The sequence below is a fragment of the Micromonospora sp. LOL_014 genome (assembly GCF_048060245.1).
Taxonomy (GTDB): Bacteria; Actinomycetota; Actinomycetes; order Mycobacteriales; family Micromonosporaceae; genus Micromonospora_E.
This window is the reverse complement of the sequence record NZ_JBHMIP010000004.1, coordinates 113484-228826: the sequence shown is the minus strand read 5'-3', so window position 1 is coordinate 228826 and position 115343 is coordinate 113484. Positions and strand designations below refer to the sequence as shown.

The 115343-nt window shown below is 71.1% G+C and carries 103 protein-coding genes and 1 tRNA gene (2 of these 104 cut by a window edge); 73 read left to right on the top strand and 31 right to left on the bottom strand.

Features of this window, described 5'->3' with window-relative positions; genetic code table 11:
- The 3 genes in view from ACFHW1_RS05780 to ACFHW1_RS05770 are tightly spaced (each overlapping or abutting the next) and all read left to right on the top strand, a layout consistent with a single transcriptional unit that may run on beyond the window.
- On the top strand, window positions 1-1300 hold the 3' portion of the coding sequence (locus ACFHW1_RS05780; RefSeq protein ID WP_416556958.1) for a S8 family peptidase. Its footprint begins 20 nt before the window's first position; the window shows 1300 of its 1320 coding nt (coding positions 21-1320); its start codon lies beyond the left edge, outside the window; the stop codon is at window positions 1298-1300.
- Entirely contained in the window at window positions 1297-1968 is a 672-nt protein-coding gene (locus ACFHW1_RS05775; RefSeq protein ID WP_416556959.1) for an RNA polymerase sigma factor, read from the top strand. The genes ACFHW1_RS05780 and ACFHW1_RS05775 overlap by 4 nt, the downstream gene beginning before the upstream one ends.
- Window positions 1943-2407 (top strand): hypothetical protein, encoded by a 465-nt coding sequence (locus tag ACFHW1_RS05770; RefSeq protein ID WP_416556960.1) that lies wholly within the window; start codon window positions 1943-1945, stop codon window positions 2405-2407. The genes ACFHW1_RS05775 and ACFHW1_RS05770 overlap by 26 nt, the downstream gene beginning before the upstream one ends.
- 77 nt (window positions 2408-2484) lie before the next feature.
- Here the strand turns inward: ACFHW1_RS05770 and ACFHW1_RS05765 are convergent, their stop codons facing one another.
- Complete coding sequence (locus ACFHW1_RS05765) at window positions 2485-3528, bottom strand: hypothetical protein (protein ID WP_416556961.1); 1044 nt, start codon at window positions 3526-3528, stop codon at window positions 2485-2487.
- A gap of 289 nt (window positions 3529-3817) precedes the next feature.
- Here ACFHW1_RS05765 and ACFHW1_RS05760 point away from each other — a divergent pair, with 289 nt between their 5' ends.
- The 3 genes from ACFHW1_RS05760 (at window position 3818) to ACFHW1_RS05750 (ending at window position 6080) form a co-directional block, all read left to right on the top strand.
- Window positions 3818-5311 carry a fibronectin type III domain-containing protein gene (locus tag ACFHW1_RS05760; protein ID WP_416615016.1) on the top strand — a complete coding sequence of 498 codons (1494 nt, stop codon included), beginning with the start codon at window positions 3818-3820 and terminating at the stop codon, window positions 5309-5311.
- A gap of 233 nt (window positions 5312-5544) precedes the next feature.
- Window positions 5545-5820 (top strand): type II toxin-antitoxin system Phd/YefM family antitoxin, encoded by a 276-nt coding sequence (locus ACFHW1_RS05755; RefSeq protein WP_416556963.1) that lies wholly within the window; start codon window positions 5545-5547, stop codon window positions 5818-5820.
- A complete protein-coding gene (locus tag ACFHW1_RS05750; RefSeq protein WP_416556964.1) occupies window positions 5817-6080 on the top strand; it encodes a Txe/YoeB family addiction module toxin in 264 nt (87 codons plus the stop codon). Before ACFHW1_RS05755 ends, ACFHW1_RS05750 begins: the two co-directional genes overlap by 4 nt.
- Before the next feature lie 24 nt (window positions 6081-6104).
- On the opposite strand, the gene ACFHW1_RS05745 is transcribed toward ACFHW1_RS05750, so the two are convergent.
- From ACFHW1_RS05745 to ACFHW1_RS05730, 4 genes are all read right to left on the bottom strand, one after another.
- Window positions 6105-6176: transfer RNA gene (locus tag ACFHW1_RS05745), tRNA-Arg, on the bottom strand.
- 113 nt (window positions 6177-6289) lie between these two features.
- Window positions 6290-6985: a winged helix-turn-helix domain-containing protein gene (locus ACFHW1_RS05740; RefSeq protein WP_416615014.1), complete on the bottom strand. Its 696-nt coding sequence runs from the start codon at window positions 6983-6985 to the stop codon at window positions 6290-6292.
- A gap of 218 nt (window positions 6986-7203) precedes the next feature.
- Window positions 7204-7950: a DUF305 domain-containing protein gene (locus ACFHW1_RS05735; RefSeq protein WP_416556966.1), complete on the bottom strand. Its 747-nt coding sequence runs from the start codon at window positions 7948-7950 to the stop codon at window positions 7204-7206.
- Window positions 7947-8831 (bottom strand): DUF3105 domain-containing protein, encoded by an 885-nt coding sequence (locus ACFHW1_RS05730; protein ID WP_416556967.1) that lies wholly within the window; start codon window positions 8829-8831, stop codon window positions 7947-7949. Before ACFHW1_RS05730 ends, ACFHW1_RS05735 begins: the two co-directional genes overlap by 4 nt.
- 105 nt (window positions 8832-8936) lie before the next feature.
- Between ACFHW1_RS05730 and argS the strand changes: the two genes are divergently transcribed.
- From argS to thrC, 4 genes are all read left to right on the top strand, one after another.
- Window positions 8937-10601 carry an arginine--tRNA ligase gene (gene argS / locus ACFHW1_RS05725; protein WP_416615012.1) on the top strand — a complete coding sequence of 555 codons (1665 nt, stop codon included), beginning with the start codon at window positions 8937-8939 and terminating at the stop codon, window positions 10599-10601.
- A gap of 53 nt (window positions 10602-10654) precedes the next feature.
- Window positions 10655-12040 (top strand): diaminopimelate decarboxylase, encoded by a 1386-nt coding sequence (gene lysA, locus ACFHW1_RS05720; RefSeq protein ID WP_416556969.1) that lies wholly within the window; start codon window positions 10655-10657, stop codon window positions 12038-12040.
- Between the two features lie 63 nt (window positions 12041-12103).
- Window positions 12104-13408 carry a homoserine dehydrogenase gene (locus ACFHW1_RS05715; RefSeq protein WP_416556979.1) on the top strand — a complete coding sequence of 435 codons (1305 nt, stop codon included), beginning with the start codon at window positions 12104-12106 and terminating at the stop codon, window positions 13406-13408.
- 40 nt (window positions 13409-13448) lie between these two features.
- Complete coding sequence (gene thrC, locus ACFHW1_RS05710) at window positions 13449-14498, top strand: threonine synthase (protein WP_278171212.1); 1050 nt, start codon at window positions 13449-13451, stop codon at window positions 14496-14498.
- Here thrC and ACFHW1_RS05705 read toward each other — a convergent pair.
- A complete protein-coding gene (locus tag ACFHW1_RS05705) occupies window positions 14466-14990 on the bottom strand; it encodes a MarR family winged helix-turn-helix transcriptional regulator (RefSeq protein ID WP_416556970.1) in 525 nt (174 codons plus the stop codon). The genes thrC and ACFHW1_RS05705 overlap by 33 nt on opposite strands.
- Before the next feature lie 152 nt (window positions 14991-15142).
- Here ACFHW1_RS05705 and ACFHW1_RS05700 point away from each other — a divergent pair, with 152 nt between their 5' ends.
- The 8 genes from ACFHW1_RS05700 to prfA all read left to right on the top strand — a co-directional run bounded on the left by ACFHW1_RS05700 (window position 15143) and on the right by prfA (window position 25785).
- Window positions 15143-18511 carry an efflux RND transporter permease subunit gene (locus tag ACFHW1_RS05700; protein WP_416556971.1) on the top strand — a complete coding sequence of 1123 codons (3369 nt, stop codon included), beginning with the start codon at window positions 15143-15145 and terminating at the stop codon, window positions 18509-18511.
- Between the two features lie 103 nt (window positions 18512-18614).
- The gene (locus ACFHW1_RS05695; RefSeq protein ID WP_416556972.1) at window positions 18615-19838 is read left to right on the top strand and encodes an MFS transporter; all 1224 of its coding nucleotides are present in this window, start codon (window positions 18615-18617) and stop codon (window positions 19836-19838) included.
- Between the two features lie 47 nt (window positions 19839-19885).
- The gene (locus ACFHW1_RS05690; protein WP_416556973.1) at window positions 19886-20755 is read left to right on the top strand and encodes an SPFH domain-containing protein; all 870 of its coding nucleotides are present in this window, start codon (window positions 19886-19888) and stop codon (window positions 20753-20755) included.
- A gap of 15 nt (window positions 20756-20770) precedes the next feature.
- Window positions 20771-21001: a hypothetical protein gene (locus ACFHW1_RS05685; RefSeq protein WP_416556974.1), complete on the top strand. Its 231-nt coding sequence runs from the start codon at window positions 20771-20773 to the stop codon at window positions 20999-21001.
- A gap of 34 nt (window positions 21002-21035) precedes the next feature.
- Window positions 21036-21980 (top strand): homoserine kinase, encoded by a 945-nt coding sequence (gene thrB / locus ACFHW1_RS05680; protein ID WP_416615011.1) that lies wholly within the window; start codon window positions 21036-21038, stop codon window positions 21978-21980.
- A 289-nt stretch (window positions 21981-22269) separates the two neighbouring features.
- Window positions 22270-24141 (top strand): transcription termination factor Rho, encoded by a 1872-nt coding sequence (gene rho / locus ACFHW1_RS05675; RefSeq protein WP_416615009.1) that lies wholly within the window; start codon window positions 22270-22272, stop codon window positions 24139-24141.
- 233 nt (window positions 24142-24374) lie between these two features.
- The gene (gene rpmE / locus ACFHW1_RS05670) at window positions 24375-24599 is read left to right on the top strand and encodes a 50S ribosomal protein L31 (protein ID WP_123603402.1); all 225 of its coding nucleotides are present in this window, start codon (window positions 24375-24377) and stop codon (window positions 24597-24599) included.
- 97 nt (window positions 24600-24696) lie between these two features.
- On the top strand, window positions 24697-25785 hold the full coding sequence (gene prfA / locus ACFHW1_RS05665; RefSeq protein WP_416556118.1) for a peptide chain release factor 1: 1089 nt from the start codon (window positions 24697-24699) through the stop codon (window positions 25783-25785).
- Between the two features lie 29 nt (window positions 25786-25814).
- Here prfA and ACFHW1_RS05660 read toward each other — a convergent pair whose 3' ends face one another.
- On the bottom strand, window positions 25815-27371 hold the full coding sequence (locus ACFHW1_RS05660) for a GGDEF domain-containing protein (protein WP_416567795.1): 1557 nt from the start codon (window positions 27369-27371) through the stop codon (window positions 25815-25817).
- 102 nt (window positions 27372-27473) lie between these two features.
- Here ACFHW1_RS05660 and prmC point away from each other — a divergent pair, with 102 nt between their 5' ends.
- The 15 genes from prmC (at window position 27474) to ACFHW1_RS05585 (ending at window position 39451) form a co-directional block, all read left to right on the top strand.
- Entirely contained in the window at window positions 27474-28376 is a 903-nt protein-coding gene (gene prmC / locus ACFHW1_RS05655; RefSeq protein WP_416615007.1) for a peptide chain release factor N(5)-glutamine methyltransferase, read from the top strand.
- A gap of 62 nt (window positions 28377-28438) precedes the next feature.
- On the top strand, window positions 28439-29083 hold the full coding sequence (locus ACFHW1_RS05650; RefSeq protein ID WP_416615026.1) for an L-threonylcarbamoyladenylate synthase: 645 nt from the start codon (window positions 28439-28441) through the stop codon (window positions 29081-29083).
- The gene (locus tag ACFHW1_RS05645; RefSeq protein ID WP_416556121.1) at window positions 29083-29715 is read left to right on the top strand and encodes a phosphotyrosine protein phosphatase; all 633 of its coding nucleotides are present in this window, start codon (window positions 29083-29085) and stop codon (window positions 29713-29715) included. The genes ACFHW1_RS05650 and ACFHW1_RS05645 overlap by 1 nt, the downstream gene beginning before the upstream one ends.
- Before the next feature lie 44 nt (window positions 29716-29759).
- Window positions 29760-30158, top strand: a complete 399-nt coding sequence (locus ACFHW1_RS05640; protein ID WP_282234780.1) for a hypothetical protein — start codon at window positions 29760-29762, stop codon at window positions 30156-30158.
- Between the two features lie 252 nt (window positions 30159-30410).
- Complete coding sequence (locus ACFHW1_RS05635; protein WP_123603396.1) at window positions 30411-30626, top strand: hypothetical protein; 216 nt, start codon at window positions 30411-30413, stop codon at window positions 30624-30626.
- A 28-nt stretch (window positions 30627-30654) separates the two neighbouring features.
- Window positions 30655-31455: a F0F1 ATP synthase subunit A gene (atpB, locus tag ACFHW1_RS05630; protein ID WP_282232106.1), complete on the top strand. Its 801-nt coding sequence runs from the start codon at window positions 30655-30657 to the stop codon at window positions 31453-31455.
- A gap of 114 nt (window positions 31456-31569) precedes the next feature.
- Window positions 31570-31782, top strand: a complete 213-nt coding sequence (gene atpE / locus ACFHW1_RS05625; RefSeq protein WP_123603394.1) for an ATP synthase F0 subunit C — start codon at window positions 31570-31572, stop codon at window positions 31780-31782.
- A gap of 90 nt (window positions 31783-31872) precedes the next feature.
- Complete coding sequence (locus tag ACFHW1_RS05620) at window positions 31873-32415, top strand: F0F1 ATP synthase subunit B (protein WP_278171188.1); 543 nt, start codon at window positions 31873-31875, stop codon at window positions 32413-32415.
- Window positions 32415-33239, top strand: coding sequence for a F0F1 ATP synthase subunit delta (locus tag ACFHW1_RS05615; protein WP_416556122.1), 825 nt, complete (start codon window positions 32415-32417; stop codon window positions 33237-33239). The genes ACFHW1_RS05620 and ACFHW1_RS05615 overlap by 1 nt, the downstream gene beginning before the upstream one ends.
- Before the next feature lie 56 nt (window positions 33240-33295).
- Window positions 33296-34942, top strand: coding sequence for a F0F1 ATP synthase subunit alpha (atpA, locus tag ACFHW1_RS05610; RefSeq protein WP_416556123.1), 1647 nt, complete (start codon window positions 33296-33298; stop codon window positions 34940-34942).
- A gap of 11 nt (window positions 34943-34953) precedes the next feature.
- Entirely contained in the window at window positions 34954-35883 is a 930-nt protein-coding gene (locus tag ACFHW1_RS05605; RefSeq protein WP_416556124.1) for a F0F1 ATP synthase subunit gamma, read from the top strand.
- On the top strand, window positions 35883-37337 hold the full coding sequence (atpD, locus tag ACFHW1_RS05600; protein ID WP_416556125.1) for a F0F1 ATP synthase subunit beta: 1455 nt from the start codon (window positions 35883-35885) through the stop codon (window positions 37335-37337). Before ACFHW1_RS05605 ends, atpD begins: the two co-directional genes overlap by 1 nt.
- Before the next feature lie 144 nt (window positions 37338-37481).
- Window positions 37482-38624, top strand: a complete 1143-nt coding sequence (locus tag ACFHW1_RS05595; protein WP_416590308.1) for an LCP family protein — start codon at window positions 37482-37484, stop codon at window positions 38622-38624.
- Between the two features lie 85 nt (window positions 38625-38709).
- Window positions 38710-39000, top strand: a complete 291-nt coding sequence (locus ACFHW1_RS05590) for a F0F1 ATP synthase subunit epsilon (protein WP_123603387.1) — start codon at window positions 38710-38712, stop codon at window positions 38998-39000.
- Window positions 39001-39013: 13 nt separating this feature from the next.
- On the top strand, window positions 39014-39451 hold the full coding sequence (locus ACFHW1_RS05585; protein WP_278171179.1) for a DUF2550 domain-containing protein: 438 nt from the start codon (window positions 39014-39016) through the stop codon (window positions 39449-39451).
- A 21-nt stretch (window positions 39452-39472) separates the two neighbouring features.
- On the opposite strand, the gene ACFHW1_RS05580 is transcribed toward ACFHW1_RS05585, so the two are convergent.
- Together ACFHW1_RS05580 and ACFHW1_RS05575 are read right to left on the bottom strand one after the other, a co-directional pair.
- Complete coding sequence (locus tag ACFHW1_RS05580; protein ID WP_416556127.1) at window positions 39473-39862, bottom strand: VOC family protein; 390 nt, start codon at window positions 39860-39862, stop codon at window positions 39473-39475.
- A 25-nt stretch (window positions 39863-39887) separates the two neighbouring features.
- Window positions 39888-40460, bottom strand: coding sequence for a cob(I)yrinic acid a,c-diamide adenosyltransferase (locus tag ACFHW1_RS05575; protein ID WP_416567794.1), 573 nt, complete (start codon window positions 40458-40460; stop codon window positions 39888-39890).
- Here ACFHW1_RS05575 and murA point away from each other — a divergent pair.
- From murA to ACFHW1_RS05560, 3 genes are all read left to right on the top strand, one after another.
- A complete protein-coding gene (gene murA, locus ACFHW1_RS05570; RefSeq protein WP_416556129.1) occupies window positions 40459-41874 on the top strand; it encodes a UDP-N-acetylglucosamine 1-carboxyvinyltransferase in 1416 nt (471 codons plus the stop codon). The two genes, ACFHW1_RS05575 and murA, sit on opposite strands and share 2 nt — an antisense overlap.
- Before the next feature lie 123 nt (window positions 41875-41997).
- Entirely contained in the window at window positions 41998-42846 is an 849-nt protein-coding gene (locus ACFHW1_RS05565) for a 3-hydroxyacyl-CoA dehydrogenase family protein (protein WP_416556130.1), read from the top strand.
- Window positions 42847-42889: 43 nt separating this feature from the next.
- The gene (locus tag ACFHW1_RS05560; protein ID WP_416556131.1) at window positions 42890-43075 is read left to right on the top strand and encodes a hypothetical protein; all 186 of its coding nucleotides are present in this window, start codon (window positions 42890-42892) and stop codon (window positions 43073-43075) included.
- 81 nt (window positions 43076-43156) lie between these two features.
- On the opposite strand, the gene ACFHW1_RS05555 is transcribed toward ACFHW1_RS05560, so the two are convergent.
- Window positions 43157-43609 carry a hypothetical protein gene (locus tag ACFHW1_RS05555; protein WP_416556132.1) on the bottom strand — a complete coding sequence of 151 codons (453 nt, stop codon included), beginning with the start codon at window positions 43607-43609 and terminating at the stop codon, window positions 43157-43159.
- On the bottom strand, window positions 43606-44010 hold the full coding sequence (locus ACFHW1_RS05550; protein WP_416556133.1) for a DivIVA domain-containing protein: 405 nt from the start codon (window positions 44008-44010) through the stop codon (window positions 43606-43608). Before ACFHW1_RS05550 ends, ACFHW1_RS05555 begins: the two co-directional genes overlap by 4 nt.
- 329 nt (window positions 44011-44339) lie before the next feature.
- Here ACFHW1_RS05550 and ACFHW1_RS05545 point away from each other — a divergent pair, with 329 nt between their 5' ends.
- From ACFHW1_RS05545 to ACFHW1_RS05535, 3 genes are all read left to right on the top strand, one after another.
- Complete coding sequence (locus ACFHW1_RS05545) at window positions 44340-44534, top strand: helix-turn-helix transcriptional regulator (RefSeq protein WP_278171167.1); 195 nt, start codon at window positions 44340-44342, stop codon at window positions 44532-44534.
- 308 nt (window positions 44535-44842) lie between these two features.
- A complete protein-coding gene (locus tag ACFHW1_RS05540; protein WP_281551357.1) occupies window positions 44843-45061 on the top strand; it encodes a winged helix-turn-helix domain-containing protein in 219 nt (72 codons plus the stop codon).
- 279 nt (window positions 45062-45340) lie between these two features.
- Window positions 45341-45895 carry an AAA family ATPase gene (locus ACFHW1_RS05535; RefSeq protein ID WP_416556134.1) on the top strand — a complete coding sequence of 185 codons (555 nt, stop codon included), beginning with the start codon at window positions 45341-45343 and terminating at the stop codon, window positions 45893-45895.
- Window positions 45896-46058: 163 nt separating this feature from the next.
- On the opposite strand, the gene ACFHW1_RS05530 is transcribed toward ACFHW1_RS05535, so the two are convergent.
- Complete coding sequence (locus ACFHW1_RS05530) at window positions 46059-46859, bottom strand: ABC transporter permease (RefSeq protein WP_416556195.1); 801 nt, start codon at window positions 46857-46859, stop codon at window positions 46059-46061.
- Between the two features lie 71 nt (window positions 46860-46930).
- Window positions 46931-47791, bottom strand: a complete 861-nt coding sequence (locus ACFHW1_RS05525; RefSeq protein WP_282232093.1) for an ABC transporter ATP-binding protein — start codon at window positions 47789-47791, stop codon at window positions 46931-46933.
- Between the two features lie 146 nt (window positions 47792-47937).
- On the opposite strand from ACFHW1_RS05525, the gene ACFHW1_RS05520 reads away from it, so the two are divergent.
- The 5 genes from ACFHW1_RS05520 to ACFHW1_RS05500 are packed head-to-tail and all read left to right on the top strand — an operon-like array spanning window position 47938 to window position 51585.
- Complete coding sequence (locus ACFHW1_RS05520) at window positions 47938-48306, top strand: GntR family transcriptional regulator (RefSeq protein ID WP_416556136.1); 369 nt, start codon at window positions 47938-47940, stop codon at window positions 48304-48306.
- On the top strand, window positions 48303-49199 hold the full coding sequence (locus ACFHW1_RS05515) for an ATP-binding cassette domain-containing protein (protein WP_416556137.1): 897 nt from the start codon (window positions 48303-48305) through the stop codon (window positions 49197-49199). Before ACFHW1_RS05520 ends, ACFHW1_RS05515 begins: the two co-directional genes overlap by 4 nt.
- Window positions 49196-49921, top strand: coding sequence for a hypothetical protein (locus tag ACFHW1_RS05510; RefSeq protein WP_416556138.1), 726 nt, complete (start codon window positions 49196-49198; stop codon window positions 49919-49921). Before ACFHW1_RS05515 ends, ACFHW1_RS05510 begins: the two co-directional genes overlap by 4 nt.
- 21 nt (window positions 49922-49942) lie before the next feature.
- Window positions 49943-50845, top strand: a complete 903-nt coding sequence (locus tag ACFHW1_RS05505) for an ABC transporter ATP-binding protein (RefSeq protein ID WP_416556139.1) — start codon at window positions 49943-49945, stop codon at window positions 50843-50845.
- The gene (locus tag ACFHW1_RS05500) at window positions 50842-51585 is read left to right on the top strand and encodes an ABC transporter permease (RefSeq protein WP_416567791.1); all 744 of its coding nucleotides are present in this window, start codon (window positions 50842-50844) and stop codon (window positions 51583-51585) included. The genes ACFHW1_RS05505 and ACFHW1_RS05500 overlap by 4 nt, the downstream gene beginning before the upstream one ends.
- Window positions 51586-51617: 32 nt before the next feature.
- On the opposite strand, the gene ACFHW1_RS05495 is transcribed toward ACFHW1_RS05500, so the two are convergent.
- Complete coding sequence (locus tag ACFHW1_RS05495) at window positions 51618-52235, bottom strand: DUF4126 domain-containing protein (RefSeq protein WP_416556141.1); 618 nt, start codon at window positions 52233-52235, stop codon at window positions 51618-51620.
- Window positions 52236-52304: 69 nt separating this feature from the next.
- Between ACFHW1_RS05495 and nucS the strand changes: the two genes are divergently transcribed.
- Window positions 52305-52961 (top strand): endonuclease NucS, encoded by a 657-nt coding sequence (gene nucS, locus ACFHW1_RS05490; RefSeq protein ID WP_416556142.1) that lies wholly within the window; start codon window positions 52305-52307, stop codon window positions 52959-52961.
- 50 nt (window positions 52962-53011) lie between these two features.
- Window positions 53012-54394 (top strand): DUF2786 domain-containing protein, encoded by a 1383-nt coding sequence (locus ACFHW1_RS05485; RefSeq protein WP_416556143.1) that lies wholly within the window; start codon window positions 53012-53014, stop codon window positions 54392-54394.
- Between the two features lie 7 nt (window positions 54395-54401).
- On the opposite strand, the gene ACFHW1_RS05480 is transcribed toward ACFHW1_RS05485, so the two are convergent.
- Window positions 54402-55904, bottom strand: a complete 1503-nt coding sequence (locus tag ACFHW1_RS05480; protein ID WP_416556144.1) for an aldehyde dehydrogenase family protein — start codon at window positions 55902-55904, stop codon at window positions 54402-54404.
- A 346-nt stretch (window positions 55905-56250) separates the two neighbouring features.
- Here ACFHW1_RS05480 and ACFHW1_RS05475 point away from each other — a divergent pair, with 346 nt between their 5' ends.
- From ACFHW1_RS05475 to ACFHW1_RS05460, 4 genes are all read left to right on the top strand, one after another.
- Entirely contained in the window at window positions 56251-56793 is a 543-nt protein-coding gene (locus ACFHW1_RS05475; RefSeq protein ID WP_416556145.1) for an FHA domain-containing protein, read from the top strand.
- 94 nt (window positions 56794-56887) lie between these two features.
- Window positions 56888-58477, top strand: a complete 1590-nt coding sequence (locus ACFHW1_RS05470; RefSeq protein ID WP_416556146.1) for a 3-hydroxyacyl-CoA dehydrogenase family protein — start codon at window positions 56888-56890, stop codon at window positions 58475-58477.
- A gap of 35 nt (window positions 58478-58512) precedes the next feature.
- Window positions 58513-58872 carry a hypothetical protein gene (locus ACFHW1_RS05465; RefSeq protein ID WP_416556147.1) on the top strand — a complete coding sequence of 120 codons (360 nt, stop codon included), beginning with the start codon at window positions 58513-58515 and terminating at the stop codon, window positions 58870-58872.
- 43 nt (window positions 58873-58915) lie between these two features.
- Window positions 58916-59731, top strand: a complete 816-nt coding sequence (locus tag ACFHW1_RS05460) for an alpha/beta hydrolase (protein WP_416556148.1) — start codon at window positions 58916-58918, stop codon at window positions 59729-59731.
- Window positions 59732-59786: 55 nt separating this feature from the next.
- Here ACFHW1_RS05460 and ACFHW1_RS05455 read toward each other — a convergent pair whose 3' ends face one another.
- Together ACFHW1_RS05455 and ACFHW1_RS05450 are read right to left on the bottom strand one after the other, a co-directional pair.
- Window positions 59787-60761, bottom strand: coding sequence for a glycosyltransferase family 2 protein (locus ACFHW1_RS05455; RefSeq protein ID WP_416567789.1), 975 nt, complete (start codon window positions 60759-60761; stop codon window positions 59787-59789).
- Window positions 60758-61567 carry a WecB/TagA/CpsF family glycosyltransferase gene (locus tag ACFHW1_RS05450; protein ID WP_416567788.1) on the bottom strand — a complete coding sequence of 270 codons (810 nt, stop codon included), beginning with the start codon at window positions 61565-61567 and terminating at the stop codon, window positions 60758-60760. Before ACFHW1_RS05450 ends, ACFHW1_RS05455 begins: the two co-directional genes overlap by 4 nt.
- 249 nt (window positions 61568-61816) lie before the next feature.
- Here ACFHW1_RS05450 and ACFHW1_RS05445 point away from each other — a divergent pair, with 249 nt between their 5' ends.
- The 8 genes from ACFHW1_RS05445 (at window position 61817) to ACFHW1_RS05410 (ending at window position 76999) form a co-directional block, all read left to right on the top strand.
- The gene (locus tag ACFHW1_RS05445) at window positions 61817-62722 is read left to right on the top strand and encodes a glycosyltransferase (protein WP_416556196.1); all 906 of its coding nucleotides are present in this window, start codon (window positions 61817-61819) and stop codon (window positions 62720-62722) included.
- 432 nt (window positions 62723-63154) lie between these two features.
- On the top strand, window positions 63155-65089 hold the full coding sequence (locus ACFHW1_RS05440) for a DUF4082 domain-containing protein (protein ID WP_416615006.1): 1935 nt from the start codon (window positions 63155-63157) through the stop codon (window positions 65087-65089).
- A 304-nt stretch (window positions 65090-65393) separates the two neighbouring features.
- The gene (locus tag ACFHW1_RS05435; RefSeq protein ID WP_416567787.1) at window positions 65394-66623 is read left to right on the top strand and encodes a hypothetical protein; all 1230 of its coding nucleotides are present in this window, start codon (window positions 65394-65396) and stop codon (window positions 66621-66623) included.
- A gap of 19 nt (window positions 66624-66642) precedes the next feature.
- Complete coding sequence (locus tag ACFHW1_RS05430; RefSeq protein ID WP_416567786.1) at window positions 66643-68013, top strand: O-antigen ligase family protein; 1371 nt, start codon at window positions 66643-66645, stop codon at window positions 68011-68013.
- Window positions 68014-68298: 285 nt separating this feature from the next.
- The gene (locus ACFHW1_RS05425; RefSeq protein ID WP_416615005.1) at window positions 68299-73023 is read left to right on the top strand and encodes a DUF4082 domain-containing protein; all 4725 of its coding nucleotides are present in this window, start codon (window positions 68299-68301) and stop codon (window positions 73021-73023) included.
- Window positions 73024-73090: 67 nt separating this feature from the next.
- The gene (locus ACFHW1_RS05420) at window positions 73091-74305 is read left to right on the top strand and encodes a glycosyltransferase (protein WP_416615004.1); all 1215 of its coding nucleotides are present in this window, start codon (window positions 73091-73093) and stop codon (window positions 74303-74305) included.
- Entirely contained in the window at window positions 74295-75872 is a 1578-nt protein-coding gene (locus ACFHW1_RS05415) for a lipopolysaccharide biosynthesis protein (RefSeq protein ID WP_416556156.1), read from the top strand. The genes ACFHW1_RS05420 and ACFHW1_RS05415 overlap by 11 nt, the downstream gene beginning before the upstream one ends.
- Before the next feature lie 11 nt (window positions 75873-75883).
- Window positions 75884-76999 carry a glycosyltransferase family 2 protein gene (locus tag ACFHW1_RS05410; RefSeq protein WP_416556157.1) on the top strand — a complete coding sequence of 372 codons (1116 nt, stop codon included), beginning with the start codon at window positions 75884-75886 and terminating at the stop codon, window positions 76997-76999.
- 67 nt (window positions 77000-77066) lie between these two features.
- On the opposite strand, the gene ACFHW1_RS05405 is transcribed toward ACFHW1_RS05410, so the two are convergent.
- Window positions 77067-78140, bottom strand: coding sequence for a glycosyltransferase (locus ACFHW1_RS05405; protein ID WP_416615002.1), 1074 nt, complete (start codon window positions 78138-78140; stop codon window positions 77067-77069).
- A gap of 240 nt (window positions 78141-78380) precedes the next feature.
- On the opposite strand from ACFHW1_RS05405, the gene ACFHW1_RS05400 reads away from it, so the two are divergent.
- On the top strand, window positions 78381-79781 hold the full coding sequence (locus tag ACFHW1_RS05400; protein WP_416615001.1) for a hypothetical protein: 1401 nt from the start codon (window positions 78381-78383) through the stop codon (window positions 79779-79781).
- 8 nt (window positions 79782-79789) lie between these two features.
- Here ACFHW1_RS05400 and ACFHW1_RS05395 read toward each other — a convergent pair whose 3' ends face one another.
- Genes ACFHW1_RS05395 through ACFHW1_RS05360 form a run of 8 tightly spaced genes read right to left on the bottom strand, consistent with a single transcriptional unit; the run spans window position 79790 to window position 88082 of the window.
- A complete protein-coding gene (locus ACFHW1_RS05395) occupies window positions 79790-80656 on the bottom strand; it encodes a DUF6492 family protein (protein WP_416556160.1) in 867 nt (288 codons plus the stop codon).
- A 19-nt stretch (window positions 80657-80675) separates the two neighbouring features.
- Window positions 80676-81695 (bottom strand): hypothetical protein, encoded by a 1020-nt coding sequence (locus ACFHW1_RS05390; RefSeq protein ID WP_416556161.1) that lies wholly within the window; start codon window positions 81693-81695, stop codon window positions 80676-80678.
- Window positions 81695-82972, bottom strand: coding sequence for an MFS transporter (locus ACFHW1_RS05385; protein WP_416556162.1), 1278 nt, complete (start codon window positions 82970-82972; stop codon window positions 81695-81697). The genes ACFHW1_RS05390 and ACFHW1_RS05385 overlap by 1 nt, the downstream gene beginning before the upstream one ends.
- A gap of 14 nt (window positions 82973-82986) precedes the next feature.
- Entirely contained in the window at window positions 82987-84117 is a 1131-nt protein-coding gene (locus ACFHW1_RS05380) for a DegT/DnrJ/EryC1/StrS family aminotransferase (protein ID WP_416556163.1), read from the bottom strand.
- Window positions 84114-84833 carry an acetyltransferase gene (locus ACFHW1_RS05375; protein ID WP_416556164.1) on the bottom strand — a complete coding sequence of 240 codons (720 nt, stop codon included), beginning with the start codon at window positions 84831-84833 and terminating at the stop codon, window positions 84114-84116. The genes ACFHW1_RS05380 and ACFHW1_RS05375 overlap by 4 nt, the downstream gene beginning before the upstream one ends.
- A complete protein-coding gene (locus ACFHW1_RS05370; RefSeq protein WP_416556165.1) occupies window positions 84830-85978 on the bottom strand; it encodes a DegT/DnrJ/EryC1/StrS family aminotransferase in 1149 nt (382 codons plus the stop codon). Before ACFHW1_RS05370 ends, ACFHW1_RS05375 begins: the two co-directional genes overlap by 4 nt.
- Window positions 85975-87030, bottom strand: a complete 1056-nt coding sequence (locus ACFHW1_RS05365) for an NAD-dependent epimerase/dehydratase family protein (RefSeq protein WP_416556166.1) — start codon at window positions 87028-87030, stop codon at window positions 85975-85977. Before ACFHW1_RS05365 ends, ACFHW1_RS05370 begins: the two co-directional genes overlap by 4 nt.
- The gene (locus ACFHW1_RS05360; RefSeq protein ID WP_416556167.1) at window positions 87027-88082 is read right to left on the bottom strand and encodes a Gfo/Idh/MocA family protein; all 1056 of its coding nucleotides are present in this window, start codon (window positions 88080-88082) and stop codon (window positions 87027-87029) included. The genes ACFHW1_RS05365 and ACFHW1_RS05360 overlap by 4 nt, the downstream gene beginning before the upstream one ends.
- A 394-nt stretch (window positions 88083-88476) precedes the next feature.
- Here ACFHW1_RS05360 and ACFHW1_RS05355 point away from each other — a divergent pair, with 394 nt between their 5' ends.
- On the top strand, window positions 88477-89112 hold the full coding sequence (locus ACFHW1_RS05355; protein ID WP_416556168.1) for an acyltransferase: 636 nt from the start codon (window positions 88477-88479) through the stop codon (window positions 89110-89112).
- Between the two features lie 54 nt (window positions 89113-89166).
- On the opposite strand, the gene ACFHW1_RS05350 is transcribed toward ACFHW1_RS05355, so the two are convergent.
- The 3 genes from ACFHW1_RS05350 to mce form a co-directional block, all read right to left on the bottom strand.
- Window positions 89167-91062: a hypothetical protein gene (locus ACFHW1_RS05350; protein WP_416556169.1), complete on the bottom strand. Its 1896-nt coding sequence runs from the start codon at window positions 91060-91062 to the stop codon at window positions 89167-89169.
- A gap of 282 nt (window positions 91063-91344) precedes the next feature.
- Entirely contained in the window at window positions 91345-92589 is a 1245-nt protein-coding gene (locus ACFHW1_RS05345) for a DivIVA domain-containing protein (RefSeq protein ID WP_416556170.1), read from the bottom strand.
- A 468-nt stretch (window positions 92590-93057) separates the two neighbouring features.
- Window positions 93058-93543 carry a methylmalonyl-CoA epimerase gene (gene mce / locus ACFHW1_RS05340; RefSeq protein ID WP_416614999.1) on the bottom strand — a complete coding sequence of 162 codons (486 nt, stop codon included), beginning with the start codon at window positions 93541-93543 and terminating at the stop codon, window positions 93058-93060.
- A 77-nt stretch (window positions 93544-93620) separates the two neighbouring features.
- Between mce and ACFHW1_RS05335 the strand changes: the two genes are divergently transcribed.
- From ACFHW1_RS05335 to ACFHW1_RS05325, 3 genes are all read left to right on the top strand, one after another.
- Complete coding sequence (locus tag ACFHW1_RS05335) at window positions 93621-94808, top strand: acetyl-CoA C-acetyltransferase (protein WP_416556172.1); 1188 nt, start codon at window positions 93621-93623, stop codon at window positions 94806-94808.
- A complete protein-coding gene (meaB, locus tag ACFHW1_RS05330; protein WP_416614997.1) occupies window positions 94805-95812 on the top strand; it encodes a methylmalonyl Co-A mutase-associated GTPase MeaB in 1008 nt (335 codons plus the stop codon). The genes ACFHW1_RS05335 and meaB overlap by 4 nt, the downstream gene beginning before the upstream one ends.
- A gap of 142 nt (window positions 95813-95954) precedes the next feature.
- A complete protein-coding gene (locus tag ACFHW1_RS05325) occupies window positions 95955-96623 on the top strand; it encodes an ABC transporter ATP-binding protein (protein WP_416556197.1) in 669 nt (222 codons plus the stop codon).
- A 315-nt stretch (window positions 96624-96938) separates the two neighbouring features.
- Here the strand turns inward: ACFHW1_RS05325 and ACFHW1_RS05320 are convergent, their stop codons facing one another.
- Window positions 96939-97868, bottom strand: a complete 930-nt coding sequence (locus ACFHW1_RS05320; protein ID WP_416556174.1) for an LLM class F420-dependent oxidoreductase — start codon at window positions 97866-97868, stop codon at window positions 96939-96941.
- 168 nt (window positions 97869-98036) lie between these two features.
- Here ACFHW1_RS05320 and ACFHW1_RS05315 point away from each other — a divergent pair, with 168 nt between their 5' ends.
- The 9 genes from ACFHW1_RS05315 to ACFHW1_RS05275 all read left to right on the top strand — a co-directional run bounded on the left by ACFHW1_RS05315 (window position 98037) and on the right by ACFHW1_RS05275 (window position 111558).
- The gene (locus ACFHW1_RS05315; RefSeq protein WP_416556175.1) at window positions 98037-99743 is read left to right on the top strand and encodes a proline--tRNA ligase; all 1707 of its coding nucleotides are present in this window, start codon (window positions 98037-98039) and stop codon (window positions 99741-99743) included.
- A gap of 92 nt (window positions 99744-99835) precedes the next feature.
- On the top strand, window positions 99836-101524 hold the full coding sequence (locus ACFHW1_RS05310; protein ID WP_416556176.1) for an acyl-CoA mutase large subunit family protein: 1689 nt from the start codon (window positions 99836-99838) through the stop codon (window positions 101522-101524).
- An 89-nt stretch (window positions 101525-101613) separates the two neighbouring features.
- Window positions 101614-102489, top strand: coding sequence for an ABC transporter ATP-binding protein (locus tag ACFHW1_RS05305; protein ID WP_416556177.1), 876 nt, complete (start codon window positions 101614-101616; stop codon window positions 102487-102489).
- The gene (locus ACFHW1_RS05300) at window positions 102490-105648 is read left to right on the top strand and encodes an FtsX-like permease family protein (RefSeq protein WP_416614996.1); all 3159 of its coding nucleotides are present in this window, start codon (window positions 102490-102492) and stop codon (window positions 105646-105648) included.
- Complete coding sequence (locus tag ACFHW1_RS05295) at window positions 105645-108725, top strand: hypothetical protein (RefSeq protein WP_416614994.1); 3081 nt, start codon at window positions 105645-105647, stop codon at window positions 108723-108725. Before ACFHW1_RS05300 ends, ACFHW1_RS05295 begins: the two co-directional genes overlap by 4 nt.
- Before the next feature lie 6 nt (window positions 108726-108731).
- Complete coding sequence (locus ACFHW1_RS05290; RefSeq protein ID WP_416556180.1) at window positions 108732-109652, top strand: tetratricopeptide repeat protein; 921 nt, start codon at window positions 108732-108734, stop codon at window positions 109650-109652.
- Window positions 109653-109661: 9 nt separating this feature from the next.
- Window positions 109662-110858, top strand: a complete 1197-nt coding sequence (locus ACFHW1_RS05285; protein WP_416556181.1) for an arginase family protein — start codon at window positions 109662-109664, stop codon at window positions 110856-110858.
- Window positions 110859-110932: 74 nt separating this feature from the next.
- Complete coding sequence (locus tag ACFHW1_RS05280) at window positions 110933-111187, top strand: type II toxin-antitoxin system Phd/YefM family antitoxin (RefSeq protein WP_282232049.1); 255 nt, start codon at window positions 110933-110935, stop codon at window positions 111185-111187.
- A complete protein-coding gene (locus ACFHW1_RS05275) occupies window positions 111184-111558 on the top strand; it encodes a type II toxin-antitoxin system VapC family toxin (protein WP_416556182.1) in 375 nt (124 codons plus the stop codon). Before ACFHW1_RS05280 ends, ACFHW1_RS05275 begins: the two co-directional genes overlap by 4 nt.
- A gap of 44 nt (window positions 111559-111602) precedes the next feature.
- On the opposite strand, the gene ACFHW1_RS05270 is transcribed toward ACFHW1_RS05275, so the two are convergent.
- Window positions 111603-113531, bottom strand: a complete 1929-nt coding sequence (locus ACFHW1_RS05270; protein ID WP_416614992.1) for a penicillin-binding transpeptidase domain-containing protein — start codon at window positions 113529-113531, stop codon at window positions 111603-111605.
- A 249-nt stretch (window positions 113532-113780) separates the two neighbouring features.
- Between ACFHW1_RS05270 and ACFHW1_RS05265 the strand changes: the two genes are divergently transcribed.
- On the top strand, window positions 113781-115343 hold the 5' portion of the coding sequence (locus ACFHW1_RS05265; RefSeq protein ID WP_416556184.1) for an NAD-glutamate dehydrogenase. 3504 nt of this gene lie beyond the right edge of the window; 1563 of the gene's 5067 nt are visible here — the first part of the coding sequence; its start codon is at window positions 113781-113783; its stop codon lies off the right edge, out of view.

The following is a 115343-nucleotide window of genomic DNA, read 5'->3' as shown; positions in this document are numbered from 1 at the left end:
GGTCTCCCGTCGGCGGCTGATGGGGTGGTCCGCGCTGGCCGCCGCGCTGCTGCCCCTCGGCCCGACGACCAACTGGTCACGCCTGACCGGCCGGACCGGCGTGCCCGGACCCGTCGACCCGTCCCTCGACCAGAGCTACCAACGGGCGTTCCTGGAGACCCTGGCCGCCCACCCGGCGGTACGGCGGCACACCGCGGCAGCCGGCGCGGAGTTCCTCTACCGTCCCCGGCAACTCCTGGTAGCCCCGGCCGACATGGAACGGGTGACGGCCCGGCTGCGCGCCAACGGCCACCAGGTCACCGAGGACGAGGGCTTCGCTCATGTCGGCCGACTGCGCTTCGGCCGGGAAACCGACGTCCCGGCCGTGGTCGACCAGCTCCGCGACCCGCGCCAGTGGCCCGGCGGGCGGGCCCCGCAGGTGCAGCCGCACCACGTCCTGCTCGGATTCGGCAACATCATGGGCAACCCCAACGGGCCACCACGGGCCGCGGCCGCGCTGCCACCGCCGGACCCGGCCCGGCTCGGTGAAGGGGCTGACGTGACGGTCGGCGTCTGCGACACCGGCATCTGGCGGCTGGCCGGCGACGTGCACCCGGACTGGCTCGGCGGCAGCTACCTGCCGGAGACCGACGACGAGGACCCGCTGTACCTCGGCGGCACCCAACTGGCACTGCAGGGCGGGCACGGCACCTTCGTCGCCGGTGTCGTACGGCAGGCCGCCCCCGGCGTACGGGTCGACCCGGAGTCGGCACTGGACGCCAACGGCATCGGCGACGAGGAGAGCCTGATCGCCGCGATCGGCCGGCTCGGTCCGCAGGTGTCGGTCATCAACCTCTCCCTCGGCTACTTCACGCAGCACGACCAGCAGCCGTTGCCGCTGGCCAACGCCGTCGCCGCGCTGCCCAAGACGACGGCGGTGGTCGCCGCCGCCGGCAACGCCGGCACCAGCCGCCCGTCCTGGCCGGCGGCGCTGTCCGGTGTGCTGGCCGTCGCCGCCCTCGACGCGACCGACGGCGTCCCGGTGCCGGCCGACTACAGCAGCCACGGCTCCTGGGTGGACGCCAGCACGTACGGCGACCGCACCAGCACGTACGTCGACGGGGAGATGGTACTGCCCGGCCAGCCGGTGCTGCACTTCGACGGCTTCGCCGCCTGGGCCGGCACCTCCTTCGCCACCGGCCACGTCTCCGGTCGGCTCGCCGCCCTGATGACCGGCACCGGGCTGGACGCGGCGGCCGCCGCGGCGGTGCTGACCGCCGGTCCGGCCTGGCACCCCGACTACGGCGTGCTGGTTGAATGAGCAGCCCCGACGCCATCCCCGACCCGGCGCCGGCTACCGTCCCCGACCTGGTTTCCGCTGCCGCCGCCGGCGACGAGACCGCCTGGGCCGCGCTGGTCCACCGGTACGGCCCGCTGGTGGCGGCGGTGATCCGCAGCTACGGGCTCGGCCACGCCGACGCCGCCGACGTCAACCAGACCGTCTGGCTGCGGCTGGTCGAGCACCTCGGCCGGCTGCGCGAGGCACACGCTCTGCCCGCGTGGCTGGTGACCACCACCCGACGGGAGTGTCACCGAATGCTGCGGCTCGGTCGGCGTACGCAGCCGTTCGACCCGTACGACGAGTCGACCGACGCGCATGTCGGCGTCTTCCGGCTGGTCGACCGGACGACTCCCGACGAGGATCTGCTCCGGGACGAGCGGCGCCAGGCGCTGCGTGACGCGCTCGCCGAGTTGCCGCCGCGCTGCCGGGAACTGCTCACGCTACTCGTCGCCGACCCGCCGGCCAGCTACCGTGAGATCGGCGAGCAACTCGGCATGCCCACTGGAAGTGTCGGCCCGACCCAGGCCCGATGCCTGGCGAAGCTGCGCAACTGCCCAGCCCTCGCCCCGTACGTCAGGATCGGCCCGCCCGGGGAGCAGCAGGGGAACGGAGGTGAACGTGATGCGGCAGTGGCCACCAAACAGTGACGACGAGCTGCTGATCGAGCTGGGTGCCGCCCTGCGCGACTCCGGACCGGTGCCGGAGCACTTCCTGGCCGCGGCACTGGCCGCGTTCAGCTGGCGGACCGTCGACGCCGAGCTGGCGGTCGCCGAGCTGACCTTCGACTCGGCTTGTGACCTGGAGCCGGTCGGGTCGACCCGGTCCGGCGGTACCGACCGGACCCTGACCTTTCGGTCCGGTCCGGTGGTCCTCGCCGTCGAGGTCACCGCGAGCGGGGCGGTCGGGCAGCTCTCCCCGGCCGCGCCGGGCCGGCTCAGCGCCCGGTCCGCCGCCGGGCAGTACGAGGACGTGCCGGTGGACGAGGCCGGATTCTTCTCGATGGGTGTACCGCCGACCGGCCCGGTGCAGCTGCGGGCCAGCACCGCGACGTACAAGGTCCGGACCTGCTGGGTCAGCCTGCGCTGAGCCAGCAGATCCGGAACCTCGTCGGGACGGAGGTCACGGGTCCCGGACGCCACCTCCGTCCCTGCCCTCCGAGGTGGCTAACGGTCCTGCTTGTTGACGGTTACGTCGTAGCGCACACCGCCCAGGTCGGCCCGGTCGGAACCGTCCGCATCGGGGCCGAACTGCGTCACCATCACGGCGATCGGCTTCTCGACCGGGTTGGTGGCGGTGAACATCAGCCGCATGGTCAGCCGTTCGTTGCCGCGTAGCATCAGGTTGTCCAGACTGGCCTGGCCCGGGTCGACGATCTCCACCCGGTTGCGGCCCGCTTCCCGGATGCCCTTGCCGGCCATGCCGCCCTCGACCCAGCGGGCGAACAACGTCGGCCCGAGATCCACCACGAGCCGTCCACCGGCGGTACGCAGCGGCGCGCCGTCCTCGCTGAAGACCACGCTGTTGCGGGTCGGCTGCCGCAGGACGTTGCCGATCGCGAACGGCCGGACCTCGGTCTGCCCGTTGGTCGACAGCGCCACCGAGTCGACGTTGCGCCAGGCGATGTTGTTGTTCTGCCGGGTGTTCACACTGTTGCTCGGACCCTCGAAGGTCATCGGGTCGTTGGGGGAGACCCAGCGGGCGAGCAGGCAGAAGTGCCCCGGGCCGGGGACACCGTTCCAGGGGATGGTAACGGTGGTGACTCCGGCGTAGACCGGCACCGTCATCCAGCCGATCTCGGTCCAGTGGGTGGGCCAGGTCGCGCCGCCGCCCGGCGTGGTCCGGTAGACGTGGATCTCACCCTGCTCCATGCCACCGGAACCGTACGGGCCGGGGTTGCGCAGCTTGATGAAGATGTAGTTGGTCTGCCCGACGATCGGGTTCTGGCTGGTCGCGCACTCGACGGCGGTGGGGCATACCTTGATGTCAGGGCTCGCCCAGATCGGGCTCAGCCCGTGCGGTTGGATGCCGACGTCCGCCGGATGGTCCTTCATGTAGACGTCGACGGGTGCGGCGGCGGCACCGCGGTCGGTCGAGCGGTCGAGTGCCGCCGCCGTGGCCGAGGTGACCGGGAGCAGCAGCGCCAGCGTCGCCGTGCCGATCAGTGCGAGTGTGGATCTGCGTACGCGTTGCCTCAGGCGCGTGGACAAGGTTTCCTCCCGAAGGGGTAGGAGTGTGGCGACCGCCGTGGTGCCGACGGTCGCGGGGTGGACACTTCTACCGAGAGGGATCGACGCTGAAAAATACTTTGGCCGGGCTCGGTTCGTTGTCAGATGGTGGAAATCAGTCGGAAACTCGGGCAGGGCGGTCGTTCCGTGACGGGTGCGAGCCGCAGTGATCTCCGCCAGTGTGGCCCGCGCTTGACATGGTGCCGACGCACGGGTTCCCTAGGTGTCATCGATCGAAGTCGATGACGATCGGTGTCAATGGAGGGAAGTCATGCCCACCCCGTCCCACTGGCGCGGCGCCGCCGCGCTGACCAGCGCCGCGCTCATCGCCGCCATCGCGCTCGGCGCATCCCCCGCCGTCGCGCGGTACGACGGACCGGCCGGCCCGACGACCCCGACCGCGCTGTGGGCCAGCACCAACGGCGTCGCGATCAACCTGACCTGGCAGCAACCGCCCACTGGGCCACGGGTCCACTCCTTCCGGGTGTACGAGGGCGGAGACGTGGTCGCCCGCACCAGCACCACCTCGACGACGATGAACGTGCCCTTCGGCTCGTCGCACACGTACACCGTCACCGCCGTCGACCGGCACGGGCGGGAGTCGGCGCCGACCGACCCGGTAACCGGCCGCTCCTGGCTCTCCGGGGTCAACCCGGAGTGCCTGCCGACCCCGACCCTGCCGATCACCGTCACCGCCGCCACCGCGTCGGCGGTCTCGCTCTCCTGGCCCCGGCACCCGCTCGGCGGCGAGCTGGACCTGCGGGTGAACGGCGTCAGCTTGGGCTGGACGTCGCTGACCAGCGCCCGGGTCGGCGGTCTGGCGCCCGCCACCGATCACCAGATCCGGCTCTTCCGGCTCGACCAGTGCAGCCCCGGATCCACCGAACTGGTCGGCTCGACCAGCGCCACGACCGCCGCCGGCGATCCCGCGCGGCACGCCCCGCCTGCCGGCCTGACAGTCACCGGGCGCACCGACACCACGATCAGCCTGGCCTGGACCGCGCCGGCCGGAGCGCCGCCGGACCGGTACGCGGTCTACGAGGGCGGCACCCGGGTCGCCTCCAGCGTCGGCACCACCGTCACCGTCCAGCGGCTCTTCCACGCCACCTGGCACCGCTTCACCGTCGCCGCGCTCGATCCCGCCGGCAACGAGTCGGCGCACAGCCCAGCGGTGTCGGCTGGGACCGAGACCTGCCTGAGCAGTCCGCCCCGGCCGGTCGGGCTGGCGGCGACCGCGCTCTCCCCGTCGTCGGTGCGGCTGGGCTGGACCTTCGACGCCGTCGCCACCTCGTACACCGTCTGGGACGGTGACACGGCGGTCGCCACCTCCCGCTACCCGGAGACGGTGGTCTCCGGGCTGCCGTCGGCGTCCCGGCATGTCTACCGGGTCAGCGCGACCCTTCCCCGGTCCTGTGGCGAGACCCCGCGCTCCGCCCAGGTGCGGGTCACCACCGCGCCCGGTCCCGCCGCCCGGCCGGCGGCGCCGGCGTCGCTCGAGGTGACCGGCAACGCCCCCGGCGCCTGGCCCACCGACGCTCGGCTCACCCTGGCGTGGTCCGCCTCCACCGGGGGCGAGCCTGCCGTCAGCTACCGGGTGTACGAGGGCGCGACCGTCGTCGGCGAGACCGACGGGACCCAGCTGACGCTGCCGGTGGGCGGGGCGACCTGGCACACGTTCACGGTGGTCGCCGTCGACGCCGCCGGCAACGAGTCGGCGGCCAGTCCGTCGGTGACCGCGCAGGGCATGTTCTATCCGCCGCCGTAGCGCAGGCGACGCCGCCCAAGCGGGTTCCGGCCGAGGTCGGGCACGTGGCGGGCGGGTCCGACAGGGCCCAGACGAGTCGGGTGAAGTCGTGTGACGCGCTGGTACTGGGTCGTTCCCACCTGCTGCGGCCAAGCTCGGCATCCGCGTACGCTGCCACTCAGCAGCAGGAGTCGTACAAGATTCCAGTACGACAGTGGTACCGTATTCCTGTACCGGCTGGAAGGAGCGCAACCATGTCCATCAGCGCAAGCGAAGCACGGCAGCGCCTGTTCCCCCTTATCGAGCGGGTCAACGACGACCACGACCCGATACGCATCAGCTCGCGCAGCGGGGACGTGGTGCTCATGTCGGCGGAGGACTACGACGCCTGGCAAGAAACCGTGTACCTGCTTCGGTCTCCCGGGAATGCGAGGCGGCTCATGGAAGCTGTCGCCCGGGACCGAGCGGGCGGCCCCTCGATTGCCAAGACCATGGACGAGCTTCGGGAGTTGGCCGGGGGCGAGGAGTGAGGGGGGTCAACTTCGACCCCGACGCATGGGAGGACCTGCTCTTCTGGCTCGCCTCGGATCGGAAGAAGGCGCGCCGGATCACCCGTCTGATCGGCGAGATCCAGCGTGACCCGTTTACCGGTGTCGGCAAGCCGGAGCCCCTGAGAGGCGACCTGTCCGGCTACTGGTCGCGGCGGATCGATGACGAACAACGCCTGGTGTACCGGGCCGACGAGAAGGAAGTGAAGATCATCAAGGCCCGGTACCACTACAGCGACTGACCGGCGCGGCGCAGTCCTGTGAAGTGCCCCCGGCAGGATTCGAACCTGCGCTCCCGCCTCCGGAGGGCGGTGCTCTATCCCCTGAGCTACGGGGGCTCAGCGACCCAGGAAGATTAGCAAACCCAGCACCGGGTCGCCGAATCGGTATCCGCCGTGTCCGGTCCCGGCCGGCGCGGTGGTCCGGTCGCCGGCCGGGACGCCGGAGTTGCTCAGGCCGACCGGGCCGGGCGGGCGCAGCTGGGCAGCAGGTGCGTGACGATGCTCCGGGGCAACCGGCGGGGCAGTTCGGAGCTGGCCCAGGAGCCGTCCACCACGAGATGCGCCCCGCGCCGGTCCGGTCCGCACAGCCGCAGCAGGAACTCGCGCGGCAGCGGCGGATCTATCGACGGGGTCAGGATCATGAACCGGACCTGGCCGCGTACCGAGGCGGCCGACAGCACGTCGGCGGCCGGGGTGGTGCCGTGCAGCCGGGTCCGCCCGAGCCACCACAGGTCCGTCCGGTGCGCCCGGGCCGCGTGCAGCACCGTCGGGTAGACCCGCTCGACCCACTCGTTGACCGCATCGACGCAGAGCCCGCAGGCGCGTTCCTCCGGCCGCCGGGGTGCCAGCCCCCAGGCGTCCAGGTAGTGGCCGACGTCGGTCGGGCTCAGCGTCAGCCCGAACCGCCGCTCGATCAGCGTCGCGACGGTACGCCGGCTCCACAGCTCGTCGTCCAGCGCGTGGTCCTCCGGCCATCGGCCCCGCAACAGGTCGATCAGCTCGAGTTCCTGCTCCGGTGTCAGCCCGCCAGCGTCACCGGTGGGTGATCCGCGACGGCGGGCCGCCACCGCGCCGTCACCGCCGAGCGTATGCCGTCGGCACCAGCTCGTGATCGATCTCCGAGTATCGCTAAGAAGTGCCCCCACGTCAGGACCAACGAGGCTGTATCAGGACGGTAGCGATATGTGCCTAGAAAACGTCTGAGACGGTAGAGTCCGGCAAAGCACGCGAAGTCATGGTATAAACAGACATACCTGACCGAGTGTATCGGGAGTCGAGCAGATACGACGCCGCCCGCCCCAGCGAAGGCCGGGACGGGCGGGTGAAGTTGGCAGGCGTAGGGCCGCCGTCGGGTGGTGTGGTGTCAGCCGCCGACCTTGGACTGCAGGGTACGGATCAGCTCGATCTCCTTCTGCTGGCCGCTCACCATCGACTCGGCCAGCCAGCGCACGTCCTCGTCGTCGGAGAGCTCGAGCACCCCGTCGGCCATGTGGATGCCGCCCAGGTGGTGGGTGAGCATCAGCGACAGGTACAACCGGTCCACCTCGGCGCCGGTCGCCGCCCTCAGTTCGGCGCGCTGCGCGTCGGTGGCCATCCCCGGCATCAGACCGTCGACCACCGCCCACTCGCCGGTGGTCTCCATCCAGTCCATCCGGGGCTGGGTGCCGGTCGGCTCTAGGCCCCACTCGCGTAGCCAGGTCTGCATCATGCCGATCTGGCTCTGCTGGGTCAGCGCGATGTCGCTGGCGAGGGTTCGCACCGCCGGGTTCTCGCTGCGCTCCAGCACGATCATCGACATCTCCACGGCCTGCGCGTGGTGGGTCGACATGTCCCGGGCGAACCCGGCCTCCGGCGAGGTGTCGCCGGGACGCAGTAGACCGGGGGTGAGCAGGCCGGCGGCGTACCCGAGCAGGAGACCGACCACGACGGCCGCAGCCAGCCACGCGGTGCCGAACCGGCCAGGACGGCTGGTTGCGGCCGCATCGCCACCGTGCGGCGGATCGGTCGGATCCCCGCCGGCCGGGTCGGCCGGCCGGTCCTGCGTCGCCGGCCCGTCGACGGGCTCCCGCGCGGCGTCGGCCATCGCGTCCGTCTTCGTCCTGGTGGTCATGACCCAGCGCCGCCGTCCATCTGCTGTTCCTGGGTGCCGATATCGCGCGGGGTGGTGCCGGTGGCGGTGATCCCACGGGAGCAGGTGGCGCCCGGCTCGACGGTGGCGTTCTGGCGCAGCGCCCGAATAAACTCGTCGATCCGCGGGTCGTTGACGTCGTCGACAGCGAGCTGGTAACCCCACGCCTGCAGCGAGACCGCCGACTCCAGGCCTTCGAACGGGCTCATCATTGTGTACTCGTTGCCCCGAATCTTGCCGGCCAGCGTCTCGACCTGGTCGGCGGGCAGACCCTCCTGGTAGGTGAGCCAGACCGCGCCGTGCTCGAGGCTGTGCACGGCATGCTCGTTGGCGATGGGCGCGTCGTAGACGTCGCCCATGCAGTTCTGCCAGTTCGGGTTGTGGCTGCTGCCGACCGGCGGCTGGATTTCGTACTCCAGCGGGCCCCACTCGTGTGACTGCTTGCCGGCCATCGGGTCCAGCGCCGGAGGGTTGGACTCCCGGTAGTTGACCAGTTCGGTGATGTCCGAGGCGCGGTCCTGCCACGACCGGGCCTCCTGGGAGACCGCGTAGGCCCCGTACCCGATGATCGCGGTGGCCAGCACCCCGACGCCGACCATCAGCGCGATCGGACCCCAGTTGCGCTCCTGGGTGACCTTGACCGGTTTGACCGGCTTGCGGCCGCCCTTGCCGGCCTTGCCGCTGGTCTTGCCGCCGCCGGTCCGGGCGGCCGTGGCACCACCGCCCCGGCCGCTCGCCGGTTTGCCCTTCGCCGGCTTGCCCGCGGCCTTATCGTCGGTCCGGGGCTTGCCGCCGGCCGCCGGCTTGCCGGTGCTGACCACGGAGGGGTTGCGGTTGTCGCCACCCTGGGTGCTTATGCTCATGGTGTGGTGCCTCGTCAGGTCGGTCGGTCAAGGGGCATTCAGCGGGGACACAGCAGGTGAGGGTCGCCGCCAAGGCCACGAGTCTACCCCCGGTAACATGCTTTGGTGACTCCCGCCAATCTCGCTGAGCTCGTCCGCGCCACGGCCCGGTCGGTCTTCGTCGACCGTGACCTCGATCTATCTTTACTCCCCGACGTGGTCACCGTCGAGCGCCCACGCAACCCCGACCACGGCGACTACGCCTCGAACCTGGCGTTGCAATTGGCGAAGCGAGTCGGCACCGCCCCACGTGAGCTGGCCGCCGCGCTGGCCGCCGCGCTCAGCGAGGCCGACGGGATCGCCTCGGTGGAGATCGCCGGGCCGGGCTTCCTGAACATCCGACTCGACTCGGCCGCCGCCGGGGCGCTGGCCCGCACCGTGGTCCTGGCCGGCCGGGAGTACGGCCACAGCACGCGTCTGGCCGGCCGCCGGCTCAATCTGGAGTTCGTCTCGGCCAACCCGACCGGCCCGGTGCACCTCGGCGGCACCCGCTGGGCCGCCGTGGGCGACGCGCTCGCCCGGATCCTGCGGGCCACCGGGGCCGACGTCGGCACCGAGTACTACTTCAACGACGCCGGCTCCCAGATCGACCGGTTTGCCAAGTCGTTGCTGGCCGCCGCGCGGGGCGAGGCGGCGCCCGAGGACGGGTACGGCGGGGCGTACATCGCCGACATCGCCGGTGCCGTGGCAGCCAAGCACCCGCAGGTCCGCGACCTCGACGACGACGCCGCCCGGGAGCTGTTCCGGGTCGAGGGCGTGGCGCTGATGTTCGACGAGATCAAGGCGTCGCTGGCCGGGTTCGGGGTGCACTTCGACACGTACTTCAACGAGAAGGACCTGCACGCCCGGGGTGAGCTGGAGCTGGCGTTGACCCGGCTGGGCGAGCAGGGGCGCACCTACCATCGCGACGGCGCGACCTGGCTGCGCAGCACCGACTTCGGCGACGACAAGGACCGGGTGCTGCGCAAGTCCAACGGCGAGTGGACCTACTTCGCCGCCGACTGCGCCTACTACCTGGACAAGCGGGAGCGCGGCTTCGACCAGGTCGTGATCATGCTCGGTGCCGACCACCACGGCTACATCGGCCGGCTGCGGGCGATGGCGGCCTGCTTCGGCGACGACCCGGATCAGACTCTGGAGATCCTGATCGGGCAGCTGGTGAACCTGGTGCGTGAGGGGACGCCGGTGCGGATGTCCAAGCGGGCCGGCACCGTGGTCACCCTGGAGGACCTGGTCGAGGCGATCGGCGTCGACGCCGCCCGGTACGCGCTGGCCCGCTACTCGTCCGACTCGCCGATTGACATCGACGTGGAGCGGTGGACCCGGGCCAAGAACGACAACCCGGTCTTCTACGTGCAGTACGTGGCCGCCCGGACGGCCAGCGTGGCCCGCAACGCCGCCGAGGTGGGGCTGCAGCGGGGCGCACCGGACGACTTCCGGCCCGAGCTGCTCGACCATGAAAAGGAGAATGAGCTGCTCAAGGCGCTCGGCGAGTTTCCGGGAGTGGTCGCCTCCGCCGCCGACCTGCGCGAACCGCACCGGATCGCCCGCTACCTCGAGGAGCTGGCCGGGGCGTACCACCGGTTCTACGACAAGTGCCGGATCATGCCGCTCGGCGACGAGGAGATCACCGACCGGCACCGGGCCCGGCTGTGGCTCAACGACGCCACCCGTACGGTGATCGCCAACGGCCTGGACCTGCTCGGCGTCTCGGCGCCCGAGCGGATGTGACCCGGCCGACAGACCCAGACTCAGATCCATGAACGACGAAGGACGGTAGAGCCGTGCGCGCACACGAGGCCGGGGCCCTGCACGGTGACCTCGGCAGCCGGGGGCCGGGCTGGCTGCGTACCCCCGACGACGTCAACACTCTGCTGCCACAGCTGTGGCCGCGGACGGTGACCCGGACGGACACCGGGTCGATCACCGTCGGCGGCCGGGACGTGCGGGACCTGGCCGCCGAGTACGGCACCCCGGCGTACCTGCTCGACGAGGACGACCTGCGGGCCCGCTGCCGCGACTTCCGGGCCGCCTTCGCCGGCCAGGACGTCTACTACGCCGGCAAGGCGTTCCTGTGCCGGGCGGTGGTGCGTATCGTCGCCGAGGAAGGCCTGCACCTGGACGTCTGCACCGGCGGTGAGCTGGCCGTCGCGCTGTCGGCCGGGATGCCGCCGGAGCGGATCGGCCTGCACGGCAACAACAAGAGCATCGCCGAGCTGACCCGGGCCCTCGACGCCGGGGTGGGCCGGATCATCGTCGACTCGTTCGACGAGATCGACCGGCTGACCACCCTGGCCCGGGACCGGGGCGTCCGGCCGAAGGTGCTGGTCCGGGTCACCGTCGGGGTCGAGGCGCACACCCACGAGTTCATCGCCACCGCCCACGAGGACCAGAAGTTCGGCTTCTCCCTGGCCGGCGGGGCGGCGTTCGAGGCAGCCGCCCGGATTCTCGACGAGGGGGTGCTGGAGCTGTGTGGGCTGCACTCGCACATCGGTTCGCAGATCTTCGACGCCGGCGGCTTCGAGGTGTCCGCCCGGCGGGTACTGGCGCTGCAGGCGCAGATCCGCGACGCGCGCGGCGTCGAGCTGCCCGAGCTGGATCTCGGCGGCGGGTTCGGCATCGCCTACACCACCCAGGACGACCCGGCGCCGGCCCACGACCTGGCCAAGCGGATGAACAAGATCGTCGACGGTGAGTGTGAGGCGTTGCGGCTCGCCGTGCCGCACCTGTCGGTCGAGCCGGGCCGGGCGATCATCGGCCCGGCGGTGTTCACCCTCTACCAGGTCGGCACCGTCAAGGACGTCGACGGCATCCGGAGCTACGTCAGCGTCGACGGTGGGATGAGCGACAACATCCGTACCGCCCTCTACGACGCCTCCTACTCGGCGACGGTCGCCTCCCGGGCGTCGACCGCGGCGCCGATCCTCGCCCGGGTCGTGGGAAAGCATTGTGAGTCCGGGGACATCGTGGTGAAGGATGAATTCCTGCCCGCCGACGTGCAGCCGGGAGATCTTCTCGCGGTGCCGGGCACGGGGGCGTACTGCCGGAGCATGGCGAGCAACTACAACCATGTGCCCCGGCCGCCGGTTATCGCGGTCCGCGACGGAGCGGCCCGGGTGATCGTCCGTCGGGAGACCGAGGCCGATCTGCTGGCACTGGACGTGGGATAGCGCCGCAGGCGGCGGGACGACGTGGATAGCGCGCGGCGCGCGGTCGCGAGGTATGGGGTGAGCATGGGTAAGCCGGTACGGCTGGCGTTGCTGGGCTGCGGCACGGTGGGCTCCGAGGTGGTGCGGCTGCTGCACGAGCAGGCCGCCGACCTCGCTGCCCGGGTCGGGGCGCCGATCGAGATCGCCGGGGTCGCGGTCCGCCGGCCCAACCGGGCCCGTGGTGACCTGCCGGTCGACCCGGCGCTGTTCACCACCGACGCGCTGGGCCTGGTCAAACGGGACGACGTCGACGTGGTGGTCGAGGTGGTCGGCGGCATCGAACCGGCCCGGACCTGGCTGGTGGAGGCGCTGCGCAGCGGCAAGAGCGCGGTCACCGCCAACAAGGCGCTGCTCGCCGAGGACGGCGGCACCCTGCACGACGCCGCCGCCGAGGGCGGTGCCGACCTGTTCTACGAGGCGTCGGTGGCCGGCGCCATCCCACTGCTGCGCCCGCTGCGTGATTCGCTGCACGGCGACTCGATCACCCGGGTCACCGGCATCGTCAACGGCACCACCAACTTCATCCTCTCCGCGATGGACGCCACCGGGGCCGGGTTCACCGAGGCGTTGGAGGAGGCGACCGCCCTCGGGTACGCCGAGGCCGACCCGACCGCCGACGTGGAGGGGTTCGACGCCGCCGCCAAGGCAGCCATCCTGGCCTCGCTGGCCTTCCACACCCGGGTCGGCGCCGACGACGTGCACCGCGAGGGGATCACCGAGGTCAGCGCCGCCGACATGGCCAGCGCCAAGGCGATGGGCTGCACCATCAAGTTGCTCTGCATCGCCGAGCGGGGCCCGGGTGCCGACGGCGCCGAGTCGGTCAGCGTCCGGGTCCACCCGGCGATGATCCCGCGCAGCCATCCGCTGGCCAGCGTCGGCGACGCGTTCAACGCGGTCTTCGTCGAGGCGGTCGCGGCCGGGCAGTTGATGTTCTACGGCCGGGGCGCCGGTGGGGCGCCGACCGCCAGCGCGGTGCTCGGCGACATCGTCGCGGTGGCCCGCAACCGGCTCGCCGGGGTGCACACGGCCAGCGAGTCCGCCTACGCCGACCTGCCGATCCGGCCGATGGGGGAGGCGGTCACCCGCTACCACATCAGCCTCGACGTGGCCGACCGGGCCGGGGTGCTGGCCGCCGTCGCCGGGGTGTTCGCCCGGCACGACGTGTCGATTGCCACCGTGCGCCAGTCCGGCCGGGACGCCGACGCCAGCCTGGTGATCGTCACCCACCGGGCGCCGGACGCCGCCCTCGCGGCCACCGTCGAGGAGCTGCGCGGCCTGGACGTCGTCCGTTCCATCGCCAGCGTGCTGCGGGTCGAGGGCGGCCAGTAGCCGCCGGTACGCTGTGCCGGCGCGAACCGAGGAGGTTGTCATGTGGCGGGGTCTGATCGAGGCGTACCGGGACCGGTTGCCGGTCACCGACGCCACGCCGGTGATCACCCTCTACGAGGGCAACACGCCGCTGCTGCCCGCGCCGGTGCTCTCCGCCCGGGTCGGCGCCGACGTCTACCTCAAGGTCGAGGGGGCCAACCCGACCGGGTCGTTCAAGGACCGGGGCATGACGATGGCGGTCTCCAAGGCGGTCGAGGAGGGCAACAAGGCGATCATCTGCGCCTCGACCGGCAACACCAGCGCGTCGGCCGCCGCATACGCCGCCCGCGCCGGCCTGACCTGCGCGGTGCTCGTGCCGCAGGGCAAGATCGCGCTCGGTAAGCTCGCCCAGGCACTGGTGCACGGTGCCCGCCTGCTACAGGTCGACGGCAACTTCGACGACTGCCTGTCGATGGCGGCCAAGCTGGCTCAGGACTACCCGGTGGCGCTGGTCAACTCGGTGAACATCTTCCGGCTGCACGGGCAGAAGACCGCCGCGTTCGAGATCGTCGCCGGGCTCGGCGACGCCCCGGACATCCACTGCCTTCCGGTCGGCAACGCCGGCAACATCAGCGCCTACTGGATGGGCTACCTGGAGGACGTCGAGGCCGGCAACGCCACCCGCGCCCCGAAGATGTACGGCTTCCAGGCGTCGGGTGCCGCCCCGATCGTCTCCGGCGAGGTGGTCCGCCAGCCGTCGACGATCGCCACCGCGATCCGGATCGGCAACCCGGCGAGCTGGACCAAGGCGCTCGACGCCCGGGACGCCTCGGGGGGTCTGATCGACGCGGTCACCGACCGGGACATCCTGGCGGCGTACCGGCTGCTGGCCCGGGAGGTCGGGGTCTTCGTCGAGCTGGCCAGCGCGGCCAGTGTCGCCGGGCTGCTGCAGGCCGCCGCCGCCGGCAAGGTACCGGCCGGTGCCACCGTGGTCTGCACGGTCACCGGGCACGGTCTGAAGGACCCGGAGTGGGCGATCTCCACCGCTCCGGCGCCGACCACCATCGGCAATGATCCGCTACTCGCGGCCCGTGCTCTCGACCTGGCCTGAGGACGTCGCCGGTCGGGTGTGACGCGGCTCGACCTGGGCCGTGTCGGTTTCGGCCAGGTCGGCTTCCGCGGCGTCGACCAGCAGCCGGGTCGCGACGGCTACGGTACGCAGCTCGTCGGTGTCCAGCCGGGCCAACAGCCGGGCCTGGCGGTCGGTGCCGGCGGTGACGATCCGGTCCATCAGCTGCCGCCCGTCGTCGGTCAGCTCGATCCGGCGGACCCGCCGGTCCCGGGGGTCCTCCCGGCGGCCGACCAGCCGGTGGGCCGCGAGCCGGTCGACGATGCCGGTGACGGTGGCCATCCGTACCCCGAGCACCTGGCTAAGCTCCTGCCCCGAGGCGCTGCCGTGCAGGTAGAGCAGGAGCAGTATCTTCAGCTGCGGCACGGTGAGGTGTGAGTCGAACAGCGGGTCGGAACGGTCGGAGGCGAACAGGAGCTGCAGCCGGCGATGGGTCGCCATGATCTGGTCGATCAGTTCGTCCCGCTGGGCCACCTGCGCTCCCTCTGGTCCGGCACGGTGGCGGGCCGGCTGCCCGCCGTGCGCAGACGTTATCCCAACAACTTTGTGTGACGCTAACTGTTAGCCTTGGTCGAATTAATTCCCGTCGTCCCGCCGCCGGACTCTTTTCAGGAGTGAGCCCGCACATGTCGTTGCTCGCCAGACTCAGCCTCGCCAACCGAGGGCTCGTGGCGCTCGTCGCGGTCGTGATCACGATCTTCGGCGCCGTCACCATCCCGACGCTCAAACAGCAGCTTTTGCCTTCGTTGGAGTTCCCGGCCGCGTTCATCAGCGCGGTCTACCCCGGCGCGGCACCGGAAATCGTCGAATCGCAGGTGACCGAGCCCGTCGAGAACGCCATCTCGGGCGTCGCCGACCTCGAGAGCGTCACCTCCACCTCCAGCGAGAGCTTCGCCACCGTGCAGGTCGAGTTCGCCTTCGGCACCGACCTGACCAGCGCCGTGAACGAGCTGGAGACCTCGATCAACCGGATCCAACTGCCCGACGGTGTGGAACCGGCCGTCTTCGCCGGCAGCACCGACGACCTGCCGGCTGTGGTGCTCGCCGCCACCGGCGCCGGCGGACCGGGGCTCGCCGGACGTCTCGACGAGGTCGTGCTGCCCCAGCTGGAAGCCATCGAGGGGGTACGCGCCGTCGACGTCACCGGCGCCGGTGAACAGATCGTCTCGATCACCCCCGACTACGCCGCGCTGGCCGACGCCGGTCTCGACCCGAGCGCTATCGGCAACGCCCTGCGGGTCAACGGCGTCACCATCCCGGCCGGCTCCCTCACCGACGGCGACGAGAGCCTGACCGTCCAGGTCGGCACCAGGATCGATGCACTGAGCGATCTCGCCGGGATCTACCTCACCGCATCCGGCCGGCCGCCGGTACGGCTCGACGACGTCGCCGAGATCAGCGAGCAGACCGCCCCCGCCACCTCGATCACCAGGACCAACGGCGCGGACAGCCTCGGGATCGCGGTGACCGCCGGCCCCGACGGCGACGCGGTCGGCATCTCGCACGAGATCCGGGACCGGCTCGACGAGCTGGGCGCGGCCGCCGACACCGAGTTGATCGTGGTGTTCGACCAGGCACCGTTCGTGGAACGCTCGATCGAGGCGCTCACCACCGAAGGCCTGCTCGGCCTGGTGATGGCGGTCCTGGTCATCCTGGTCTTCCTGCTGTCGATTCGGTCCACCGTGGTCACCGCGGTCTCCATCCCGCTGTCGGTGCTGATCGCGTTGATCGCCCTGTGGGTCGGCGACTACTCGCTCAACCTGCTCACCCTCGGCGCGCTGACCATCTCGGTCGGCCGGGTGGTGGACGACTCGATCGTGGTGCTGGAGAACATCAAACGACATCTGGAGTACGGCGAGGACCGGCGCACCGCGATCCTGACCGGGGTCCGGGAGGTGGCCGGCGCGGTCACCTCGTCGACCCTGGCGACCGTCGCCGTCTTCGCCCCGATCGCGATCGTCGGCGGTTTCGTCGGCCAACTGTTCGCGCCGTTCGCCATCACGGTGACCGTCGCGTTGCTCGCTTCCCTGCTGGTCTCGCTCACCATCATCCCGGTGCTCGCCTACTGGTTCCTCAAGCCGGCCGCCGCCGGCACCGACGTGGAGCGGGTCCGGCAGGAGGCCGAAGCCAAGGAGCTGCGCAACCCGTTGCAGCGCGGCTACCTGCCGGTGATCCGGTTCGCCACCACCCGGCGGTGGGCCACCGTCGGCATCGGGCTGGCGGTGCTGCTCGGCACGTTCGCGCTGAGCACCCGGCTGGAGACCAACTTCATCGACGACGCCGGCCAGGACACCCTGAGCATGCGGCAGGAGTTGCCGGCGGGCACCAGCCTGGCCGCCGTCGACCGGGCCGCCATCTCGGTGGAGCGGGTCCTCGCGCGGACCGACGGAATCGAGTCCTACCAGGTGTCGATCGGCGCGAGCAGCAACCCGTTCGCCGGTGGCGGCGGCAACACCACAGCGAGCTATTCGATCAGCCTGACCGAGGACGCCGACAACATCGCCGTGCAGCAGCAGCTGCGGGACGAGTTCGCTGGCCGCGACGGCCTGGGCGAGATCACGGTCGGGGCGGCCGACGGCGGGCCCGGTGGCGGGAGCGCCAACCAGCTGCAGGTCATCGTGCAGGCCAACGACCCGGACGATTTGGCCACCGCCGCGGAGCGGGTCCGGACCGCGATGTCGCAGACCCCGGACGTCGCCGACGTCACCAGCACCCTGTCCGAGGACGTGACCCGGCTGCAGGTGCAGATCGACCGCGCGGCGGCAGCTCAGGCCGGGCTCAACGAGGCCGCGCTCGGGCAACTCGTCGCCCAGGCCTTCCGCGGCAGCCCGCTGGGAGAGGTCACCATCGACGGCGACCGGATGGACGTTGTGCTCAGCCCGAGCGCCCGGGTGACCTCGGCCGAGGAACTGGCGGCGTTGCCGGTCGGGCCGGCGACCCTCGCCGACTTCGCCGACATCGCCGAAGTCGACGGGCCGGTGCAGATCGACCGGGTGGACGGCGAGCGCAGTGCCACCGTCACCGGCACCGCGACCGGCTCGAACGTCGGGCAGACCAGCGCCGACCTGTCGCAGCGACTGGAGGGCCTGAGCCTGCCGGCCGGTGCGACCTACACCATAGGCGGGGTCAGCGCCGATCAGGCGGAGGCGTTCGCCGACCTCGGGTTGGCCCTGCTCGCCGCGATCGCGATCGTCTTCGTGATCATGGTGGCGACGTTCCGCAGCCTGATCCAGCCGCTGATCCTGCTGGTGTCGGTGCCGTTCGCGGCGACCGGCGCGATCGGTCTGCTGGTCGTCACCGGCACGCCGATGGGTGTGCCGGCGCTGATCGGCGCGTTGATGCTGGTCGGCATCGTGGTGACCAACGCGATCGTGCTGATGGATCTGATCAACCAGTACCGCGAGCAGGGGATGAGCGTCTCCCAGGCGGTGGTCGAGGGCGGCCGGCGTCGGCTGCGGCCGATTCTGATGACCGCGATCGCCACCATCTGCGCGTTGACGCCGATGGCGCTCGGCCTGACCGGGGTGGCCGGCTTCATCGGCCAGCCGTTGGCGATCGTGGTGATCGGCGGCCTGTTCAGCTCGACGCTGCTCACCCTGGTCCTGGTGCCGACGCTCTACACCATGGTTGAGGGCGCCAAGGAGCGGCTGCGGCAGCGCCGGGCCACCCGCCGGTCGGCCGGCCCGGCGGGCGACGCGGGCGACGATGCCACGGCACTGGATCGGTCGTCGGGCACCGGCGCCGGCACCGATGCCGTACGAGGCACCGGCGACGACACCGATGCCGTACGAGGCACCGGCGACGCAGCGAATGGCCGCAACGGCTCCGACACCGCCGACACCGCCGGCCCCGCCAGCCGTACGTCGCCGGTCGCCGCGCCGCCGGCCCGCCCGTCGGCGGCCCTGGTCGACGGCACCGACCAGTTCGAGGTGCTGAAACTGCCGAAGAGCCGCACCTCGCCGCTGCCGCCGACGGATTCGCCGACGGAGAAGTGACCGTGCGGGTCCCCGGGGTGCCGGCCCCGGGGACCCGCGGCGACCCGTCGCGCAGATCACACTTCGTCCACTGTCCGGTTTCCGGTCGGTAAGGTGTCGGTACGTGTCCTCACCGTTAGCGGTCCTTACCGGAAACCGGGATTTCCGCCGGCTGCTCCTCGCCGAGCTGGTCGTCTTCGGGGCGGACTGGTTCGTCATGGTGCCGCTGGTGGTGCTGCTGCCGGAGCTGACCGGCAGCGGCGTCTGGGGCGCTCTGGTGCTCGCCGTGGACACCGGCATCCACGCCCTGATGTTGCCGTTCACCGGTACGCTCGCCGACCGCTTCGACCGCCGTCGGATCCTGATCGCCGCGAACCTGGCCGCCGTCGTCGCGGTGCTGTTGCTGCTGGCCGTGCGCACCCCGGGTACCGCCTGGTTGGCGTTGTTCGCCATCGCGTCGCTCGCGGTGGCGAAGTCCTGCTACTCGCCGGCCGCCCAGGCCGCGCTACCAAACGTGGTCTCGGCGGCGGAGCTGCCCGCCGCCAACGTCTTCGCCGGTTCCGCGTGGGGCACCATGGCGATCGTCGGCGCGTCGCTGGGCGGGCTGATCAGCGCGGCGCTCAACCCGTACGCGTGCTTCTGGATCGCCGCCGCGGCGCTGCTGCTGGCGGCGGTGGTCACCATGTCGATCCGCCGGCCGATGCAGGCTCCGCGCGACGCCACGCTGCCGGCACCCCGGACGCTGACCGCGATCCGGGAGGCGCTGGCCTACATCGGTGGCCGTCCGCAGGTGCTCGCCCTGGTGACCGCGAAGAGCGCGGTCGGCCTCGGCAACGGCGTACTCACGTTGTTTCCGCTGTTGGCCGGGGTGTACGGGGTCGGCGCGATCGGCACCGGCCTGCTGTTCGCCGTGCGGGGTGCTGGCGCGGTCATCGGGCCGCTGCTGACCCGCCCGGTGCTGAACCGGCGGTCCTGGCTGCTCACCGGGTTGGCCGCGTCGATGTCGGTGTACGGGCTGTCCTACGCCAGTATCTCGCTGGTCACCTGGTTCCCGCTGGTGCTCACCCTGGTCTTCCTTGCGCACCTGGGCGGCGGCAGCAACTGGGTGCTGTCCAACTACGCCCTGCAGGCGGTGGTGCCGGACCGGCTGCGCGGCCGGGTCTTCGCCACCGATCTGATGCTCGCCACCCTGTCGATCTCGGTGAGTCAGTTGATTGTGGCCAGTGTGATCGACACTCTGGACACCCGGATCATCCTGGCGACGTGTGGTCTGGTGACCGTCACCTATGCGATCGGCTGGCGGCTGGCGACCCGGCGGCTGGGCTCGGTGGTTGCGGCCAATCGCTAGCATCGTGATATCACTTTGATAGCGAGCTGGTGGTGGAGGGAACGAGCATGGAACGAGCCGTGTTCCGGAGGTCGGGATTCGTGGTGATCGGCGGCCTGGTGGTGCCAGGTCTGCTCGGCCTGGCGGTGGTGGCGCCCGGCATCAATTCGGTGGCCGACGTGGATGTCTGGATGGCCGTCGCCGCCGTGGTCTACGCCGGGGTCATCGCGCTGGCCGCCACCGGGTTCACCGTGGTCAACCCCAACGAGGCGCAGGTGGTGCAGTTCTTCGGTCGCTACCTCGGCTCGATCCGGGTCGCCGGCCTGCACTGGACCTGGCCGTTGACCGTCCGGCGCAAGGTCACCCTGCGGGTGCGCAACTTCGAGACCGACCGGCTCAAGGTCGCCGACGCCGACGGCAACCCGGTCGAGATCGCCGCCGTCGTGGTGTGGCGGGTGGTCGACTCGGCGAGCGCCGTCTTCGCCGTCGACGACCACGTCGAGTACGTGGCCGTCCAGGCCGAGGCCGCCGTCCGGCACCTGGCCACCAGCTACCCGTACGAGGCGCACGACGCTGGGCGGGCCAGCCTGCGGGACAGTACGGTGGTCGCCGACGAGCTGACCGAGGAGTTGCGGGAGCGGGTCGAGCTGGCCGGCGTGGAGGTGCTGGAGTCCCGGGTCACCCACCTCGCGTACGCCCCCGAGATCGCCCACGCGATGCTCGCCCGGCAGCAGGCCGCCGCCGTCGTCGCGGCCCGGTTCCGGATCGTCGAGGGCGCCGTCGGCATGGTCTCCAACGCGTTGGAACGGTTGGCCGACGAGCACGTGGTCGACCTCGACGAGGAACGCAAGGCCCAGATGGTCGCCAACCTGCTGGTGGTGCTCTGCGGCGACCGGGCGGTGCAGCCGGTGGTGAACACCGGGTCTCTCTACAGCTGAGGCGGTCCACGGCTGATGGCCGAACGCAAGAAGCTGCTGTTGCGGCTCGATCCGGCGGTCCACGAGGCGATTGCCAAGTGGGCCGCCGACGACCTGCGCAGCGTCAACGCCCAGATCGAGTACGCGCTGCGGTTCGCGCTGCGCGCCGCCGGCCGGACACCCGGATCGGGCCGGACATCCGGATCCGATCGGGCAACTGGATCGGGCCCGTCGGCCGACGGCCCGGACCGGCCGTCGGCGCCCTGACACCGGGCAACCGACCAGGACCTAGCATGGGGCGATGGGTATCAGCTTCGTTCCCGGGCCGGTGACCGTGCGGGTCCCGGCCACCAGCGCCAACCTCGGCCCCGGGTTCGACGCGCTCGGGTTGGCGCTCGGTCACCACGACGAGGTGACCGCCCGGGTGGTGCCCGCCGGCTGCCGGGTCGAGATCTCCGGCGAAGGATCTGGCGAGTTGCCGCTCGACGGCGGCCATCTCGTCGTCCGCGCCATGCACGCCACCTTCGACGAGCTCGGCGGCCGGCCGGCTGGCCTGGCGTTGAGCTGCGTGAACCGGATCCCCCAGGCACGCGGCCTGGGTTCGTCGTCGGCGGCGATCGTGGCCGGCGTACAGCTGGCCCGAGGGCTCGTCGTCGGCGGGACGCAGCTGCTGGACACCGCCGCCGCGCTGCGGATCGCCGCCCGGTTGGAGGGCCACCCGGACAACGTGGCACCCTGCCTGCTCGGCGGGTTCACCATCGCCTGGACCGAGGCGTCCGGGTCGCGGGCGGTGTCGGTGCCAGCGCATCCGGCGGTGTCGCCGACTGTCTACGTACCCAGTAACCGGGGTCTGACCGAGGCGGCGCGGGCGGCGCTGCCCGCTCAAGTCCCGCACGCGGACGCCGCGTTCACCGCCGGCCGGGCCGCCCTGCTGAGCCATGCGATCACTGCCGACCCGACGCTGTTGCTGGCCGCGACCGAGGACCGGTTGCACCAGGCCTACCGGGGTCCATCGATGCCGGCCAGTGCGGAACTGGTCCGCCGCCTGCGGGCGACCGGTGTGGCCGCGGTGATCAGTGGGGCGGGTCCGAGCGTCCTGGCGTTGACCGAAGTCCCGGCCGACTTCTGTCCGGGAATGGACTGGCAGACTCACTTGTTTGCGGTAGACGTTGCCGGAGCCCGGATCGAAGGCGCTATAGTAGGACACGCCGAGCGGGACCCTGTTGCTGCAGGTCGGAAGAGTTGACTACGCTCTAGGCCAAGCACAGCCGCGAAGCACGCGATCTCCTGCGGGGCGGCGCACCCCCGAAGCTATCGGCGGTAAGCCCGTCTCACCCCTGCCTAGGTCACCGCCGAACCGCAGTCTTCACGGATCGCTGCAGATGTCGAGAGCTGCCCACCGAGGCTGGTGAAGCGGGCTCGGCAGAGCTGCGCGAAGACTCCCGCGACGTGTCATGCGAGGCGGGTGCACCGAGGCCGCCCGGCTACCTAGCGTCTTGACCCGGGTTGCCCGGCCTATCGAGGGAAGGAATCCATTGAGCGACACCACCGACGTGACGTCGGATGTCTCCAACGTCGCTGACGACACCACCGCTGCTCCTGCCCGCCGTCGGCGGTCCGGCACCGGGCTGTCCGCGATGCTGCTGCCGGAGTTGCAGAGCCTCGCCGCGTCGCTCGGCATCTCCGGCACCGCCCGGATGCGCAAGAGTGAGCTGATCACCGCGATCACCGAGCGCCAGGCCGGCGGGGGCGCCCCACGGCCGCGCGCCGAGGTCGCGGCGGCGACCGCACCCCCTCGGGAGGAGGTCCGCGCCGAGGTCCGTCCTGAGGCCGAGCGGCGTGACAGCGGCGACGGTGAGCAACTCGCCATCGTTGACGAGCCGGCCCGCGAGCGCAGCACCCGCCGGGGCCGTCGGTCGGCAGCCGAGTCGCGTACCGACGAGACCGCGACCACGCAGACCACGCAGACCACGCCGACTGAGTCGGGCGAGCGGGCCGAGCGTGGCGGTGACGGTCGGGACAACCGTGGCGAGCGGGCCGAGCGTGGCGGTGACGGCCGGGGTGGTCGCGACCGCAGCGACCGGGGTGACCGGGGTGACCGTAACGACCGGGGTGACCGCAGCGAGCGGAACCAGCGGGACAACAACAACGACGACGACGACAACGAAGGCGGCGGTCGGCGCAGCCGACGCAGCCGGTTCCGCGACCGTCGGCGGCGGGGGGACCGCGGTGACGGCGACGGTGGTGGCGGCCGGGAGCCGCAGGTGACCGAGGACGACGTACTCGTCCCGGTGGCCGGCATCCTCGACGTGCTGGACAACTACGCGTTCGTGCGTACCACCGGCTACCTCTCCGGGCCCAACGACGTCTACGTCTCCATGTCGCAGGTCAAGAAGCACGGTCTGCGGCGCGGTGACGCGGTCACCGGCGCGGTGCGCGCCACCCGCGAGGGTGAGCAGCGTCGCGACAAGTACAATCCGCTGGTCCGGCTGGACACCATCAACGGCATGGAGCCGGAGGAGGCCCGGCGGCGTCCCGAGTTCTACAAACTCACGCCGCTGTACCCGCAGGACCGGTTGCGGTTGGAGACCGAGCCGCACATCCTCACCACCCGGGTCATCGACCTGGTGATGCCGATCGGCAAGGGGCAGCGGGCGCTGATCGTCTCCCCGCCCAAGGCGGGCAAGACGATGGTGCTGCAGGCGATTGCCAACGCCATCACGCACAACAACCCCGAGTGCCACCTGATGGTGGTGCTGGTCGACGAACGCCCGGAAGAGGTCACCGACATGCAGCGGTCGGTGAAGGGTGAGGTCGTCGCGGCCACGTTCGACCGGCCGCCGCAGGACCACACCACGGTCGCCGAGCTGGCCATCGAACGCGCCAAGCGGCTGGTGGAGCTGGGCCACGACGTCGTCGTGCTGCTCGACTCGGTGACCCGGCTGGGCCGCTCGTACAACCTGGCCGCGCCGGCCAGCGGGCGGATCATGTCCGGTGGTATCGACTCGACGGCGCTGTACCCGCCGAAGCGGTTCCTCGGCGCGGCCCGCAACATCGAGAACGGCGGTTCGTTGACCATCCTCGCCACCGCACTGGTGGAGACCGGATCCATGATGGACACGGTGATCTTCGAGGAGTTCAAGGGGACCGGCAACGCCGAGCTCAAGCTGGACCGCAAGATCGCCGACAAGCGGGTGTTCCCGTCGATCGACATCCACCCGTCCGGCACCCGTAAGGAGGAGATCCTGCTCGCGCCGGAGGAGCTGGCGATCACCCACAAGCTGCGCAAGGTGCTCCACTCGCTGGACTCCCAGGCGGCGCTGGACCTGCTGCTGGACCGGCTCAAGCAGAGTCGGACCAACATCGAGTTCCTGATGCAGATCGCGAAGTCGACGCCGGGGGAGTGACCCTGGCACCGGTCGCCCCGCGCGGTCGGGAATCCGGCAGGTCCGTCGGGCGTTGCGTCCGGCGGTGTTCGTGACGGTCGCGGTGGGCGGTTCGCTCCGCCCACCGTGACCCGCCGCCACGGCCCGTGGCAGACTGACAACAGGCCAGGTTCCGGTTCACGCCAGAGTCGGCCCGCGCAACGGCGCGGCCGATGTCGACGGCGACCCGGCGACCGACGAAGAGAGGACCATCCGTGAAGAAGGACATTCACCCGGAGTACGTGACCACCGAGGTCACTTGCTCCTGCGGCGCATCGTTCACCACCCGCAGCACCGCACCCGGCGGCAAGATCCACGCTGAGACCTGCAGCGCCTGCCACCCGTTCTACACCGGCAAGCAGCGCGTCCTCGACACCGCCGGCCGGGTCGCCAAGTTCCAGCAGAAGTACGCCAAGGCGAAGGCCAACAAGGCCAAGTAGCTGTGCACGCGGCGCCCGCTTCCGACCGAGGTCGGGGGCGGGCGCCGCGGTGTCTGGACGGTCCTGGTCTGTTCAACCCGGATGAAGGAGTACTTGTATGAGCAGCGAGCGCCTGGCCGGGCTCCTCGACGAGTACGCCGAGCTGGAGAAGCAGCTGTCTGATCCGGCGATCCACGCGGACCAGACCACCGCCCGCCGGGTCGGTCGCCGGTTCGCCGAGCTGGCCCCGCTGCACAAGGCCGCCGGCGAGCTCGCCCAGGCCCGGGCCGACCTGGCCGCCGCCCGGGAGCTGGCCGGCGAGGACCCGGCGTTCACCGTCGAGGCGGAGGCAATCGCCGCCAGCCTGCCCGACCTGGAGGCCCGCCTCGCCGAACTGCTGATCCCCCGGGACCCCCACGACGCCAAGGACGTCATCGTCGAGATCAAGGCGGGCGAGGGCGGCGAGGAGTCGGCGCTGTTCGCCGGCGACCTGCTCCGGATGTACCTGCGGTACGCCGAACGGCGCGGCTGGCAGGTCGAGGTGCTCGACTCGCAGGATTCCGACCTCGGTGGGGTCAAGGACGTCTCGCTCGCGATCAAGTCGCGGGGGATGCCCGAGGGCGGCAACGGCGTCTGGTCCCGGCTCAAGTGGGAGGGCGGCGTGCACCGGGTGCAGCGGGTGCCGGTCACCGAATCGCAGGGCCGGATCCATACCAGCGCCGCCGGGGTGCTGGTGCTGCCGGAGGCCGAGGACGTCGAGGTCAACGTCGACCCGAACGAACTACGCGTTGACGTTTTCCGCTCCTCCGGCCCCGGCGGCCAGTCGGTCAACACCACCGACTCGGCGGTGCGGATCACCCACCTGCCGACCGGCATCGTCGTCTCCTGCCAGAACGAGAAGAGCCAGCTGCAGAACCGGGAGCAGGCGATGCGGATCCTGCGCGCCCGGTTGCTCGCCGCCGCCCAGGAACAGGCCGACGCGGCGGCCTCCGACGCCCGACGCTCCCAGGTGCGTACGGTCGACCGGTCCGAGCGGGTGCGCACCTACAACTACCCGCAGAACCGGATCACCGACCATCGGATCGGCTACACGGCGTACAACATGGACCTGGTGGTCGGCGGGGAGCTTGACGGCGTCCTTGACGCGCTCGCCGAGGCGGACCGGGCCGCCCGGCTGGCCGGTGACGCCGAACTGACCCGCCGCTGACCGACGCCACACCGGCACCGGCCTGACGGTCAGCGCACCGGATGGGGCCGTTGCCGGGCCTCGCGCATCTGCCGGGCGGCCACCTCGAAGGCCCGGCTGAGCGCTTCGCGCAACCCTGGACCGGAACCGCTGATCTCGGCGTAGCCGACGCTGATCCCGACCGGAGTGCCAGGTACCAGCGACTCCCACTCCTCACCGGCCACCGCGGCGGTGATCCGGCGGGCCACGTCGGCCGCCTCGGCCGGGCCGGCGCCCGGCAGCACCACCACGAACTCGTCGCCGCCGTACCTGGCCACGAAGTCACCCCGGCGCATCACCCGGTTGATCACCCCGGCGACCCGTTGCAGCACCAGGTCACCGGAGTGGTGGCCGTGCACGGTGTTGACCGACTTGAAACCGTCCAGGCCGCAGACCATCACCACGGCCCGATCGCCCCGGCCGGCCATGTCGGTGACGTAGAGGTCGAGGTGGCGGCGGCTGGCCAGCCCGGTCAACGGGTCGGTCAGCGCCTCCTGGGTGTACTGCGCGGCGGAGCGACGCATCTCCTCCTGGTCCAGCCGGGCGGCGATGCCGTCGACGTACATGTCGCGCAGCCGGTCGTTGCGCCGGGTAGCCAGCCGGAACGCGTACCGGTCGGCGTCATGCGCGGCGGCGTGGTCGCCGGCCCGGGTGTGCGCGACGCTGCGCAGCCGGGCCGTCTCGGCGGCACCTAGTGTCTCGGCGGAGACCACCGCCGCGGACAGTCGGGTCAACGCCTCCGCCGGCCGGTCCGCCGCGATGGTCAGGCAGACCACCCCGAGCTGGCGCAGGTCGCGGGCGCGGGCACTGTCGCCGCCGTCGATCATCAACCGGGTCGCCTCCGGGGCACCGGCGGGCAGCTGGGCCGGCTCACCGAGTGCGGCCAGCCGGGCCAGGGCGTACCCGTAGGCCACCCGGCTGCTCGGGCGCAGCAGCCTGGCCCGGTCGGCGTGCACGAACTTCGCCAGGTCGCTGCCGATGTCGCGGAGCACCCGCAGGCAGCCGTCGGTGTCTCCATGATGGTCCAACGCGACGGCGTTGCGCAGCCGGATGCCGGGCGCGGCGAAGGTCTCCTCTGGAATGCCGGTGGCGTTGGCGAGCTGCCGGGCGTGCTCGATGGCGCTCAACGCGTACCCGTGGAAACTGAGGTAGGAGTAGGCCATCGCCAGGTCGTGCCAGCCCCAGGCGGTTTCCCGGTCCACGTCGGTGGCGGCGCCGAGCGCCCGCGCACTGTGCACCAGATGGGTGACACACCGGTCGAACGCGCCCTGCTGGTGGGCGGCGAGCGCGGCCAACGCGTGCAGGTGGCCGTGCAGGTACGGCTCGCTGACGTCCCGGGCGGCCTCGAACGCCCGGTCGACGGCCACCGTGTACTCGGCGGACCGGCCGAGGTTGAGCAGCGCGGAGAGCCGCTGCACCAGCGCGTCGGCCCGAACGTACCGGTTGCTGGTGCTCCGGATCACCTGCTCGAAGGCGACACAGGCTTCGGCTGAGCGGCTGCCTTCCATCAGCGCCCGGGCCTGCATCAGCGCCTCGGCCTGGTCGGTGAGCCGGTCGAGCCAACCCACGCACAACCTCCCTGGAGCCCGCTGGAATCTGGCGGAGCACACACCCGACCCGATCCGCGACCTGTTCTGCGGACGCCCGGGTGGACGCACCATGATTATGTCGTGAACCACTTGCCAGAGAACACCTCCGGATTGCCGGATCGGACGCCGGTCCGAGCCGCAGTGGCCGCCGCGGCCGCCCGGCTGGCCGCCGCCGGTGTCGCCGCCGCCCGGGTCGACGCGGAGCTGATTGCCGCCTCGGTGCTGGACATTCCGCGTGGCCGGCTGGCATTGAGCGGCGACTTCGACCAGGCCGACATCGGCAGGTTTCACAGTCTGGTGACCCGCCGGGCGGCTGGAGAACCGGTGCAGCACCTCACTGGATCGGCACCGTTTCGTTATCTGGAGCTCGCGGTGGGGCCGGGGGTCTTCGTGCCCCGGCCGGAGACCGAACTGCTCGCCGGAGCGGGCGTTGACGCGCTGCGTGACCAGCCCGGCGGGGCGGTGGTCGTCGACCTGTGCAGCGGCAGTGGCGCGGTGGCACTGGCGGTCGCGCACGAGGCTCCGACGGCGCGGGTGGTCGCGGTTGAACGCTCGGCGGACAGCCTGCGCTGGCTGCGTCGCAACGCCCGTCGACAGGCCGCCGCCGGGGACCGGCCGATCGAGGTGCTGGCCGGCGACGTCCGGGATCCGGGCCTGCTCGGCGAGTTCGCCGGCCGGGTGGACGTGCTGCTGTGTAACCCGCCGTACGTACCGGACGGCACCCCGGTGGCGCCGGAGGTCGCCAGGCATGACCCGGCCGAGGCGGTCTTCGGCGGGCCGGACGGCCTGGCGGTCATCCGACCGGTGGTGCACCGCGCCGTGAACCTGCTGCGTCCCGGCGGGCTGTTCGGGGTCGAGCACGACGATGGTCACGCCGCCGCCGTCGTCGCGTTGGTCGTAGCCGACGGCCGTTTCGACGCCGTCACCAGCCATCACGATCTGGCCGGCCGGCCGCGCTTCGTGACCGCCCGCCGGGCGGGCTGACGGCAGCTGGAGGTGATCGGTGCGGATCAGCGGGCGGGCACGTGGCAGACTGGCACACCGTGATGCTCTATGACTGCCGGTCCGCCGCCGACCGTGACAAAGGCATCGCCGCGGCGATCGAGGCGGTCAAGAACGGCGAGCTGGTCGTGCTGCCGACCGACACCGTGTACGGCGTCGGCGCCGACGCCTTCACCTCGTACGCGGTCACCGCGTTGCTCAACGCCAAGGGGCGGGACCGGCAGATGCCGCCGCCGGTGCTGGTCGGTTCCCGGCACACCCTCGACGGGCTGGTGCTGATCCTGCCGCAGCCCGCCCGCGACCTGGCCGACGCCTTCTGGCCGGGGGCGCTCACCATGATCGTCGAGCACGCGCCCAGCCTGAACTGGGATCTGGGGGACACCGACGGCACTGTCGCGGTCCGGATGCCGCTGCATCCGGTGGCGCTGGAGGTGCTGCGGGAGACCGGCCCGATGGCGGTCTCGTCGGCGAACAAGACCGGCCGGCCGCCGGCGGTGACCGCTGCCGAGGCCCGGGACCAGCTCGGCTACTCGGTGCGCGCGTACCTGGAGGCCGGCCCGTGTCCCGACCCCGTGCCCAGCACCATCGTCGACCTCACCGGCGACGTGTCCCGGGTGGTCCGCGACGGCGCGATCCCGATCGAGAAGCTGCGTGACGTGGTCCCGGACATCATCGGTACGGAGTCCTAGTGCCGCCGTTCACCGTCCTTCATGTCTGCATGGGCAACATCTGCCGTTCGCCGATGGCCGAGCGGCTGCTGGTGCTGGCGCTCGAGCAGCGGCTGGACCGCCTCGGTCCGGCCGTCGCGCCGCCGGTCGAGGAGCTGTTGCACAGCCACAGCGCCGGCACCGGCGGTTGGCACGCCGGCGAGGAGATGAACCCACCGGCGGCCCGCCAGGTGCTAGCTCGGGGCGGGCAGGTTGACGGCTTCGCCGCTCGTAAGCTGCGGTCCGACCAGATCGACGCCGCCGATCTGGTCCTCACCGCCACCGCCGACCAGCTCGAGTACGTGCTCGCGTTGCGCCCGGATGCCGCCGAACGCACCTTCGTGCTCGGCGAGTTCGGCCGGTTGCTGCCGGCGGTGGACGCGGCCGGGCTGCCCGGTGCCCGGTCGGGTCCGGACGCGGCGGTCACCCCGGAGGCGATGCACGCCCGGGGCGCGGCACTGGTCGCCGCGGTCGCCGCGGTCCGGTCCGGCGCCGGTCCGCAGCCGGGGGACGATCTGGACGACCCGTGGGGGCGCGGCGACCACACCTTCGCCCGGGTGGCCGACGAGATCGAGGAGACGGTGGGAGCGCTCGGCGTGGCGCTGCTGCCCTGAGATCGGCGGGGCGGGCAGAGGATGCAGGCGGAGGTCGTCCGGTGATGCGCAGTCGGCTGCGGCACCTGCCGGTGCCGTCGATGGTGTCGGCGGTGCTGCTGGTGGTGCTCGCCGGGGTCGGCGGCTGGCTGGACGGAGTCCCGGGGGCGGTCGGCGCCGTCGTCGGTGTCGCGCTGGTGGCGGCCAGCTATGTGGCCTCCAGCCTGGCGCTGGCCTGGGCGGACTCGGTGCATCCGCGGATGGTGCTCAGTGTGGGCCTGCTCACCTACAGCTTGAAGTTCGCGCTGCTCGGGGTGGCGGTGTTCGCGGTGGCGGCGTCGGACTGGCCGGGGCAGCGGATGCTGGCGGTGGCGATCATCGTGGCCACAGTGGGATGGATCACGGCCCAGGTGTGGTGGACCTTCCGGGCCCGGATCCCGTACGTGGAGATCGACCCGCGTTGACCCTCCGGCAATCCCGGGTGTACGCCCGGCCGGTGGGCCGGCGGCGAGGATCACCAGTTTTCGCGAAGATTTGTCGGATTTGACCTACGCTGAGGTCGGGATCGCCGGTCATGTGGGGAGTGCATACCGACCAGGGCGGAAGAGGAGTAGCGTGTGCACCCATCTGACGTGCCACCGGGTCGCCCACACAACGAGGGTTGTGCGGGGGGTGACGCACAGCCTCCATCGTTGCCCTGATATGTTTCCGGCGTCATGGCCGGTGAACCACCTTCCGAACCCGCAGGTCCCTCGGGGGCCGACACCGGGTTTGCCGCGATCGGCTACCTGCTCGGCGGGATGGCCGTGTGGGGCGGTGCGGGGTGGCTCGTCGACCGTTGGCTGGACCTGCCCAACGTCGGGCTGCTGATCGGGCTGATCGGCGGGACGGCGGCCGGGGTCTACCTGACCGTTAAGAAGCTGGGCGCGTGAACCAGGCCCGACCAACGGAGGATGCGCGTTGATTGAGCAGCCGACCGTTCTCGCCGCGGAGTTCCCTCCCGGCGTGGATGCCTTCGACTTCCGCAGTCTGATCCCCGGGTTGGACGGCACCGCCTGGGCGGCCGCCTTCACCAAGATCACACTGCTGCTCTGGATCGCCGCCGCGCTGGTGATGATCTTCTTCCTGGTCACCTACCGCAGCCCGAAGCTGGTGCCGACCAAGGGCCAGTGGCTGGCCGAGTCGGTGTACGGCATGGTGCGCGACAACATCGCCCGGGACGTCATCGGCCGGGACGGGGTGCGGTTCGCGCCCTACCTGACGGTGCTGTTCTGCTTCATCCTGCTGAACAACCTCTGGGGCATCGTCCCGTTCGCCCAGATCTCGCCGATGTCGCACATCGCCTTCCCGATGGTGCTGGCGTTGGTCAGCTGGCTGCTCTACATCGGCCACGGCATCGCCAAGTGGGGTTTCGTCGGTTACGTCAAGCACGTCTGCTGGGTCTCCGGCGCGCCGCTGTGGGTGCAGCCGATCCTGGTGCCGATCGAGTTCGTCTCGAATCTGATCCTGCGGCCCGTCACGCTGTCGGTCCGACTTTTCGCCAACATGTTCGCTGGCCACATGATCCTGCTGGTCTTCACCCTCGGCGGCGTGGCGCTGTTCCAGGCCGACAGCCTGTTTATCAAGCCCATCGCGGTGCTGAGCTGGGGCATGGCGATCGTGATGACCTTCTTCGAGTTCGGCATCATGGTTCTCCAGGCGTACGTGTTCACCCTGCTCAGCGCGACCTATCTGCAGCACTCCCTGGCCGAGTCGCACTGATTCCGCCTCCCTCGACCGATACACGTCCACGGGTCAGCCGCGTGGACGACAACTGAAACATTCACCTAAACGTGCGCGTGACGGACACGCGTTCAACGCAGGAGGAAAACAACCATGGAGATCACCGGCAGCCTGAACGCCATCGGCTACGGCATCGCCGCCCTCGGCCCCGGTATCGGCGTCGGTCTGGTGTTCGCCGCCTACATCCAGGCGACCGCCCGCCAGCCGGAGAGCGCCGGCCTGACCCGGGTCTACATGTTCATGGGCTTCGCCGTGATCGAGGCACTCGCCCTGCTCGGTCTGGTGCTCGCGTTCGCGCTCAACTGACCCGGCCGGCATCCGGTGAGCCGACGGGCTCACCGCGTCTGACTCGGTGACCGGTTGCGTGAGCGCCGGTCCGGGCGAAGGGAAGTGTCCATGTACGAAGAAGTCACGTACATCGCCGCGGAAGAGGGCGGGAACATCCTGCTCCCGCCGCTGTCCGAGATCATCGTCGGCCTGATCGCCTTCGGTCTGCTCGTCGCCGTACTGCTGAAGTTCGTGTTCCCGCGGATGGAAGCGATGTACCAGGCGCGGGTCGAGGCGATCGAGGGCGGCATCAAGCGGGCCGAGGCCGCCCAGGCCGAGGCGAACCAGCTGCTGGAGCAGTACAAGGCCCAGCTGGCCGAGGCGCGTACCGACGCGGCCCGCATCCGTGACGACGCCCGGGCCGACGCCGAAGGGATCCGGCAGGACATCCTCGCCAAGGCGCGGGAGGAGTCCGACCGGATCATCGCGGCCGGCAAGGAGCAGCTCGCCGCCGAGCGGCAGACCATCATCCGGGAGCTGCGCGCCGAGGTCGGCACGCTCGCGGTCGACCTGGCCGGCCGGATCGTCGGGGACGCGCTCGCCGACGAGGCCCGCCGTAAGGGCACCGTCGAGCGGTTCATGGCCGACCTGGAGAACGCGGGGGCCCGCTGATGCAGTCCGCCACCAGCCGGGAGTCCTACGCAGCGGTGACCGAGCGACTGGTCGACTACGTCGCCGGTGCCGCCCCGACGGCGGTCGCGACCACGGCCGACGAGATCCTCTCGGTGGCCGACCTGCTGCGCCGTCAGCCCCGGCTGCGGCGGGCGCTGGCCGACCCGGCCCGGCCCGCCGACGACCGGACCGGGCTGCTGCGCGGCCTGTTCGGGGGGAAGATCGGCGCGGACAGCCTCGACCTGCTCGACGCGGTCGTCGCAGCCCGCTGGTCGGTGCCGTCGGAGCTGCTTGACGCCACCGAGCGACTCGGCGTCGACACGGCACTGGCCGGTGCCGAGTCGGCCGGCGAGCTGGCCGAGGTGGAGGACGAGCTGTTCCGGTTCGGCAAGATCATCGACGGCGACCCGCAGCTGGGTGCCGTGGTCGGTGACGTCGCCGTGCCGGCCGACCGGCGGGTCGAACTGGTCCGCACGCTGCTCACCGGAAAGGCGCTGCCGGCCACGGTGCGCCTCGCCGAGCAGGCGGTCCGGGGCTTCGGCGGGCGATCCGTCGGTGCCGGGCTGGGCCGGCTGGTCGAGCTGGCCGCTGCCCGGCGGGACCGTCAGGTCGCGCATGTCACGGTCGCCGCACCACTGACCCAGCCCGAGGAGCAGCGGCTGGGCGCCACGTTGGCCGAGATGTACGGTCGGGAGGTGTCCGTCAAGTTGACGGTCGACCCCGCCGTACTTGGCGGGATGAGCGTACGGATCGGTTCCGACCTGTACGACGGCACCGTTCGGCGCCGCCTCATCGACACTCGCAAGGCGCTCGCTGGGCGCTGATTCAGTCCATGCCGTTCCGGGTTCATCCGGGCCACTAGACATAGAGGAAGCAGAGGATGGCCGAGCTGACCATCTCGTCGGACGAGATCCGTGGTGCCCTAGAACGCTACGTCTCCTCCTACACGCCGGAGCTGTCTCGCGAAGAGGTCGGCACCGTGGCGGACGCCGGGGACGGCATCGCCCACGTCGAGGGCCTGCCCTCGGCGATGGCAAACGAACTGCTGGAATTCGAGGACGGCACGCTGGGCGTGGCGTTGAACCTCGACGTACGTGACATCGGTGTGGTCGTCCTGGGCGACTACGCCGGCATCGAGGAGGGTCAGCGCGTCAAGCGCACCGGCCGGGTGCTCTCCGTCCCGGTCGGCGACGCCTTCCTGGGCCGGGTGGTCAGCGCGCTCGGTGAGCCAATCGACGGCCTCGGCGACATCACCAACGACGGCTTCCGCGAGCTGGAGCTGCAGGCGCCGAACGTGATGGCCCGCCAGTCGGTGTCCGAGCCGCTGCAGACCGGTATCAAGGCGATCGACGCGATGACCCCGATCGGTCGCGGCCAGCGGCAGCTGATCATCGGCGACCGCAAGACCGGTAAGACCACCGTCGCGCTGGACACGATCCTCAACCAGCGGGCCAACTGGGAGTCCGGCGACCCGGCCAAGCAGGTGCGCTGCATCTACGTGGCGATCGGGCAGAAGGCTTCCACCATCGCCTCGATCAAGGGCGTGCTGGAGGAGCACGGCGCGATGGAGTACACCACCATCGTCGCCTCGCCCGCCTCCGACCCGGCCGGCTTCAAGTACATCGCCCCGTACACCGGGTCGTCGATCGGCCAGCACTGGATGTACGCCGGCAAGCACGTGCTGATCGTCTTCGACGACCTGAGCAAGCAGGCCGAGGCGTACCGCGCGGTGTCGCTGCTGCTGCGCCGTCCGCCGGGTCGTGAGGCGTACCCGGGTGACGTCTTCTACCTGCACTCCCGGCTGCTGGAGCGGTGCGCGAAGCTCTCCGACGAGCTGGGCGGCGGCTCGCTGACCGGTCTGCCGATCATCGAGACCAAGGCCAACGACATCTCGGCCTTCATCCCGACCAACGTCATCTCGATCACCGACGGGCAGATCTTCCTGGAGACCGACCTGTTCAACCAGGGCCAGCGGCCGGCGATCAACGTCGGCACGTCGGTCTCCCGGGTCGGTGGCGCCGCGCAGGTCAAGCCGATGAGGAAGGTCGCCGGCCGGCTGCGGCTGGACCTGGCCCAGTACCGCGAGCTGGAGGCGTTCTCCGCGCTCGCCTCCGACCTGGACAAGGCGTCGCGCAACCAGCTGGAGCGCGGTGGCCGGCTGGTGGAGCTGCTCAAGCAGCCGAACTACTCGCCGTTCCCGGTGCAGGAGCAGGTCGTCGCGGTCTGGGCCGGCACCGAGGGCAAGCTCGACGACATCCCGGTCGGTGACGTCCGGCGATTTGAGATCGAGTTTCTGGAGTACCTGCGGCACTCGCACAAGGGCACGCTGGACTCGATCGCCGCGCTCAACTGGGACGACGAGATTATCGCGACGCTGTCCGACGCGGTCGAGAAGTTCAAGCAGATGTTCCTGTCCAAGGATCCGGCGCCGATGGTGAACGAGGCACCGGCCGAGGCCCTGGAGGGCGAGCAGGAACGCGAGAGCGTCACCCGGTACGTCGCCGACGCTGACGCCGAGAAGGAATAGGGCGGTTCCGGATGCCAGCGCAGGTTCGGGTACTCCGCCAGCGGATTCGCTCGGCGAAGTCGATGAAGAAGATCACCAAGGCGATGGAGCTCGTCGCGACGAGTCGGGTCGCCAAGGCCCAGGCGCGGGTGGCGGCCTCGCTGCCGTACGCCAACGCGATCACCGGTGTGCTCACCGCGCTGGCCTCCAACGCCTCGGTCGACCATCCGCTGCTGACCGCACGTCCGACGGTGCGCCGGGCCGGCGTGCTGGTGATCACCAGTGACCGGGGCCTGGCCGGCGGCTACAGCACCAACGCGATCAAGACAGCGGAGTCGCTCATCGCGCGGCTGAAGGCCGACGGCAAGGAACCGGTGCTGTACGTGATCGGCCGCAAGGGCGTCTCGTACTACCGGTTCCGTAACCGGCCGATCGAAGCGAGCTGGACCGGCTTCTCCGAGCAGCCCGGCTTCGCCGACGCCCGCGAGGTCGGCCAGACGCTGATCGCGGCGTTCCAGCGCGGCGCGGACGACACCGACGGCGGCGGGGCCGACCAGGTGCTCGGGGTGGACGAGTTGCACATCGTCTCCACCGAGTTCAAGTCGCTGATGACGCAGACCCCGGTGCCCCGGATCCTCGGCCCGATGGAGGTCAAGGACGAGCCTAGGGACGCAGCTGGGGTGCTGCCGGCGTACGAGTTCGAGCCGAACGCCGAGGCGCTGCTCGACGCGTTGCTGCCGAAGTACATCAACACCCGGATCTACGCGGCCCTGGTCGAATCGGCGGCGAGTGAATCGGCGGCCCGGCGGCGGGCGATGAAGAGCGCCACCGACAACGCCGAGGAAATGATCGAGAAGTACACGCGGCTAATGAACTCGGCGCGTCAGGCCGGGATCACTCAGGAGATCAGCGAGATCGTCGGCGGCGCCAACGCGCTCGCGGCGGCGGGAAGTGAAGTGTGATGACTGCCTCTGTAGAAACCCAGGCAACCGGAGCGACCGCATCGGCTACCGGCCGCGTGGTCCGGGTCATCGGCCCGGTCGTCGACGCCGAGTTCCCGCGCGACGCGATGCCCGACATCTTCAACGCCCTGCACGTGGACGTCGCGCTTGCCGGCGGCGAGCGGACCCTGACCCTCGAGGTGGCCCAGCACCTCGGCGACAACGTCATCCGGGCCATCTCGATGCAACCGACCGACGGCATGGTCCGGGGCGCGGAGGTCCGCGACACCGGTGCGCCGATCATGGTGCCGGTCGGTGACGGCGTCAAGGGCCGGGTGTTCAACACCATCGGTGAGTGCCTCAACCTGGCCGAGGGGGAGACGCTGCAGGTGACCGAGCGCCGGTCGATCCACCAGAAGGCGCCGGCGTTCGCCGACCTGGAGCCGAAGACCGAGATGCTGGAGACCGGCATCAAGGTGCTCGACCTGCTCGCCCCGTACGTCAAGGGCGGCAAGATCGGCCTGTTCGGCGGTGCCGGCGTGGGCAAGACGGTGCTCATCCAGGAGATGATCATCCGGGTCGCGAACAACTTCGGTGGTACGTCGGTCTTCGCCGGCGTCGGGGAGCGGACCCGTGAGGGTAACGACCTGATCCACGAGATGACCGAGTCCGGCGTCATCGACAAGACCGCGCTGGTCTACGGCCAGATGGACGAGCCGCCGGGTACCCGGTTGCGGGTCGCGCTCGCCGCGCTGACCATGGCCGAGTACTTCCGGGACGTGCAGAAGCAGGAAGTGCTGCTGTTCATCGACAACATCTTCCGGTTCACCCAGGCCGGTTCCGAGGTCTCCACGCTGCTCGGCCGGATGCCGTCCGCGGTGGGCTACCAGCCCACCCTGGCCGACGAGATGGGCGAGCTGCAGGAGCGGATCACCTCGGTCCGGGGCCAGGCGATCACCTCGATGCAGGCGATCTACGTCCCCGCCGACGACTACACCGACCCGGCGCCGGCCACCACCTTCGCGCACCTGGACGCCACGACCAACCTGGAGCGGTCCATCTCCGACAAGGGCATCTACCCGGCGGTGGACCCGCTGGCGTCCTCGTCGCGGATCCTCGCCCCGGAGTTCGTCGGCCAGGAGCACTACGCGGTGGCCTCCGAGGTGAAGCGGATCCTGCAGAAGTACAAGGACCTGCAGGACATCATCGCCATCCTCGGTATGGAGGAGCTCTCCGAGGAAGACAAGATCACCGTCTCCCGGGCCCGCCGGATCGAGCGGTTTCTGTCGCAGAACACCTACGCGGCCGAGGTCTTCACCGGCATCAAGGGTTCGTACGTGCCGGTGAAGGACACCATCGAAGCCTTCCGCAAGATCAGTGAAGGGGAGTACGACCACTTTCCTGAGCAGGCCTTCTTCATGTGCGGTGGGCTCGACGACCTGGAGCGCAACGCCCAGGAGCTCATGAAGGGCTGACGACGGCGCCAGCCGTCGGCCTGGAGGAAGGGCTGACCCGATCTGCGCCAGACGAGCGCCCCGCCATCGCGGCGGGGCGCTCGTCGCGTTTGCCGGCGACCGGCCGGGGTACCCGACCGGCTCTGCGGCGGACGGGGGTCGAGCATGACGCAGCCGGATCGGACCCGGGCACGCCCAGCGAGGCTGAGCCGTCCGGAACGGCTGGCGCTGCTCGCCGTACTCGTCGGTCTGCTTCTCGCCGGTGGGGCCGTGGTGGTGCTGAGCCGCACCGTCGCCGACCGGTACGCGGCGGCCGTACCCACCGCGAATTTGTTCGGCGACGTCGGCGTCGGTGCCGGTGTGGACACCGGCCCGGACGACCGGCTCACCGGCCCGGTCAACCTCCTGGTGGCCGGCATCGACCGGCCGACCGACCAGCCGGAGAAGGTGCCCCGGGCCGACACCGTGCTCCTGGTGCACGTGCCGAGTGGGTTGTCCCGGGCGTACCTGATCTCGTTGCCCCGGGACCTGCTGGTGGACGTCCCGGCGTTCGGTGTCAGCGGCCACCCGGGCGGCGTCGACCGGATCAACTCCGCGATGGCGTACGGCAGCAGGGTGCCCGGTGCCGAGCACCCGGACCCGGTGACCGGCTTCCAACTGCTCGCGGCGACGGTCTCGGCCCGCACCGGGATCGACCGGTTCGACGCCGGTGTGATCGTCAACTTCGCCGGCCTGGAACGCCTGGTCGACGCGGTCGGCGGGGTACGGATGACCATCGACGCCGATGTGCGCTCGGCGCACCGCCAACCGGACGGCCGGCCGCGGCCGGGCAATCCCGACGGCCCCGGGTACGTCGGTCCGCAGGCCGAGTACAAGCAGGGGGAGCAGCGGCTCAACGGCTGGCAGGCGCTGGACTACGTCCGGCAGCGGGAGAGCCTGCCGGACGGCGACTACGGCCGGCAGCGGCACCAACGGCAACTCGTCCGGGCGTTGGCCGAGCAGGTGATCACCCGGGATCTGATCACCGAGCCGGGCCGGCTGACCGCGGTGCTGGAGGCCGCTGGCGAGGCGGTGGTGGTCGGCACCCGGGGCCGGTCGCTGGTCGACTTCGCGTTGGCGCTGCGCCGACTGCGTGCCGACGACATCGTCATGCTGGGCCTGCCGGGCGTTGCCGTCACCGACCCGGGCGGCGGGTACCAGGGGGAGCGGTTCACCGACGACGCCGACGAATGCCTCGCCGCGTTGCGGGCCGGCACTCTCGACCAGTTCGTGTTGACCCGTCCTGAACTGGTCAATCGCGAAAAGTAACGGGTGGCCCGGCGGGCACCCGGCTGGGAGTCCGCGCATCGCCCCGATTAAACTCGGGTGGTCCTCGCCATCAAAGGAGTCCGCGTTGGCCAAGCAACTGCACGTCGAACTCGTCGCCGTCGAGGAGATGGTCTGGTCCGGTGAGGCAGAGATGGTGATCGCCCGCACCACCGAGGGTGAGCTCGGCGTACTGCCCGGCCACGCGCCGATGCTCGGCCAGCTCGCCGAGCCCGGCCAGGTACGGATCACGCTGCCGGGGCGGGAGCAGCTCGCCTACGACGTCGCCGGCGGGTTCCTCTCGGTGACCACCAACGGAGTGACGATTCTCGCGGAGGAAGCCACTCCGGCCGCCCCCGCCACCGCATCCGGACACTGAGCGGGCTGCGTCGATGTCGACCATCCAATGGTTCGGGATCGGCGTACTGATCCTGCTCGCCGCGATCCTGGTGCTGTTCGTCCGGCGGGCGCTGGTCGTCCGGGTGCGCGGCACCATCAAGTTGAGCTTCCGGGTCTCCACCATGGTCGACGGCCGTGGCTGGTCGTCCGGATTCGGCCGGTTCGCCGGTGATGAGCTGCGTTGGTACCGGATGTTCAGTTTCGCGCTGCGACCCAAACGTGTGCTGTCCCGGCACGGCCTGGCCGTGGAGAGCCGGCGCAGCCCGCGTGGGCAGGAGCGGCTCGCGTTGCCGCACGACTGGGTGATCCTGCGGTGCACCAGCCACCACGCGCCGGTCGAGATCGCCATGGCGGAGTCGACGGTCACCGGCTTCAGCTCCTGGCTCGAGGCCAGCCTGCCGGGCGGGAGCTCGCGCAGCCTCGCCGCCTGACATCCAAAGGAGTATCCGGCTCTATCCGTCGGCGACGACTTCCACCTCGTAGCCGTACCGGTCGGCCAGGTACCCGGCGTAGGTGTCCGGCCCGCCCGCGTACGGATGCCGGTCGGCGAACAGCAGTGACCACCCGTGAGCCGGCGCCGCCGCGACCAACTCGTCCACCCGCTGTCTCGGCCCGGCGTGGAACGCGACGTGGTTCAGCCCCGGCGCGCACCGGTCGTGTCGCCGGTTGCTGAGCGTCGGGGACTCCTCCAACACCAGATACGTCGCGCCGTACCGCCAGGATCGGCCGGCCGGCCAGCGCTGGTACGGCTGCCAGCCAAGTTCACCCAGCAGCCAGGACCAGCCCGGTTCAGCCCCGGACAGATCGGGTATCCAGAGCTCTACGTGGTGCAGCCCGGCCATCTGCTGATCCGCGATCTTGTCGGAATCAGCGTCCGCCGCCCGGTTTCCACAGCACGTCGCCGTCCGGGTTTGCGGTTCTGGACAAGATGAACAGCAGATCCGAGAGACGATTGAGATACTTTGCCGGAAGAGCACTAGTTCGTTCCGGTTCGTGGGTTATCAGCGCCCATGCCGAACGCTCGGCCCGCCGGGCGACGGTACGGGCCACGTGCAGCAGCGCGGCACCGGGGGTACCGCCTGGCAGGACGAAGGAGTCAAGCTTGGCCAGCCGTGAGTTGTGCTCGTCGCACCACCCCTCCAGCCGGGTGACGTACGCCTCGGTTACCCGCAGCGGCGGGTACGCCGGCTCCGGCTCGACCGGGGTGGCCAGGTCGGCGCCGACATCGAACAGGTCGTTCTGGATCTGCCCGAGCATTCCGCGCAGCGTTTCGTCGAGATCGCCGAGGGCGACGGCGGCACCGAGCGCGGCATTGCACTCGTCGACGTCGGCGTACGCGCAGATGCGCAGGTCGGTCTTGGCGACCTGTTCGTTGTTGCTCAACCTGGTCGTGCCGGTGTCCCCGGCCTTGGTGTAGATGCGGGTGAGGTGGACGGCCATGAGCGACAGGGTACGGATTCTCAGCCGCGCCGGCAGCGCCACCGTCGAGCCAGCTCTGCCGCCGGCCGCGTCCGGAGACGTCATCCGGGTCGGCGGCGGTAGTCGGCTCGCCGGGACGGTGCCGGTAGAGGGCGCGAAGAACTCGGCGTTGAAACTGATGGCGGCGGCGTTGCTGGCACCGGGCCGGACGGTGATCGGCAACGTGCCGCGGATCACCGACATCGCCATCATGGCCGACGTGCTGCGCGGACTCGGCTGCGAAGTCACCATGAGCGGGTCCGACCCGCTGTCGGTTGCCGGACCGTCGTTGGTCGCCGGCTCGCGGTCGGCTGCCGGCTCGCCGCGCGCCGACACCGTGGTCATCGACGTGCCGCCGGCACCCAGCTGTCAGCCCGACGTCGATCTGGTCCGCCGGCTGCGGGCGTCGATCTGCGTACTCGGTCCGCTGCTGGCCCGGTGCGGACGCGTCACCGTCGCCCAACCGGGCGGCGACGCGATCGGCTCGCGCGGGCTCGACATGCACGTGGCCGGCCTGGCCCGGATGGGTGCCGAGATCTCCGCCGCCGACGGACTGGTCGTCGCCTCGGCCGCGCGGGGCCTGCACGGAGCGACGGTCTGGCTGGACTTCCCGAGCGTCGGCGCCACCGAGAACCTGGTGATGGCGGCGGTGCTGGCCGACGGGATCACCGAGATCGACAACGCGGCCCGCGAGCCGGAGATCGTCGACATCTGCGCGATGCTCACCGAGATGGGCGCCCAGATTGACGGCGCCGGCACCGCCACCCTGCGGATCGAGGGCGTGCCGGAGCTGCGGCCGGTCCGCCACTGCACCATCGGCGACCGGATCGTCGCCGGCACCTGGGCGTTCGCCGCCGCGATGACCCGCGGCGACGTCACGGTACGCGGCGTCGACCCGTCGTTCCTGGCTGTCGCCCTCGACAAGGTGGCGGCCTCCGGGGCCACCGTCGACACCACCGGCGACGGTTTCCGGGTACGGATGGAACGTCGGCCGAGGGCGGTGGACGTGGTCACCCTGCCGTTCCCCGGCTTCGCCACCGACCTGCTGCCGATGGCGATCGGCCTGGCCTCGGTCAGCGAGGGCGCGTCACTGGTCACCGAGAACATCTTCGACGGCCGGTTCCAGTTCGTCGACGAACTGCTGCGGCTGGGCGCGGACATCAGGACCGACGGCCATCACGCGGTGGTACGTGGCCGGGAACGGCTGGTCGGCGGCCGGGTCCGGGCGACCGACATCCGGGCCGGAGCCGGGCTGGTGATCGCCGGGCTCTGCGCCGAAGGGGTCACCGAGATCGCCGACGTGCACCACATCGACCGGGGCTACCCGAACTACGTGGCCGACCTGTGCTCGCTCGGCGTCCAGGTGCAGCGGCTGTCCGGGGCACCGGCCGGCTGACTGCTGGGTGTGCCGTACGGCCAGCGGCCGACCGCCCCTACCGGGTTAGCGATCGTTCAGGTGCGCCGGATAAGCTGCCAGCTGGCACATCCGGTCGAGGCGCGTGGACGAGGAGATGCAGAGATGGCAGGTCAGCTGGCAGTGATCGGCGCGGGGTTGATGGGCTCGGGCATCGCCCAGGTTGCCGCCCAGGCGGGCTGGCAGGTCATCCTGCGCGACCTGGACGACGCGGCGACCTCCCGGGGCGTCGCCGGCATCCGCCGGTCGCTGGACAAGTTCGCTGGCAAGGGCGCGATCAGCGCCGACGATGTCGAGTCGACGATGGGCCGGATCACCACCACTACCGAGCTGGAGGCAGCGGCCGACGCTGATGTCGTCGTCGAGGCCGTCTTCGAGCGCATCGAGATCAAGCACGAGGTGTTCCGGGCACTCGACAAGATCTGCAAGGCGGACGCCGTGCTGGCCACCAACACGTCGGCGATCCCGGTGACCCAGATCGCCGCAGTCACCGAACGCCCCGAATCGGTGGTCGGTACCCACTTCTTCTCCCCGGTGCCGATGATGAAGCTGTGCGAGCTGGTCCGCGGCTACAAGACCTCGGATGCGACCCTGGCCACCGCGAAGGCGTTCGCCGAGGAGATCGGCAAGACCTGCGTAGTGGTCAACCGGGACATCGCCGGCTTCGTCACCACCCGGCTGATCGCCGCGCTGGTCGTCGAGGCGGTCAAGCTCGTCGAGTCCGGTGTGGTCTCCGCCGAGGATCTCGACACCGCCTGCAAGCTCGGCTTCGGTCACGCGATGGGGCCGCTGGCCACCACCGACCTGACCGGGGCGGACGTGCTGCTGCACGCGGCGAAGAACATCTACGCCGACACCGCGGACGAGAAGTTCTTCCCGCCGGAGCTGCTGCAGCGCATGGTCACCGCGGGCGACCTGGGCAGGAAGACCGGCCAGGGCTTCTACAGCCACTGACATCGCCACCGGACCGAGGTTCGTGGCGAGAAGAGTAGTCATCATGTCGCTCTCTGACCTAGAGACCCTCGACCTGTTGTCCACGCCCAGCGCGCTGGAGGAGATCCGGCGTGCCGAGGCAGACCTCGCCGCCGGCCACGGCATCGACGCGGACGAACTGCTGTGCCAGCTTGCTGCCCGCGCGGAGCGCGAACAGCAGCGAGCGACGAGGCATACCGACTTTCCGTAGTGCACGCTGCCCGGCGAGCCCTGACAGAGGGGCTGCCTGTCGGCTCGCCACTGGCCGTTGCGGCGGCCGTCGACGAGTTCCTCACCGGCCTGCTGCTGGAGCGGCCTCATCCGGTCGGCAAGCCGTTGACCCGCGAGCTGACCGGTGTCGGCCGGTCGGTTCGAGGCGGCCGGCGGTGAAGGTGTAGTGCGCGTACGGGCCGTGCCGGTCACCGCAGGCCCGCAACCGGCGCCGCTGATGTTCCGCCGACAGGAGCCGGTCTGCCGGGTGCGGGTACCAGATCGCCACGCCGTCGCAGTGCCCGACCACGTCGACGATGCCGTGCCGGACGGCGTACTCCAGCTCGGCGGCGAAGAACCGGTGCATCGTCAGGTACCGCAACGCGTGGTCGTTGATCAGCCAGGACACCACCGGGTCCAGTACGCACGCCTGTGCCAACAACTCGGCCAGGGGTTCGACGTCGGCGGCCGTGGCGGCCCGTACGGTCAGCGCCGGACCGCCACTGCTGCCGACGACTGGCGTCGACCCGGTCACCGGCGTGCGCCGCCCTGGTAGACGCCGTGCCGAGTGGGCGTTGCGTGCGTGGACTGCCAGCGGCGCAGCGCGTCCTTGATCCGGTCGTTCTGCTCCCAGGTGCGTTCGAGTTCGGCGTACACGATGCCAAGATCGTGAGCGACGCGGTCGAGGAACGCGGCGACCTCGCCGGGGTCGAGGCCGCGGCCGCCGCCGCGCCGGGGGACCGTCGGGAAGCGGTGGCTGCGGACCTGCCAGGGCCGGACCGGTCGGTACGCCGACCCGCGCTGATTGTGGCCGGCCGGGGTGCCGGGTGCCCGGTAGACGCCGGTGGCGCTGCCGGCGGGCCAGCTGGCCGGTGGTGTGGCGGCCATGGTGCGTCGTTGCCGGCGGACCTGCCACCGTCGCCACAGTTCACGCATCTCGTCTTCCTTCCCATTGCTCGCTGCTGCCGCTGGTGTTGCTGCTGGTTCCGCTCATCCGGGTGTCGTTGGTGGGTGGACGGGGGTGGCCCTGCCGCTTGCCGATGCCGGCAGGCCACCCCACCCCGATCGCCGCAGCCCTCCTTGGCGGTACGGCGACCAGAGCGAACCTTGGTGGCCGGGACGCCCAACGGCGTGACTCGCTGACCGGCCCGGACCGTTGTCACTCACCTGCTCATCTCTGTTCCCAACAGCCTCACTTATCACTTCGACAGTGTCAAGTCGGTAAGTGCTGAAGTAGTAACACCTTGCCGACCTACGTTCAGGTTGTGAAGCTCGTCGCCCTGGCAGACATCGCCACGATGCTCGGCGGCGTGTCGAGGACGAGGGCCGTGGAGATCGTTCGCCGGCCGGGCTTCCCCGAGCCGATCGACGTGGTGGGCAACGGCCGGATGCGCATTTGGAGCCGCGACGAGGTGGCGGCCTGGATCGCGGCCAACCGGCCGAGCCAACGCGAGGACTGACCTCGCCGGGGTCGAGGCCGCGGCCGCCGCCGGCGCCGCAGTTCACGCATCTCCTCTTCCTCCCCATTGCTTGCTGCTGCCGCTGGTGCTGCTGCGGTACGGCGACCAGGGCGAACCTTCGGGGCCGGGACGCCCAACGGCGTGACTCGCTGACCGCCCCGACCGGAGGTGACCGCCCCAAGAGCCATCCGGGAGCGTTCGCCATCAACCTACAATCGCCACCGGTTGTAGGCCAACGAGCAACGTGCAACTGGTTGAGGTTGGAGGTAGAAGCGTGATCAAATGGGCATGCCATCCGGGGAGTGTGTATGCCCAAGCAGCAGTACCAAGTTCTTGCCGACGAGCTACGAGCGAAGATTGAGTCTGGCGAGTGGCCACCGGGCACAAAGCTGCCCAGCCGCTCACAGCTCTGCCGCGAGTACGACGTCTCGGACACCGTCGTCGGCAAGGCGATGATGATCCTCCGTGCCACCGGGCTGACCGAGACCCTCGAAGGAGTCGGCGTGTTCGTGGCCGAACCAAAGTGACTGCGTGTCGGCGTTGGGCGGACAGGGGTGGCTCGGGCGGCCGTAGTTCATGATCAGGTGAGGCCTACGCACGCTAAAAAGCGAAAATAACGTGCGTAGGCCTCACCTCGATAGCGTTCGGCAGGGCGCGGATGATCATCCGCGTCAGCCGGCGGTGTGTCGGTGGCCAGTTCGGTCTTCGCTGGTGGCCAGTTGGCGGGGATATTTCTGGCCGTGGATGACTATGACTACTCAGAGCCGCCCCTGCCCGTGCACCGGCCGCCGCGCTATAACGACGTGGTGGAAACAAAGCCGACCCTTGTCGTCATCAGCGGACCACCAGGGGCCGGCAAGACGACGCTTGCCCACCTGCTCGCCCGGCGGATCGGCTGCCCGGCGATCTGCCGCGACGAGATCAAGGAGGGCATGGTCCACACTGCCGGCGGCATCATCGCCGCACCGAGCAACGAGCTGACCCTTCGGACCCTGCCCACCTTCTTCAACGTGCTGCGACTGCTGCTGACCGCTGGGGTCACCACGGTCGCCGAGGCGGCTTTCCAGGACCGCCTGTGGCGCCCCGGCCTGCAGCCATTGATCGGAATCGCCGACATCCGGGTGGTGCACTGCCGGGTCGCCGCGCAGACGGCCTTCGGCCGCGTCCAGCGACGGCAGAACGAGAACGCAACCCGGCGCGCCCACGCCGATACGTCCCTCGGTGACCATCAGACCTTTGCCGTCGGCCACCACGGCTTCCAGCCCGTCCGACTCGACGTACCCGAGATCGAAGTGGACGCCAGCGACGGCTACCGTCCTGGGCTCGACGAGATCGTCGCTTTCGTAAACGCCGGACGGTGAGCCGACCGGTCGACACCTTGCATTGTGGTCCTCGACCACGGCCAGGTGTCGGCGGTCGTGCCACCTCGCCGGGTTGGGGTGCCGGTTGAGCGTGATGCCGCAGGTACATCAAGATGCACCTGCGGCATCACGTCTTCGGCGCGCACCTTGGTGCCCCTGGCAGTCAGCCGTCGCGTTTGGTGGTCCAGCGGAACGTGGTCAGGCAGAGCACCAGGCCGATGACGCACCAGATGGCCAGCACCAGCGCGACCATGCCCAGCTCGAACGAGCCGCCCGGCTCCTGGGTGCCGAAGGACTCCGGCAGGAAGACCGAGCGCAGCCCCTGGCACATCCACTTGAGCGGGAAGAGCGCGGCGATCTGCTGCATCCAGCCGGGCAGCGAGGTGAAGACGAAGAAGACGCCGGAGGTGAACTGCAGCACCAGAGACACCGGGGTGGCCACTGCCGAGGCGCTGCGACCGCTGCGCGCCAGCGACGAGAACGCGATGCCGCACAGCGTGCAGGCGGTGATGCCGAGCACCGACACCCAGCCCAGGGTGAACCACTTGACCGCCGTGTCCGGAAGTTGCAGGTCGAACAGCAGGGTCGCCACGGCCAGCAGGAGCACCGTTTCGGCGAACCCGATCACCGCGACCATGATGACCTTGCCGGCGAAGTAGACCCATTTCGGCATCGGGGTGCCGCGCAGCCGCTTGAGTACACCCCGGTCCCGCTCGATCGGGATCTGGATGGCCAGGCTCTGGAACCCGACGGTCATCAGCCCGGTGGCGATCATGCCGGTGATGAAGTACTGGGTGAACCGGACACCGTCGGTGATCTCGCCGGTGAAGATCGACGCGAAGATCAGGATCATGATGACCGGGAAGGCCATCGTGAACACGACCGACTCGCGGCTGCGCATGAACTGCCGGATCTCCAACCGGCCCTGACGCAGCCCGAGCCGCGCCGGCCCGATCCGAGGCACGGACGACGAGGTGCCGGGGGTGCCGGCCGTCGGCGAGGTCACAGCGCCGGCGGTGCCGCCGGTGGTCGCGTTCACTTGTGTCCAATCATCCGCAGGTAGACGTCTTCCAGGGTGGGCCGGGTGACGGTCAGGCCGGGCACCTCGCCGTCGAAGCGCGCGGCCAGCTCGGCGACCAGCTTCGTCGGCGTCGCGCTCTCCTCGCGGTGCGCCGTTCCGTCGGCGGTACGCCAGGCGACGGTGGCCAGGGCGTCCCGCCGACCACCCAGCTCGGCCGGGGGTGCCACCTCGACGAGCCGGCCGGCGGCGATCACCCCGACCCGGTCGGCGAGGGCTTCGGCCTCGTCCAGGTAGTGGGTGGTCAGCAGGATGGTGGTGCCGGCACCGGCGAGTGACCGGATCAGCTCCCAGAACTCACGGCGGGCCTCCGGGTCGAAGCCGGTGGTCGGCTCGTCGAGGAAGAGCAGCTCCGGTCGGCCGACGATGCCGAGCGCCACGTCGAGGCGACGCTTCTGCCCGCCGGACAGGGTGTGGGTGCGGGCGCGGGCCTTGCCGGCCAGGCCGACCCGGTCGATCACCGCCGCCGGGTCGTCCGGTGTCGGGTAGAAGGCGGCGAAGTGGCCGACCACCTCGGCGACGGTCAACTCGTCGAACTCGCCGGTGCCCTGCAGCACGATGCCGATCCGGGAGCGCCACTGCGGCGTACCAGGGTCGGGGTCGACGCCGAGCACCCGGACCTCGCCGGCGTCGCGGCGGCGGTAGCCCTCCAGGATCTCGACGGTGGTGGTCTTGCCAGCGCCGTTCGGGCCGAGCAGAGCGAACACCTCGCCGCGCCGCACGGTCAGGTCGACCCCGTCCACCGCCGGTGTCCCGGCGTACATCTTGCGCAGCCCGCGTACCTCGATGGCCGGCGCGTCCGCCGCCTTGTCGCTCATGGCGTCAACTATCGCCCCTGCCGTGCGGGGGAAGGCGTCCGGGTGTCGTGGTGGTGACGGACACCGCTGGCGGGCTGGACCGGGCTGGTTCGCCGGTGCTACGGTTCATTACACGAGTAATGAACCAGTGAACCAGAGGTGCTCCCGTGTTCGATGATCGAAGTCCGATCTATCAGCAGATAGCCGACAAGATCAAAAACGACATCCTGAGCGGGGCGCTGCAGGAGGGCGAGCAGGTCATGTCCACCAACCAGTACGCCAGCTACTACCGGATCAACCCCGCCACCGCCGCCAAGGGCTTCCACCAGCTGATCGACGAGGGCGTGCTGTTCAAGAAGCGCGGGATCGGCATGTTCGTCAGCCCCAACGCCCGCGAGACGCTGCGCGGCCAGCGCCGCGACCGGTTCTTCACCGAGGTCGTCGACCCGATGGTCACCGAGGCCCGGATCATCGGCATCCCGTTGGCCGAGGTCGTCGCCCGTATTCAACATGCAGCAGAAGGGGAACACCAGTGACCGGCCTGGGGATCGAGACCCGCAATCTCACCGTCCGCTACGGCGACACGCTTGCCGTCGACTCGCTCGACCTCACTCTCGCCCCGGGCAAGATCTACGGACTGCTCGGCCGCAACGGCTCCGGCAAGACCAGCCTGCTCGCCGTACTGGCCGCTTTCCGGGCCGCCACCAGCGGCTCGGTGCGCATCGGCGGCGCCGATCCGTTCGAGAACGCGGCGATCATGTCGCAGATCGCCTTCGTCCGGGACAAGGTCGATGCCCAGGACACCGATCGGGTCGGCTGCATCCTGGACCTCGCCGCGACGCTGCGTCCGAACTGGGACTCCGACTACGCCGCCCGCCTGGTCGAGCGGTTCGACCTGCCGATGCGTAAGCGGCTCAACGGGCTGAGCCGGGGCATGAAGTCGGCGCTCAGCGTCACCCTCGGGCTGGCCGCCCGGGCGCCGCTGACCATCTTCGACGAGGCCTACCTCGGCCTCGACGCGCCCAGCCGGTACGCCTTCTATGCGGAAGTGCTCAACGACTACCTCGCCCACCCGCGCACCATTGTGCTCTCCACGCACCTGATCGAGGAGGTCGGGTCGCTGTTCGAGGAGGTGGTGGTGCTGCACCGGGGCCGGCTGGTCGCCCACGAGGAGACCGAGACGCTGCGGGCCCGGGGGACCGCGGTGACCGGCCCGGCCGCCGCCGTCGACGCGTTCGTCACCGGACGCACCGTGCTCGGCAGCCAGCAGCTCGGCGGCACCCGGTCCACCACAGTTTTCGGTGCCATCGACGACGGCGACCGGGCCGCCGCCCGCGCCGCCGGCCTGGAGCTCGGCCCGATCGGGCTGCAGGACCTGTTCGTACACCTCACGGCGGACACAGCGGACAACAAGGAGATGCGGCGATGAACGCCATCACCTGCAGAATCACCCGTACCTTGCTGCGCCGGTCGCTGCCGCTGGCCGGGTGGTACTGGACGATCATCTACCTGGTCTGGGCCGTGGTCATCGGCCTGATCGCCCGGTTCGGCACGGTCGAGACGAGCATGTGGCAGAGCATGGGGCTGCAGGCACCGCGCTGGTTCACCTTCGTCTTCGGCATCATCGCCGTCGGCACCTACCTGCCGATGTTCGTCGCCCACGGGGTCACCCGGCGGGACGCGCTGATCGGCTCCTGGGGCTTCCTCGTGCCGTACGCCCTCGGCTTCTCCACCCTGACGACGCTCGGCTTCGGCCTCGAATACCTGACCCTCGACGTCTTCGGTCTGCTCGACGGGCTCACCGAGCCGTACCTGGTCGGTTCGGTAGGCGACGCCGCCGCGATCTGGCTGGAGTACAGCCTGGTCAACCTGGGCTACATGGCGGCCGGGGTACTGACCGCGATCGTCTACCACCTGCTCGATCCCTGGTGGGGGACATTGCTGCTGCCAGTGGTGCTGCTGCCGGCGTTCGTCGTCGAGATCGGCTTCCGTACCGAATGGACCGGGTTCGGCCTCGCCCGGATGCTCGGCCTTGACGACGAGGCACACGCTGGCACCGGAACGGCGATCGCGCTGCTGACCCTGCTGGTCGCCGGTGCCGTCACCTGGCTGCTGGTTCGCCGGCTGCCACTGAAGAAGATCTCCGGCTGAGGAGAGCTGAGGAGCGACGCCATGTCCGTCATCGAGATCGAGCATCTGCACAAGCGGTACGGCGACCTGGTCGCAGTGGACGACGTGTCGTTCACCGTCGATGAGGGGGAGATCTTCGGGATCCTCGGCCGTAACGGTGCCGGCAAGACCACCACTGTGGAGTGCGCGCTCGGGCTGCGCCGGCCGGACCGGGGCACCGTACGGGTGCTCGGCCTGGACCCGCGGCGCGATGGCGCGCGGCTGCGCCAGCAACTCGGCGCGCAGCTGCAGGAGAGCCAGCTGCCGGAGCGGATCAAGGTGTGGGAGGCACTGGAGCTCTACAGCTCCTACTACCGCCAGCCGGCCGACTGGCGGGAACTGCTCGACCTGCTCGGCCTGTCCGCCCGGCACGACGCCCGCTTCGGCCAGCTCTCCGGCGGGCAGAAGCAGCGCCTGTCCGTCGCCCTGGCCCTGGTCGGCGACCCGAAGGTGGCGTTCCTCGACGAACTGACCACCGGGCTGGACCCGGCGGCCCGCCGGGACACCTGGGGACTTGTCGAATCGGTCCGCAACCGGGGCGTCACCCTGGTGCTGGTCACGCATCTGATGGAGGAGGCGGAGCGGCTCTGCGACCGGGTCGCGGTGATCGACGCCGGCCGGGTGGTCGCCCTCGACACCCCGGCCGGGCTGGCCGCCAGCGTCGACAGCGGGCAGCTGATCCGGTTCGTCCCGGACCGGCCGCTCGACCTCGCCCTGCTGACCGAGCTGCCGCAGGTCACCGCCGCGACCCTCGACGGTCGTGAGGTCGTCGTCGACGGCGGTGCGGAGCTGTTCTTCGCCGTCGCGGCGGCGCTGTCCCGGCACGGCGTCACGCCGCGCGAGCTGCGCCTGCAGCAGGCCACATCGGACGAAGCCTTTCTCACCCTCACCGGAGGCGACCGATGACCGCGCTGCGCCGGCTCACCGTGATGGAGGCCAAACTGTTCCTGCGGGACCCGGCGATGATCGTGATGGCGCTGGCCTTCCCGATGCTGCTGATCGTCGTCCTGGGTGTGGCGATGCCGGGCTTCCGTACCCCCGTTGCGGAGCTCGCCGGCCTGCGTCCGATCGACATCTACCTGCCGGTGGTGGTCGCGCTGGCGGTCGCCGGCGTCGCGATCAACTCCCTGCCGACGACCATGGCTGGGTACCGGGAACGCGGGGTGCTGCGCCGGATGGCCACCACCCCGGTACGCCCGGCGAAGCTGCTCGGCGCCCAGCTGCTGGTCTCGGTGGCCGCCACGACGCTCGCGGTCGGTCTGGCCGTCGCCGCAGCGGCGGTCGCGTTCCAGGTGCCGCTGCCCGAGCACCCGGTGAGCTTCCTCGGCGTGTTCCTGCTCGGCGGGGCGGCCACCTTCACGGTCGGGTTGCTGATCGCGGCGCTGGCGTCGACCGGACGGGCGGCGAACGGCATCGGCATGCTGGTCTACTTCCCGATGCTGTTCTTCGCCGGGGTGTGGACCCCTGGGCCGATGATGCCCGAGACGATCCGCCGGCTGAGCGACCTCACCCCGCTCGGCGCGCTGAGTCAGGCCTTGCAGGCCAGCTGGGCCGGGCATGCGGTCCGTCCGCTGCACCTGCTGGTGATGGTCGGCTACCTGGCGGTGGTCGGTGCCCTGGCGGCCCGCTTGTTCCGCTGGCGGTGATGCGATGCGATGCGCGGCGCGGGGGTGTCCGGTCAGACCCGGTATCCGGCGGCCCGGGCCGCCCGCCGCTCCCGGCGGCGCTGCCGGGCCCGGCGGATCAGCAGCGGCCCGCCGATCAGCAGCGCCACCAGGAAGACCAGCACCAGGACGGGCAGCAGGATCGCGACGACCGACATCACCACGCTGGTCGCGTCCTCGGCAGTGCTCGCTACCGGCGCGCCGATCCCGGCGGTGGCGGTGTTGATCACCGGTCGGGCGGTCGCCTTGAGTAGATGTATGCCGAGCGCGATCAGCACACCGACCAGCACCGGAACCCACTGGTCCGAGGAGAAGAACTCCCCGGGGTCGCTGACCGTCACTGTTTCCGACGCCGACCCCGCGCCGAACGCCAGCCCGCCGGCGGTCGGCCGGACGACCGTCTGCACCACGTCGTTGACGTGGTCGACGACCGGCACCTTGTCGGCGACGACCTCGACAACCAGCAGGACGGCGAGGATGCCCAGCACCCATTCGTCGGACATCCACTGCCAGCCGTCCGGCACCGTGATCAGGCTGGTGTAGCGGGCGAGCACGCCGACGGTCAGCAGCGGGATGTAGGCGTTGAGCCCTGCGGATGCGGCCAGCCCGGTCCCGGTCAGCAGTTCGAACACGTCACCAGGATCGCACCGCCGCGCCAGCCCTGCGCGGTACGCGGGCACCGCTGGCGCTACCCTCGTCGGGTGCGGCTGGTGATTGCTCGATGCTCGGTGGACTACGTCGGTCGGCTCTCGGCACATCTGCCGCCGGCCACCCGGCTGTTGATGGTCAAAGCGGACGGATCGGTCTCGATTCACGCCGACGACCGGGCGTACAAGCCGCTGAACTGGATGAGCCCGCCATGCCGGCTGGAGGAGACGCCGGGTATGTGGCGGGTGGTCAACAAGACCGGCGAGGAACTGCGGATCACCCTGGAGGAAATTCTTCAGGAGTTGTCGTACGACCTGGGTGTCGACCCTGGCCTGCGCAAGGACGGGGTGGAGGCGCATCTCCAGGAACTGCTCGCCGCCAACCCGACCACCTTCGGTGACGATTTCACCCTGGTGCGGCGGGAGTACATGACCGCGATCGGCCCGGTGGACCTGCTCTGTCGCGACGGTGCGGCGAGCGTCGCGGTCGAGGTGAAGCGGCGGGGCGAAATTGACGGTGTCGAGCAGCTGACCCGCTACCTCGAACTGCTCAACCGGGATCCGCTGCTGGCGCCGGTGACCGGCATCTTCGCCGCGCAGGAGATCAAACCGCAGGCCCGGGTGCTTGCCGAGGACCGTGGTATCCGGTGCGTGGTGGTCGACTACGACAAGCTGCGCGGCATCGAACGGGACGAACTCACCCTCTTCTGAGCGGCATCGATCTTTGACCAGCTCCCACGCACCGATTTTGGAGTCCGCCGATGGGTGTGCGCAACCAGCAACGTCGAGCCGCGAAGAAGAAGGCCAGGGAGCAGCGGCAACGCCAACGGGCGCAGGCCGCCGGCGCGGCCTACCCCGACGGGTTCGGCTTGTACCGGCCACCGACCGAGGCGCAGCGGGTCGACGAGCTGCTGCGTCGGGCGGCCCGGATGGCGACAGCCGACCGACCGGACGACCTCGACGAGTGCGTGGCCGCGCTGGTCGCAGCCGACGACCGGCTGGTGGACCAGGCGGTGGACGAGGCGTTGCGGCAGGTGGCCGCCGGGCTGTGGGGCCACGGCTGGATGCCGGCCGACGTGCTGCGGGTGACCGGCCGCGAGCTCGGCAAGCGGGCGGTGAGCCTAATCGCCGGGTACGTCGCGGCCCAGCTGCGCGGGTACGCGCCGGCGACGGTCGCCGACCGTTGGCACCGCCAGCTGCGTGATCTCGACCTCGACGTGTGGGGTGCTGCTCCGCCCGACCACCGGCTGACCGCCTGGGCGGCCGGAGCCAAGCTGGACCGGTCCGCTGCCGTGCTGCTCGCGGTGCGGGTGGCCGGGCTGCTGATCGGCCTGCCGAGACTGGAGCTGGTGGCCCCCCTGCCCGGCACGGTCCGCCCCGGCGACGACGGGCCGCAGCGCCAGCGGCCGACCGCTGCGGCCCCGTCCGCGACCGAGGACGTGGACGAGCGGCAGCTCGGCCGAATCCGGGCGTTGCTGGCCAAGGCCGAGTCGACCGAATTCGCGGAGGAGGCCGAAGCGCTGTCGGCCAAGGCCCAGGAGCTGATGACCCGGCACCGCATCGACCACGCGCTGCTCGCCGCGCAGCAGACCGGGGCCGGCGGGCCACAGGCCGACCCGGTGGCCGTACGGATCGGCCTGGAGGCACCGTACGAGCAGGCGAAGGCGTTGCTGCTGCAGCAGGTCGCCGAGGCGAACGGCTGCCGGTCGGTGTGGTCCAACAATCTCGGCTTCGCCACCGTCGTCGGGTTCGCCTCCGACTGCGAGTCGGTTGAGTTGCTGCACACCTCGCTGCTGGTACAGGCCACCGCAGCGATGCTGCGCAACGGCCCGCAGCGTGGCCGGGGCGGGCAGTCGACCACCCGGTCGTTCCGCCAGTCCTTCCTGGAGGCGTACGCGGTGCGGATCGGGCAGCGGTTGCGTACCGCCGCCGACGACGTCGGCCGGGAGGCGGCCGCGCGAACCGGCACCGCGCTGGTGCCGGTGCTGGCGGCCCGCGACGAGCAGGTGGACCGGGCGACCGAGCGGCTCTTCCCGACGGTGACCAGCCGGTCGATCGGCGGCCACAACCGGGCCGGGTGGATCGCCGGCACCACCGCCGCCGACCAGGCCAGCCTCGGCGCCCATCAGCCGATCGCCGGCTGACCCGAGATCAGTCGCGGCCGTACCGCAGTTTGATCACCTTGACGATGCGGGCCACGTCGGTCGCGGTCCGCTCGAAGGTCATCGTCGGCAGCAGCGACGGTGCCCGGCGGCGGGTGATCGCCTTCGGTCGGGAGAACTCCCGCAGTCCGTCTTCACCGTGCACCCGGCCAAAACCCGATTCGCCGGTCCCGCCGAACGGCAGCTCACTGAACCCGACGAAGGTGAGCACCGAGTTGATCGACACCATTCCGCTGCGGATCCGGCGGGCGACGGCGATCCCCCGCCGCTTGCTGAAGACCGCGCCGCCCAGGCCGTACCTGGTGTCGTTGGCCGCCGCGATCGCCTCGTCGATGGTCTCGACCCGGTTGATCGTGACGGTCGGTCCGAAGGTCTCCTCCCGGACGGCGGTACAGTCGGGCGGTACGTCGACCAGCACGGTCGGATGCACGTACGGTGGCTGTACCGCTGCGGCACCGCCGAGCACCGCCCGACCACCGGCGGCCAGCGCGTCCTTGATGTGCCGTCGGACGATGTCGAGCTGTCCGGGCATGGTGATCGGCCCGACCTGGTCATCTGGTCCACTGCCGACGGTCAGCCGGCCGGCCCGGTCCACCACCGCGTCGACGAACGCGTCGTACACCGGGGCCATGGCGTACACCCGCTCGATGCCGATGCAGCTCTGCCCGGCGTTGGTCATCGCACCCCAGACGCAGGCCTCTGCCGCCGCGTCGATGTCGGCGTCGTCGTCGACGATCATCGCGTCCTTGCCGCCGGCCTCGATCACCACCGGGGTGAGCGTCTCGGCGCAGGCGGCCATGACCAGGCGGCCGGTACGCGACGAGCCGGTGAACGACAGCTTGTCCACTCCGGACCGGCACAACGCATCTCCGACGTCGCCGAGGCCGTGTACCGCCGTCAGAACCGACCTCGCTCCGACCGCCTCGGTAAGGGTGTCAGCCAGCCACTGCCCGGTCGCCGGCGTGTACTCGCTCGGCTTGAACACCACCGTGTTGCCGGCGGCCAGCGCGTACGCTATCGGGCCGATTGGGATGAGGACCGGGTAGTTCCACGGGCCGATCACGCCGACCACGCCGAGTGGCTGGTACTCCAGGTGTCCGGCGAACTCGGCGGTGACCAGCCGGGTACGAGTCCGCCGGACACCCAGCACCCGTTTCGCGTTCTGCGCAGCCCAGTCGATGTGTTCGATGGCGGCGGCTACCTCGACGATCGCCTCCGCCATCGGTTTGCCGCATTCCCGGTTGATCAGGTCGGCGAGTTCGGTGATCCGGGTGGCGAGCAGCGAGCGCCAGCGCAGCAGCTGGCGGCGGCGTTGCGCCTGGCCGATCCCGATCCAGTGGCCGGTGGCGGTCCGGGCTGCGGCCACCGCCGCCGCGACCTGATCGCGGTCGGCGATCGGGACCCGGCCTACGGGCGCTCCGGTCGCCGGGTGGGAGGAGAGAAGATGCTTGCCGTCGATCACCGGTCGGCCTGGGATCCGTACCGCTGTCACCGTGGCCTCCTTCACCAGCCGTGGTTGCTGCGCCGGCCGTGGTTGCTGCGCCGGCCCCGGATCGGGCTGGTCGGCCGCTTCGCAGTATTGTCCGAGGTTAGCCGTGAAGGGTACTCGCGGATAGCGGGACTTCGATTCTTGGCGATGTAATGACAGCCTTGGCCAGCTGGCGCCAGGGCGGGTGTCCGGTTGTCGCGGACCACCGTCGAACCGGTGGCGCGGACCTGACCCGGCCGGCGACCAACACCGGACAACGGACCATGTTCCGATCCGGCGGGAGCTGGCAGGCTGCAACGGGCGGCGCGACGTGCGTCGCTGTCGAGGGGGGAAGGCACTTCACCAGCTGATGTCCGAACACCAGTCGCTGCTACCTCTCCTACAGGTGATAACCGGCCCGACTCCGGGGGCCAGTTACCGGCTGTCGCCCGGGGAACGGATGATCGGTCGGGACGCCGGCCTGGACATCACCATCGACGACATCAAGGTCAGCCGGTGCCACGCGGTGCTAACCGCCGGTGGCGGCCGTACCGTGCTGACCGACCAGGAGTCGACGAACGGCACCTGGGTCAACGACCTGCGCATCCGGCAGCCGACCGAGCTGCGCGACGGCGACCGGATCCGGATTGGCGGCGTGGAACTGCGGTTCTACGACCCAGCCTCGGCGCTCACCGACCCGGTCGGCACCCGGATCCCCCGACCGGCCACGGCGGCGTTGCCCGGCGCGCCGGTGCGGCCGACCACCGGACCGAATTCACCGCTGCACACCGCGCTCGGCGAGCCCACCCAGCCGATGCGCCCCCGACGTCGGCCCAGCACGCTGCTGATGGCCGGGCTGGCCGGGGTCTTCCTGGTCGGCTGGTTGACCTGGCTGGTCGTGGTGCTCTCCTGAACGCCGCCGGTCGTGGTGCTCCTGAACGACGGTGTGGCGGTTCGTGGCAGACTCGCCATGCATCGGGCCGACGCAGGTGACGGACGGAGACCAGGTGGCGCGCGAGTTCAAAACCGTGGGAGTGGTCGGGCTCGGTACGATGGGTGCCGGGATTGTCGAGGTCTTCGCCCGCAACGGCGTCGACGTGGTCGCCGTCGAGGTGGACGGGGCGGCACTGGACAAGGGCCGGGAGAACCTGAGGGCGTCCACCGACCGGGCTGTCGCCCGCGGCAAACTCGACCCGGCGGACCGGGACGCACTGCACGCCCGGGTGACCTTCGCGGTCGGACTCGACGCACTCCGCGACGTCGACCTGGCCGTCGAGGCGGTCCCGGAGCGGCTCGACCTCAAGCGACACCTGCTGGCCGAACTCGACCGGGTATGCCCACCGGGGGCCGTCCTGGCGACCAACACCTCGTCGTTGAGCGTCACTGAGATCGCTGTCGCCACCGAGCGTCCCGGCCAGGTAGTCGGGCTGCACTTTTTCAACCCGGCACCGGTGATGCGGCTGGTCGAGGTGATCAGCACCGTGGTGACCGAGTCCGAGGTGACCCGCGACGTCCAGGCGCTCTGCGCCCGGCTCGGCAAGGTGGGGGTGAGCGTTGCCGACCGCGCCGGATTCATCGCCAACGCGCTGCTGTTCGGCTACCTCAACCAGGCGATCGGGATGTACGAGACCGGGTACGCCAGCCGGGAGGACATCGACGCGGCCATGCAGCAGGGCCACGGCCTGCCGATGGGCCCGCTGACGCTGCTCGACCTGATCGGTCTGGACACCGCGTACCAGGTGCTGGAGACGCTGTACCAGCGTGGTGGCCACGACCGCCGGCACGCGGCCGCACCGCTGCTACGGCAGATGGTCACCGCCGGGCTGCTCGGCCGCAAGTCCGGCCGGGGCTTCTACACCTACCAGGCACCGGGCTCGTCGCGGCTCGCCCCGGACGACCTCACCCCGGTGGCCGCCGCCGAGGCCGGTCACCCGGCACCGCGTACGGTCGGGGTGATCGGGTCCGGCACGGTCGCGACCGACGTCGCCGAGGTCCTCACCGCCGCCGGAGTCGACGTCGTCACGGTCGCCGGCCCCGGTGACCTGGCCGCGCGTGACCTGGCCGCCGTCGATTTGGTGGTGGTGGCCGGCCTGTCGACGGCACCGGTGATCGACGTGGCGATGGCCACCGGCCGGCCAGCCGACGTGGTCGGGCTGCACTTCGTAGGCGGTCCGGCGGCGCAGGCCCGTTTGGTCGAGGTGGTGCGTACCGTCCGGACCTCGCCGACCGCGGTGCGGGCCGCGCACCAACTCTGCGCGGCATTCGGTAGGACCGCGGTGACCTGTGGCGACCGCGCCGGCTTCATCGCCGACGCGTTGCTGTTGCCGTACCTCAACGACGCGGTCCGGATGCTGGAGAGCAACTATTCGACGGCGGACGACATCGACGCGGCGATGAAGCTCGGCTGTGGCTATCCCGCCGGGCCGTTCGAGCTGCTCGACACCGTCGGCCTGGACGTGGCGCTGGCCGTCCAGACCGCCATCCACCGGGAGCTGCCCGAGCCGGGTCTGGCACCCGCCCCGCTGCTGCGCAACCTGGTGACCGCCGGTCGGCTCGGCCGGCGCACCGGTGGCGGGTTCCGCGACCACGCCGGCTGAGCAGGGCGCCGCACCGGCGACGTACCCTTGCGAGCATGAGTCCGCGCCGCAACCGCCCGACCCGCCGGTCCGCCGGTCGCGTCGGCCACGGCGATCCCGGCCAGCCCGAGCCGGTCGACCCGGAGCGGGTGCGTCGGGGCGTCGCCGCCGTGCAGTCGTTCAGCGACGGCGAGTGGATGGTGCGGTCGGTGCCCGGTCCGGCGGCGACCAAGATGTACCGCTGCCCGGGCTGCGTGCAGGAGATCCGGCCGGGCGTGCCGCACGTGGTCGCCTGGCCGGCGGACGGCCGGGGTGATCTGACCGACCGGCGGCACTGGCACTCCGGCTGCTGGCGGGCCCGCGAGCAGCGGCGGCCGGCGGTCGAGCGGTCCCGCTCCGCGCCCCGCTACGGCTGATCCCCGGCGGGCCGACCGGTCAGGGCAGTGCGAGACTGGCCGGGTGAGCGAGCCGATCCGGTCCATGTCGATCCTGCCCGCCGAGCGCCGCGACATCGAGCTGCAGACCGCCGACGGGCTCACCCTCGTCGGTGAGCTGGCGTTGCCAGCCGATCGTCCGCCGGTCGCCACGCTGGTCTGCCTGCATCCGCTGCCGACCCACGGCGGGATGATGGACAGCCACGTGTTCCGCAAGGCCGCCTGGCGGCTGCCGGCGCTGGCCGACGTGGCCGTGCTCCGGTTCAACACCCGGGGCACCAGCAGCGAGCGCGGCACCAGCGGCGGCAGCTTCGACTCGGCCGAGGGGGAGCGGTTCGACGTCGCGGCGGCGATCGAGTACGCCGAGTTCGCCGAGCTGCCCAGGATCTGGCTGCTCGGCTGGTCGTTCGGCACCGACCTGGCGCTGCGCTACGGCTGCGACCCGGCGGTCGAGGGCGCGATCCTGTTGTCGCCGCCGCTGCGCTTCGCCACCGACGCCGACCTGGCTACCTGGTCGGCGTCCGGCAAGCCACTCACCGCGCTGGTCCCGGAGCTGGACGACTACCTGCGGCCGGACGAGGCGACCCGGCGGTTCGCCGTGGTCGGTCAGGCGGAGGTGGTCGGGGTCGCAGGAGCCCGCCATCTCTGGGTCGGCCAGGTGGAGCGGGTGCTCGACGAGGTGGTCCGCCGGGTCGCGCCGCAGGTCACCGTGCCGCTGCCGACCAGCTGGGACGGTCCGATGCAGTACGGCGACGCCAACGCGTACGCCGACCGGACGGTGGCGGCGTTCGCCGATGTCCCGGTCGCCGGACCGCCGCAGCGGCAGGCCGACGAAGGATGACCGCACAGGTGCGGCCGCCGCACGACGTGCCTGCGGGGTGGGTCGGCCGGGGCGGTCAGCCGGCCGGTTCGAGCCGTTCGGTGGTCGGCCGATCCTCCTCGACCGGCGGGTAGCCGGCCGCCCAGTCGCGGCGGGAGCGCCAGACCTCGATCCAGTCGACGCCCCGGGACCGGTCCCGGCCGAGCAGCGTCTTGCCCACCGCCCGTAGGCCGACCCCGGCGACCAGCAGCCGGACAGCGGTCCAGGACCGCAGCGGCGACCAGTGCCGCCGGACGTAGGTGGCCTTGCCGCGCAGGATCCGGATCCGTTGCCCCTCGGAGCTGGACGAGGCGCCGACCAGGTGCACCACCTGAGCGGACGGGGTCAGCACCGGGCGGGCACCCAGCGCCCTGGCCCGGGTGCTGAGGTCGATGTCCTCGCTGTAGAGGAAGTACTGCGGGTCGAAGCCGCCGAGTCGGCCGAACAGCTCCCGCTCAATCAGCAGCATGCAGCCGGACAGCGCCGGCACCTCGCGTACCGACTGGCGGTCGTAACCGGGCAGCGCCTCCGGATCCGCCCAGGCCCGGCCGCGGAACACGGTCGACAGCCCGCTGGCGAAGCCGAAGATGCTCCACACCGTGGGCGTGCCCCAGCAGGAGTAGTTGTCGTCGGTGCCGTCGGGGTGCAGGGTGCGCCCGGTGTACAGGCCGTGACCGGGGTGCCGGTCGGCGAAGGTGACCAGCTCGGTGACCGGATGGCCGACCGGAACGGTGTCCGGGTTGAGACAGAGCAGGTAGCGCCCGGTGCTGACCGCCGCCCCACGGTTGATGCCTCGGCCGAACCCGACGTTCTCCGTCAGCCGTACCAGGCGGACCTGCGGGAACCGGTCGGCGATGGTGTCGGCGGAGCCGTCGGTGGAGGCGTTGTCGACCACCACCACCTCCGCTGTGACGTCCGGGGTCAGGCTCGCGTACAGCTCGGTCAGGCAGCGCACGATCAGCTGGCTCGTGTTGTACGAGACGATGACGACCGAGACGTCGGGGCGGCTCACGGGCGGTTCCCGGAGCCGACCGGGTCGGGACGGTTGGCGTCCTGGCTGTCCTGGCTGTCCCGGGGGGCCGGGATGTGCCGGGTCGGCGGGAGCGCAGACTCGCTGCCGGTGTTCGTGGCCCGGTCGCCGCGCCGCAACCGGGTTCGGACGCTGCCGCCGAGCAACTGCAGCGCGAACGGTACGTCGTGCAGCAGGTAGCGGCGGGAGAGCCGGTGTGGCTCGCGGAGCAGCCGGTGCATCCATTCCAACCCGGTGCGCTGCATCCACCGGGGGGCCCGACGGTGTACCCCGGCGACGAAGCCGATCGCCGCTCCGCAACCCATGAACCAGGTGTTCGGCAGCATCGGCCGGAGCCGGGCGATGAGCCGTTCCTGTTTGGGGAAGCCGAGCCCGACGAAGATCAGGTCCGGTCGGGCGGCGGCCACCTCGGCGCAGATCTGGGTGAGTTGCTCCTCGGACCGGTCGAACCCGAACGGCGGGCTGAGCTTGCCGGCGATGGTGAGCTGGGGGAACTCGCGACGGAGTACGGCGGCGGCCTGCACCGCCGTGCCCGGCTCGCCACCGAGCAGGTAGACCGACCGGCGCTGTTCGCCGAGCGCCCGGGACAGGCTCCAGATCAGGTCGGATCCGGGGACCCGGGCCGGCAGCGGGTCACCGCTGATCCGGCTGGCCCAGATTAGTGGCGCACCGTCTGCGACTACCAGAGTTGATGACTCTATGTGTCTGTGACACTCCTCTTCGCGGCTGGCGCGGCGCAGAATATCCACATTCGGGGTGATGATCTGGCCGCCGGTGCCGGCGTCCAACGCGACGACGACGTGGCGGATGACGTCTTCTTCTCGAACGGGATCAAAAGCGACATTGCTCAGAGTGATCCGATGCCTATTTGCGGTAACGGGGTACTGGTCACGAGGCACAAGCTGCACCGTACTCGGCGTAGTGGTCCACCGGATGGGCCAATCGGTGTCAGCTAGGCGATAGTGAGGTTGCCCATTCGACTGGTTGTCGCATCGTCCGTGAATGGAAGCATCGTGGTTGTGCAGATTACCGTCATCATGCCGGCCTTCAACGAGGAAGAAGGGATCGGCCCAGTCTTGCGTGCAATGACCGAATCGCCGTCCTTCGGGCCGGACGTCGAGATCATCGTGGCCGCCAACGGCTGCACCGACCGGACCGCGGCGGTCGCCCGGTCCTGCGGCGCCCGGGTGCTGGAGATCACCGCGCCGTCGAAAATCGCCGCGCTCAACGCCGCCGACGAGATCGCCGGGGGAGACGTCCGGATCTATCTGGACGCGGACATCGCGGTATCGGTGGAACTTCTACGCGCGCTCGCCGTCGTGATCGCCGAACCCGGCGTGGAGGCGGCGGCGCCGCGACCGGTGATCGACACCTCGGCGAGTACCTGGCCGGTGCGGGCCTACTACGCGATCAATGCGCGGTTGCCGATATTCAGCGGCCGTCTCTTCGGCCGTGGGTTGATCGCGATCTCCGCCGCTGCGCGGGCGAGATTCACCGATTTTCCGGACATTATCGCCGACGACATGTTTCTCGACGCAGTGGTCAGATCCGACGAAAAGCGGGACGTTGACCTGCCCGTACGGGTGGTGGCACCGCGGCGTACGGGTGAGTTGGTCCGGCGAGTGGCCAGATCTCGTGCCGGTAACGCCGAGTTCTGGGAGTTCGTCCGAACGGATCCGCAGGGCGCCGAGTTGGCGCTTGATCCGGTGCCCGGTTCCCGTCCCTGGTCCTGGTTGCGGCGGGTCGTACTCACGGCGCCACATCTTGTTCCGGCAGCGTTCTGTTATGTGGCGATCACCTTTGCTGCAGAGTTGAGGCGGCGTTCTCCTGGATGGAGCGTGCGCTCCGGTTGGGGACGGACCACCGCCGGTTCGCCGACCGGTGATGCCGCTGATCCACTCTCGGCGGTCGACGCCTCCGGATCCGGCCCGACTGGCCGGTAAATGATCTCGATCTGTCGATGTACGAGGTGAGTGAATTTCACCATTCACGTCGGCTGCGAGTGGGCTCAGGGCCGTGCCAGCTTGCCATAAGAGAGCATTAAGTTCCTTGGGAAGGTCCGTGGCCTGGGTTAACGTCAGCCTCGGCCCCGGTCGGTCGGCGTAGTTCGCTGCGTACCGTCGGGACGGGGAGTGCCTGGGGGAGATCCGCCGAACGCAATACCGACAACGGACCATGTCCCGAGAGGTGTACATCTCGTGGTGAGCAAGGATTCTTTTGAGCCGGACGGGGGGCGGGACGAACCGATCCCGGGATCGTCCACGGCCAGTTCGTCCGGTTTACCCGGGTCGCCGCGCGCCCGGCGGGCCGGTCGCCCGTCGCCGCGCCCCACCGCCGAATCCGGCCCGGGCGCGACCGGCCGGCACGCGAGCTCGGTGGGGTCGAGTCGCGGCCGGCGTCGGATGCTGCGTCGCCCCACCGGCCGTCGCGGCCGGCTGGTGATGATCAGCGCGGTGGTGGTCAGCTTCCTCGCCACCGCGACGGTGGTCACCGCCTCGGTCGCTGGGGAGCAGGTCGACGGCTTCACCCTGTTCGCCGAGACGGACGTGTCCCGGGTGCCGGTCGACCCGGACACCCGGCCGGTGGAGCTCGGCGTGCGGTTCACCGCCGACCGCGACGGGGTGGTCACCGCGGTGCGTTTCCTCAAAGCCAAGGGGGACCGCGGTCTACACCGGGTCAACCTGTGGACTGCGGACGGCGAGCGGCTGGCGACCGCCGTACCGAAGCGGGAATCCCGCTCCGGTTGGCAGCATGTCGCGCTGCCCGAGCCGGTCGAGGTCGAGGCGGGCGAGGTGTACATCGCCTCGTACCACACCAGCCGGTACCGGGCCACCCAGCGCTACTTCGAACGACCGGTGTCCGCCGGTCCGCTGCGGGCCGACGGCACCGCTGGCGTCTACGCCTACGGATCGGGTGGTTTCCCTCGCCAGACCTGGATGGCCAGCAACTACTGGGTCGACCTCGCCTTCGAGCCGACCGGATCGCAACAGCCGGAACCGTCGCCGTCGCCGACGGCCTCCGCTGAGCCGTCGCCGACACCGTCGCCGTCGGCCAGCCCGACCGCTACCCCGTCGGCCAGCCCGTCGGCCTCGCCGACCGACGGTACGCCGGCCGTGCTCGACCTGCCCCGGGTGCCGTGGGAGGGCGGCCCCGCGTACTACGCGAACTTCCCGCAGGCCCGTGCCTCCGGCTGGACCGACCCGTCGTTCTTCCCGATCGGCGTCTGGTACGAGGGTGTGTACACCCAGCAGGACATCGACCGGGACAAGGCGGCCGGCCTCAACACCTACGTCATGCTCACCGACCAGTCGGATGTCGCGTTGATCAGGCGCAACGACATGTACGCCTTTATCCCGCAGCCGTTCAGCGACCGGGGCAACGAGAGCGTCGGCTGGGTGATCGGTGACGAAGCGGATATGTGGGGCGGGCCGGGCAACGGTACGTGGACCGGAAACTACCCCGGCCAGGGTCCGATCTGCGCGTCAAGCCGGGACGGCTGCGGGCTGGACGTGATGAAGAAGGAGTCGGGCACCGTTCCGTCCGGTGACCGTGGGTTGCGCTACGCCAACTACGGCAAGGGCGTGATGTTCTGGCAGTCCGACTCCGACGCCGGCAAGTTCGTCAACGGCTTCAGCTCGGTCGTCTCCAACGACATCTACTGGTACACCGACCCGCACGTCTGCACCGCCGCGGCGGAGGGCCCGACGTACGGCGTGAACAAGGACAACTGCCGGCGGGCGGCCAACTACGGGCTGACCATGCAGCGGATGCGTGAACTTGACGCGATGGACGGCAAGCGGCAGCCGGTGTGGGCCTTCGTCGAGGTGGGGCACCCGTTCACTGAGGACTGGGCACCGACCATCACCGGTGCACAAATCGCCGGCGCGGTGATGAACTCGGTGATCAACGAGGCTCGGGGCATCCAGTACTTCAACCACAACTTCGGCGGGCCGTGCCTCTCGCAGCACGTGCTGCGAGAGCAGTGCGGTGACGCGGTCCGCCCGGCCGTGGCCGAGGTGAACAAGCGCATCACCAGTCTGGCACCGGTGCTGAACACCCAGTCCTACGAGTGGGAGTTCAACAACGGGCTGGACACGATGCTCAAGGCCCACGACGGCTCGTTCTACGTCTTCGCGATGCTCGGCAAGGACACCCCGACCGGCGGCCACTCGCTGGCGCTGCCGCCCGGCGTGACCGGTGACACCGCCGAGGTGCTGTTCGAGAACCGTTCGGTGCCGATCAGTGGGGGTGCGATCCGGGACACCTTCGCCGAGGAGTACAGCTACCACATTTACAAGATCACGCCGTAAGGTCCGATTCGATGGGCCGGGTGGACGCTAGCGGCGTCCACCCGGCCCATCGCTCTGTCCCCCTGACAGCCGGTTCGGAGCTGCCGCCTTGGCGACTGTCGGTACGGTTCAATCGTTCGGTGTGGCGTAACGGGACATATGTCCGGCATGAGGCGGCGGTCGGAGGCTTGCGGATCTGCCGTGCCCGGCCGGACACTGAACCCGGCGGGGGCCCCGATGTCCTACGCCGCACCCGCATGCTTCTCGGCTGGCCATACGATGGAAGACGAGCGCCCCGACCTCGCCACCCAATGGAAGGACAGCAGTGGACTTTTGGGATCTCACCAAACTGCTGTTCCGGCGCTGGTACGTCGCGACGCCGCTGTTGCTCATCTCGGTCGCTGCGGCCGGATGGACGCGAATGGCCGTCGAGCCGGACTACATCGCGACCTCCTACGTCCAGTTGATCCCGCCTACTGCGGCCAATACCGCTCCGGACGAGGACGCCCCCACTACTCCCCGTAACCCCTGGCTGGAGCTGGGGCTGGGGTCGCTGAGCCGGGCCGCTGCCCTCACCGTGCAGGACCAGGCCGTGCTCAAGCAACTGGACGCCGCCGGCCTCAGCGAGAACGTCGCGATCACCCTCGACAACCAGCAGCCGATCATGACGATTGAGGTGGTCGGCGAGTCCGAGGACCAGGCCACCGAGACGACTGAGGAGGTCGTCCGCCGGTTGGAGGCGAGCGTGGTCGGGCTGCAGGCCGACTACGGCGCGAGCGAGGAGAGCTTCATCACCGCTCGCCGTCTCGACCGGGGCGACAACATCCAGGAGGCCAACTCCAAGGTCAACCGGGCGACGATCGCGGTCGCCGGGGTCGGCGTCCTGCTCAGCGCGGCGCTCACCATCGGGATCGACGGTCTGCTGCGGCGCCGCCGGCCCCGACCGGTGGCCGCCGTGCCGGTCACCACCGGCACCGACGAGACGATCACCATCCCACCGATGGCCGGGCGGACCGATCAGACGCGGTCGGTGTCGCGCCCACAGCCGGTTCCGCGCCCCCGGGCGAGTGACCGCGACGGCGCGGCGGCGAGTAAGCCCGGCGGTGTCTACAGCTCCGGCAACGCCTCGCAGGGTCGCCAGGAGAGCCGTTCAATGAGCCGTCCGGATGAGCATCGCAGCGCCGAGTCGTCGCCGGGTGAGGCACCGGTGGCCGGTAGCGGGTTGGTCGGCGGTCCGGTGCAGATCGGCGGGCTGGTTGGCAACGGCTCGCTGACCTTCCGAGCGGTTGACGACCGGGCCGACAGCGCTGACGGGGAGACCTCCGGATCGCAGCCGACCGCACCGCAGCCCACGCAGCAACGGCCAGCTACTCCGCAACAGCCGCCCCAGCCGCAGCCAGCCACCCAGCAGCCGGTCACGCCGTCGACCAACGACGAGACGGCGGTGATCCGCGCGGTCCGCGACGACGCGACGATTATCCTGCCCAAGTCCGGTGCTGGCGGTGAGCAGTGGACGCCGTCGGAGACGTCCAAGAACGGCAGCCAGGCACGATGACCGAGGGCAGGATCCGGTGATGTCGTCCGGGGTGCACCCGGCAGACCTCGAACCGGCGTGGATCAGCGAACGCACTTATGTGACCCGCCGCAGGCTGACCAGGATCGACGCGCCGGTCATGTTGTCGCTCATGGTCTGCCTGCTGACGCTGATCCCGTCGCACCTCATTCTGCCGGGAATGACCGATCTGGGGCGCCCGGCGCTGGTCGTGGCGATCCTGATGTGGTTCTGGTGGATGACGGCCCGGCTCAACTCGCGGTTGGTGCTCACCGGGCCGCAACCGCTGCGTTGGGCGATCCTGGCCTTCCTGCTGTCGATGCTGCTGTCGTACGCCATCGGATTCCTCCGCGGGCTGACCGTGATGGAGGCGAACTCGGCGGACCGCTGGATGCTGACCGCTGCGGCGATCTCCGGGGTGATCCTGTTGACTGCCGACGGCATGCCAAACTGGGACCGTCTCGACGGCGTACTGCGGGTGTTTGTCTACTGCTGTGCCTTCGTCGCCGTGGTTGGGCTGATTCAGGCATTCTTGTACTTTGATCTGACCCAGTACATGCGGGTACCCGGCCTGCAGATGAAAGGCTGGGTCGTCGGCCTGGAGATTCGTGGCGGCGGCGTACGGGTGCCCAGCACAACCTTCCATTACATCGAGTTCAGCCTGTTGATGGCGATGTCTCTTCCGTTCGCGATCCACTTTGCACGCTTTTCGGCCACCTCTCGACAGCGGCAGATGTTCGCACTCCTGGCGTTGCTCATCGCTGCGGCCATCCCGGCGACGATGTCCCGGACCGGATTCGTGGCGTTGGCGATCGTGCTGCTCGTGCTGATGCCCATCTGGGCGTGGCGCATGCGCTACAACATGATGGTGCTGGGTCTCGTCATGTTCGCCGGAATGGCTGTGGTGAAGCCGTCACTCGTCACCACGATCACCAACATGTTCCTCGGAGCGAGTACGGACCCGAGCATCACCTCGCGGACCGAGCGGTACGATATGGTCGGGTACTACTTCACACAACGACCGTGGTTCGGGCGGGGGACCGGGACCTGGGTGTCCCCCCAGTACCAGTACCTCGACAACCAGTGGCTCGCCTTCGCCCTGACCAACGGCGTGATCGGGGTCATGGTGCTCGCCGCGTTGCACGTCACCGCGATCGTCGTCGCGCTACTCGCCAGGCGCAGGTCGACGTCGGAGCGTGACCGGCACCTCTGCTCGATCCTCGTCGCGGTTCAGTTGGTTGCGATCGCGGCGGGCTTCACCTTCGACTCGCTGAGCTTCAGCACCTACGCAACGGCGATGTCGTTGATGGTGGGCATGTGCGGTGCTGTGTGGCGGCTCAGTCACCCGGCGTTGAAGGTGCGGACGTCAACGCCCCAGTGGTTCGGTTCATAACGAGGCCGGTGCCAGTGCCGGTGCCCGAGAAGCTCGGTTCTTCGGCCACCTCGGTCGTCGATCCGACATCTCAAAGAATGTCTATTGATTAACCGTATGAATGCGGATCATTACACGTTGTCCGTGGCTTGGTTGCCCGAATGGGCGATGGGTGGGCTGTCCGGGTCGCGCCGAGGGTCAGATGCATGCCCGGTTGTGAGCTTGGCTCACGCTGGTAGCGTCGGCGCTGCGTAGCTGGGGGAGGCGCGCGGTATCGCGTTGGGCTGGCTCCTGAAGGGACATTCGGTGAGGGCGGGCGTATTTAAATTTTTTGATCGTGGCAGCCGGCACTTCGTCGTCGTCGCGACCGCCGTCGTCATGATGGCGACCCTGATGATCGCGATGCCGGCGGCATCTGCGTCCACCGATCCATGCGCACCTCCGGTCAACGTGATCGCCTGTGAGAACAGCAAGTCGGGAACGCCGAGTTCGGTATGGGATATTTCCGGGGTCGGTGACCCAACGATCCAGGGCTTCGCAACCTCTATAAGCGTGAACGTCGGGGAACAAATCGGTTTCAAGGTGCGCACCGAGGCGTCCGCGTACACAATCAAGGTCTACCGGCTCGGCTGGTACGGCGGTGACGGCGCACGGGAGTGGGCCACGCTGACCCCGAGCCTGCCGTTGGTGGCCAACACCGACGCGGACTGCGTGCGCGCCACCGACACCCAAATTTTCGACTGCGGCACCTGGCAGGTCGGCGCTACCTGGGACGTGCCGGCCGACGCCGTATCCGGGGTCTACATTGCCCGACTCATCCGCTCGGACACCGGTGGTGACAGCCACATCCCGTTCATCGTGCGAGACGACACCAGCACCTCGCAGCTGGTGTTCCAGACCTCCGACACCACCTGGCAGGCGTACAACCGTTACGGCGGAGCGGACTTCTACTGGGGCGAAGGTCCGGCGTACCGCGCCTACAAGCTGAGCTACAACCGGCCGTTCGCCACCCGCGGCGCTCAGCAGGGGCGCGACTTCCTCTTCGCCAACGAGTATCCGATGATCCGCTTCCTGGAGCGCAACGGATACGACGTCAGCTATGTCAGTGGGCTCGACGCGGACGTCCGCGGTGAACTGCTGCTCAACCACGAGGTGTACGTCTCCGTCGGGCACGACGAGTACTGGTCCCCGCAGCAGCGGGCCAACGTCGAGGCAGCCCGCGACGCCGGAGTGCACCTGGCGTTCTTCACCGGCAACGAGGTCTACTGGAAGGTCCGCTGGGAGGACAGCGTCGACGGTGACGGTACGCCGTACCGTACCCTGGTCTGCTACAAGGAGACCTGGAACAACGCGCGGATCGACCCGTCGGACGAGTGGACCGGCGTGTGGCGTGACCCACGCTTTCCGACCGGCGAGGTGCGCGAGCCGGAAAACGCGCTGGTCGGCAACCTCTACATGGCCAACAACACCGACCTGGCCATGCAGGTCCCCGCCGAGCAGGGCAGGCTGCGGTTCTGGCGGCACACCGGCGTGGCCGAGCTGGCTCCGGGCCAGACCGCCACCCTCGCGCCGCACACCGTCGGCTACGAGTCCAACGAGGACCTGGACAACGGCTTCCGGCCGGCCGGCACCTTCCGGCTCTCCACCACCACCGGCCATACCCCTGAGTACCTGGTCGGTTACGGTCCGGAGAGCAAGCCGGGGGAGACCACCCACCACATGACCATGTACCGGGCACCGAGCGGTGCGTTGGTCTTCGGGGCCGGCACCATCCAATGGGCGTGGGGGCTCGACGCCTACCACGACGGTGGCTCGGGTGCGCCCGCCGACGACGCGATCCAGCAGGCCACGATCAACCTCTTCGCCGACATGGGCGCGGCCCCGACCACCCCGATGAGCGGCATCGTGGTGACCAGCCAGTCCGTCGACGCGCTGGCACCCACCGCGACGATCACCGGACCGACCGACGGCAGCTCCGTGGCCCACGGCGCGCCGGTCACGGTCACCGGCACCGCCTCCGACGCCGGCGGCGGGCTGGTCGCCGGCGTCGAGGTCTCTACCGACGGCGGCGGCACCTGGCACCCGGTCACCACCGGTACGCATTCCTGGACCTACGAGTTCCTGCCCACCGACACCGCCGCACACGTGGTGCTGGCGCGGGCAGTCGACGACAGCGGCAACCTGGGCACACCGTCCGACCCGGTCGCCCTGTCGGTCTCCGGACCGTACTCGTTGTTCGGCGAGGCGGTGCCGGACACCCCGGCGTTCGTCGAGACCGACAATGGCAGGCCAGACGGCGAGCCGCTGAGCACTCAGCCGGCGGTCGAGGTCGGGGTGCGGTTCACTCCTCAGATCGACGGTCTGGTCACCGGCCTGCGCTTCTACAAGGGCGAGGGTAACGGTGGCGAGCACCGTGGCACGCTCTGGACCAACGGTGGTTCGGTGCTGGCCACGGCAGTCTTCACCGCCGAGACCGAGACTGGCTGGCAGCAGGTGAGCCTGCCGACCCCGGTCCCGGTCTCCGCCGGCACCAGCTACGTGGTCTCCTACTTCGCACCGGAAGGGCGGTACGCCAGCGACGGCGGCTACTTCCTGACCGATCACGTCTCGGGACCCCTGCTGGCACCCGCCACTGCAGGCCCGGTGGGCAACGGTGTCTACCGGGAGGACGGACCCGGCTTCCCGAACAACTCGTGGGGTTCGACGAACTACTACGCCGACGTGACCTTCGTGACCGCCGACGACGCACCGCCCACGGTGTCGTCGACGGTGCCGATCGCGGACGCGGCGAACGTGCCGGCGGATGTGACCCCGTCGATCGTGTTCAGCAAGCCGGTTGACGAGGCCAGCATCGAGTTCACTCTGGCCGGCCCGGCCGACGAGCCGGTGGCGGGTGCCGTCAATTACGACGCTGCGGCCCGCCGGGCCACCTTCACCCCGGTGGTGCCGCTGACCGAGCAGACCACCTATACCGCGACGGTTACCGCACGTGACGACGCCGACGTGCCGATGAACGCGCCGTACTCGTGGTCGTTCACCTCGAGCTTCTCCGATCAGGTGGTGACCCTGTTCGAGCCGGACGTGGTCCCGCAACATCCCTCGGTCGGGGAGAGCGACCCGGTGGAGGTGGGCGTCAAGTTCACCCCGTCGGTGGACGGTGAGGTGGTCGGGATGCGGTTCTACCGTGGGCCTGGGAACACCGGTAGTCAGGTCGGTCGGTTGTGGCCGGTCGGTGGTGGTGCGCCGCTGGCGGAGGTGACGTTCCCGGAGGGCGGCGGTACGGGCTGGCAGGCGGCGGCGTTCGCTGAGCCGGTGGCGGTGTCGGCGGGTACGACGTACGTGTTGTCGTACTATGCGCCGAACGGCAACTACGCCTACGACCCCGGATTCTTCGACTCCGGCTACAGCCGTGGCCCGCTGACCGCCACCGCGGAGAACAACGGTGTCTTCAACTACACCGCCGGTGGTGGCTTCCCGACCCAGACCTACGGTGCGGCGAACTACTGGGTCGACCCGTACTTCCTGCCGACCGGTGACGGTTCGTCCCCGTCGCCCTCCCCGTCGTCGTCCGGCCGGCCGGACGAGAGCGGACCGGCGGTGACCGCGACGGTGCCGACACCCGGTGCCACCGGGGTGGCTGCCGAGACGGTGGTCTCCGCCCACTTCGACATCGACATCGACGAGTCGTCGCTGGAGTTCGAGCTGGTCGACGCGGCGTCCGAGCCGGTTGCCGGCACGGTCGGCTACGACGGCGCGACCCGGCTCGCCACGTTCACCTCGGACACCGCACTGCGGTCGCTGCACACCTACACCGCATCGGTGCGGGCCAGCAGCGACGGGACGACGATGGCGCAGCCGTACACCTGGTCGTTCACCACGACCTACGGCGACGACGTGGTGACCCTGTTCGAGCCGGACGCGGTTCCGCAGCAGTCCTCGGTCGGGGAGAGCGACCCGGTGGAGGTGGGCGTCAAGTTCACCCCGTCGGTGGACGGTGAGGTGGTCGGGATGCGGTTCTACCGTGGGCCTGGGAACACCGGTAGTCAGGTCGGTCGGTTGTGGCCGGTCGGTGGTGGTGCGCCGCTGGCGGAGGTGACGTTCCCGGAGGGCGGCGGTACGGGCTGGCAGGCGGCGGCGTTCGCTGAGCCGGTGGCGGTGTCGGCGGGTACGACGTACGTGTTGTCGTACTATGCGCCGAACGGTAACTATGCGTTCAATGCCGGGTTCTTCGGCTCCGGCTACAGCCGTGGCCAGTTGAGCGCACCGGCGGGTGACAACGGGGTTTACCGGTACGGTTCCGGCGGCGGGTTCCCGACCGGGACGTACAACTCTGCCAACTACTGGGTCGACCCGATGTACGTACCCGGTGCCGGTGACCCCGACCCCGACCCGACGCCGACGCCGACCACCAGCCCGTCACCGGCAGGACCGTCGCCGTCGCCGTCGACCGGGCCCAGTCCGACCGCGGAGCCGACCCCGACCGGGTCTCCGTCGCCGAGCCCCGAATCGACTCCGAGCCCCGAACCGACTCCGAGCCCCGATCCGTCGGTGCCGCCGGTCAGCATCTTCGGCCCGGAGGACGTGCCTGCGGCGGTGAACTGGGCTGACGAGGACGCAGTCGAGGTGGGGGTGCGGTTCCGCTCCGACGTCGCCGGTCAGGTCACCGGTGTCCGGTTCTACAAGGGCCCAGCCAACACCGGGACGCATCGCGGGTCGCTGTGGACGGCGGACGGTGTCCGGTTGGCGACGGCGGTGTTCACCGACGAGACGGAATCCGGTTGGCAGACAGTCACCTTTGATCAGCCGGTGCCCATTGTGGCGGACACCACCTATGTGGCCTCATACCACACATCGGTCGGCCAGTACGCCGTGACAGCCAACCAGTTCGCCGAAACCGAGCTGGACCGCTCGCCACTGCACGTGCTGGTCGGCGGGGGTGTGTACCACTACGACCCGTACGGCTGGGTGTTCCCCGGCCACTCGGTCAACCACAACTACTGGGTAGATGTCGTGTTCACGCCTAACACTTGAGGACAGTCGCGGCGAGGCCGTTGAATCATCGGCAGGGCGGCTCCGCCGAGACTGAAAGGGACAATAGGTGCGCATCCTCACATGCCTGCACACGATGGAGATCGGCGGGAGCCAGATCAACGCCATCGAGATCGCGGCGACCGTGGCCGGACTCGGGCACGAGGTGATCATCTACGGTCCGGACGGCGAGCTGCGAAGCATGGTCGACGAGTGGGGCCTGGAGTTCGTCCACGCGCCGCCGAAGGGCGAGGCGCCTTCACCGCGTAACGTCACCGCCATCGCCGACGTCGTCCGGCACCGTCGCATCGACCTGGTCCACGCCTACGAGTGGGCACCCACCTTGGAGGCCGCCTACGGCGCGTACCTGCGCCAAGGGGTGCCACTCGTGGTCACCGTGCTCTCCATGGAGGTGCCGGCCTGGGTGCCCCGGCATCTACCGCTGATTGTCGGGACCGAGCAGATCGCCGTACAGGAACGCCCACACCGGGCCGAGGTGCACGTCATCGAACCGCCGATCGACACTGACGCCAACGCTCCGGTCAGCGACCCCGGGCCGGCCCGACAAGCCCTCGGCGTCGCCGACGACGAGATCGTTGTGGTGTCGGTGTCCCGGTTGGCGGCGGCACTCAAACTCGAAGGACTGCTCGCCGCTACCCGGGCGATGGCCGGCATCGACCCGAAGCTGCGGATGCGGCTGCTGATCGTCGGCGACGGCGAGGCCCGCGCCGAGATCCAGCAGGCGGCCGACAAGGCCAACGCCGAGCGGGGCGCAGAGGTGGTCACCCTCACCGGCGCGATGCTCGACCCGCGTGACGCCTACGCCGCCGCCGACATCGTCATCGGCATGGGGTCGTCGGCGTTGCGCGCGATGGCCTTCGCCAAGCCGGTCGTCGTGCAGGGTGAGCAGGGGTTCTGGCTGCCGCTCACTCCGCAGACCCTGCCGGTCTTCCTCGACCAGGGATTCTACGGCCTCGGCGACGGCACCGACGGCACCGACCGGGTCGCCGCCGCGCTCACCGAACTCGCCACCGCCGAGCCCCGGCAGCGGGCCGAGCTCGGCGAGTTCGGCCGCCGTACCGTCGTCGAACGGTTCAGCCTGCAGGCCGCCGGCCGGCGGCAGGCGGACATCTACGCCCACGCGGCCGAGCAACGGCTGAATCTGCCGCGCCGGGCCGGGGCCATGGCCCATCCGACCGCCCACCTGCTCAACTTCAAGGCGAGTCTGGCCCGGCAGCGATTCGCTGCCGGTCGGAGCGCGGCCGGGAGCGGTAGTGACAGCTGAAGCAACGGCACCAGCTCCGCTCGGTGCCCGGGTCAAGCGCGCCCTCGCGTGGAGCACCCTGAACAGCATCGCCCTGCGGATCGGCAGCCTCGGCGTCGGCGTCCTGCTGGCCCGGCTGCTCGCTCCGGAGGAGTTCGGTGTCTTCGCGGTCGCGCTGACCGTGCAGACCATCGTGATGTCCCTGGCCGACCTCGGGATGAGCGCGGACATCATCCGGCACGGGGTGCAGGGCCGAGCCGGCACCGTCACCACCATCTCGTTGTTGACCAGCCTGGGCCTGGCCGGTGCGATGTCGCTGGCGGCCGGGCCGGTGTCGGCGGCGATGGACAGCCCGCAGGCCACCCGGGTGGTGCAGGTGATGTCGTTGACCCTGGTGCTCAGCGGCCTGTCGGTGGTGCCGTACGCGGTCATGCAGCGGGAGTTCCGGCAACGGGCCCAGCTCGGCCTCGACGGTGCCAGCCTGGTGGTGAGCACCACGGTCACGGTCGCCCTGGTGCTGCTCGGGTTCGGGGCGATGTCGCTGGCGATCTCCCGGGTGGTCGCCCAGTCGATGGTCACTGTACTGCAGTTCAAGCTGACTCGGTCCCGGCCGACGTTCGGGTTCGACTCGGCGGTGGCCCACAGCCTGATCCGGTTCGGCGTGCCGTTGGCCGGCGCCAACGTCCTGTCCTGGGTGGTGATGAACGTCGGTCACCTGACCGTCGGCGCCACTGCCGGAACGGTGATGCTCGGCCTCTACACTCTGGCGTTCAACATTTCCACCTGGCCGATGAGCGCCCTCGGGGTGGCGATCCGGGCGGTGGCGCTGCCGGCCTTCGCCACCGTGACCGATCCCCGGCGCAAGGCCGCCGGATTCGTCTCGGCCGCCGCGTTGACCTGGACCGTTGCGCTGCTCGTCGGCGTACTGCTGTCCGGGTTGGCCAGTGTCGTGGTGCCGTTGCTGTACGGTCAGCGCTGGTCGATGGCGGCCGACGCGTTGGCCGGTCTGGCCTTCTTCGGGGCGTTCCGGGTGCTGTTCGACCTGGTGGCGACCTACCTCATCGCAGTCGGCGCGAGCCGGGCGTTGTTCGTCGCCCAGGTGGTCTGGCTGGTCGCGCTCTTCCCCGCAGTGATCCTCGGCGTGCGCTGGTACGGCCTGGTCGGTGCCGGGTTCGGGCATGCGCTGGTCTGCGCGCTGATCATCCTGCCGATGTACGCGTTCGCGCTGCGTCGGCACGGCGTCCGACTGCGGGCGTTGGCCGGCGCGCTGGTGCTGCCGCTGGCCGTGGCGGTGCCCGCGGTGGCGCTCGGCCTGCTGATGGTGCGTACCGTGTCGGGCACGCTGTGGCAGTTGCTGGCCGGCGGTGCCGTTATGGCCGTGGCGTTCGCCGGGCCGTTGCTGCCCTGGCTGCGGCGCCGGCTGCGGGACCTCAAGGCGGCCGGCCAGGTCGCCGATCAGGTGGCTGACCAACCGGGCGGCGGCGAGCCAGCCGACTGTGGATCGAGTGACGACGGCCCGGCCACCGGTTCGCCCCCGCCGGTGCCGCCTGCCCCGACGACGCCGCTCGCCACGGCGGTCCGACCCTGAAAGAGGTGTACGTGTCTCTGCCAGCCCGCCGCGCGCTGCTGCCCCGCACCCGGGTGCCGGCACCGGTCCCGGCCGGTGATCCGGCCCGGACGCCACGGGTGTCGGTGATCATCCCGAGCTACAACTACGGGCGGTTCCTGCCGTCGAGCATCGGCAGCGCGCTCGCCCAGCAGGGCGTCGAGGTCGAGGTGGTCGTCGTGGACGACTGCTCCACCGACGACACCCGGCAGGTGCTGACCACCCTCCGGGCCGACGAACCTCGGCTGGTCGTGGTGCACAACGAGACCAACCACGGACCCTGCGTGGCGTTCAACGACGGGTTGGCGGTGGCGACAGGGGAGTTCGTCGTCCGGCTCGACGCGGACGACCTGCTGACCCCGGGGGCGCTGACCCGCGCGACGCGGCTGTTCGACGAGTTCCCCGAGGTCGGTCTGGTGTACGGCCATCCGGTGCACTTCCACGGGGCGGTGCCGACCGAGTTCCGGTCCGAGGTCACCGGTTGGACGATCTGGTCCGGCGAGGACTGGATCGCACAGCGGTGCCGGTTGGGTGTCAACTGCATCACCACTCCCGAAGCGGTGGTCCGGGCCAGCGTCTACGCCGAGGTCGGCCCGTGGGACAGCCGGATGCGCTACGCCTGCGACATGGAGGCCTGGATGCGGGTGGCGGCGGTTTCCGACGTCGGTCACGTCGACGGTGCCGACCAGGCCTGGCACCGGGAACACTCGGCCAGCGTCAGTGTCACCGCCGCGTCCGGCCGGCGGACCGACCTGATCGAGCGGCGGACCGCCTTCGACGTGCTGTTCGACGGTCCCGGTGGTGGCTTGCCCCGGGCCCGGGAGCTGCACGACCTGGCCCGTCAAGCGTTGGCCACCGAGGCTCTCGAATCGGCATGCCACGCCTACGACCGGCGGCTGACCGACCGCGAGCCGGTCGAGTGGTACGTGGAGTTCGCCCGGGAGACGTATTCTGCCGCAGAGCAGTTGCCGCACTGGGCTGGGCTGCAGCGGCGCCGGGCGGTCGGCGCGCGGTTCGCCCCGCTGGTGCCGGGCTTCGCCGCCAGCGTGGTGCAGCGTCGACTGCGCAACGACGCCCGTTACCGCACCTGGATCCGGCACGGCATCTGACGACCGAGCGGGTCGGTGCGGCCCCGGTGCCGGGCGGGGGACCGGCGGGGCGGGCCGTGTGGACCGGTCAGCCGGGGGTCAGCAGCGGGCGGTAGAAGGCGGTCAGGTCTTCGCGTAGGCCGGCGACGGTGTAACGGTCTCGCACCGCCGCCGAAGCGGCACCCGCCTGCCTGGCCAGCTCCTCCGGCTGGGTGACCCAGGTGGCGCAGGCCTGCTCGACGGCTCGGGCGAAGGCCAGCAGGTCACCATCGGGCACCGGCGCACAGTGGGCCGGGTCGAAGAACTCGCGGCCGGCCAGGCCGGGGTAGCCGACCACGTACGCGCCGCAGGACATCGCCTCGGCCGGCGGCATGCCGAAGCCCTCCCGGTCGCTGAAGCTCAGGAATATGGCGCAGTCGCGCATGATCTCCGCGGTCTGTTGCTCGGTGCGTCCGGCTATCCGGGTGACCTCCCAGCCGTCCAGCACCCGGCGGGACCGCAGGATGTGCAGCAACTGGTCGCGTTCGTCGGCCCGCCGGTGCCCGACGTACGCGATGTGCCGTCGCCGGGGCCAGCTGCCGAAAGCGAACACGTCGGGGTCGATCACGTTGCGGGTCAGCCGGACCGGGATGTTCGGGAAGGCGTGGTTGAGCAGCTCGACGTTGTCGTGCGAGACGGCCAGCAGCGCGGTCATCCCGGGCAGGTCGGCGTAGGGCGCACCGGGGCGGGTATCCGGGTACGGGATATGGTCAAAGGTGTCATACGCCCGTTGGTTGAACACCACGAGGCGTGGCCCGCGCGGGATCGTGGTCAGATTGGGTCCGTACCACTCGGGGACGACGAGGATGTCGGTCGGGCCGAGGGTGGCGTTCGTGGCCGCGACGACGGGCGTCTGGTTGGTGAACCAGGTGCAGCGGAACGCCGGGTCCTTGTGCATGACGTACGCCCGGATGCCCATGTCGTTGAGCAGGTCGACATGGCGATAGATGACCCGTACCCCGCCGCTGGGCTGTGGGTTGTCCGGCGCGAGGTAGTAGACGGTCGGTGTGCCGGTCCGTACGTCGGTGGTCTGGAAGGTCGGGACCTGCCGCCGGTTGATCTCTGCCGCCGTAAGGCGGGACCGGACCAGGCCCTTGGCCTGGTCCGCGAGACGGTTGATCACGTGAGAACTCCGTGCAACGGGGGTCGGGGTACCGGCGTGATCGTACCCGGCCGCTACCACCGCTTCGACTACTGTCGGTTGCCAGACAGGTGGCCGCCGAACATGGAATGTAGTGGACAAAGCGGGCAGTCGTCGACGCCAGCTGTTGTTAGCATCGGATGTTCCGCTCAGGGTGGTTGTCCGACTACTGCCGGTCGGTGCCGCCTTCGGTGCTGGCAGGAACCGTTCGAAAGGTCGTCCATGGTCGTCGCTACCGGACCCCGCCGGCCGCGCCGGCGCTGGATCCTGATCGCCAGCATCGTCGTCGGCGCGCTCGTCGTCGCCGGCACAGCGTGGGCGATCGGTGGCACCGTCCGCGGTCCGGTCGCCGCCGGGATCGCCCCCGGTACGGTCGCCACCGCGGGTGGTGCCGGTGCGACGCTGCGCCCGGTCGACGGCGGCCCGGACTTCTACGACCGCTTCTCCCCATCACTGCCCACCGGTCCCGAGTTCTTCCCGATCGGCGTCTGGCTGGAAAGCGTCACCGACCCCGCCGACACCGCCAAGGACGTCGAGACCGGCCTCAATACCTACGTCGAGCTGACCGGCACCACCAACCTCGACCTGGTCCGAGCTGCCGGGATGCACACGATCACCAGCCCGATCGGCGAACACGGTGACGAGACCGGCGGCTGGCTGATCTCCGATGAGGCCGACATGTGGGCCGGGCCCGGCGACGACCCCTGGACCGGCAACTTCCCGGGGCAGGGCGACATCTGCCAACCGGCCGACGGCGAGTGCGGCTACACCGTGCAGCGTGACATCCTCGACCGGCTGCCGGACGACCAGCGGCTGCGGATGGTCAACTACGGCAAGGGCGTGGCGTTCTGGCAGAGCGACGCCGATGCCGCCCGCTTCGTCAACGAGTTCGCCGACGTCGTGTCGGTCGACACCTACTGGTTCACCGACCGTGGCATCTGCGGGCACAGCGAAGGCGGCCGGTTCTTCGACCCCGACCAGCTCACCACCGTCGACGGAGCCGATCGGCTGCCCGCCGAGCTGTGCCACCGGGCTGCGAACTACGGCCGTACCGTCGGCCGGGTCCGGTCCCTGGTCTCGCCGCCCGGCAGCCGACCGGTCTGGAGCTTCGTCGAGGTCGGGCGTCCGTTCAACGAGGAGCACTACCCGACGATCGCCCCGGAGCAGGTCGTCGCGGCGGTCTGGAGCAGCATCATCCACGGCGCCCGGGGCATCGTCTACTTCAACCACAGCTTCAGCGGCCCCTGCCAGAGCCAGCATGCCCTGCGGGAACCCTGCTACGCGCCGGTGCGGTCGGCCGTGGCTGGGGTCAACGACCGGATCACCCGGCTCGCGCCGGTGCTCAACGCCCCGTACGCCGACGGGGTGGCCAGCGTCTCCACCGGAGTCGACCTGGCCACCAAGTGGTACGACGGACACTTCTACCTGCTCGCCAGCTCGGCCGGCGGCAGCGTCGCCGAGGCGACGTTCCAACTGCCGTGCGTCGGTGACGCCCGGATCACCGTGCTCGACGAGGACCGCACCCTGCTCGCCGACGACGGCCAGTTCACCGACTCGTTCATCGACGGCAACGCCGTGCACCTCTACCGGGTCGACGGCGGCTCCAGCTGCGGCGCGTACTGACCGGTCGCTCAGCCGGTGAGCGCGGTGATCGCCGCGCGGCGCAGCTCCAGTGGCGTCCGCGACTTCGCCGAGATCATCACGGCCACGTCGTCCGGGCCGATCTCGGCGACGAAACGGGCCACCGACGACTCGTCGAGCGGCACCTCTTCCCAGTACGCGTGGCACCGGCTGTCGGTGGTGGCGAACCCGGTCGCGGCCTGACCACCGAGCACCTCGTCGACGTAGACGCCGTACAGCGTCCACTCGGAGAAGTGCAGCTGTGCCCCGACGACATCGGCCCACCGTCGCCCGGTGACCGACTCGATCCGCTGCAGCAACCCCCGGACGATCACCGGATCCCAGGCCAGCAGGGATGAGACGTAATCCGGGTACGGGGGCGGCTGCGCCGGCAACCCCAGCAACGCGCGGGCCACCTCGTGCCACCGGACATGTCGGGGCAGCCGCTGGTCGACCTCGTCCGGTTGGCGGTAGAACCGCACGACGTCGTCGCGGCGGAAGGTCGCTGCGGAGAACGGCCGGACGAACTCGATGTCCGAGTCGACCAGCACCACGACGTCCGCCGGGATCCGGGCCGCCGCCGACAACTTGATCACCTGCTGCAGGATCCAGCCGCGTAGCGGCGGGAACGGCCGGCGCAGGTTCACTGAGTATTTCGTCCCCGGCAGCGACCGGACCGACGACGGCAGGAACTCGGCCTCGTCGTGCAGCACCGTGCGGTCGCCCCGCAGCGCCCCGAAGCGGGGCAGGTCCGCCCGGGGCACGATGATGTGATGCCGCACCGAGGCGGGGGAGTGGGCCAGCACCGAGCGGTGCAACGCGGCGCACAACTCGAAATCCGGGCCGAAGCTCGGGGTGACCACGGCAAGCTCCGTCAAGATGATCTCCTTCGTCGGGTCACCGGACCACCGCCGGTGACCAGGCATCGTGCACCAGTACCTGCGGTGCGCCCGAACCGTCCGCCGGGACCTGCCACACGTCACTGGTCGCGGCACCGCCGTCCGCGTCGCGGGGCAGCCCGTAGACGACGTTCCCGTCGTCGAGCCACTCGACCTGGTCGTCGACGCTGCGGGTCTCGGCCAGCATGGTCTCGGCGCCGGTAGTCAGGTCGTATACGGCCAACCGCCACTGGCCCGGCGGCAGGTCGCCGCGCTTCTTGAACACCACCCGGGTCCGGTCCGGCGACAACGACGGGCATTCGGCGTCCTCCCGCAGCGCGTCGACCCGGCGCTCGCCGATGCTTCCCTCGACCAGCCAGGTCCGGCCGCCCGACGCGGCGGTGGCGTAGAACCGGTCGTCGTCGGCGAAGGTGACCCCCCACAGGTTCTTGTCGGCCGCGGTGACCGGCTCGCCGTCGACGTAGAGCGGGAACTGTTCGATGTCGCCGACCACCTCGCCGTCGGTGCGGCTGATCACCGTACGGGTGGAGAACTCGCCCGGGTTGGCGTAAGAGTCGCCGGCCACGAAGGATGTGGTCGCGGCCAGCGTACCGTCGCGGGACAGCCGGGCCCGGGACGGGATCCCGGTCAACGGCAGGTCCAGCCTCGGCTCGAACCCCGCGTCCAGCAGCCGCGCCCGGTACACGGTGAGCAGCCCACGCTCGGCGGACAGGCAGAGAGTCTGCGAGTCGGTGGCGTACACCCGTTCGCAGCTCGCCCCGGTCAGCGCCCGCGGCCCGTCCGGATCGGACAGCGGCGTCATCGCGACCTCGCCGTAGCCGGTGCCAAGTGCGGTGGAGCGGAACACCAGGTGCGCCTCGGCGCGTACCGCCGCCAGGTCGGCCCGCACCGGCACCGGGCTGGCGTCGGCCTGCACCCGGGCCTGCGACTGCCGCACCTGCCACACGTACCCGCCGGCGCCGAACGTCACCAGCAGCACGATCGCGACGAGGACCGCCAGCCGGACCCGCAGCCCCATCAGGACCCCTCACCCGCCGGTACGACGGCGTCGCCGGCCGCCGGAGCGCGGTCCACGCCACGCAGCAGCCACCAGGCCACCGGGATGCCTCCGGCCAGGACCGCCGCGAAGACCAGCACCGCACCGGCCGGACCGGTCACCGACCACAGCAGACCGAAAGCGATCGACGAGACGAACCGGGTCAGCACCACCACCGTCTGCGCGGCGGCGATCCCACTACCCCGGGCCGGGGCCGGCACCAACCGGGCGACCAGCGCCGGCAGCACCCCGTCGGTGGCAGCGTAGAAGACGCCGAGCAGCAGCAGCACCGCGACGGTCAACCCGACGCCGCCGGCCGGCGCGGCGGCCAGCAGGTAACAGACGAGCAGCGCGCCGTGCCCGGCGACCATCACCTTCGCCCGGCCGACCCGATCGGCCAGTCGGCCCATCGGCACCGCCAACAGCAGGTACGCCACGTTGGTGCCGACGAACAGCAGCGGGAAGTACAACGCGGCGAAGTCGTCGCGGTCCTGCAACGTCAGGTAGAGGAACCCGTCGCCGATGGTCGACAGACCGAGCAGACCGGCGGCGAGCAGCGGCCGGCGCAGCCGGGCCCCGGTCACCTCGGCCACCATCCGCCGTACGCCGAAGCGCACCGCGCCCACCGTGGTCGACAGGTTCGGCACGAACAGCACCAGCACCGCCACGCCGACCACCGCGAACGCGAACGACACCAGGAACACCGAGTCGTAGCTGCCCGGGACTGCGGCGAGCAGGGCGAACGCCACCAGCGGCCCGAGCGCGGCGCCGACGGTGTCCAACGCCCGGTGCACGCCGAACGCCCGCCCCAGCAGCGCCGGGTCCGACGAGGCGGCGATCAGCGCGTCCCGGGGCGCGGTGCGCAGCCCCTTGCCGAGCCGGTCCGTGGTGATCACTGTGGTGATCGCGGCAAACCCCTGCGCCGGCAACATGGCGATCCGGCTCAGCGCCGACGCCCCGTAGCCGACCACCGCCACCCACTTCGGACGCCCACCACGGTCCCCGGCGTACCCACCGGCGATCCGGACCAGCGCGCTGACCCCCTGGTAGACGCCGTCCACGAAGCCGTACGCCACCGGGCTGAGCCCGACCACGGCGGTCAGGTACAGCGGCAGCACCGAGGCGACCATCTCCGAGGAGACATCGGTCAGCAGGCTGACCGTGCCGAGCAGCAGCACGGTGCCGGACACCCGCCGGCCGACGGCACGGCCCGGGGTGCCCGAGTCCGCGCCAGGCCGGTCGCGCAGGGTGACGTACACGGTGGATTGTCCGGTCAGCCCGCCAGCGCGGCGGCCAGCACCTCGACGACCCGGTCCTGCTGCCCGGTGGTCAGCTGCGGGTAGATCGGCAGCGACAGCAGCTCCGGCGCGGTCGACTCGGCGTGCGGGAACGACCCGACCGGGTAGCCGAGGTCGGCGAAGGCCGGGGTCAGGTGCACCGGCACCGGGTAGTGGATGCCGGCACCGATCCCGGCCGCGTTCAACGCGGCCAGCACGGCGTCGCGGCGATCGGCCCCGCCGGGCACCTGGACACAGTAGATGTGCCAGACGTGCAGGTTGCCGTCCAACGTCACCGGCCGGACCACGTCGAGGCCGGCCAGCAGCTCGTGGTAGCGGGCCGCGACGGCGCGCCGCCGGTCGTTCCAGTCGGCCAGCCGGGCCAGCTTGGCCCGCAGCACCACCGCCTGCAGCCCGTCGAGGCGGCTGTTGAAGCCCACCACCTCGTGCACGTACTTGCGGACGCTGCCGTGCGCCGACATCCGCCGGACGTCAGCGGCGAGCTGGGCGTCGGCGGTGACCACCGCGCCGGCGTCGCCGTACGCGCCAAGGTTCTTACCCGGGTAGAAGCTGGTAGCGGCGATCCCGTCGGCACCGGCGCCCCGGCCGTGCCGGGTCGCCCCCTGGCACTGCGCGGCGTCCTCGACGATCGCGATTTCCTGCCCCGTGGTGGACAAGCTGGCGAGCCCGGCGCGTAGCCGGTCCACCTCGGCGAGCTGACCGTACAGGTGCACCGGGGCGATCGCCCGGGTGGCCGGGGTGACCGCGGCCAGCGCCGCGTCCACGTCGATCAGGTACGTCGCCGGGTCGCAGTCGACCAGCACCACTCGGGCGCCGGCCCGGGCGACCGCCTCGGCGGTGGCGATGAACGTGTTCGCCGGCAGGATCACCTCGCTGCCCGGACCGACCCCGACCGCCCGCAGGGCCAGCTCCAGGGCGTCGGTGCCGTTGGCCACCCCGACACAGTGCGGCACGCCGCTGAACGCGGCGTACTCGGCCTCGAAGGCGGCCACCTCGGCGCCGCCGATGAACGCGGTGCCGGCGAGGACCCGCTTGAAACCGGCATCGACCTCCTCGGCCACCTCGGTGTGGGCGGCGGCAAGGTCGACGAGGGGGATGCTGCTCACGCGTGACTCCTCAACTGCGACTCGTTCGTTCGATCGGCGGGGTGGCCGGCCGGGCCGTCAACCGGCGCGTTGGCGCGGCGCAGGAAGCGGGCCGGCGCGCCGACCCACACCTCACCGGCGGGTACGTCGCGCAGCACCACCGAGCCCATGCCCAGCTGCGACCAGGCACCGACGGCGATCCCGTCGCGCAGCAGCGCGCCAGCACCGACGTAGACGCCGTCGCCGAGCCGCACCCCGCCACCGAGGCGCACCCCGGAGGCGATCGTGGCGTACGGCCCGATCACGTTGTCATGGGTCAGCACCACCTGTGGCATCACCGCGACGTGCGCACCGACGGACACCTCGGCGGTCAGATCCACCCCGGCCAGCAGCACGCTGCCCGGTCCGACGGTGCAGCCGACGCCGATCCGGGCGGCGGGGTGCACGATCGTCGCGTACCGCTGCGGCGGCAGGCCGAACCGCTCGACCAGCCGCCGCCGGGACCGGTAGTCGCGCGGGTTGCCGACGCAGACCAGCACGGCCGCGTCGGCCAGCTCGGCGACCAGGTCGGTGCCGCCGATCACCGGTACGCCGACCCGCCCGGTGCCGTGCAACGCCGGGTCGTCGTCGAGGTACCCGAGCAGCCGCCAGGTCGGTGCCGCCGCGTTGACCGCCGCGACAGCGGCGGCGGTCTCCCGGGCGAAACCGCCCGCCCCGACGATCAGCAAATCCCTCATCGGCCGGCCAGTTTGCGTAGCACCGCGACGATGTGGTCCTGGTCGGCCTCGGTGAGCGCGTGGTGCAGCGGCAGGATCAGCGAATCCCGGGTCAGCCGCTCGGTCACCGGCAGCGGGGCCGGGGCGACGTGGGCGTACGCCGGCTCCAGATGGGCGGCCATGATGCCGCGCCGGGCCGACACCCCGGCGTCGGACAGCCCGGTGAGCACGTCGTCGCGGCCGACGCCGAACTCCGGGTCGACCCGCACCCAGAACGACTGGAAGTTGGTCTCGCCGTACGCCGGATCGACCACCGGCACCAGCCCGTCGACCCCGGCGAGCAGTTCGTGGTAGCGGGCGGCGAGCGCCCGCCGGCCGGCGACCAGGCCGGCGAGCCGGCCGACCTGGACCAGGCCGACCGCCGCCTGGATGTCGGTCATCCGGTAGTTGAAGGCCGGCTCCAGGTACGCCTCCAGCACCGGCTGGGCACTGGCGTGCCGGTCGGCGGCGGAGACGTTCATGCCGTGCTCGCGCAGTCGGCGCAGCCGGACCGCGCCGTCGGTGTCGGCCAGGGTCAGCATGCCGCCCTCACCGGTGGTGATCACCTTGCGCGGGTGGAACGACCAGGCAGAGATCGCCGCCCCGGCACCCACCGGCTGCCCGTACGCCCGGGAACCGGCCGCGCAGGCGGCATCCTCGATCAGTGGTACGCCCCAGCCGGCAGCCGCCGTGCGCAGCGCGGCCGTGTCGAACGGCACCCCGCCCTGGTGGACCGCGATCACCGCCCGGGTACGCGGGGTGCGTACCGCCTCGATCGTTTCGACGGTCAGGTTGCCGGTGGCCAGGTCGACGTCGGCGAAGACCGGCTCGGCACCGGCGTGCCGGACCGCGTTCGCGGTGGCGATGAACGACAGCGACGGCACGACGACCTCGTCGCCGGGGCCGACGCCGTGCAGCACCAGCGCCAGGTGCAGCGCGGTGGTGCAGGAGCTGACCGCCACCCCGTGGCCGGCGCCGACGACGGCGGCGAACTCGCGCTCGAACCGCGCCACCCGGGGGCCCTGGGCCACCCAGCCGGAGCGGATCGCCGCGGCGGCGGCCTGCTCCTCCTCCTCGCCGAGCATCGGCAGCATCACCTGGATGCGGCGCGGACTGGCTTCGCTCATGCCGGTTGGCTCCAGTTCCTGGTCTGCATCCGCTCCAGCGCACCGGGCTGCTCGCTCAGCAACCGCTGGAAGTACTCGAGGGTGTGGCCGATGCCTTCGGCCAACGACACCCGGGGGGCGAAGTCGACCGTCTTGCGCAGTCTGGAGGTGTCCACCCAGAGCCGGGGGACATCGGCCGGGCGTGGCGGCTCGAACACCGGTTGCAGGTCGGTGCGGCCGACCGCCTCCAGCACCGTGCGGGCCAGCAGGCCGATGGTCAGCTCCTCGCCGTACCCGAGGTTGACCACCTCGCCGACCAGCTCGGTGGACTCGGCGACTCGGGCCAGCGTCTCGACGCAGTCCTTCACGTACAGGAAGTCGCGGGTGACGCTGCCGTCGCCGAAGACCACCGGCGGCTGCCCGGCCAGCGCCCGCAGGATGAACCGGGGGATCACCTCGCCGGAGTCACCTTCGAAGTGCGACCGCGGCCCGTAGTTGTTGAACGGCCGGACGCAGACCACCGGCAGCCCCCAGCATTCCAGGTACGAGCGGGCGTAGTGCTCACCGGCCAGCTTGCTGCTGCCGTAGACGGTCAGCGGCCAGGGGGTGGTCTGCTCGGTGATCGGGAACTCCAGGGCCCGGCCGTAGATCTCCGAGGTCGACACGTACAGCAGCCGGGACACCTGCGCGGCCCGCGCTGCCTCCAGCACGTTGAGTGTGCCGAGCGCGTTGACCTGGTGGTTCTCCACCGGGCTGTGCAGCGAGTGGCGTACCCCGAGGCAGGCCAGGTGGAACACCACGTCGACCCCGGCCGTCGCGTCCTGGCAGGTCTGTGGGTCGCAGATGTCGCCCTCGATCACCCGGACCGACTCGGCACCGGGGAATGTCAGATTCTCCCGGGTGCCGTTGCGGAAGTTGTCCAGCACGACGACCTGCGCGCCGAGCGAGACGAGATGCTCGGTCAGGTGCGAGCCGATGAAGCCGGCGCCGCCAGTGACCAGGACGGTGGAGTTGGCCAGGTCGACGGCGGGAGCGGCACCGGGAGTGGACCCGGCAGTGCCTGCGACGGTCATGCGGTGGGCTCCTCGTCCAGCGGGATCATCGTGCCGCCGGCGGCGAGGCTGCGGGTGGCGGCTTCCAGGACGGCCAGCACCCGCAGGCCGGAACGGCCGTCGGTCAACGCCGGGGTGCCGGTACGGATGGCGCGGGCGTATTCGTCGACCATGGTGCGCAGCGCCTCCCGCTCGGTCAGCGCCGGGGCGACCATGTCGCCGGAGCGGTACGACACCAGCATGTCCCGGCGGGCCTCGGTGCCGAGTTCGTCGGAGGTGGCGACGTCGACGCCGCGGTCGAACAGGGCGAGTCGCTGGCCCGGGTTGAGGTCGTCCCAGACCAGGGTTCGCTTCGACCCGCCGATGATCGTTGTACGGATCTTGACCGGGGACAGCCAGTTGACGTGCACGTGGGCGATCGCGCCGCTGCTCAGCCGCAGGGTGAGGTACGCCACGCAGGCCCGGCCGGCGCCGATGCCGTCGGCGCCGTGCGCCGCGACCGCCACCGGCCGTACCCCCGGCGGCAGCACGAAGTCGAGAATGGACAGGTCGTGTGGGGCGAGGTCCCAGACGACGTCGATGTCGCGCTGCACCAAACCCAGGTTGATCCGTACCGAGTCGAGGTAGTGCAGCTCACCCAGCTCGCCGGAGTGCAGCATCTCCCGGATCCGCAGCACCGCCGGGGTGTAGCAGTAGGTGTGGTCGCACATCAGGGTCAGGCCGCGCTGCTCGGCCTCGGCGACCAACCGCGTCCCGTCGGCGTGGTTGGCGGCGAGCGGCTTCTCGACCAGCACGTGCTTGCCGGCGCGTAGCGCGGCGAGGGCGACCTCGAGGTGGGTGCCGGCCGGCGTGGCGATCGCCACGGCACCCACCGAGTCGTCGGCGAGCACCCGGGCCAGATCGTCGGTCGCACCGACCGTCGAGTAGTCGCCGAGCACCGTGCGGGCCCGACCGAGATCGAGGTCACAGAGCCAGCGCAGCCGGAACGCCGGGCTGGACATGAAGTTGCGGACCAGGTTGGGGCCCCAGTAGCCGGCGCCGATGACGGCTACGCCGATGGGTTCGTCCGGCATGGCAGGCGGATGGGTCACGGATGTCCATTTCGTCGGGGGGCATGCTGACCCGGGCGGAGCCGGGCCGACCCGGGCCACCGCCGGATGGGCGCGGCCCACCGGTGGGCCCAGCGGAGAGGGTCCGTTCGGGAAGCTACCGAGCGTTGCCACGCCGACGCCAGCACTGTGACGTAAACCCGGCACAACCGCGCGGTCAGGAGGTACCTTCGTTGGCCGGGGTCCACCTGTCGGCCAGTGCCGGCCCGGATGGTCGGTTCCTTCCGGCCGGAGAGTCGGCCGCTTCGCAGCACAGGATCGGTTTCCCGACATCGGCGGCGCCGGTGACCCCCTACCGTGTGCGCCGCACCTCCGGCAGCTCTGACACACTGCCGGTGACCAGGGAGGATCACCGCTCATGAGTGCAACCGCAGCGCGCCCGGGCGCCACCGCCGCCAGCTCCGCCGAGGTCACCGTCGCCGGCTCCGCCGACGTGGCCGACACGGCGAGTATCGGTGCCGGCACCCGCGTCTGGCACCTGGCCCAGATCCGCGAGGACGCGTCGGTCGGCCGCAACTGCATCATCGGCCGGGGGGCGTACGTCGGTCCGGGGGTCCGGCTCGGCGACAACGTGAAACTGCAGAACCACGCCCTCGTCTACGAGCCGGCGCAACTCGACGACGGAGTGTTCATCGGGCCGGCGGCGGTGCTCACCAACGACGAGTACCCCCGGGCGGTCACCCCGGACGGGCGGCTGAAGACCGGCGACGACTGGACCGCGGTCGGTGTCACCATCGGCACCGGCGCGGCGATCGGTGCCCGGGCGGTCTGCGTCGCCCCGGTGCGGATCGGCCGCTGGGCGACGGTCGCCGCCGGTGCCGTGGTCACCCGGGACGTCCCGGACTTCGCCCTGGTCGTCGGGGTGCCGGCGCGTCGGGTCGGCTGGGTCGGCCGGGCCGGCGTACCGCTGGTCGAGGACGGCGACGGCCGGTACGTCTGCCCCCGCACCGGGCAGCGCCACGTCGAGCGCGACGGGCAGCTCACCGAGGAGTGAACCCGGCCAGCCCACGTCCGCACGGCAGGATCATCGGCGGTCCGAGGGTCGGGGTCAGGCGTGGGTACGGTGCTTGCGCTCGGGCGCGCCCGCGGCGACCTTCTCAGCGGTCTGATCGACCGACACCGCCTCGGTCGGGACCGCGTCCACCGGCAGGGTCTCCTCCGACGCCTCCTCCGGGGCCTGCGCAGTCGTCGTTGTCGGCTCGGCCTGCTGCGCGGCCGTCTCGGGCCGCGGCTCCGCCGGCTCAGGTTCCCGCGCTGTTTCCTGCGCTAGTTCCTGCGCCGCCGGTTCTGGTTCCCGCAGCCCGGCGAGCCGTTGCTGTTCGGTGGCCAGCTCGGCCTGGACCGCACTGAGCGTACGCCGAGCCTCGTCGGACTCCTGCCGGGTGAGCACCATCTGGTGCCGCAGGTCAGCGAGGGCCTGCTGCGCCTCGGCGACCTCCTGCAGTACCTCGGTGAGCTGCTGACCGGCGGAGACGACCTCACGCTGGGCGGACGCCACCTGCTGCTGACTGCTGGCCAGCTGACGCTGGGCAATCGCCGCGTGCTCCTCGGAGAGACGTCGGACACTCGCGGCGTGCTCGTCGGCGCTGCCCCGGGCGCTCAGCGCGTACTCCTCGGCCTGCTGGCGGATGGTCACCGCCTGTTCCTCGGCCCGGGAGCGGATGTGGGTGGCGTACTCCTCGGCCTCACCGCGCTGGTTCGCGATGATCTCCTGGGTGGTGTCGCGCCACTGCTCCACCTCCTGCTCGGCGGCGGCCCGCAACTCGCCGATCTCCTGCTCCATCGTCGCGCGGCGCCGGTCGACCTCCTGCTGTACGCGGTCGCGCAGCTCGGCGACCTCTGCTTCGGCGGTACTGCGCAGCATGGTCACCTCCTGCTCGACCTGGTCACGTCGGGCGGCGAGCTCCTGGTCCAGCTCGGCGCGGGTCTGCGCGACGAACGCGTCGGTCTCGGCGTGGGTCCGGGTGACGTACTCGGTGGCCTGCTCGACGGCCTGAGCGGCCTCCCGGTGGGCCGACTCGGCGGCGGCCTCGCCTTCGGTACGGATCCGTTCGGCGTCCTGCCGGGCGGCGGCGACCGCCGCCTCGGCGGCCTCGCGCAGGTTCGCCGCCTCCTCCTGGGCGGTGGTGACCAACCGGCTGGCGTCCATCCGGGCCTGGGTGACCAGCCGTTCGGCCTCGGCCTGGGCGTCGGTCAGGGTCCGGTCGGCGGTCTCCTGGGCGGTGCTGACCGCGTTGCTGGCCTGCTCCTGGGCGGTGGTGACGGTCTGCCTGGCTTCCCGCTGCGCGGCCTTGATGGTGTCGTCGGCCTCGCGCCGCGCCGCGTGCAGTGCGTCGTCGGCCTGCTGCTGGGCGGTGGCGATGAGCTGGTCGGCCTCCTCCCGGGCGGCGACCAGCGCCGCCTCGGCCGCTGCCCGCAGGTTGTCCGACTCCTCGCGGGCGCTGGTCACGGTCGCCTCGGCCTCGGCGCGGCGGGCGGCGTTGGCGCGGTCCTCCTCGGCGCGGCGGGCGGCGAGCGCCAGCTCGAAGTCGCGCATCGCGGTGTCGGCCTGCTGCCGGGCGTCGGCGAGTACCTGCTCGGCCTCGGCGCGGCGGGCGTCGATCTCCTCGGCGGCGTTGAACCGAATCTCTTCGGCCTGGTCCTCGGCGAGTCCGAGAATCTGCTCGACCCGGGGGCCGAGGTGCCGGAACGACACCTGGTCCAGGAAGCTGGTCTCCCGCCGGGCCTCGGTCAGATCCGTCTGGAGCTGCTCGATCTGCGCGGCCAGGGTGTGCATCTGTACGTAGATCTGTTCCCGCTCCGCGCCGAGCGTGGCCAGCTCGTTCTCGGTACGGGCGATGTAGCGGTCGACCTGACGTCTGTCGTACCCCCGCAGCGCCAGCTCGAAGTTGGGCCCCGACCCGGAGTCCCCGTCAAGGTTGAAGAGTTCTTCGCCTTGCGCCATGGCTCCATCCTCACACGCAACGCCCTGTTGCGGGGCGATACCCATGCTCCTGACAGGACGCGCGTCACTTCGGTTGATTTGCCAGGTGTGAACCATTCGCTCAGCGGGTATGCAGGAACACCGGCGGTGACCAGGCGCGTCGCCCCGGGCGGCAGGCTGGCAGGGACACATACAGCAGGGGACCGGGCACCGAACGCGAAGGGCCACGCCGGTGGTGCGGCGCGGCCCTTCGTCGGTGTGGTTCAGGTGGTCAGTGCACCGCAACGGTGCGGCACCGGGTGGTCAGCTCGCCGACTTGGCGTTGACCGGCTCGGCGCTGTCGTCGGCCTTGCCGCTGTCCGCGCCGCCCTGCGGCACGCCGGGAACGATCCCGGCCAGGCCGGAGAGCATCTGGCCCAGCTGCGACGTGACCGCGTCCTTCTGCCGGTTCAGGTCCTCGACCTCGCGGCGAGCGGCCTGGGTGGTCAGCTCGGCCTCGGTCCGGGCCTCGGTGAGCAGCCGGTTGGCTTCGCTGCGCGCCTCGTTGAGGGTCTTGTCCGCCAGCGACTTCGCCTTGTCCACGGTCTCCTGGGCGGACCGCTCCGATTCGATTCGGCGTGCCTCGGCGCGCTGCTCGATCTCCTTCGCCCGGTCTTCGGCGGCCCGGGCGCGCCCTTCGGCCTCGGCGACCATCCGCTGGGTCTGCGCGACCTGGGCAGCGTGCCGTTCCGACTCTTCCCGCTCGGCCTTCTCCCGGCGCTCGGCCAGCTGCAGCTCCAGCGCCTGCAGATCCTTGTCCCGCTTGTCGCGAGCGTCGGTGAGCAACTTGGTGGCCTCGGCCCGCTTCTCCTCGGCCTCCCGGGCCGCCTTGGCCCGCAGCTGGGTGATCTCCCGCTCCGCGGTGGCCCGCAGGGTGGCGACCTCACGCTCCACGGTCGACTTCAGCTCGGCGACCTCGTGTGCGGTGACCGCGCGCAGCTGCTTGGTTTCCCGGTCCGCGTCGGCCCGCAGCGTGTCCGCCTCGCGCCGGGCCTGCACCCGGACCTCGGCCGCTTCCCGCTCGGCTGCGGTCCGGACGCTGCCCGCCTCCCGCTCGGCCCCGGCCTTCATCGCGGCGGCCTCGGCCCGCGCCTTGTCGGTGATCTCCCGGGCCTCCAGCCGGGCTGCGGAGAGGATGCCCTCGGACTCCCGCTTGGCCTCACCGCGGTGGTCGTTGGCCTGCTCCTCGGCCAGCCGGAGAATCTGCTCCACCCGGGTCCCCAGGCCGGAGAGGGTGGGCCGGTTGTTCTCCTCGAGCTGCTTGTTGGTGTCGGTGAGCTTCTGTTCGACCGCGTTGAGCCGCTGCTCGGCCTGGCGGAGCCGGCGCTGCGCGTCGTTCATCCGCTGCTCGGCCTCAGCTCGAGCCTGCTCCGACTGGGTGAGGGCGGCTACCAGCCGCTGCAGGTGGTCATCCACCTGGTTGCGGTCGTAGCCACGAAGCACGACGGTGAAGTCGTGCGGAGCGCTGGCGTTATCGAAGAACGCAAGGGAGGACTGCTGCTGGGGCATTGAGACATAGTGGCAGACGTACCTAGGTGTTTCGCAAGAGCGAACTGCCCGTCACCACGATAGCCGACATGGTCATCTTTTCTCAGCCGACCGGCGATCGGTCTACGAATTGTAGGCGCGCGCGTACGCAACGAAGTCTTTTTGGTCGTCGGGCCATCGCCGTCCACCCTGTCCGGAGCCCGGTCAGCGCGACGTCTGCCCAGCTCAGAGCGGTTCCTCTGGGTGGTTCCGGGCAACGCCGGCAACGTCGGGTGGGGTCATGCCCGGCCGGCGGGCCGGCCGCCGACGAACCGTTCCGTCGCCGGTGTCACACCGGGTGGCTCGCCGCCGGGGCACCGTACCTGAAAACCGGTGAAGTTGTCGGTCCGCTTCCTTTCGGCATTCCCGACCGACCAGTTCCGGTCCGTCGATCCGCATCAGCGGACCGGAGCTGGCCGGCCAGTCGGCACGACCGGGCCGGTTCGTGACTCAGGCCGGCTGGTCCGTGGCCGCGGCCGGCTGGACCAGCTCGACCAGGACGCCGCCAGCGTCCTTCGGGTGCACGAAGTTGACCCGTGAACCGGCGGTGCCCGGCCGGGGTGCGTCGTAGAGCAGCCGCAGTCCGCGCTCGCGCAGCGCGGCGCACGCCGCGTCGATGTCCACCACCGTGTACGCCAACTGCTGCATCCCGGGGCCGTTGCGGTCCAGGAACTTGGCGATGGTCGACTCGGCGGACAACGGGGCGAGTAGCTGCACCTGACCGCCGTCGGGCACCGGCCCGACGGCGAGCATGGCCTCGCGTACCCCTTGGGCGTGATTGACTTCCAGGTGTACGCAGCGCATGCCGAAGGTGCGGGTGTAGAAATCGAGCGCGGTGTCCAGATCCGCCACCGCGATCCCGACATGATCGATCTTCAGCAGGCCGATGTCTGTGACATAGTCCGCAGCGGCCTCGGCAGGAGCTTCTTCCGTCATGGCGATAGTCTGGCCGAACCATCGTTAAGTTGTTGCCGGCACCCCGGCCTTGTCCCACTGTGCGGAGGCGGAATCCCATGACCTCGGTGATCGTCAGCGGCGCACGCACCCCGATGGGCCGGTTACTCGGCAACCTGAAGGACTTCCCGGCCACCGCCCTCGGCTCGACCGCGATCTCCGCCGCCCTCGGTCGCGGCGGCGTCGACCCCGGTCAGGTGCAGTACGTCATCATGGGCCAGGTGCTCCAGGCAGGCAGCGGCCAGATGCCGGCCCGGCAGGCCGCGGTCGGCGCCGGTATCCCGATGAGCGTACCCGCGCTCACCATCAACAAGGTCTGCCTTTCCGGTCTCGACGCGATCGCGCTCGCCGACCAGTTGATTCGGGCCGGCGAGTTCGACGTCGTGGTGGCCGGCGGGATGGAGTCGATGACCAACGCGCCGCATCTGCTGCGGGGCCAGCGCGCCGGCTACAAGTACGGCGACGTGGTGGTCGCCGACCACATGGCCCTGGACGGGCTGACCGACGTGTTCGACTGCTGCGCGATGGGCGAGTCGACCGAGCGGCACGGCGCCCGGCTCGGCATCAGCCGGGCCGAGCAGGACGCCTTCGCCGCCACCAGCCACCAGCGGGCCGCGGTCGCCCAGAAGAACGGCGTCTTCGCCGAGGAGATCACCCCGATCGAGGTGCCGCAGCGCAAGGGCGACCCGGTCCGGCTGCTCAACGACGAGGGAATCCGGCCGGACACCACTGCCGAGACGCTGGCCCGGCTCCGTCCCGCCTTCACTCCGGACGGCACCATCACCGCCGGTAGTTCGTCACCGATCTCGGACGGCGCGTGCGCCGTGGTGGTGATGAGCCGGTCCCGGGCCGAGGCGCTCGGCCTCAACTGGATCGCCGAGATCGGTGCGCACGGCAACGTCGCCGGCCCGGACAACTCGCTGCACTCCCAGCCGTCCAACGCCATCCGGCACGCCCTCGGCAAGGCCGGGATGACCGTCGCCGATCTCGACCTGATCGAGATCAACGAGGCGTTCGCCGCCGTCGGCGTGCAGTCGACCCGGGACCTCGAGGTCGATCCAGGGATCGTGAACGTCAACGGCGGCGCGATCGCTCTCGGTCACCCGATCGGCATGTCCGGCGCCCGGCTGGCGCTGACTCTCGCGCTGGAGCTGCGTCGGCGTGGCGGTGGGACCGGCGCCGCCGCGCTCTGCGGCGGCGGCGGGCAGGGCGACGCCCTGATCCTGCGGGTGCCGACCGCGAAGTGACTGCGGGTGCTGACCGCGAGGTGAGCCGGGGCGGCTCCCGCGACGTTCCGGATCTCGTCCGGCGGGCCCGCGCCTACGACGCCCGGTCCGTGGCGCGGCTGATCACGCTGGTCGAGTCCGGCGGGCCGCTGCTGCCGCAGATCGCCGCCGAGCTCGCCGGGCACACCGGGCACGCCCTGGTCGTCGGGCTGACCGGCGCGCCCGGCGTCGGCAAGTCGACCACCACCAGCGAGCTGGTCCGGGTGCTGCGCGGCCGGAACCTGCGGGTCGGCGTCCTTGCCGTCGATCCGTCCAGCCCGTTCACCGGCGGGGCGATCCTCGGCGACCGGGTACGGATGCAGGACCACGCCACCGACCCGGGCGTGTACATCCGCTCGATGTCCAGCCGGGGCCACCTCGGCGGGCTGTCGTCGGCGACCCCGGCGGCGGTGCGGGTCCTCGACGGCGTCGGCTGCGACGTGGTGCTGATCGAGACGGTCGGCGTCGGGCAGGCCGAGGTCGAGGTGGCCGGGCTGGCCGACACCACGGTGGTGCTACTCGCCCCTGGCATGGGCGACGCCGTGCAGGCGGTGAAGGCCGGCATCCTGGAGATCGCCGACATCTTCGTGGTCAACAAGGCCGACCGGGACGGTGCCGACGGCACCGTACGGGACTTGAAGGGCATGCTCGCGCTGACCGCCACCGCCCCGGGCGGCTGGCGTCCGCCAGTGCTGCGGACCGTGGCCGCCAACGGCGACGGTCTTGACGATCTGGTGACCGCGATCGAACGGCACCGCGACTGGCTGGCCGGCCGGGGCGAGCTCACCGCCCGTCGGGCCCGGCGGGTCGCCGCCGAGGTCGAGGCGATCGCGATCGGCACGCTGCGCGAGCGGATCAGCTCGCTGCGCGGCGGTACGCTGCCCGCCGAACTCGCCGCCGAGGTGCTCGCCGGCCGGCTCGACCCGTACGCCGCCGCCGACCGGCTGCTCACCGAGCTGACCCGGCCCACCCCGACGCCGTCTTGACCCGGTTGCGCTGACCGCTCTCCGACCCCGCGCTGGTCCGGCTGCCGCCACCCCCGCTGGTCGGCTACTGGTGCAGGCGCGGTCGGCGCACCGACGCGAGGTCCGCTAGGGTCGGCGCGTGCCCACCACCGTCGATCTCCCGATCATCGAGCTAACGGCTGCGACCGTCGGCTACCTCAGTGCCGAGCCGGTGCTGCGTGACGTGACGCTGACCGTGCGACCCGGTCACCTGCTGGCGGTCACCGGGCCGTCCGGTGCGGGCAAGACGACCCTGCTGTCGGCGATGGCCGGCCTGCTGCGGCCGATCGGCGGATCCATCTCGCTCGGCGGTGAACCGCTGCGCGACCGCGACCACGCCGTGGATCGCAAGGTCGTGCTGGTCCCACAGGACAACGGCCTCGCCGCGGTGCTGACGGCGGGGGAGAATTTGCAGGTGGCGCTGATCGCTGTCGGGATGAGCCCGGCGGCAGCGCGGCGGGCCGGCGCGGCCGCACTCGACCGGCTCGGCCTCGCCGGTCAGTCCGACCAACTCGTCGAGGAGCTCTCCGGTGGCCAGCAGCAGCGGACCGCGTTGGCCCGGGCGCTGGCGCTGCACGGTGACGTGCTGCTCGCCGACGAGGTGACCAGCGAGCTGGACGCGGCCAACCGGCAGCTGGTCCTCGACCTGCTACGGGCCGAAGCTGACCGGGGTGCAGCCGTCGTCTTCGCCACCCACGACCCGGAGGCGGCCGCCGCCTGCGACGCCGAACTGCACCTGCGCGACGGCCGGGCCGAACTGACCCGACAGTGGCCCGATCGGCAAGTGATCTAGAAGGATCTGGCCGGTATATCGACCATGATTCTTTCAGATCGCGGCGCACCCGGGCGGCATCGCGGCGGACCCGGGCGGCACCGCTGCGAACCCGGTCGGCGCGGGCAGGTCCGGCCCGGTCCTTGCGCCGCTGTTGCAGGTCCGGTGGCGGTGAGTACGCCGGACTGCTCGAACACCAGCCAGTCGAGGCCACCCGCGTGCCCAGCAGGCAGGTTCCATGGCAACCACATCGGGTGATTCTCGGCGCTGCGCCGGCTGCGGCAGCCGCCAAGCCGACACGGCCGGCATTCCGACACCGGCCGGCCCAGCCGCGGGTCACAATCGCGGTGCCACCTCTGCGGCGACGAGTTCGATGTGGTCGAGGTCGGCCAGGTCCAGCACCTGCAGGTAGATCCGTTGGGCGCCAATCTCGGTGTACCGGCCAATCTTGTCCACCACCTCGGCCGGCGTGCCGGCCAGACCGTTCGCGCGCAGCTCGTCCGGCTCCCGGCCGATGACCGCCGCCCGTCGCGCCACCTCGGCGTCGTCGCGACCGCAGCACAATACCAGTGCGTTGGACAGCCGCAGGCCGTCCGGATCGCGGCCGGTCTCGGCGCAGGCCGCCCGGACCTGCTGGAACAGCCGCGCCGACTCGGTGAGGCCCTCGAACGGCACGTTGAACTCGTCGGCGTAGCGGGCAGTCAGCTGCGGGGTCCGACGGCGGCCCTTCCCACCGAGCAGCACTGGCGGCCGGGGCCGCTGCACCGGCTTGGGTAGCGCCGGTGAGTCGGTGACCTGGTAGTACCGGCCCTGGAAGTCGAAGGTGTCGCCGACCGGGGTCTCCCACAGGCCGGTGATGACCGCCAGCTGCTCGTCGAGCCGGTCGAATCGCTCGGCCAGCGACGGGAACGGCACCGCGTACGCGGTGTGCTCGGCGGCGAACCAGCCGGCCCCGATGCCGAACTCGACCCGCCCGCCGCTCATCTCGTCGACCTGCGCGACGGTGATCGCCAGCGGGCCGGGGTAGCGGAAGGTGGCGGCGGTCATCAGGGTGCCGAGCCGGATCCGACTGGTGTCCCGGGCCAGCCCGGCAAGGGTCGTCCAGGCATCGGTGGGGCCGGGCAACCCGTCGCTGCCGCCCATCGCCAGATAGTGGTCGGACCGGAAGAAGGCGTCGTACCCGGCGTCTTCGGCGCAACGGGCCACCGCGAGAAGCTGCTGGTAGCTGGCGCCCTGTTGAGGTTCGGTGAAGATCCGCAAGTCCACGCCGTCGAGCATAGGCCGGTCAGGACGATCGGGCCGGGTGCACCGGTACGCCCGGTAGGAGACGTTGTCGTCGGGGACCTGACCGGCCAGCACCGCGCTACCTGGAACCCAACCCGGTTACCCTGTGTCGTTGCTGAACGCCGCCGCTTGAAGTGAGGAAGAGCGACCATGCGCTGGTCCCGACTACACGTGCCCACGTTGCGTGCGGACCCGGCGGAGGCCGACGCGCCGAGCCACCGGCTGCTGCTGCGGGCCGGTTACCTGCGGCAGCTGATGGCCGGCCACTACTCGCTGCTGCCGCTGGCGGTGCGGGTACGGGCGAAGGTGATCGAGGTGATCCGCGACGAAATGGCGCGGATCGGGGCGCAGGAGTTCAGCCTGCCCGCGTTGCATCCGGCGGAGATCTGGCGTCGGACCGGCCGGTGGGACTCGATGGGTGAGGAAATGTTTCGGCTGCGTGACCGCAGGGGTGCTGACCTGGCGTTGGGCATGACCCACGAGGAGGTGTTCACGACCCTTGCCCGGGAGCTGAACTCCTACCGGGAGCTGCCGCAGCTGTGGTACCAGTTCCAGACCAAGTTCCGGGACGAGCCGCGGCCCAAGGCCGGGCTGATGCGCACCCGCGAGTTCACCATGAAGGACTCGTACAGCTTCGACCTGGACCGGGCCGGGCTGGACCGGTCCTTCGACCTGCATCACGACGCGTACCGACGGATCTTCGACCGCCTGGGTATCCCGGCGGTGGCGGTGCAGGCGTCCAGCGGCGCGATGGGCGGGTCGGCGTCGGTCGAGTTCATGTGCCCGGCACCGACCGGCGAAGACCAGGTGGTCGACTGCCCGGCCTGTGGCTACGCGGCGAACCTGGAGAAGGCGACCTCGCGGCTCGATCCATCGACGGACTCCGCTGGGTCCGCCGCCCCGCAGCCGTTCGACACCCCGGGCGTACGGACCATCGACGACCTCGCGGTGCGCTTCGCCGCGCCGGCCGACCGGCAGATCAAGACCCTGGTGTACCTGCTCGACGGCCAGCTCACCCTGGTGCTGCTGCGCGGCGACCACCCGCTCAACGAGCAGAAACTGGTCGACGCCACCGGCGCGGCGCAGCTGCGGCCGGCAGCCGGCGACGAGATCCGGGCGGCGCTGGGGGCGGCCCCGGGCAGCCTGGGCGCGATCGGGCTGACGGGTCTGCCGGTGATCGCCGACGAGGCGTTGCGCGGCCGGCGGGACATGTTCACCGGCGCCAACGTCGACGGCGTCCACCTGCGTGGCGTCGACGTCGACCGGGACATCGCCGTCGGCGCCTGGGCCGACCTGCGCGAGGTGGCCGCCGGCCAGCCGTGCGTGACGTGCGGGGAGCCGCTGCGGGTACGCCGGGCGATCGAGGTCGGGCACATCTTCAAGCTCGGCCAGCGCTACAGCGAGGCGCTGGACGCGTCGGTGCTCGATCCGGCCGGCAACCGGATTCCGGTGGTGATGGGCAGCTACGGGATCGGGGTGGAGCGGGCGATCGCGGCGATCGTGGAGAGCCACCACGACGCCAAGGGCATCGTCTGGCCGGCGGCGGTCGCCCCGTTCGAGGTGGCGGTGGTCGTCGCTCAGGTCGACGACGGTCCGGTGGCCGAAACCGGCGAGCGGATCTACCAGCGGCTGCGCGGCGGCCGGGTGGACGTGGTGATCGACGACCGAGCGGAGCGGGCCGGGGTCAAGTTCCGTGACGTCGAGCTGGTCGGCATTCCGTTGCGGGTCACTGTCGGAAAGCGGTCGCTGGCCGAGGGCGTGGTCGAGGTGACCGACCGGGCCGCCGGGGAGACGGTGCGGGTGCCGGTGGACGAGGTGGTCGATCATCTCTGGCGGCGGCTGCGGCCGACCGGCTGAGGCGGCATCCGTCGACGATCTCAGCCAGTGGGCTTAGCGATCGTTCAGTACGGGCTCTAGACTCGGATCCGCCCGGACCCGAGGAGGCCCCGATGGACGCCGAACAGATCGCCGCCGGTCGTGCCCGCTGGCAGGCCCGCTACGACGCCGCGAAGAAACGCGACGCGGACTTCACCACGCTGTCCGGCACGACGGTGGACCCGGTCTACGGTCCGCCCGACGGCGCCGACCACCCGGGCTTCGAACGGATCGGCTGGCCCGGCGAGTACCCGTACACCCGGGGGTTGTATCCGACCGGCTACCGGGGGCGGACCTGGACCATCCGGCAGTTCGCCGGCTTCGGCAACGCCCGGCAGACCAACGAGCGCTACAAGATGATCCTCGGAGCCGGCGGCGGGGGGCTGTCGGTGGCCTTCGACATGCCGACGCTGATGGGCCGCGACTCCGACGACCCGCAGTCGCTCGGCGAGGTCGGCCACTGCGGGGTGGCTGTCGATTCCGCCGCCGACATGGACGTGCTCTTCGACGGCATCGACCTGGCGGCGGTCACCACCTCGATGACCATTTCCGGGCCGGCGGTGCCGGTGTTCTGCATGTACCTGGTCGCCGCCGAACGGCAGGGCGCCGACCTGGCCACCCTGGACGGCACCCTGCAGACCGACATCTTCAAGGAGTACATCGCCCAGAAGGAGTGGCTGTTCGGCCCCGAGCCGCACCTGCGGCTGATCGGTGACCTGATGGAGTTCTGCGCGCGGCGGATCCCGCGCTACAAACCGCTGTCGGTCTCCGGATACCACATCCGGGAGGCCGGCTCCACCGCCGCGCAGGAGCTGGCCTACACCCTCGCCGACGGCTTCGGCTACGTCGAGCTGGGGCTCTCCCGCGGGCTGGACGTCAACCGGTTCGCCCCCGGGCTGAGTTTCTTCTTCGACGCGCACGTCGACTTCTTCGAGGAGATCGCGAAGTTCCGCGCCGCCCGGCGGATCTGGGCCCGCTGGCTGCGCGACGAGTACGGCGCCACCGACGAACGCGCCCTCTGGCTGCGGTTCCACACCCAGACCGCCGGGGTGTCACTGACCGCGCAGCAACCGGTCAACAACGTGGTACGTACGGCGGTCGAAGCGCTCGCGGCGGTGCTCGGCGGCACCAACTCGCTGCACACCAACGCCCTGGACGAGACCCTGGCGCTGCCCACCGACGAGTCTGCGGAGATCGCGTTGCGGACCCAGCAGGTGCTGATGGACGAGACCGGGGTGGCCAACGTCGCCGACCCGCTCGGCGGTGCCTGGTACGTCGAGGCGCTCACCGACCGGATCGAGGCCGAGGCGGAGGAGATTTTCGCCCGCATCCGCCAGCTCGGCGGCGACGGCCCGCACCCGATCGGGCCGATGACCTCCGGCATTCTGCGCGGCATCGAGGACGGCTGGTTCACCGGGCAGATCGCCGAGGCGGCGTTCGCGTACCAGCAGGCGGTGGAGGACGGCCGGAAGAAGATCGTCGGCGTCAACTGCCACACCGGTACGGTCGCCAAGGAGCTGGAGATCCTGCGGATCTCGCACGAGGTGGAGGTCGAGCAGCGCCGGCTGCTGGCCGCCCGTAAGGCCGACCGGGGCGACGCGTTGGTCCGCCGCCGACTCGACGACCTGGTCACTGCGGCCCGGGACGGCGACAACATGGTGCCGGCGATGCTCGACGCGGTCCGCGCCGAGGCGACCCTCGGCGAGATCTGCGACGCGCTGCGCGCCGAATGGGGCGTCTACCGCGAGCCGGCCCGCTTCTGACCCGACCCCGCGCTCCTGACCTGGGGGGCCGGTGCCGGCCACCCAATCGGGGGCAGCGGTTCCAAGGGATTCATGGTAGGCAGTACGCCGTGACGGGACTTGCGGTGAGCTGCCGACGGGTGGTGCAGATCTACCGGGGCGAGGCCGGCGACGTGGTCGCGCTCTCCGGCGTCGACCTGCGGATCAACCCCGGGGAGATGCTCGCCCTGGTCGGCCCGTCCGGCTCCGGCAAATCGACCCTGGTGGCGCTGCTCGCCGGGCTGATGCGCCCGTCCGCCGGCCGGGTCAGCGTCGGCAGCTACGACCTGGGCAAACTCTCCGACCGGGAGGTCGCCCGGTTGCGGGGCACCCAGATCGGCGTGGTGCTGCAGGGCGCCGCCCGTAACCTGCTGCCGTACGCGACGTTGCGCCGCAACGTCTGGCTGGCCCAGCGGCGGGCCGCCGCCACCGCCGGCATCGACCTGGACGACCCGGACCGCATCCTCGACCTGGTCGGGTTGCCCGGCCGCGGCAATGACCGGCTCGCCGAGCTGACGCCGGGCGCCCGGCAGCGGGCCGCGCTCGCCGTCGGCGTCGCCGCCTCGCCCGGCCTGCTGCTGGTCGACGAACCGACCAGTCAACTCGACACCCGGGGCCGCGACGAAGTGCTCGACGCGCTGGAGACGATCAACCGGGAACGGGAGACCACGATCGTGGTGGTGACCCACGACGCGCAGGTGGGTGCCCGGCTCGGTCGGGCGGTGACCATCCGGGACGGCCGGGTCGGCGCCGAGGGCCGCGACGGTGAGGACTTCGCGGTGGTGGCCGGCGACGGTACGGTGCAGCTGCCGCCCGAGGTGCTCGGCGACTTCCCACCCGGCACCCTGCTGCGGGTGGCCCAGGCCGACGGCGCGGTAACCCTGGTCGTGGGCGGGGCCGCCCCGCCCGGTCTGCTGCCCGACGGCGTCGACGGCACAGGAGTCTGAGTGTTCGCACTGCTCGTCGGCGCGGTCCGGGCTCGGGCCGGTCAGGCCGTCGCCCTGCTGGTGCTCACCGCACTCGCGGTCACCGCCACCACCGCCGCCCCCTGGTACGCGGCGGCGACCACCCGTACCGTCGCCGAGGCTGCGGTCGACGCGGCCGGCCCCAACCTGCTGGCCGCCCGCGCCACCGGCCGGGTCGCCAGCACCGCCGCCGAAGTCGCCGCCGACCAGCAGGTCGACCCGGCCGCCGGGGACCGCACCGAACTCGACGCCACCGGCGCCGACCTGATCGACCGGGCCCGGGACGCCGGCGCCGAGCGGATCGGCTACCCGGGTGCGGCGGCGAGCAGTTCGGTGTGGAGCACCGGGACCGTCGCCAGCGGCCAGGCCGAGCTGGCCGCCAGCCTGACGCACCGGGAGCAGGTCTGCGAACACCTGACCGTCACCGGCACCTGCCCGCAGCGCCCCGGCGAGGCGGTGCTCAGCGCACGCAGCGCCGAACGGCTCGGCGTCGGGGTCGGCGACCGGATCACCCATCAGTCGAGCCGCAGCGCACCGGTGCTCCTCACCGTCACCGGGACCTACCAGGTGACTGATCCGGGCGAGCCGTACTGGGCGTTCGACGATCTCAGCGGCGGCGGTACCGACGCCGACAGCGGTGACCCGGTCTTCGCCACCGCCGGCACGCTGGCCGCCGTACCGGCGGACAACCTGTTCGCCACCCACCACCTGGTGCTGCCGGCCGCCGCCTACCTCGCCGGAGTCGACCTGGCCACCGAGATCCGCCGGGACGACGGTGGTGGCGTCATCGGCCGTTGGCAGGTCCGCACCGACGCGGCGATCCTGGTGGACCAGATCGCCCGCCACCGCCAACTGGTCGAGCTCGGTGTCGCCGTCGCCGCCGGGCAACTGCTGCTGCTGTCCTGGTTCGCCCTGTTCTTCGCCGTCCGACACACCGCCGAGCACCGCCGCCGTGACCTGGGACTGGTCAAACTGCGCGGCGGTGCCCGATGGCGGGTGTGGCTGCTCACGGTGGGCCAGAGCGGGCTGCCGATGATCGTCGGCGCGCTGGTCGGTGTCGCCGCCGGCCTGGTGACCGCCCGGCTGCTCGCCGGTGCCGGCCCGGACCCGGAGCAGGCCGGCTCCGCCGCCCGGCTAGCCCTCGCCGCGACCGGCACCGCCGTCGCCGGCGCGCTGGTCGCCGCGATCGCCGCCGACCTGCGCAACGCCCGTGCCGCAGTGGTGGATCTGCTCCGGCACGTGCCGGCCCGGCAGCGCGGCTGGCGGGCCGATGTCGTCGACCTGATCGCGGTGGCCGTCGCCGGGGCCGGGCTTTACCAGGCGTACGTCGGCGCGGCTGAGCCGGACGAGGCCGGTGCTCTGGTGCTGCTCGCCCCGGCGTTGCTGGCCCTGGCAATCGCGCTGACCGCCGGCCGGGCGGCCACCCCGGTGGCCGGCCGGGCTGCGGCGGCCCTGCTGCGCGCCGGTCGGCTGCCCGCCGCGCTGGCCGCGCTGCACCTGGCCCGCCGGCCGGGGACCGCGCGGCTGGTCGCCCTGCTCACGGTCGGGGTGGCGTTGCTCGGCACCGCGATCGGCAGCTGGACCGAATCGGTCTCCGCGCGGGCCGTCCGGGCCACCCACACCACCGGCGCCGACCAGGTGCTCACCGTGCAGGCCCGCAGCCGGGCCCACCTGCTGGCCGCGGTCCGCGCCGCCGACCCGTCCGGCCGGTACGCGATGGCGGTGGTCGGCAACAATCCCGGGTCGGCCCAGTACGTGCTCGCCGTCGACGCGTCCCGGTTCGCCCAGGTCGCCGCCTGGCACCCCGGCTACGGCCAGGTCGCCGCCGAGGTCGCCGCCGCGCTCACCCCGCCGGTCACCGAGGTTCGGGTCGGTGACGGTCCGCTGGTCCTGACCGCCACCGGACCGGACGAGGTGCCGGTCAGCGTCGTGGCGCACCTGGTCGACCCGGCCGGAGAGCCGGTGCAGGTGGTGTTCGGCCCGCTCGACACCGATCGTGCCGAGCATCCCGCCACGGTGACCGGATGCGGCCCGGACGGCTGCCGGCTGACGTCACTCGAACTGGTCCAACCTGCCTGGAACGGCGTACCGGTGCCGGCCGAACCCGATCTCACGATCACCCTGCACGATCTGGCCGGGGCCACCACACCCCGGCTGGACGCGGCGTACCTCGGCGACATCGGAAACTGGCGTGGCGCGGTCGCCGGTGGCGCCCTCGGCCCCCGGATCAGCGCCGGGCCGGGCGGTGTGACCCTCACTACCCCGTCACCGGGCGGGGTGCACCGGGAGCGGTCCACCCGGATCCATCCGATCGACGCGCCGGTGCCGGTGCCGGTGGTGCGTTCCGGGCCGGAGCTCGCCCCGGACGTTCCGGGCGAGCCACGGCTCGCCGTGTTCGGCGGTGCCGAGCTGCCGGTGCGGTACGTGTCGGTGGCCGCCGCTTTGCCGCAGGCCCGCCAGCGCGGGTACCTGGTCGACCTGGAACGGGCCGACCGGCTGGCCGACGGAGCCGGTTTCGGCGACGTGCCGCAGGTCTGGCTCGCCCCCGACGCGCCCGGGAACCTGACCGACCGGCTCACTGCCGAAGGGTTGACCATCATCGGCACCGATTCCCGGGCGGCGGTGATTGAGCAGCTCGGCCGCCAGGGTCCGCCATCGGCGCTGCGGTTCCAGTTGGCCGCCGGACTGATCGGGCTGCTGCTGGCGGCCGGGGCGCTGGCGGTGGTCGCCGCGGTGGAACGCGACGACCGGGCCGCCGAGTTGGCCGCTCTGCGGACGCAGGGGCTGCCGGCCCGCGCCGTTGCCCGGATTGCCTACGGCGGGTACGCCGTCGCCGTGGCGCTCGCGGTGGTTGTCGGCCTGGTGGCCACCGTGCTCGCCCAGCTGCCGATCCGGCAGACGATGCCGATCTTCGTCGACAACTGGGCCGCACTGCCGCTGCGGATCGGTCCGCAGGCCGTTCCGCTGCTGGTCAGCGTGCTCGTCGCGGTAGGGGTGCTCGGTGCGGCGGCCGCGTTCGCCGGTGCCCGGCTGGTCCGGGCCGTCGACTTGCGGGTCGGTCCGCCGGCCGGTTCCCGGGTCGGTCCGCCGGCCGGTCCGAACCCGCTCATGGCCGGCGACCGGGACGGAGACGTCGGATGATCTCCCTGCTGCTGTCGATGCTCGCCGCCCGGCGCGGGCAGGCGCTGGTCGTCTTCCTGCTGAGCGCGTTCGCCACCGCCGCCGCGGTGACCGGCCCGGCGTACCTGGCCGCTGCGGACCGGGCCGTCGTGGCGGCGGAGCTCGACGCTGCCGACCGTGGCGACCGCACGGTCACCCTGTCCGTCCCTGACGTGCTACCCGGGGAGGAAGCCGGCCTCCTGGCGGTCACCGGTGCCGTGCTCGACCTGCGCGGCTTCCGCACCGTCTACACCGTTCAGATGCCGATGCTCGGGTTGGAACCCGTCGCCACCGACATCTCCTACCTGGTCTTCCGCGAGGACGTCTGCGCCAACCTGCGGATGGTCGCGGGGCGTTGTCTGATGTCGCCGAACGAGGTCGTGATCGGGGCGGACACGGCCCGGCGGCTGGACCTGGCCCCGGGTACCCCGGTCACCGTCACCTGGGCCGACTACGCCCCGGTGCAGCGCAGCTACCGCCCGGGCGGGGCGCCGGCCGAGATCACCGTCATGGGCGTCTACGAACCGGTGGACCCGGATGCGCTCTACTGGGGCCGGACGCCGTACTTCGTCCCAGGGGCCCTGGACGCCTACCGCGAACCGGTATTCACCGGCCGGTACGTCGTCGACGCCATCGACCGGGGCAGCGACTACCGGGGCGTGGATGCGCTGGCCGAGGCCGATGCGTTGGAACCGGACCGGCTGGCGGGCCTCAGCGAGCAGTTGGCCCGGCTCGCTGAGCAGGTTCGCGCCGACGGCGCCGGGTACGTCTACTTGTCCGACGACGTCGGACCGCTGCTGGAGCGGATCTCGTCGGCCCAGGCGCTGACCCGGCAGGTGGTGCCGGTCGCGGCCGTCCCGCTGGTGATCCTCTGTCTGTTCGTCGTCTTCGTCGCGGTCGCAGCCGGTACCGCGGCCCGCCGTACCGAGCTGGGCCTGATCGCGCTGCGCGGGATCCTTCGGCGGACCCGGTGGACGCTGGCCGCCGGTGAGCCGGCTGCCGCCATCGCCCTCGGCGCGCCGGCCGGCTACCTGCTCGGCTCGGTCGCCGTCGGGCTGCTCGCCGGCCTGCGCCTGGAGGAGGGCCGGTTCGCCCCAGTCACCTCGGGCACGGCCGTGCTGGCCGGCTGCGCCACCGTCGTCGGTGCGCTGCTCGCCGTGCTGGCCGCCCAGCGCCGGGAGCTGGCCAGCCCGGTCGCCGAGCTGCTGCGCCGGGTGCCGGCCCGGTCCCGACTCTGGACCTCGCTGCTGGCAGAGACGGTGATGGTGGCCCTGACCGCGGTCGCCGTGGCACAGCTGCGGCTGTTCGACAGCCAGCTGATCGGCGTGTCGTTGCTGGTGCCGGCGTTGATCGGAGTAACGGTGGCGTTGCTGGCGGCGCGGGTGGTGGCGCCGTTGACCGGCCGGCTCGGCGCGGTCGCGCTGCGCCGGGGCCGGCTCGGCCCGGCGCTGGGGCTGCTGCACCTGGCCCGGCAGCCGGCCAGCCAACGGCTGTTCACCCTGCTCACCGTCACCGTGGTGCTGACCGGCTACGCGGCCAGCGCGTTCGACGTGGCCCGCCAGTCGCGGGCGGCGCTGGCCGAGGTGCGCGGCGGCGCGGACCGGGTGCTGACCCTGCTGCCCGTCGACGCCGGCACGCTGCTGACGGCCGTACGGACGGTCGACCCGGTCGGCGAGTACGCGATGGCGGTCGGCTTCGCCGCCACCGACGCGGACGCCCCGGTGCTGCTCGCCGACACGTCGGCGTTGGCCGCCACCGCCCGCTGGCGACCGGAGTTCGGCCCGGCCGGCCCCGCTGACGTCGCCGAGGCGCTGCGCGGACCGGCCGCCACCGCGCCGATCACCGTCAACGGGACGGAGATCTCGGTGGACCTGGTCGTCGACGCCGCCCCGGCACAGCCCGACCCGTCGGCGGATCCGGGGCGGCCCGACCCGCAGGGCACCGGTCCGGCCGACGATGTACGGTTCACCGTCCACCTGCGGTCGCCGTCGGGCGGTGCGGCGGCCGAGGCCACGTTCGCCCGGTTGGGGCGGCACACCTACCGGATTCCGGTCGAGTGCGCCGACGGATGCCAGCTCGCCGGGCTGTCCGTCCGGCTCGAACCGGGCACCGCCGGTGCGGTCGACCCGGACACCGAGGTCGACCCTCGGGTGCGTGAGGTGACCCTCACCGGCCTCTCCGTCGATGGGGAGCAGCTACTCGGGCCGGCGGAGCTCACCGACGAGCAGCGCTGGCGTGATCCGTCCGGTGATCCGTCCGAGGCCGGGCCGGACGGGCTGCGACTGCTCGCCGGTGGGGCCGCCCCCGACCCGTGGGCGCTGCCGGCCGACACGCCGTACCCGTTGCCGGCTGTCACCGCCCGCGCCGACGACCGGGCATCCGGGCTGAACCCGACCACGGCGCTGCTACCCACCGGTGCGCAGCTGACGGCCGACGCCGACCCGGTCCCGGCGCTGCCGGCGCTGGGCGACCGCGGCTTCCTGGTCGACATGGAGTACGCCGTACGGGCGGTGCCCGAGAAGACCGGGCTCGAAACGGCCCAGGTCTGGCTCGGTCCCCGGGCACCGGCGGACCTCGCCGAGCAGCTGGACGCGGCCGGGCTCACCGTCACCGGCGAGTTCACCCCGGAGCAGGTCCGGGCCGGGTTGGACCGGCAGGCACCGGCCCTGGCGATCTGGTTCCACCTGCTCGCCGCCGCCCTGGCGGTGATCCTCGCCGGCTCCGGGATGGTGCTACTGGCCATGGTCGAACGGCGCCGTCGTGCCGAGGACCTGACCGCGCTGCGGACCCAGGGACTGCCGTCCCGGTCGGCGGCCGGCTCGCTGCGCTGGAGCGGTCTGCCCGCAGTGCTGCTGGCCGCGGCGACGGGGCTCGGCGGCGCGCTGCTCGCCTGGTGGCTGAGCGGCAGCTACCTGCCGGTCACCGTCGAGGAGGCGGTCCCGCTGGCCCCGGTGCGCTGGCCCCGGCCGGTCGCCGTGCTGCTCCCCGTGATCGGCGTCATGCTGCTGTTCGGGGCGGTGGCGCTGGCGTTGGGACGCGCCCTGCGCGTGCGAGACTAGGTAACCATGAGCGACCCACGTACCACCCCGTCGATTTTCACTCGCGGCGCGGTAGACCTCAGCTCGCTGCGCAGCGCAGCGCCGGCCGGCGGGAGCCGGCCGGACGGGACCCCGACCCGGGCCGGTGGCGGCCCGGCAGCCGGCGCACCGGCGGCAGCCGGTGCCGTCATCGATGTCACCGAGGCGACCTTCCAGACCGAGGTTCTCGAACGTTCGATGACCACACCGGTGGTCATCGACTTCTGGGCCGAGTGGTGCGAGCCCTGCAAGCAACTGTCGCCGCTGCTGGAGCGACTAGCGGCCGAGGGCGGCGGCGCCTGGACGCTGGCCAAGATCGACGTGGACAGCAACCAGCGTCTGGCGCAGATGTTCCGGGTGCAGAGCATTCCCATGGTGTACGCCGTCGTCGGCGGCCAGCCGGTCGACGCGTTCGCCGGAGTGGTGCCGGAGGCCCAGCTGCGGCAGTGGATCGGCGCCGTGCTCAAAGCCGGCGGCGTCACCGTCGAGGAGCCGGAGAATCCGCTGCTCAACGCCGCCGACGAGGCGCTGATGATGGGCGACCTGGAGGCCGCCGAGCAGGCCTACCGGAAGATCCTCAACGAGGCGCCGGCGGACACCGCCGCCGAGGCCGGGCTGGCCCAGGTCGCCCTGGCCCGTCGGGTGCAGGGGGTGGACCCGGCGGCCGCGCTTGACGCGGCGGCGTCGGCACCGGACGACGTACCGGCCCAGCTGCTCGCCGCCGACGTGGAGGTGCTCGGCGGTCAGGCGGAGCAGGCGTACCAGCGGTTGATCGACCTGGTCCGGCGCAGCGCCGGTGACGACCGGGAGACCGTCCGCAAACACCTGGTGTCGCTGTTCACCGTGGCCGGTCCGGACGACCCGGCGGTGACCAGGGCCCGCCGGGCGCTGGCCAGCGCACTGTTCTGAGCCCCGCCGATGCGCCGGATCGCCGTACTGGACGCACCGTCGAATCTCGGTCTGCGACCGCCGACCGGGACGTCGGTGCCTGGCTGCGCGAAAGCGCCCGGCGCACTGCGGGACCATCAGCTGGTGGGTCGGCTCAGCGCCCGTGACGCCGGGTGCCTCACCCCGCCCCGGTACGACCCGGCGGACTGGCGACCCGGTGACGGGGTCTGCCACGCCGGGTCGATCTCGGCGTACACGCTCGCCCTCGCCGGGCGGATCGGTGCCGTCATCGACGCTGGGGAGTTCCCGGTGGTGCTGGGCGGCGACTGCTCGATCCTGCTCGGCGGGGCGCTCGCCATGCACCGGCTCGGCGAGGCGGTCGGTGGGCGGATCGGCCTGGTCTACGTCGACGGGCACTCCGACTTCCGGCATCCCGGCAACGCCTCCTACGTCGGTGCGGCGGCCGGCGAAGGGCTGGCCCTGGTCACCGGGCGGGGCCAGCCGGATCTGGCGGGGATCGAGGGCCGCCGGCCGTACTTTCGCGACATCGACGTCGTGGTGCTCGGCATCCGGGCCCAGGACGAGTACCGGCTGGATCTGCAGGCGGCCGGTATCGTCACCCGCCCGGTGCCGGAGCTGCGTGCGGAGGGGGCGGCGCGCAGCGCCCAGTGGGCCCGTGACCAGCTGGCCGACTGCGCAGGCTACTGGGTGCATGTCGATGTGGACGTGCTCGACCCGGCGGTGATGCCGGCGGTCGACGCGCCGGATCCGGGCGGCATCGCCTTCGCCGAGCTGGAGCTGCTGCTCGCGGACCTGGTCGACACCCCGCACTGCCTCGGCGTCGAGCTGACCGTCTTCGACCCCGACTACGACCCGGACGGCAGCTACGCCGCCGACATCGTCTCGACCCTGGTGGCCGGCCTGCGCCCGGTGCACGCCGACCGCGTTCCGGTTGAGCAGGCACCGTCACCGGCAGCCGATTCGACTGTTGCCGCCCCTGCCGAGCAGGAGACACCGGCGGTTGCCGGGCTGCGGCCGGCGGTGCCGCCACCAGCGGTGACCTTGACGGTCGCGGATCGGAGCGCGCCAGGTGGTGGGGCGGCCAAGCCCGGACGGCTACGGCGGCAGGCGCCGTCCCCGCGGCCTCCTGACGCTGACTCCACCAACCCGTCGCCGCAACAACCGCCGGCCGCCGAACCGCCGGCTCCGTCCGCCGCCGACACGTGATCTGTTACCGCTGGGAATCGTCGCGCCACCATGCCGGAGTGGACTAAGCTGCTAGCTAACTGGGAGGTCTAGTCATGTCTGCCGAGGCCGTGCACTACAACATGCACGACGCCAAGACCCACCTCTCGCGCATCATCGAGCGGGTGGAGCGCGGCGAGGAGATCATCATCGACCGGGCAGGTACCCCGGTGGCGAAGGTGGTGCCGTTGGTACGTCGAGCCAATCGGACCGCGGTCGGCTCACTCGCGGGGCAGCTGGACCTGTCCGGGGACTGGGACTCGGCCCAGACCAACGCCGAGATCGCCGCCGACTTCGGCGTCGGCGCATGAGCCTGCTGCTGGACACCCACGTCGCGCTGTGGGCCATCACCGGCGACACCACCCTCGGCGACGACTTCCTCAACCGGCTCCGCCACGACCCGGACATCTTCCTGTCCCCGGTCAGCCTGTGGGAGATCACCATCAAGCAGGCCACCGGGAAGCTCACCGGCCCGACCGACCTCGCCGAACAAGTACGGAACATGGGTTTCGTCGAACTACCGGTGACCCACGCTCACGCGATCGCGGCCGGTCGCCTACCCGCGTATCACCGAGACCCCTTCGACAGAATGCTGGTGGCACAGGCAACCGTCGAGGGGATCACGCTCGCCTCCCGCGACTCGTCCATAGCGCTGTACGACGTGGACATCTTGAAGGTGTGACAACCCGGTCAGATCGATTTCGCCAACCAGGGGCCGTTGCCGGGTCAGCTGGCGGCGAGGCCACGTAGGAACCGCTCGGCGATCGGGACCGCCCGCCCGGAGCCGGAGCCGCCCTGCTCGACGAAGACGGCGAAGGCCAGGTCGCCCTGCCAGCCGACGAACCAGGCATGCGTGTTCGCCGGGTCGTCGTCGTACTCGGCCGTGCCGGTCTTGCCGTGCACCGGCTCGCCCGGCACGTCCCGCAACGCCTGCCCGGTGCCGTCGGTGACCACCTCACGCATCATCGTCCGCAGCGCCTGCACCGCCGCCGCGTCCAGCTGCGGGCCGTCCGGCACCGCCGACGGCGGCGGCGGCGGCTCGACGATGAGCGTCGGCTGGCGCCACTGCCCCCGGACGACTGCGGCGGTGGCGCCGGCCATCGCCACCGGGCTGACCAGCGTGGTGCCCTGGCCGAAGGCGGCCGCGGCCCGTTCCGCCGGTGGGCCGCCGGCGGAGACCGCGCCGGTGAAGGCGGACACGCCGAGCCGCCACTCGCCTTCCAGCCCGAGCAGCCGACCCGCATCGGCCAGCCCGTCCGCATCCAACTGCGGGGTCAGTTCGACGAAGGTGGTGTTGCACGACTTGGCGAAGGCGGTCCGGAACGGCACCCGGCCCAGCTCGAAGCCGTCCGAGTTGGTGAACGTGCGCCCGTCAACGGTGGCCGTCTTCGGGCAGTCGACCGGCGCGTCCGGGTCGACCGCGCCGGCTTCGAGCAGGCCGAACGCGCTGACCATCTTGAACGTGGAGCCGGGCGGGACCTGTGCGGTCAACGCCAGGTTCTCCGTGCCGCCGTCGGGGCCGTTGGCGACGGCGACCAGCGCGCCGTCGCTGACCCGCACCGCCACCAGCGCGGCGCGCTGCTCCTCGTCGGCCAGCGCGGCGTCGGCGGCGGTCTGTACGGCCGTGTCCAGCGTGGTCCGCAGCGGCTCACCCGGCTGGGCGTCGGCACGAAACACCACCTCGTCACCGGAGACGCTGCCGTCCGGAGCTGTGCCGACGATCTGCACCGAATACCCGGGTACGCCGCGTAGCCGCTCCTCGTACCCGCCCTGCAGGCCGCCGTGGCCGACCAGGTCGCCGACCTCGTACCGGCCGGGGTGCGCCGCCATGTCCTGCCGTTGCACCGGGTCGACGGTGCCGAGCAGCGCGCGGGCGAACTCCCGGGTGGGGGCCAGGTCCCACTCCTGCCGGCGGAACTTGGTGCCGGGCAGCTCGTAGATCCGGTCCCGGATCTGCTCGTACGCCTCCTCGCGCAGGGTGACCACCTCGACGAAGGCGTCCGGTCTCGCCGCGTCGAGCCGGTCCGCCAGCCCGGAGACGTCCACCGGCGGGCTGATCGCCGGTCGGATCGCCCGGAACGCGGCGTCGAGCTGGGCGGCCAGGGCGGCCGGGTCGTCGACCTCGCTGGGCTGTACGCCGACCACCACCACCGGGCGCGGCGCGACGATCGGCTGCCCGGCCCCGTCGAGGATGGCGCCGCGGGGCGGGACGAGCCGGTTCAGTGCCAGCTGGTCGCCGCTGCCGAGCCGGTCGTGGACGATCGCCGGCTCCCAGATGATCTGCCAGGCGTCGTCGGCGCCCCGGCGTAGCCGGACCGACGTCGGGTAGCTCCACCGTACGTCGCCGGGGAGCGCCCATTCGACGGCGATGGTGGCGGTGGCGATGTCCTCGGTCACCTCGGCGTCGCCGTCCCGGCGTAGCTGCGGTGGCGTGTCCTTCAGGTCGCCGACGAGGGCGGTCAACTCCTCGGTGACGTCGGTGGCGGGCACCCGTTCGCCGGCCGGGGTGATGAAGCCGATGTCGGTGAGGTCACCGGAGTGCCATCCGTCGATGAAGGCGGCGACCGTGGCGTCCGGTCCGTCATCGGAGGAACAGCTGGTCAGCGTGGTGACGGCGAGTAGCAGCGCGGTCGCGACGGTCGCCTTGCGGCGCATGCGACGGCCCCCTTCCGGACGCATGGCGGACACCGGAACGGTAGTACGTGCGCGCATGGACCGCTGTCCCTCGGGGTACCAGATGAACCGCTGTCCCGTTTCGTCCAGGGCATATCACACGACGTGGTCAGAGCGTGTCGCCAAGCCGACGACGGGGTGCCGGTGTGCCGTCGGAACGACGATCCGGGAGGAATAGGCTTGGCCGAGGTTGACCCCACAGCGTGGTGGGGCCGAGGGGAGTCTGCGCCAATGAACCGCCGTCCGGTCACGAAGTCGAAACGCCAGGCCTCGGGCGGTGACGGGCAGCGTCGCCGGCAGAGCGCCGGGCCGCACCGCCAGTCCGAGCCGGATCCAGACGAGGTGTTCGACCTCCAGACGTTCGCGCCGCCGGAGTCGGCGCTGGCCGCCGTGGTCGACGACACCGACGACACCGGGTACGACGAACCGATGCCCAGCGCCGAGCGGCTGATCGCCCAGGCGGTGTCGCTGGCCGACGCCGACCACGACGCCGCCTCTCTGGTGAACCGGTTCTGGCGGTTCGCCGCCGACGAGGAGCTGGTCGGCTGCCGCCCGCAGGAGATGCTCGACGCCGCTCGGGCGCACCGGGAGCTGGCCGGGCACCGGCTGCCCGGCGAATTGAAGTTGCGGCTCACCCCGCCCGGCGACGGTCGGCCGTACACCGTCATCGAGATCGTCACCGACGACATGCCGTTCCTGGTCGACTCGGTGACCGCGCTGCTCACCGAGCGGCACTTCGACGTCCATCTGCTGGTGCACCCGCTGGTCGTGGTCCGACGCGAACCACTCGGCCAGCTGACCGAGGTGGCGGCCGACGTCGAGCCGGACGACGCGATCGACGGCGACCTGGTGGAGAGCTGGATCCGGATCGAGATCGACCCGATCCGGATCGCCGGTGACCTGGACCGGCTGCGCCGCGACCTGCAGCGGGTCCTCACCGACGTGCGGGAAGCGGTGGAGGACTGGCCCCGGATGCGGCAGCGGGCCCTGGCCCTGGCCGACGAACTCGACCGGGCCGAGCCCGGATCACCCGACGCACCGCCGGTGCCGGAGAAGGACCTCACCGACTCGGTCGAGCTGCTGCGCTGGCTGGCCGACGACCACTTCACCTTTCTCGGCTACCGGGAGTACCGGCTGGTCGACAACGCGGACGGGGACAAAGCGCTGGTAGCGGTGCTCGGTTCCGGGCTCGGCATCCTGCGCCAGGACCAGACCCGGCCCCGCCCGCTCACCTCGATGACCCCGCAGGCGGCGGCGAAGGCGCTCGAACAGCGGCTGCTGATCATCACCAAGGCCAACTCGCGGGCCACCGTGCACCGGGCCGCCTACCTCGACTACGTCGGCGTCAAGGTCTTTGACTCGGCCGGGACGGTGGTGGGCGAGCGCCGGTTCCTCGGGCTGTTCTCCACCGCCGCGTACCGGACCAGCGTGCAGGAGCTGCCGGTGGTCCGGCGCAAGGTCGCCGAGGTGCTGGAACGGTCCGGTCTCAGCCCACGCAGCCACTCCGGCAAGGATCTGCTGCAGATCCTGGAGACCTACCCGCGCGACGAGCTGTTTCAGATCCGCACCGACGACCTCTACCACGCCGTACTCGGGGTACTGCGGATGGCCGGCCGCCGGCAGCTGCGGCTGTTCCTGCGCTCCGACGGGTACGGGCGGTTCCTGTCCTGCCTGATCTACCTGCCCCGGGATCGGTTCACCACCCACAACCGGCTGCGGATGCAACAGATCCTGCTGCGCGAGCTCAACGGCGTCGGCGTCGACTACACCACCCGGGTAACCGAGTCGATGCTG

Excerpts from the sequence above, each read along its gene's own strand:
- ACFHW1_RS05360 (WP_416556167.1), bottom strand. The coding sequence starts at position 88,082 with ATGCCGGACGAACCCATCGGCGTAGCCGTCATCGGCGCCGGCTACTGG.
- ACFHW1_RS05285 (WP_416556181.1), top strand. The coding sequence starts at position 109,662 with ATGCGCCGGATCGCCGTACTGGACGCACCGTCGAATCTCGGTCTGCGA.
- atpD (WP_416556125.1), top strand. The coding sequence starts at position 35,883 with ATGACTGCCTCTGTAGAAACCCAGGCAACCGGAGCGACCGCATCGGCT.
- ACFHW1_RS05270 (WP_416614992.1), bottom strand. The coding sequence starts at position 113,531 with ATGCGCCGCAAGGCGACCGTCGCGACCGCGCTGCTACTCGCCGTCACC.
- ACFHW1_RS05755 (WP_416556963.1), top strand. The coding sequence starts at position 5,545 with ATGTCCATCAGCGCAAGCGAAGCACGGCAGCGCCTGTTCCCCCTTATC.
- ACFHW1_RS05315 (WP_416556175.1), top strand. The coding sequence starts at position 98,037 with ATGCGCTGGTCCCGACTACACGTGCCCACGTTGCGTGCGGACCCGGCG.
- ACFHW1_RS05650 (WP_416615026.1), top strand. The coding sequence starts at position 28,439 with ATGCTCTATGACTGCCGGTCCGCCGCCGACCGTGACAAAGGCATCGCC.
- ACFHW1_RS05335 (WP_416556172.1), top strand. The coding sequence starts at position 93,621 with ATGACCTCGGTGATCGTCAGCGGCGCACGCACCCCGATGGGCCGGTTA.
- atpA (WP_416556123.1), top strand. The coding sequence starts at position 33,296 with ATGGCCGAGCTGACCATCTCGTCGGACGAGATCCGTGGTGCCCTAGAA.
- ACFHW1_RS05640 (WP_282234780.1), top strand. The coding sequence starts at position 29,760 with ATGCGCAGTCGGCTGCGGCACCTGCCGGTGCCGTCGATGGTGTCGGCG.
- ACFHW1_RS05485 (WP_416556143.1), top strand. The coding sequence starts at position 53,012 with ATGGGTGTGCGCAACCAGCAACGTCGAGCCGCGAAGAAGAAGGCCAGG.
- ACFHW1_RS05510 (WP_416556138.1), top strand. The coding sequence starts at position 49,196 with ATGAACGCCATCACCTGCAGAATCACCCGTACCTTGCTGCGCCGGTCG.
- ACFHW1_RS05465 (WP_416556147.1), top strand. The coding sequence starts at position 58,513 with ATGAGTCCGCGCCGCAACCGCCCGACCCGCCGGTCCGCCGGTCGCGTC.
- ACFHW1_RS05350 (WP_416556169.1), bottom strand. The coding sequence starts at position 91,062 with ATGGCGCAAGGCGAAGAACTCTTCAACCTTGACGGGGACTCCGGGTCG.
- ACFHW1_RS05400 (WP_416615001.1), top strand. The coding sequence starts at position 78,381 with ATGGTCGTCGCTACCGGACCCCGCCGGCCGCGCCGGCGCTGGATCCTG.
- ACFHW1_RS05715 (WP_416556979.1), top strand. The coding sequence starts at position 12,104 with ATGGGTAAGCCGGTACGGCTGGCGTTGCTGGGCTGCGGCACGGTGGGC.
- thrB (WP_416615011.1), top strand. The coding sequence starts at position 21,036 with ATGGGTATCAGCTTCGTTCCCGGGCCGGTGACCGTGCGGGTCCCGGCC.
- ACFHW1_RS05565 (WP_416556130.1), top strand. The coding sequence starts at position 41,998 with ATGGCAGGTCAGCTGGCAGTGATCGGCGCGGGGTTGATGGGCTCGGGC.
- mce (WP_416614999.1), bottom strand. The coding sequence starts at position 93,543 with ATGACGGAAGAAGCTCCTGCCGAGGCCGCTGCGGACTATGTCACAGAC.
- ACFHW1_RS05585 (WP_278171179.1), top strand. The coding sequence starts at position 39,014 with ATGTCGACCATCCAATGGTTCGGGATCGGCGTACTGATCCTGCTCGCC.
- ACFHW1_RS05770 (WP_416556960.1), top strand. The coding sequence starts at position 1,943 with ATGCGGCAGTGGCCACCAAACAGTGACGACGAGCTGCTGATCGAGCTG.
- ACFHW1_RS05505 (WP_416556139.1), top strand. The coding sequence starts at position 49,943 with ATGTCCGTCATCGAGATCGAGCATCTGCACAAGCGGTACGGCGACCTG.
- ACFHW1_RS05375 (WP_416556164.1), bottom strand. The coding sequence starts at position 84,833 with ATGAGGGATTTGCTGATCGTCGGGGCGGGCGGTTTCGCCCGGGAGACC.
- ACFHW1_RS05345 (WP_416556170.1), bottom strand. The coding sequence starts at position 92,589 with ATGCCCCAGCAGCAGTCCTCCCTTGCGTTCTTCGATAACGCCAGCGCT.
- ACFHW1_RS05500 (WP_416567791.1), top strand. The coding sequence starts at position 50,842 with ATGACCGCGCTGCGCCGGCTCACCGTGATGGAGGCCAAACTGTTCCTG.
- ACFHW1_RS05370 (WP_416556165.1), bottom strand. The coding sequence starts at position 85,978 with ATGAGCGAAGCCAGTCCGCGCCGCATCCAGGTGATGCTGCCGATGCTC.
- ACFHW1_RS05635 (WP_123603396.1), top strand. The coding sequence starts at position 30,411 with ATGGCCGGTGAACCACCTTCCGAACCCGCAGGTCCCTCGGGGGCCGAC.
- ACFHW1_RS05700 (WP_416556971.1), top strand. The coding sequence starts at position 15,143 with ATGTCGTTGCTCGCCAGACTCAGCCTCGCCAACCGAGGGCTCGTGGCG.
- ACFHW1_RS05475 (WP_416556145.1), top strand. The coding sequence starts at position 56,251 with ATGTCCGAACACCAGTCGCTGCTACCTCTCCTACAGGTGATAACCGGC.
- ACFHW1_RS05295 (WP_416614994.1), top strand. The coding sequence starts at position 105,645 with ATGATCTCCCTGCTGCTGTCGATGCTCGCCGCCCGGCGCGGGCAGGCG.
- ACFHW1_RS05540 (WP_281551357.1), top strand. The coding sequence starts at position 44,843 with ATGCCCAAGCAGCAGTACCAAGTTCTTGCCGACGAGCTACGAGCGAAG.
- prfA (WP_416556118.1), top strand. The coding sequence starts at position 24,697 with ATGAGCAGCGAGCGCCTGGCCGGGCTCCTCGACGAGTACGCCGAGCTG.
- ACFHW1_RS05280 (WP_282232049.1), top strand. The coding sequence starts at position 110,933 with ATGTCTGCCGAGGCCGTGCACTACAACATGCACGACGCCAAGACCCAC.
- ACFHW1_RS05685 (WP_416556974.1), top strand. The coding sequence starts at position 20,771 with ATGGCCGAACGCAAGAAGCTGCTGTTGCGGCTCGATCCGGCGGTCCAC.
- ACFHW1_RS05595 (WP_416590308.1), top strand. The coding sequence starts at position 37,482 with ATGACGCAGCCGGATCGGACCCGGGCACGCCCAGCGAGGCTGAGCCGT.
- ACFHW1_RS05730 (WP_416556967.1), bottom strand. The coding sequence starts at position 8,831 with ATGAGCATAAGCACCCAGGGTGGCGACAACCGCAACCCCTCCGTGGTC.
- ACFHW1_RS05310 (WP_416556176.1), top strand. The coding sequence starts at position 99,836 with ATGGACGCCGAACAGATCGCCGCCGGTCGTGCCCGCTGGCAGGCCCGC.
- ACFHW1_RS05760 (WP_416615016.1), top strand. The coding sequence starts at position 3,818 with ATGCCCACCCCGTCCCACTGGCGCGGCGCCGCCGCGCTGACCAGCGCC.
- murA (WP_416556129.1), top strand. The coding sequence starts at position 40,459 with ATGAGCGACAGGGTACGGATTCTCAGCCGCGCCGGCAGCGCCACCGTC.
- ACFHW1_RS05775 (WP_416556959.1), top strand. The coding sequence starts at position 1,297 with ATGAGCAGCCCCGACGCCATCCCCGACCCGGCGCCGGCTACCGTCCCC.
- ACFHW1_RS05430 (WP_416567786.1), top strand. The coding sequence starts at position 66,643 with ATGTCGTCCGGGGTGCACCCGGCAGACCTCGAACCGGCGTGGATCAGC.
- ACFHW1_RS05355 (WP_416556168.1), top strand. The coding sequence starts at position 88,477 with ATGAGTGCAACCGCAGCGCGCCCGGGCGCCACCGCCGCCAGCTCCGCC.
- atpE (WP_123603394.1), top strand. The coding sequence starts at position 31,570 with ATGGAGATCACCGGCAGCCTGAACGCCATCGGCTACGGCATCGCCGCC.
- thrC (WP_278171212.1), top strand. The coding sequence starts at position 13,449 with ATGTGGCGGGGTCTGATCGAGGCGTACCGGGACCGGTTGCCGGTCACC.
- ACFHW1_RS05525 (WP_282232093.1), bottom strand. The coding sequence starts at position 47,791 with ATGAGCGACAAGGCGGCGGACGCGCCGGCCATCGAGGTACGCGGGCTG.
- ACFHW1_RS05620 (WP_278171188.1), top strand. The coding sequence starts at position 31,873 with ATGTACGAAGAAGTCACGTACATCGCCGCGGAAGAGGGCGGGAACATC.
- ACFHW1_RS05390 (WP_416556161.1), bottom strand. The coding sequence starts at position 81,695 with ATGGGGCTGCGGGTCCGGCTGGCGGTCCTCGTCGCGATCGTGCTGCTG.
- ACFHW1_RS05445 (WP_416556196.1), top strand. The coding sequence starts at position 61,817 with ATGCCGGCCTTCAACGAGGAAGAAGGGATCGGCCCAGTCTTGCGTGCA.
- ACFHW1_RS05560 (WP_416556131.1), top strand. The coding sequence starts at position 42,890 with ATGTCGCTCTCTGACCTAGAGACCCTCGACCTGTTGTCCACGCCCAGC.
- ACFHW1_RS05575 (WP_416567794.1), bottom strand. The coding sequence starts at position 40,460 with ATGGCCGTCCACCTCACCCGCATCTACACCAAGGCCGGGGACACCGGC.
- ACFHW1_RS05690 (WP_416556973.1), top strand. The coding sequence starts at position 19,886 with ATGGAACGAGCCGTGTTCCGGAGGTCGGGATTCGTGGTGATCGGCGGC.
- ACFHW1_RS05365 (WP_416556166.1), bottom strand. The coding sequence starts at position 87,030 with ATGACCGTCGCAGGCACTGCCGGGTCCACTCCCGGTGCCGCTCCCGCC.
- ACFHW1_RS05290 (WP_416556180.1), top strand. The coding sequence starts at position 108,732 with ATGAGCGACCCACGTACCACCCCGTCGATTTTCACTCGCGGCGCGGTA.
- ACFHW1_RS05580 (WP_416556127.1), bottom strand. The coding sequence starts at position 39,862 with ATGGCCGGGCTGCACCACGTAGAGCTCTGGATACCCGATCTGTCCGGG.
- ACFHW1_RS05275 (WP_416556182.1), top strand. The coding sequence starts at position 111,184 with ATGAGCCTGCTGCTGGACACCCACGTCGCGCTGTGGGCCATCACCGGC.
- ACFHW1_RS05735 (WP_416556966.1), bottom strand. The coding sequence starts at position 7,950 with ATGACCACCAGGACGAAGACGGACGCGATGGCCGACGCCGCGCGGGAG.
- ACFHW1_RS05550 (WP_416556133.1), bottom strand. The coding sequence starts at position 44,010 with ATGCGTGAACTGTGGCGACGGTGGCAGGTCCGCCGGCAACGACGCACC.
- ACFHW1_RS05605 (WP_416556124.1), top strand. The coding sequence starts at position 34,954 with ATGCCAGCGCAGGTTCGGGTACTCCGCCAGCGGATTCGCTCGGCGAAG.
- ACFHW1_RS05615 (WP_416556122.1), top strand. The coding sequence starts at position 32,415 with ATGCAGTCCGCCACCAGCCGGGAGTCCTACGCAGCGGTGACCGAGCGA.